At 72.1% G+C, this 112,895-nt stretch carries 96 protein-coding genes, 3 tRNA genes and 1 pseudogene (2 of these 100 only partly in view); 46 read left to right on the top strand and 54 right to left on the bottom strand.

The features are described from left to right. Positions 1 to 340, top strand: the 3' portion of a protein-coding gene (locus tag EOE48_RS15080) for a response regulator (RefSeq protein ID WP_127730497.1). It extends 122 nt beyond the left edge of the window; only the last 340 of its 462 coding nucleotides appear in the window; its start codon lies beyond the left edge, outside the window; its stop codon occupies positions 338 to 340. Next, entirely contained in the window at positions 322 to 2,052 is a 1,731-nt protein-coding gene (locus EOE48_RS15075) for a response regulator (protein WP_425463662.1), read from the top strand. The genes EOE48_RS15080 and EOE48_RS15075 overlap by 19 nt, the downstream gene beginning before the upstream one ends. 182 nt (positions 2,053 to 2,234) lie before the next feature. Here the strand turns inward: EOE48_RS15075 and EOE48_RS15070 are convergent, their stop codons facing one another. Beyond that, complete coding sequence (locus tag EOE48_RS15070) at positions 2,235 to 3,377, bottom strand: mechanosensitive ion channel family protein (RefSeq protein WP_127730495.1); 1,143 nt, start codon at positions 3,375 to 3,377, stop codon at positions 2,235 to 2,237. Between the two features lie 93 nt (positions 3,378 to 3,470). Then, complete coding sequence (locus EOE48_RS15065) at positions 3,471 to 3,743, bottom strand: DUF6894 family protein (RefSeq protein ID WP_127730548.1); 273 nt, start codon at positions 3,741 to 3,743, stop codon at positions 3,471 to 3,473. A gap of 244 nt (positions 3,744 to 3,987) precedes the next feature. On the opposite strand from EOE48_RS15065, the gene EOE48_RS15060 reads away from it, so the two are divergent. Beyond that, the gene (locus EOE48_RS15060) at positions 3,988 to 4,770 is read left to right on the top strand and encodes a Crp/Fnr family transcriptional regulator (RefSeq protein WP_127730493.1); all 783 of its coding nucleotides are present in this window, start codon (positions 3,988 to 3,990) and stop codon (positions 4,768 to 4,770) included. Further along, positions 4,760 to 6,193, top strand: a complete 1,434-nt coding sequence (locus EOE48_RS15055; protein ID WP_127730491.1) for a sensor histidine kinase — start codon at positions 4,760 to 4,762, stop codon at positions 6,191 to 6,193. Before EOE48_RS15060 ends, EOE48_RS15055 begins: the two co-directional genes overlap by 11 nt. Here EOE48_RS15055 and EOE48_RS15050 read toward each other — a convergent pair. Beyond that, positions 6,187 to 6,471 (bottom strand): hypothetical protein, encoded by a 285-nt coding sequence (locus EOE48_RS15050; RefSeq protein ID WP_127730489.1) that lies wholly within the window; start codon positions 6,469 to 6,471, stop codon positions 6,187 to 6,189. The two genes, EOE48_RS15055 and EOE48_RS15050, sit on opposite strands and share 7 nt — an antisense overlap. Positions 6,472 to 6,658: 187 nt before the next feature. Here EOE48_RS15050 and EOE48_RS15045 point away from each other — a divergent pair, with 187 nt between their 5' ends. After that, a complete protein-coding gene (locus EOE48_RS15045; RefSeq protein ID WP_187371426.1) occupies positions 6,659 to 7,012 on the top strand; it encodes a phage holin family protein in 354 nt (117 codons plus the stop codon). A gap of 7 nt (positions 7,013 to 7,019) precedes the next feature. Here the strand turns inward: EOE48_RS15045 and EOE48_RS15040 are convergent, their stop codons facing one another. Beyond that, a complete protein-coding gene (locus tag EOE48_RS15040) occupies positions 7,020 to 8,330 on the bottom strand; it encodes an NAD(P)/FAD-dependent oxidoreductase (protein ID WP_127730485.1) in 1,311 nt (436 codons plus the stop codon). Between the two features lie 230 nt (positions 8,331 to 8,560). On the opposite strand from EOE48_RS15040, the gene EOE48_RS15035 reads away from it, so the two are divergent. Beyond that, entirely contained in the window at positions 8,561 to 12,379 is a 3,819-nt protein-coding gene (locus EOE48_RS15035) for an ATP-binding protein (RefSeq protein ID WP_127730483.1), read from the top strand. Positions 12,380 to 12,475: 96 nt separating this feature from the next. Here EOE48_RS15035 and garD read toward each other — a convergent pair whose 3' ends face one another. The 3 genes from garD to EOE48_RS15020 form a co-directional block, all read right to left on the bottom strand. Then, positions 12,476 to 14,035 carry a galactarate dehydratase gene (garD, locus tag EOE48_RS15030; protein WP_127730481.1) on the bottom strand — a complete coding sequence of 520 codons (1,560 nt, stop codon included), beginning with the start codon at positions 14,033 to 14,035 and terminating at the stop codon, positions 12,476 to 12,478. Positions 14,036 to 14,377: 342 nt separating this feature from the next. Further along, positions 14,378 to 15,328, bottom strand: coding sequence for a 5-dehydro-4-deoxyglucarate dehydratase (gene kdgD / locus EOE48_RS15025; protein WP_127730479.1), 951 nt, complete (start codon positions 15,326 to 15,328; stop codon positions 14,378 to 14,380). Positions 15,329 to 15,434: 106 nt separating this feature from the next. After that, entirely contained in the window at positions 15,435 to 16,340 is a 906-nt protein-coding gene (locus EOE48_RS15020; protein ID WP_127730477.1) for a LysR family transcriptional regulator, read from the bottom strand. A gap of 237 nt (positions 16,341 to 16,577) precedes the next feature. Here EOE48_RS15020 and EOE48_RS15015 point away from each other — a divergent pair, with 237 nt between their 5' ends. From EOE48_RS15015 to EOE48_RS15005, 3 genes are all read left to right on the top strand, one after another. Then, on the top strand, positions 16,578 to 17,903 hold the full coding sequence (locus EOE48_RS15015; RefSeq protein WP_246154430.1) for an MFS transporter: 1,326 nt from the start codon (positions 16,578 to 16,580) through the stop codon (positions 17,901 to 17,903). Between the two features lie 58 nt (positions 17,904 to 17,961). Continuing rightward, entirely contained in the window at positions 17,962 to 19,320 is a 1,359-nt protein-coding gene (gene gudD, locus EOE48_RS15010) for a glucarate dehydratase (RefSeq protein WP_187371425.1), read from the top strand. Positions 19,321 to 19,650: 330 nt separating this feature from the next. Further along, positions 19,651 to 21,225 (top strand): aldehyde dehydrogenase (NADP(+)), encoded by a 1,575-nt coding sequence (locus EOE48_RS15005; protein ID WP_127730475.1) that lies wholly within the window; start codon positions 19,651 to 19,653, stop codon positions 21,223 to 21,225. 68 nt (positions 21,226 to 21,293) lie between these two features. On the opposite strand, the gene EOE48_RS15000 is transcribed toward EOE48_RS15005, so the two are convergent. Together EOE48_RS15000 and EOE48_RS14995 are read right to left on the bottom strand one after the other, a co-directional pair. Then, complete coding sequence (locus EOE48_RS15000; RefSeq protein ID WP_127730473.1) at positions 21,294 to 21,584, bottom strand: hypothetical protein; 291 nt, start codon at positions 21,582 to 21,584, stop codon at positions 21,294 to 21,296. A 95-nt stretch (positions 21,585 to 21,679) separates the two neighbouring features. After that, entirely contained in the window at positions 21,680 to 23,725 is a 2,046-nt protein-coding gene (locus EOE48_RS14995) for a M23 family metallopeptidase (RefSeq protein ID WP_127730471.1), read from the bottom strand. A 316-nt stretch (positions 23,726 to 24,041) separates the two neighbouring features. Between EOE48_RS14995 and EOE48_RS14990 the strand changes: the two genes are divergently transcribed. Further along, a complete protein-coding gene (locus EOE48_RS14990) occupies positions 24,042 to 24,626 on the top strand; it encodes a HupE/UreJ family protein (protein WP_127730469.1) in 585 nt (194 codons plus the stop codon). A 379-nt stretch (positions 24,627 to 25,005) separates the two neighbouring features. On the opposite strand, the gene EOE48_RS14985 is transcribed toward EOE48_RS14990, so the two are convergent. Beyond that, complete coding sequence (locus EOE48_RS14985; RefSeq protein WP_127730467.1) at positions 25,006 to 25,677, bottom strand: alpha/beta hydrolase; 672 nt, start codon at positions 25,675 to 25,677, stop codon at positions 25,006 to 25,008. A gap of 17 nt (positions 25,678 to 25,694) precedes the next feature. Continuing rightward, a complete protein-coding gene (locus EOE48_RS14980; protein ID WP_127730542.1) occupies positions 25,695 to 26,387 on the bottom strand; it encodes a DNA-3-methyladenine glycosylase family protein in 693 nt (230 codons plus the stop codon). A 13-nt stretch (positions 26,388 to 26,400) separates the two neighbouring features. Here EOE48_RS14980 and gluQRS point away from each other — a divergent pair, with 13 nt between their 5' ends. Further along, complete coding sequence (gluQRS, locus tag EOE48_RS14975) at positions 26,401 to 27,273, top strand: tRNA glutamyl-Q(34) synthetase GluQRS (protein ID WP_127730465.1); 873 nt, start codon at positions 26,401 to 26,403, stop codon at positions 27,271 to 27,273. Between the two features lie 213 nt (positions 27,274 to 27,486). Further along, complete coding sequence (locus EOE48_RS14970) at positions 27,487 to 27,957, top strand: Ros/MucR family transcriptional regulator (protein ID WP_127730463.1); 471 nt, start codon at positions 27,487 to 27,489, stop codon at positions 27,955 to 27,957. A gap of 208 nt (positions 27,958 to 28,165) precedes the next feature. On the opposite strand, the gene EOE48_RS14965 is transcribed toward EOE48_RS14970, so the two are convergent. After that, positions 28,166 to 29,083 carry a LysR family transcriptional regulator gene (locus EOE48_RS14965; protein WP_127730461.1) on the bottom strand — a complete coding sequence of 306 codons (918 nt, stop codon included), beginning with the start codon at positions 29,081 to 29,083 and terminating at the stop codon, positions 28,166 to 28,168. Between the two features lie 119 nt (positions 29,084 to 29,202). On the opposite strand from EOE48_RS14965, the gene EOE48_RS14960 reads away from it, so the two are divergent. From EOE48_RS14960 to EOE48_RS14940, 5 genes are read left to right on the top strand one after another with little or no spacing between them, the layout of a single operon-like run. Next, the gene (locus EOE48_RS14960) at positions 29,203 to 30,159 is read left to right on the top strand and encodes an ABC transporter substrate-binding protein (protein ID WP_127730459.1); all 957 of its coding nucleotides are present in this window, start codon (positions 29,203 to 29,205) and stop codon (positions 30,157 to 30,159) included. Between the two features lie 50 nt (positions 30,160 to 30,209). Further along, positions 30,210 to 31,025: an ABC transporter permease gene (locus EOE48_RS14955; RefSeq protein WP_127730540.1), complete on the top strand. Its 816-nt coding sequence runs from the start codon at positions 30,210 to 30,212 to the stop codon at positions 31,023 to 31,025. Continuing rightward, complete coding sequence (locus EOE48_RS14950; protein ID WP_127730457.1) at positions 31,018 to 31,797, top strand: ABC transporter ATP-binding protein; 780 nt, start codon at positions 31,018 to 31,020, stop codon at positions 31,795 to 31,797. The genes EOE48_RS14955 and EOE48_RS14950 overlap by 8 nt, the downstream gene beginning before the upstream one ends. 8 nt (positions 31,798 to 31,805) lie before the next feature. Beyond that, positions 31,806 to 32,711 carry a polysaccharide deacetylase family protein gene (locus EOE48_RS14945; RefSeq protein WP_127730455.1) on the top strand — a complete coding sequence of 302 codons (906 nt, stop codon included), beginning with the start codon at positions 31,806 to 31,808 and terminating at the stop codon, positions 32,709 to 32,711. Then, positions 32,704 to 33,531: an alpha/beta hydrolase gene (locus EOE48_RS14940; protein WP_127730453.1), complete on the top strand. Its 828-nt coding sequence runs from the start codon at positions 32,704 to 32,706 to the stop codon at positions 33,529 to 33,531. The genes EOE48_RS14945 and EOE48_RS14940 overlap by 8 nt, the downstream gene beginning before the upstream one ends. Positions 33,532 to 33,552: 21 nt before the next feature. Here the strand turns inward: EOE48_RS14940 and EOE48_RS14935 are convergent, their stop codons facing one another. Continuing rightward, entirely contained in the window at positions 33,553 to 33,921 is a 369-nt protein-coding gene (locus EOE48_RS14935) for a hypothetical protein (RefSeq protein ID WP_127730451.1), read from the bottom strand. A gap of 4 nt (positions 33,922 to 33,925) precedes the next feature. Continuing rightward, on the bottom strand, positions 33,926 to 34,663 hold the full coding sequence (aqpZ, locus tag EOE48_RS14930) for an aquaporin Z (protein ID WP_127730448.1): 738 nt from the start codon (positions 34,661 to 34,663) through the stop codon (positions 33,926 to 33,928). Positions 34,664 to 35,197: 534 nt separating this feature from the next. On the opposite strand from aqpZ, the gene EOE48_RS14925 reads away from it, so the two are divergent. Beyond that, positions 35,198 to 36,346: a coiled-coil domain-containing protein gene (locus EOE48_RS14925; RefSeq protein WP_127730446.1), complete on the top strand. Its 1,149-nt coding sequence runs from the start codon at positions 35,198 to 35,200 to the stop codon at positions 36,344 to 36,346. A 67-nt stretch (positions 36,347 to 36,413) separates the two neighbouring features. Here EOE48_RS14925 and EOE48_RS14920 read toward each other — a convergent pair whose 3' ends face one another. Then, positions 36,414 to 37,643, bottom strand: coding sequence for a peptidoglycan-binding protein (locus EOE48_RS14920; RefSeq protein ID WP_127730444.1), 1,230 nt, complete (start codon positions 37,641 to 37,643; stop codon positions 36,414 to 36,416). 154 nt (positions 37,644 to 37,797) lie between these two features. On the opposite strand from EOE48_RS14920, the gene EOE48_RS14915 reads away from it, so the two are divergent. Continuing rightward, positions 37,798 to 38,751: an acetamidase/formamidase family protein gene (locus tag EOE48_RS14915; RefSeq protein ID WP_127730442.1), complete on the top strand. Its 954-nt coding sequence runs from the start codon at positions 37,798 to 37,800 to the stop codon at positions 38,749 to 38,751. A 24-nt stretch (positions 38,752 to 38,775) separates the two neighbouring features. Here EOE48_RS14915 and EOE48_RS14910 read toward each other — a convergent pair. After that, a tRNA-Val gene (locus tag EOE48_RS14910) sits at positions 38,776 to 38,850 on the bottom strand. Between the two features lie 116 nt (positions 38,851 to 38,966). Here EOE48_RS14910 and gltX (EOE48_RS14905) point away from each other — a divergent pair. Beyond that, a complete protein-coding gene (gltX, locus tag EOE48_RS14905; protein ID WP_127730440.1) occupies positions 38,967 to 40,310 on the top strand; it encodes a glutamate--tRNA ligase in 1,344 nt (447 codons plus the stop codon). A gap of 639 nt (positions 40,311 to 40,949) precedes the next feature. Here the strand turns inward: gltX (EOE48_RS14905) and EOE48_RS14900 are convergent. The 3 genes from EOE48_RS14900 to EOE48_RS14890 all read right to left on the bottom strand — a co-directional run bounded on the left by EOE48_RS14900 (position 40,950) and on the right by EOE48_RS14890 (position 44,232). Continuing rightward, positions 40,950 to 42,047 (bottom strand): ABC transporter substrate-binding protein, encoded by a 1,098-nt coding sequence (locus EOE48_RS14900; RefSeq protein ID WP_127730438.1) that lies wholly within the window; start codon positions 42,045 to 42,047, stop codon positions 40,950 to 40,952. After that, positions 42,044 to 43,453 carry a sensor histidine kinase gene (locus tag EOE48_RS14895; RefSeq protein ID WP_127730436.1) on the bottom strand — a complete coding sequence of 470 codons (1,410 nt, stop codon included), beginning with the start codon at positions 43,451 to 43,453 and terminating at the stop codon, positions 42,044 to 42,046. The genes EOE48_RS14900 and EOE48_RS14895 overlap by 4 nt, the downstream gene beginning before the upstream one ends. Before the next feature lie 104 nt (positions 43,454 to 43,557). Continuing rightward, complete coding sequence (locus tag EOE48_RS14890; RefSeq protein ID WP_127730433.1) at positions 43,558 to 44,232, bottom strand: response regulator transcription factor; 675 nt, start codon at positions 44,230 to 44,232, stop codon at positions 43,558 to 43,560. Positions 44,233 to 44,386: 154 nt separating this feature from the next. Here EOE48_RS14890 and EOE48_RS14885 point away from each other — a divergent pair, with 154 nt between their 5' ends. Next, entirely contained in the window at positions 44,387 to 45,769 is a 1,383-nt protein-coding gene (locus EOE48_RS14885) for a 2-hydroxycarboxylate transporter family protein (protein WP_127730431.1), read from the top strand. A gap of 59 nt (positions 45,770 to 45,828) precedes the next feature. Here EOE48_RS14885 and rocF read toward each other — a convergent pair whose 3' ends face one another. Then, complete coding sequence (gene rocF, locus EOE48_RS14880) at positions 45,829 to 46,758, bottom strand: arginase (protein WP_127730429.1); 930 nt, start codon at positions 46,756 to 46,758, stop codon at positions 45,829 to 45,831. Positions 46,759 to 47,496: 738 nt separating this feature from the next. On the opposite strand from rocF, the gene EOE48_RS14875 reads away from it, so the two are divergent. The 3 genes and pseudogenes from EOE48_RS14875 to EOE48_RS30495 form a co-directional block, all read left to right on the top strand. Next, the gene (locus tag EOE48_RS14875; RefSeq protein ID WP_148239786.1) at positions 47,497 to 53,043 is read left to right on the top strand and encodes a beta strand repeat-containing protein; all 5,547 of its coding nucleotides are present in this window, start codon (positions 47,497 to 47,499) and stop codon (positions 53,041 to 53,043) included. Between the two features lie 96 nt (positions 53,044 to 53,139). Next, the gene (locus EOE48_RS14870) at positions 53,140 to 54,144 is read left to right on the top strand and encodes an extracellular solute-binding protein (RefSeq protein WP_246154428.1); all 1,005 of its coding nucleotides are present in this window, start codon (positions 53,140 to 53,142) and stop codon (positions 54,142 to 54,144) included. A 252-nt stretch (positions 54,145 to 54,396) separates the two neighbouring features. Further along, a pseudogene (locus EOE48_RS30495) lies at positions 54,397 to 56,661 on the top strand (type I secretion C-terminal target domain-containing protein); the annotation flags it as partial. Positions 56,662 to 56,820: 159 nt separating this feature from the next. Here the strand turns inward: EOE48_RS30495 and EOE48_RS30490 are convergent. Both EOE48_RS30490 and EOE48_RS14860 read right to left on the bottom strand, forming a co-directional pair. Beyond that, a complete protein-coding gene (locus EOE48_RS30490) occupies positions 56,821 to 58,122 on the bottom strand; it encodes a nitric oxide synthase oxygenase (protein WP_425463665.1) in 1,302 nt (433 codons plus the stop codon). Continuing rightward, the gene (locus EOE48_RS14860; protein WP_127730421.1) at positions 58,122 to 59,426 is read right to left on the bottom strand and encodes a B12-binding domain-containing radical SAM protein; all 1,305 of its coding nucleotides are present in this window, start codon (positions 59,424 to 59,426) and stop codon (positions 58,122 to 58,124) included. Before EOE48_RS14860 ends, EOE48_RS30490 begins: the two co-directional genes overlap by 1 nt. Here EOE48_RS14860 and EOE48_RS14855 point away from each other — a divergent pair. Further along, entirely contained in the window at positions 59,415 to 59,927 is a 513-nt protein-coding gene (locus EOE48_RS14855; RefSeq protein WP_127730419.1) for a hypothetical protein, read from the top strand. The genes EOE48_RS14860 and EOE48_RS14855 overlap by 12 nt on opposite strands. Before the next feature lie 524 nt (positions 59,928 to 60,451). On the opposite strand, the gene EOE48_RS14850 is transcribed toward EOE48_RS14855, so the two are convergent. Both EOE48_RS14850 and EOE48_RS14845 read right to left on the bottom strand, forming a co-directional pair. Continuing rightward, positions 60,452 to 60,524, bottom strand: a tRNA-Val gene (locus EOE48_RS14850). 115 nt (positions 60,525 to 60,639) lie between these two features. Next, positions 60,640 to 61,569: a histone deacetylase family protein gene (locus EOE48_RS14845; RefSeq protein ID WP_127730417.1), complete on the bottom strand. Its 930-nt coding sequence runs from the start codon at positions 61,567 to 61,569 to the stop codon at positions 60,640 to 60,642. Positions 61,570 to 61,783: 214 nt separating this feature from the next. Between EOE48_RS14845 and EOE48_RS14840 the strand changes: the two genes are divergently transcribed. The 4 genes from EOE48_RS14840 to EOE48_RS14825 all read left to right on the top strand — a co-directional run bounded on the left by EOE48_RS14840 (position 61,784) and on the right by EOE48_RS14825 (position 65,534). After that, positions 61,784 to 62,368, top strand: coding sequence for a L,D-transpeptidase (locus EOE48_RS14840; protein WP_127730415.1), 585 nt, complete (start codon positions 61,784 to 61,786; stop codon positions 62,366 to 62,368). Between the two features lie 161 nt (positions 62,369 to 62,529). After that, the gene (locus EOE48_RS14835) at positions 62,530 to 62,970 is read left to right on the top strand and encodes a hypothetical protein (RefSeq protein ID WP_127730413.1); all 441 of its coding nucleotides are present in this window, start codon (positions 62,530 to 62,532) and stop codon (positions 62,968 to 62,970) included. A gap of 133 nt (positions 62,971 to 63,103) precedes the next feature. After that, positions 63,104 to 65,107, top strand: a complete 2,004-nt coding sequence (locus tag EOE48_RS14830; RefSeq protein WP_127730411.1) for an acetyl-CoA carboxylase biotin carboxylase subunit — start codon at positions 63,104 to 63,106, stop codon at positions 65,105 to 65,107. 7 nt (positions 65,108 to 65,114) lie between these two features. Beyond that, on the top strand, positions 65,115 to 65,534 hold the full coding sequence (locus EOE48_RS14825) for a gamma-glutamylcyclotransferase family protein (RefSeq protein WP_127730409.1): 420 nt from the start codon (positions 65,115 to 65,117) through the stop codon (positions 65,532 to 65,534). 108 nt (positions 65,535 to 65,642) lie between these two features. Here EOE48_RS14825 and EOE48_RS14820 read toward each other — a convergent pair whose 3' ends face one another. Continuing rightward, positions 65,643 to 66,122 (bottom strand): DUF192 domain-containing protein, encoded by a 480-nt coding sequence (locus EOE48_RS14820; protein WP_127730407.1) that lies wholly within the window; start codon positions 66,120 to 66,122, stop codon positions 65,643 to 65,645. Positions 66,123 to 66,172: 50 nt separating this feature from the next. Beyond that, complete coding sequence (locus EOE48_RS14815; protein ID WP_127730405.1) at positions 66,173 to 66,796, bottom strand: cold-shock protein; 624 nt, start codon at positions 66,794 to 66,796, stop codon at positions 66,173 to 66,175. 225 nt (positions 66,797 to 67,021) lie between these two features. Between EOE48_RS14815 and EOE48_RS14810 the strand changes: the two genes are divergently transcribed. After that, positions 67,022 to 68,008 (top strand): heparan-alpha-glucosaminide N-acetyltransferase, encoded by a 987-nt coding sequence (locus tag EOE48_RS14810; protein WP_281292774.1) that lies wholly within the window; start codon positions 67,022 to 67,024, stop codon positions 68,006 to 68,008. Positions 68,009 to 68,332: 324 nt separating this feature from the next. On the opposite strand, the gene efp is transcribed toward EOE48_RS14810, so the two are convergent. Further along, positions 68,333 to 68,899 (bottom strand): elongation factor P, encoded by a 567-nt coding sequence (gene efp, locus EOE48_RS14805; protein ID WP_127730401.1) that lies wholly within the window; start codon positions 68,897 to 68,899, stop codon positions 68,333 to 68,335. Positions 68,900 to 69,037: 138 nt separating this feature from the next. Here efp and epmA point away from each other — a divergent pair, with 138 nt between their 5' ends. From epmA to EOE48_RS14785, 4 genes are all read left to right on the top strand, one after another. Then, the gene (epmA, locus tag EOE48_RS29925; protein ID WP_127730399.1) at positions 69,038 to 70,090 is read left to right on the top strand and encodes an EF-P lysine aminoacylase EpmA; all 1,053 of its coding nucleotides are present in this window, start codon (positions 69,038 to 69,040) and stop codon (positions 70,088 to 70,090) included. Beyond that, entirely contained in the window at positions 70,087 to 71,127 is a 1,041-nt protein-coding gene (locus EOE48_RS29920) for a lysine-2,3-aminomutase-like protein (RefSeq protein WP_246154423.1), read from the top strand. The genes epmA and EOE48_RS29920 overlap by 4 nt, the downstream gene beginning before the upstream one ends. 100 nt (positions 71,128 to 71,227) lie before the next feature. Beyond that, a complete protein-coding gene (locus tag EOE48_RS14790; protein WP_127730397.1) occupies positions 71,228 to 71,932 on the top strand; it encodes a ribonuclease activity regulator RraA in 705 nt (234 codons plus the stop codon). A gap of 6 nt (positions 71,933 to 71,938) precedes the next feature. After that, positions 71,939 to 72,733: a YdcF family protein gene (locus EOE48_RS14785; RefSeq protein ID WP_127730395.1), complete on the top strand. Its 795-nt coding sequence runs from the start codon at positions 71,939 to 71,941 to the stop codon at positions 72,731 to 72,733. A 39-nt stretch (positions 72,734 to 72,772) separates the two neighbouring features. On the opposite strand, the gene EOE48_RS14780 is transcribed toward EOE48_RS14785, so the two are convergent. The 9 genes from EOE48_RS14780 to pdxH all read right to left on the bottom strand — a co-directional run bounded on the left by EOE48_RS14780 (position 72,773) and on the right by pdxH (position 77,884). Next, entirely contained in the window at positions 72,773 to 73,039 is a 267-nt protein-coding gene (locus EOE48_RS14780) for a DUF3253 domain-containing protein (RefSeq protein ID WP_127730393.1), read from the bottom strand. Continuing rightward, the gene (locus EOE48_RS14775) at positions 73,020 to 73,736 is read right to left on the bottom strand and encodes a DUF599 domain-containing protein (RefSeq protein WP_127730391.1); all 717 of its coding nucleotides are present in this window, start codon (positions 73,734 to 73,736) and stop codon (positions 73,020 to 73,022) included. Before EOE48_RS14775 ends, EOE48_RS14780 begins: the two co-directional genes overlap by 20 nt. 7 nt (positions 73,737 to 73,743) lie before the next feature. Then, positions 73,744 to 74,025, bottom strand: coding sequence for an acylphosphatase (locus EOE48_RS14770; RefSeq protein ID WP_127730389.1), 282 nt, complete (start codon positions 74,023 to 74,025; stop codon positions 73,744 to 73,746). Between the two features lie 4 nt (positions 74,026 to 74,029). Continuing rightward, positions 74,030 to 74,278 carry a hypothetical protein gene (locus EOE48_RS14765; protein ID WP_127730387.1) on the bottom strand — a complete coding sequence of 83 codons (249 nt, stop codon included), beginning with the start codon at positions 74,276 to 74,278 and terminating at the stop codon, positions 74,030 to 74,032. A gap of 167 nt (positions 74,279 to 74,445) precedes the next feature. After that, positions 74,446 to 74,877, bottom strand: coding sequence for a TIGR02301 family protein (locus tag EOE48_RS14760; RefSeq protein WP_127730385.1), 432 nt, complete (start codon positions 74,875 to 74,877; stop codon positions 74,446 to 74,448). Further along, positions 74,874 to 75,335, bottom strand: a complete 462-nt coding sequence (locus EOE48_RS14755; RefSeq protein ID WP_127730383.1) for an NUDIX hydrolase — start codon at positions 75,333 to 75,335, stop codon at positions 74,874 to 74,876. Before EOE48_RS14755 ends, EOE48_RS14760 begins: the two co-directional genes overlap by 4 nt. Continuing rightward, entirely contained in the window at positions 75,332 to 76,348 is a 1,017-nt protein-coding gene (locus EOE48_RS14750; RefSeq protein WP_127730381.1) for a hypothetical protein, read from the bottom strand. Before EOE48_RS14750 ends, EOE48_RS14755 begins: the two co-directional genes overlap by 4 nt. Next, entirely contained in the window at positions 76,341 to 77,063 is a 723-nt protein-coding gene (locus EOE48_RS14745; RefSeq protein WP_127730536.1) for an SDR family NAD(P)-dependent oxidoreductase, read from the bottom strand. Before EOE48_RS14745 ends, EOE48_RS14750 begins: the two co-directional genes overlap by 8 nt. A gap of 212 nt (positions 77,064 to 77,275) precedes the next feature. Beyond that, positions 77,276 to 77,884: a pyridoxamine 5'-phosphate oxidase gene (gene pdxH / locus EOE48_RS14740; protein ID WP_246154420.1), complete on the bottom strand. Its 609-nt coding sequence runs from the start codon at positions 77,882 to 77,884 to the stop codon at positions 77,276 to 77,278. A 97-nt stretch (positions 77,885 to 77,981) separates the two neighbouring features. On the opposite strand from pdxH, the gene EOE48_RS14735 reads away from it, so the two are divergent. The 3 genes from EOE48_RS14735 to fabI all read left to right on the top strand — a co-directional run bounded on the left by EOE48_RS14735 (position 77,982) and on the right by fabI (position 80,736). After that, positions 77,982 to 78,488 (top strand): RT0821/Lpp0805 family surface protein, encoded by a 507-nt coding sequence (locus EOE48_RS14735; RefSeq protein WP_127730377.1) that lies wholly within the window; start codon positions 77,982 to 77,984, stop codon positions 78,486 to 78,488. Between the two features lie 160 nt (positions 78,489 to 78,648). Then, entirely contained in the window at positions 78,649 to 79,590 is a 942-nt protein-coding gene (locus tag EOE48_RS14730) for a DnaJ C-terminal domain-containing protein (protein ID WP_127730375.1), read from the top strand. Positions 79,591 to 79,869: 279 nt separating this feature from the next. Continuing rightward, entirely contained in the window at positions 79,870 to 80,736 is an 867-nt protein-coding gene (gene fabI / locus EOE48_RS14725; RefSeq protein WP_127730373.1) for an enoyl-ACP reductase FabI, read from the top strand. Between the two features lie 34 nt (positions 80,737 to 80,770). Here the strand turns inward: fabI and EOE48_RS14720 are convergent, their stop codons facing one another. Genes EOE48_RS14720 through rnr form a run of 3 tightly spaced genes read right to left on the bottom strand, consistent with a single transcriptional unit; the run spans position 80,771 to position 84,253 of the window. Further along, complete coding sequence (locus EOE48_RS14720; RefSeq protein ID WP_127730372.1) at positions 80,771 to 81,526, bottom strand: NUDIX hydrolase; 756 nt, start codon at positions 81,524 to 81,526, stop codon at positions 80,771 to 80,773. Next, on the bottom strand, positions 81,468 to 81,977 hold the full coding sequence (locus EOE48_RS14715) for a DUF983 domain-containing protein (protein ID WP_127730371.1): 510 nt from the start codon (positions 81,975 to 81,977) through the stop codon (positions 81,468 to 81,470). The genes EOE48_RS14720 and EOE48_RS14715 overlap by 59 nt, the downstream gene beginning before the upstream one ends. After that, positions 81,974 to 84,253, bottom strand: coding sequence for a ribonuclease R (rnr, locus tag EOE48_RS14710; protein ID WP_127730370.1), 2,280 nt, complete (start codon positions 84,251 to 84,253; stop codon positions 81,974 to 81,976). Before rnr ends, EOE48_RS14715 begins: the two co-directional genes overlap by 4 nt. 457 nt (positions 84,254 to 84,710) lie before the next feature. Here rnr and EOE48_RS14705 point away from each other — a divergent pair, with 457 nt between their 5' ends. Beyond that, positions 84,711 to 85,112: a Ros/MucR family transcriptional regulator gene (locus tag EOE48_RS14705; RefSeq protein ID WP_127730368.1), complete on the top strand. Its 402-nt coding sequence runs from the start codon at positions 84,711 to 84,713 to the stop codon at positions 85,110 to 85,112. Between the two features lie 233 nt (positions 85,113 to 85,345). Here EOE48_RS14705 and lon read toward each other — a convergent pair whose 3' ends face one another. From lon to EOE48_RS14680, 5 genes are all read right to left on the bottom strand, one after another. Next, on the bottom strand, positions 85,346 to 87,766 hold the full coding sequence (gene lon / locus EOE48_RS14700; protein ID WP_127730366.1) for an endopeptidase La: 2,421 nt from the start codon (positions 87,764 to 87,766) through the stop codon (positions 85,346 to 85,348). Between the two features lie 289 nt (positions 87,767 to 88,055). Next, on the bottom strand, positions 88,056 to 89,324 hold the full coding sequence (gene clpX / locus EOE48_RS14695) for an ATP-dependent Clp protease ATP-binding subunit ClpX (RefSeq protein WP_127730364.1): 1,269 nt from the start codon (positions 89,322 to 89,324) through the stop codon (positions 88,056 to 88,058). Positions 89,325 to 89,562: 238 nt separating this feature from the next. Further along, complete coding sequence (locus tag EOE48_RS14690) at positions 89,563 to 90,192, bottom strand: ATP-dependent Clp protease proteolytic subunit (RefSeq protein WP_127730362.1); 630 nt, start codon at positions 90,190 to 90,192, stop codon at positions 89,563 to 89,565. Positions 90,193 to 90,313: 121 nt separating this feature from the next. Beyond that, complete coding sequence (tig, locus tag EOE48_RS14685; protein ID WP_127730534.1) at positions 90,314 to 91,720, bottom strand: trigger factor; 1,407 nt, start codon at positions 91,718 to 91,720, stop codon at positions 90,314 to 90,316. Positions 91,721 to 91,859: 139 nt separating this feature from the next. Beyond that, positions 91,860 to 91,944 (bottom strand) — tRNA-Leu (locus EOE48_RS14680). 154 nt (positions 91,945 to 92,098) lie between these two features. On the opposite strand from EOE48_RS14680, the gene EOE48_RS14675 reads away from it, so the two are divergent. Then, positions 92,099 to 93,529: a multicopper oxidase family protein gene (locus tag EOE48_RS14675; RefSeq protein ID WP_127730360.1), complete on the top strand. Its 1,431-nt coding sequence runs from the start codon at positions 92,099 to 92,101 to the stop codon at positions 93,527 to 93,529. A gap of 343 nt (positions 93,530 to 93,872) precedes the next feature. On the opposite strand, the gene EOE48_RS14670 is transcribed toward EOE48_RS14675, so the two are convergent. Then, a complete protein-coding gene (locus EOE48_RS14670) occupies positions 93,873 to 95,381 on the bottom strand; it encodes an NAD(P)H-hydrate dehydratase (protein ID WP_127730358.1) in 1,509 nt (502 codons plus the stop codon). Positions 95,382 to 95,583: 202 nt separating this feature from the next. Between EOE48_RS14670 and EOE48_RS14665 the strand changes: the two genes are divergently transcribed. Continuing rightward, on the top strand, positions 95,584 to 95,922 hold the full coding sequence (locus EOE48_RS14665; RefSeq protein WP_127730356.1) for a P-II family nitrogen regulator: 339 nt from the start codon (positions 95,584 to 95,586) through the stop codon (positions 95,920 to 95,922). Positions 95,923 to 96,025: 103 nt separating this feature from the next. After that, positions 96,026 to 97,438, top strand: coding sequence for a type I glutamate--ammonia ligase (gene glnA / locus EOE48_RS14660; protein WP_127730354.1), 1,413 nt, complete (start codon positions 96,026 to 96,028; stop codon positions 97,436 to 97,438). Between the two features lie 188 nt (positions 97,439 to 97,626). On the opposite strand, the gene EOE48_RS14655 is transcribed toward glnA, so the two are convergent. Next, on the bottom strand, positions 97,627 to 97,794 hold the full coding sequence (locus EOE48_RS14655) for a YqaE/Pmp3 family membrane protein (RefSeq protein WP_127730352.1): 168 nt from the start codon (positions 97,792 to 97,794) through the stop codon (positions 97,627 to 97,629). Between the two features lie 68 nt (positions 97,795 to 97,862). Further along, the gene (locus tag EOE48_RS14650; RefSeq protein WP_127730350.1) at positions 97,863 to 99,335 is read right to left on the bottom strand and encodes an amino acid permease; all 1,473 of its coding nucleotides are present in this window, start codon (positions 99,333 to 99,335) and stop codon (positions 97,863 to 97,865) included. Between the two features lie 222 nt (positions 99,336 to 99,557). Between EOE48_RS14650 and EOE48_RS14645 the strand changes: the two genes are divergently transcribed. Continuing rightward, positions 99,558 to 99,857, top strand: a complete 300-nt coding sequence (locus tag EOE48_RS14645; protein ID WP_127730348.1) for a ribbon-helix-helix domain-containing protein — start codon at positions 99,558 to 99,560, stop codon at positions 99,855 to 99,857. Here the strand turns inward: EOE48_RS14645 and EOE48_RS14640 are convergent. The 5 genes from EOE48_RS14640 to EOE48_RS14620 form a co-directional block, all read right to left on the bottom strand. Continuing rightward, positions 99,829 to 100,356 (bottom strand): GNAT family N-acetyltransferase, encoded by a 528-nt coding sequence (locus EOE48_RS14640; protein WP_127730346.1) that lies wholly within the window; start codon positions 100,354 to 100,356, stop codon positions 99,829 to 99,831. The two genes, EOE48_RS14645 and EOE48_RS14640, sit on opposite strands and share 29 nt — an antisense overlap. Before the next feature lie 41 nt (positions 100,357 to 100,397). Further along, positions 100,398 to 100,766, bottom strand: a complete 369-nt coding sequence (locus tag EOE48_RS14635) for a hypothetical protein (protein ID WP_127730344.1) — start codon at positions 100,764 to 100,766, stop codon at positions 100,398 to 100,400. Between the two features lie 2 nt (positions 100,767 to 100,768). After that, complete coding sequence (locus EOE48_RS14630; RefSeq protein WP_127730342.1) at positions 100,769 to 102,337, bottom strand: GMC family oxidoreductase; 1,569 nt, start codon at positions 102,335 to 102,337, stop codon at positions 100,769 to 100,771. A gap of 83 nt (positions 102,338 to 102,420) precedes the next feature. Further along, positions 102,421 to 102,969, bottom strand: a complete 549-nt coding sequence (locus EOE48_RS14625; RefSeq protein WP_127730340.1) for a twin-arginine translocation signal domain-containing protein — start codon at positions 102,967 to 102,969, stop codon at positions 102,421 to 102,423. A gap of 73 nt (positions 102,970 to 103,042) precedes the next feature. Then, positions 103,043 to 103,438 (bottom strand): VOC family protein, encoded by a 396-nt coding sequence (locus tag EOE48_RS14620; protein WP_127730338.1) that lies wholly within the window; start codon positions 103,436 to 103,438, stop codon positions 103,043 to 103,045. A gap of 371 nt (positions 103,439 to 103,809) precedes the next feature. Between EOE48_RS14620 and EOE48_RS14615 the strand changes: the two genes are divergently transcribed. Both EOE48_RS14615 and lexA read left to right on the top strand, forming a co-directional pair. Further along, positions 103,810 to 104,907: a GSU2403 family nucleotidyltransferase fold protein gene (locus EOE48_RS14615; RefSeq protein WP_127730336.1), complete on the top strand. Its 1,098-nt coding sequence runs from the start codon at positions 103,810 to 103,812 to the stop codon at positions 104,905 to 104,907. A gap of 367 nt (positions 104,908 to 105,274) precedes the next feature. Further along, positions 105,275 to 106,000 (top strand): transcriptional repressor LexA, encoded by a 726-nt coding sequence (gene lexA, locus EOE48_RS14610; RefSeq protein WP_127730334.1) that lies wholly within the window; start codon positions 105,275 to 105,277, stop codon positions 105,998 to 106,000. A gap of 4 nt (positions 106,001 to 106,004) precedes the next feature. Here the strand turns inward: lexA and EOE48_RS14605 are convergent, their stop codons facing one another. Next, positions 106,005 to 108,251: a ComEC/Rec2 family competence protein gene (locus tag EOE48_RS14605; RefSeq protein ID WP_127730332.1), complete on the bottom strand. Its 2,247-nt coding sequence runs from the start codon at positions 108,249 to 108,251 to the stop codon at positions 106,005 to 106,007. A 239-nt stretch (positions 108,252 to 108,490) separates the two neighbouring features. On the opposite strand from EOE48_RS14605, the gene gltX (EOE48_RS14600) reads away from it, so the two are divergent. Beyond that, positions 108,491 to 109,912, top strand: coding sequence for a glutamate--tRNA ligase (gene gltX, locus EOE48_RS14600; RefSeq protein WP_127730330.1), 1,422 nt, complete (start codon positions 108,491 to 108,493; stop codon positions 109,910 to 109,912). A 278-nt stretch (positions 109,913 to 110,190) separates the two neighbouring features. After that, entirely contained in the window at positions 110,191 to 111,483 is a 1,293-nt protein-coding gene (gene gltA / locus EOE48_RS14595) for a citrate synthase (protein ID WP_127730328.1), read from the top strand. Positions 111,484 to 111,761: 278 nt separating this feature from the next. On the opposite strand, the gene lpxB is transcribed toward gltA, so the two are convergent. Beyond that, positions 111,762 to 112,895, bottom strand: the 3' portion of a protein-coding gene (gene lpxB / locus EOE48_RS14585) for a lipid-A-disaccharide synthase (protein ID WP_127730325.1). Its footprint extends 39 nt past the window's final position; 1,134 of the gene's 1,173 nt are visible here — the last part of the coding sequence; the start codon falls outside the window, past its right edge; its stop codon occupies positions 111,762 to 111,764.

Below are 112,895 nucleotides of genomic sequence, written 5' to 3'. Positions count from 1 at the left end.
GGCGCTCGACTACCTCTACCGCCGCGGCGACCACACCGGGCGCGACGCGCGCGAGCCGGCGGTGGTGCTGCTCGACCTCAAGCTGCCGAAGGTGGACGGGCTCGAGGTGCTGGCGGCGGTCAAGGGCGACCCCGGCATGCGCGCGATCCCGATCGTAATGCTGACCTCCTCGCGCGAGGAGAGCGACCTCGTGCGCTCCTACCAGCTCGGCGTGAACGCCTTCGTGGTCAAGCCGGTCGGGTTCAAGGAGTTCTTCGAGGCGATCCAGGACCTCGGGGTGTTCTGGGCGGTGCTGAACGAGCCGCCGCCGCACAGGGGAGGGTGGCCATCGAACGCCTGAGCGCCGGCCCTCTCCACATCCTCCTCCTGGAGGACAGCGACCTCGACGCCGAGCTGCTCGGCGCGGTCCTCGACGATGCCGGGCTCGTCCACCGCATCGACCGGGTCATGACCCGGGACGCCTTCGCGGCCGCGGCCCGGACCTGCGGCCACGACCTCGTCCTCGCCGACTACGTCCTGCCGACCTTCGACGGGCTCGCCGCCCTCGCGCTCGCCCGCGACCTGTGCCCCGCCACGCCGTTCGTGTTCGTCTCCGGGACGCTCGGCGAGGACGTGGCGGTGGAGGCGCTGAAGGGCGGCGCCACCGACTACGTCACCAAGCAGCGGCTCGACCGCCTGCCGCGGGTCATCGCCCGGGCCCTGGCGGAGGCCCGCGCCCATGCCGAGCGCCGCTCCGCCGAAGGCGCCCTGCGCGAGGTCAACGAGACCCTGGAGGCGCGGGTGGCCGAGCGCACCCGGGCGCTCGCCGAGGCCAATGCCGAGCTGAAGCGTCAGATCGAGGAGCGCGAGCGGGTCGAGGAGGCCCTGCGGCAGGCGCAGCGGCTGGAGGCGGTGGGCCAGCTCACCAGCGGCGTCGCCCACGACTTCAACAACCTCCTGACGGTGATCGCCGGCAACATCGAGTTCCTGGAGCGCGTCGTCCCGGACGACCGCTCGCGGCGGCGCCTCGACATGATGCGCGGCGCGGCCGAGCGCGGCGCCCGGCTGACCGCCCAGCTCCTCGCCTTCTCGCGCCGCCAGCGCCTCGAGCCGAAGCCGGTCCAGCTCAACCAGACCGTCGCGTCGATGCGCGACCTGCTCCAGAGTTCGATCGGCGGCGCGGTCCGCATCGAGATGACGCTCCAGCCCGACCTGTGGTCGGCCCTGGTCGACGCGACCCAGATCGAGCTCATCATCCTCAACCTCGCCATCAACGCCCGCGACGCGATGGCGGTCGGCGGCTGCCTCACCATCGAGACCGCGAACGTGCACCTGACCGCGCCGCCGGCGCGGCCGGAGGAGCCGGCGGCCGGCGACTACGTCATGGTGGCGGTGAGCGACACCGGCACCGGCATCCGGCCCGAGGTGCTGGCCCGCGTGTTCGAGCCGTTCTTCACCACCAAGGAGGTCGGCAAGGGCTCCGGCCTCGGCCTCGCCCAGGTCTTCGGCTTCGCCAAGCAGTCGGGCGGCGGGGTGCGCATCGACACCGTGGTGGGGGAGGGGACCTCGGTGAAGGTCTACCTGCCGCGGGTCGCCGCCGGGACCCGGGCCCCCGAGGTTCCCCGCGCCGGGACCGATGGGGCGGCCCCGCGCGCCCCCGGCGACCGGCCGGTGGTGCTCGTCGTCGACGACGACGGCGCGGTGCGGGAGATCACCGTCACGAAGCTGTCGGAAGCCGGCTACGAAATTCGCGAAGCCGGTTCAGGACTGGCGGCGCTGCAGGCGATCGCCCTCGACCCCCGCGTCGATCTCGTGGTGCTCGACTTCGCGATGCCGGGCATGAACGGCGCCGAGGTCGCGGTCGAGATCCGCCGGCGCTGGCCCGGGATGCCGTACCTGTTCGTCACCGGCTACGCCGACCACGCCGCCCTGGCGATCGACGGCGCGGTCGGCGAGGACCGCATCGTCCAGAAGCCGTTCCGCGACGGCGAACTCGAAGGCAAGGCCGCGGCGATCCTCAACGCCCGGACGGGGCCGTCGCTGAGGCTGGTGTCGAGCCGGCCGGCCGGGTGAGGTCGGAAGCGGATCGGAACGCCCCGGCATTCCCCCTCTGCGGGCAGGGCTGTCCGGAGAAATTTCCTTGCAAGATCAAGCGCGGGATCCCCTCTCCCGAGTGGGAGAGGGGTAGGGGTGAGGGTGGAGACGGTTCAGAAGAATGCACCAAGGGCTGAGCTGCGCAGCTCGATCGTCCAGGGTCACTGCGGAACCGTCTCCACCCTCACCCCCGGCCCCGCCCCCGCCGCCGGGCCGTGCCGGCCCTCGGCCCCGGGGGCGACCCACTCCGCGCGGTGGCGGGGCAGGGCGCCCGGATGCTCGGTCCGGAGGTAGGCGAGCATCTTCTCGCGCACCTCGCAGCGCAGGTCCCAGGTCTGCGGCGCGTTGCGGGCGCTCACCAGCATCCGGACCTCGATGACGGTCTCGCGGGCGTCGGAGACCTGGAGGTTGACGACGTTGCCGTCCCACAGCCGCGACCCGGCGGCGATCTCGGCGAGCTTGCGGCGCATCGCCTCGATCGGTGCGGTGTGGTCGAGGTAGAGCATCACGCTGCCGATCAGCGAGGCGCCGTCGCGGGTCCAGTTCTGGAACGGCTTCTGGATGAAGTAGGTCAGCGGTAGCACCAGCCGGCGCCAGTCCCACAGCCGGACCACGACGTAGGTCGCGGTGATCTCCTCGACCCAGCCCCACTCGTTCTCAACGATCACCGCGTCCTCGATCCGGATCGGCTGGGTGATGGCGATCTGGATCCCGGCGACGAGGTTCGACAGCACCGGCTGCATCGCGAGGCCGAGGATCAGGCCGGCGGCCCCGGCCGAGGCGAGCAGGCTGACGCCGTACTGGCGCACCGGCTCGAAGGTCATCAGGGCGACCGAGATGGTCACGAGGACCACGAGGGTGATGGCGGCCCGCCGCAGGATCCGCACCTGCGTGACGTGCTTGCGCGCCAGCAGGTTGTCCTCGGTGTCGAGCTTGTAGCCGCGCAGGTAGACCACCGACCAGATGTGGATGGCGATGGCGCAGCACCAGCCGCACAGGGTCACGAGGGCGACCAGCAGCACCTGGTTGACGACGAGCCTCACGTCCCAGGTCAGCGGGGCGGCCGCGGCGCTGATCGCCACGATCAGCAGCCCGAGCCGGCTCGGGCCGTGGGTGCGGGCCACCAGCGAGCGCCAGAACAGGCTTTTGCCGGCGGCGGCGCGCTGCATGGCGCGGAACGCCACGCCGTGCAGCGGCAGAACGACGGCGCAGCAGCCGACGATCAGGGCGAGGCTCTCGGCCCACCAGGGAAGCCAGGTGAACCAGCCGACCAACTCGGTCAGCAACGGGTCGATGGAGCGCATCGGGCATCACCTCCTGCAGCAGGGGCAATGACCGGTGGCGGAGGCGGTTCCGCACTGCACAAATTTGCGTCTGCTGCGGCGCACCCCGCGTCGTCAGCGCTCGCGCTTCTCCGGCAGAGCGGCGGCCGGGTCCGGACGGCAGCGCGCGTCGAGTTCGAGCCGGATCGTGCACAGCGTCTGGCCGTCCTCGCCGCGGACATGGGCCATGAACAGGCGGCGTCCGTCGCCCGGAGGCACTTCCCGGCCGACATCCGGCAGGGCGCCGATCGCGGCGTCGCGGGCGGCCTGCAGATCGGCGAAGTCCTGGCCGTCGTCATCGTTCAGGCGTGTGCCACCGTCCTCGAAATCGATGAAATAGCGCGGCATCGGCGTCAATGCGTCCCGGCGTCCTCAGGGTCTTCGGGATCAACAAGACCGGGCCGGTCGAATGGTTGCAGGGATCTCGACTGAACCTCGCAGGTCCGATGTGCCGCAACGGCAAGCCTGACCTCGACGCGGGGTCGCAAGCGGGGCGTTTTTTTCGGCGAACGTCTAATAGTAGACAGACATCGGCGTGGACCGTGCGCTAGGAGGGCGCCTCCGCCGCCAATCGCCGGTCGCCGCCGCCCTCATGCCTCCTGCTTCCCCTCCGTGCGGCAATCTCCTGCTCGACGCGCTCCGGGCCGAGGATCGCCTCCTCCTGCTCCCGCACCTGGAGCCGGTGGAATGCCGCCGCGGCGAGGTGCTGTTCGAGGTCGGCCAGGACGTCGAGATGATCTCGTTTCCCTGCGGCGCGACCGTCACGACGCTGGTGGTGACGATGCGCGACGGCCGCAGCGCCGAGACCGCGATCATCGGCCGGGAGGGAGCGATCGGGGGCGTGGTCAGCCAGGGCTACCTGCCGGCCTTCAGCCGGGCGGTGGTGCAGATCGGCGGCCCGGTGCTGCGGCTGGAGGCCGCCCGCCTCCAGGCGGTCAAGCGGACCTCGCCGCTGATGCGCAACCTGTTCACCCGCTACTCCGACTGCCTCCTCGCCCAGGTGCTGCAATCGGTGGCCTGCAACGCCCTGCACCCGATCGAGCAGCGCTGCGCCCGCTGGCTGCTGACCCTCCAGGACCGCCTCGACACCGACACCCTGCCGATCACCCAGGAGATGCTGGCCGAGCGCCTCGGCGTGCAGCGGACCTACCTGACCCGGGTGCTGAAGATGCTCCAGCAGCAGGGCCTGATCGCGGTCGGCCGCGGCCGGATCACCATCCGCGACCGCGCCGACATGGAGAAGGCCTCGTGCGAGTGCCACGCGGTGGTCAAGCGCCACTTCGAGGAGGTGCTCGGCGCGGTCTACAGCCCGAGCGGCGCCCTCGTGGCGGTCTCGCCCGCCAGCGAGGAACCGGCGGTGCGCCATGTCGGCTGAGAGCGGCCGCCGGTCGAGGGGCCCCCGCGTCCGGCCGAAGGCGGCCGCGCCGACGGACCGGCCCGGCGCCGGCCGGCCCCCCGAGGACGCCCTGCGCGCCGCGGTCGAGGCGGCCGGCCTCGGGCTGTTCGAGCAGGATCGGGGATCCGGCGGCCTCGTGCTCGACGCCCGCGCCCGCCTGCTGATGGCGCTGACGCCGGACGCATCCGCGGACGACGCCGCGCTCCTCGCCGGCATCCATCCCGAGGATCGAGCCCGGGTGGCGGACGCCCTCGCGCGCGCGCGCGATCCGGCGGGTCCCGGCCTGCTCGACGTCGAGTACCGCACCGACGGCGCCGAACGCTGGCTCGCGGCGCGGGGCCGCAGGCTGGAGGACGGGCGTCTCGCCGGCGCGATCGAGGACGTCACCGCCCGGCGCCGGGCCGAGGAGCGCTCCCGGCTGCTCTCCCGCGCCACCAGCGACGCGATCCGGGACTGGGACCTCGCCGGCGGCCACGTCGCCTGGAACGAGGCGCTCGGGACCGCCTACGGCTACCGCCCGGACGCGGTCGCCCCGACCGCCGCGTGGTGGATCGCGCAGATCCACCCGGGCGACCGGACCCGCGTCGAGGCCTCGCTGCGCGAGGCGATCGAGGGCGGCGGCGAGTTCTGGAGCGACGAGTATCGGTTCCGGCGGGCCGACGGCAGCTACGCCGATGTCCTCGATCGCGGCTCGGTGATCCGCGACGCCCGCGGCCGCGCCGCCCGGATGATCGGGGTGATGCTCGACATCAGCGCGCGCAAGCGGGCCGAGGAGCGCCAGCAGCTGCTCACCGGCGAGCTGCAGCACCGGGTCAAGAACACCCTCGCGCTCGTCCAGGCGATCGCCAGCCAGACGCTGCGCAACACCACCGACATCGACAGCACCCGGGAGGTCTTCGCGGCCCGCCTGATCTCCCTCGGGCGGGCGCACGACATCCTCACCCAGTCGAGCTGGACCGCGGCACCGGTGGCCGACGTGGTCGCGGGCGCCCTCGGCGTCCACCGCGACGCCGGCTCGCCGCGCATCCATGTCGGCGGTCCCGACGTGCTGCTCGGCGCCAAGTCGGCACTGTCCCTCGCCCTGGTCCTGCACGAACTCGCCACCAACGCCGCCAAGTACGGCGCCCTGTCCGGCGAGGCCGGCCATGTCGAGGTGCGCTGGAATGTGGTCGAGGGCGAGGGCCAGGGCGCGGGCCAAGGCCCGGCGCGCTTCCGCCTGACCTGGTCGGAGCATGACGGGCCGGCGGTGGTGCCGCCGGCCCGCAAGGGTTTCGGCTCGCGCCTGATCGAGCGCAGCTTCGCCGCCGAGACCGGCGGCAGCGTCAGCCTGACCTACGATCGGGCGGGGCTGCGCTGCCGGCTCGAAGCCCCGCTCGGTCCGGTGGAGGACCCGCCTCAGTAGGCGTAGTTGCGCCGGCCGACGCCGCCGGGGGCGCCGTAGCCGGCGTCGCGCGAGCGCACCCGCGCGCCGTACTCGAGTTCCCGCTGCTTGGCCCGGCGATTGGCGATGTAGCGCCCGCCGAGGCAGCCGGCGACGGCGCCGATGACGCCGCGATCGGCGAGGTAGTGCCCGGCGACGCCGCCGATGATGGCGCCCTTGATGCAGCCCTTGGCCTCGGCGGCGCCGACGCCGAGCAGCGTGACGGCGGTGACGACGGCGGCCTTCGCGACGATCCGCATACCCGACTCCCGTGTGTCTCTGGTCAATCGTGGCGGATCAACCACGGCGCCGGCGCGGTGTTCCGGCCCTTGGGGCAGGAACCGCCATCTCTCCGATGTCCGGCCGGCCGAACCGGAAGCGGTGCCGTAGCGTTGTCGCCCTGCGATGCGGACGGAACCGCTTCAGCCGTCCGGAGAGACCCGAGCCATGACCGACACCCCGCACGAGAGCACGCCGCGCCTGATCCTGCGGGCGATCCGCGACGCCTCGCACCTCGCCACGATGCACGTCGCGCTGGTCCGGATCGAGGCCGGCCGCATCGCCGGGATCGTGTCGCGGGTCGGCGGGCTCGCCGGCGCGGTGGTGATCCTCGCCTGCGTCAGCGGCTTCCTGATCCTCGTTGCGGCCGTGAAGGGACTTGCCGGGCTGATCGGGTCGGAGATCCTCGCCGGCGTGCTCGGCGCCGCCCCGTTCGCCCTCGCGGCCATCGGCCTGACGGTCTGGGGCTTCCGCACCATGACGCTCAAGCCCCGCGGCATCCCGCAGCCGGGTCCGCGCTGAGCCCGCGTCAGCGGCGGGGCGGCGGGACGGTGATGAGCCGGGCGCCGCGCCGGTAGGTCAGGTAGCGCCACAGCCATTGCAGGCTGACGCGGGCGCGCTGGGCGAAGTCGACCAGCAGCACGACGTGGACGGCGGCCCAGAGCAGCCAGGCGGAGAAGCCGCGCAGGCGGCGCCCGGGGCCGAAATCGAACACCGCCGCGTGGCGCCCGACGATGGCGGCGTTGCCGCGGTTGCGGAACCGGAACGGCGGGAGGGGGGTGCCCCGGGTGAGCGTGTCCCGCAGGGCGCGCCCGAGATGCGTGCCCTGCTGCTGGGCCACCTGCGCCAGCCCGGGCAGCGGGCGCCCCTCGGCGTCGCGGCAGAGTGCGGTGTCGCCGAGGGCGTAGACGTCCGGGAATCCCGTGACCGACAGGTCGGCCTCGACCGGGATGCGCCCGCTGCGGTCGGTGGCGAGGCCGAGCCACGCCGCCGCCGGCGAGGCCGTGACGCCCGCCCCCCACACCACCGTGGCGGCCGGGATCCGTCGTCCCGCCAGGGTGATGCCGCCTTCGTCGATCGATTCCACCGCCTGCCCGAGCCGGATGTCGACCCCGAGGCGCTCCAGCGAGCGCCCGGCATAGGCCGCGAGATCGTCCGGGAAGGCGGCGAGCAGCCGCGGCCCGGCCTCGACCAGGATCACCCGGGCCCGGGTCGGATCGATGTGGCGGAAGTCGCGGGCGAGGGCATGGCGGGCGAGTTCGGCGATCGAGCCGGCCATCTCGACCCCGGTCGGGCCGCCGCCGACGACCACGACCGTCATCAGCCGCTCGCGCTCCGCCGGGTCGCGCGCGCGCTCGGCCCGCTCGAACGCCGACAGCACCCGGGTGCGGATCTCCCGCGCCTCCTCGATGCTCTTCAGGGCCGGGGCGTGCGGCGCCCAGTCGTCGTGGCCGAAATACGTGCTGGTCGAGCCGGTCGCGAGGAGCAGCCGGTCGTAGCCGACGTTCTCGCCGTCGCGCAGCCGGACCCGACGGGCCGTGGTGTCGATCCCCTCCACCGTCCCGAGGATCACCTCGACGTTCGGGTGGCCGGCGAGGATGTGGCGGACCGGCTCGGCGATGTCGGCCGGCGACAGGGCCGCCGTCGCGACCTGATACAGCAGCGGCGCGAACAGGTGGTAGTTGTTGTGGTCGATCACCGTCACGCGGAGGGCGGACCCGGCCAGCGCCTTGGCGGCGGCGAGCCCGGCGAAGCCCGCCCCGACGATGACGACCCGCGGGGCGGAGTCCGGGCACGATCGGTCGGTCGCGGCAGGGGGCGCGGGGATGGAATCGGTCATGGGGGCAGAACGCCCGGTGCCCCCATCCGTTCGCCTCCGGCCGCCCGCTCCGGCCCGGTCCCGAAGCGGAACCCGGTCGCGGATTCGCATTTGTTATCGGCGGCGCAGCCTTTTGACACGATCATGGGGCCATGCCATCGCGTTTGAAGCGGTTTCGGGGCGGTCAGCGAGAACGATGCCGAGCAGCCAGGATCGCGCAATCCTGCCGGACATCCGGTTCACGAGTCGTCATGCCGGCTGATCCGCTCGCGGCCGCCCAGGCGACCTTTCCCGGCGGTGGCGAAATGGGTGCGCGCCTGCGTGCCTACGACTGGGCCGCCACGCCGCTCGGGCCCGTCGAGGCGTGGCCGCCGTCGCTGTGCACGGCGGTGCGGATCATGCTGTCGTCGCGCTTCGCCATGTGGATGGCCTGGGGCGGCGAGCTGAGGTTCTTCTGCAACGACGCTTACCGGCCGACCCTCGGCGTCAAGGAGGCCTGGGCGCTCGGCTCGCGGTCGGACGCGGTCTGGGCCGAGATCTGGCCCGATATCGGCCCGCGCATCGACCGGGTGCTCGCCACCGGCGAGGCGACCTGGGACCAGGGCCTGCTGCTGTTCCTGGAGCGGCGCGGCTTCACCGAGGAGACCTACCACACCTTCTCCTACAGCCCGCTCGCCGACGATGCCGGCCGGGTCGTCGGGATGCTCTGCGTCGTCTCGGAGGAGACCGAGCGGGTGATCGGCGAGCGGCGCCTGGAGGTGCTGCGCGACCTCGGCGCCGGCATGGCGGCGGCGCGCACCGTGCGCGAGGTCGGCGCGGTGGCGCAGGGCTGCCTCGCCGGGGGCAGTCGCGACCTGCCCTTCGCGCTGGCCTATCTCGCCGAGGGCGCCGACGCGGAGGCCGACCTGCTGCTCCAGGCCGGCGCCGCGGTCGACCGCCTGCGGGCGCCGGAGGACGCGGCGGCGCTGGCGCGGATCCTCGACGCCGCGGGCGGCGCAGCCGTCCCGGTGGACAGGCTGCGGGCGATCCTGCCCGACCTGCCCTGCGGGCCGTGGGACCGCCCGCCGACCCACGCCCTGGTGATGCCGATCGCCGGACAGGGGCAGGAGCGGGCCGCCGGCCTGTTCGTCGCCGGGCTCAACCCCTACCGCCCCCTCGACGCGGTCTATCGCGGCTTCCTCGACCTGTTCGTCGGCCAGATCGCGACCGGGCTCGCCAACGCCAACGCCTACGAGCAGGAGCGCCGCCGCGCCGAGGCCCTGGCCGAGATCGACCGGCAGAAGACGCTGTTCTTCTCCAACGTCAGCCACGAATTCCGCACGCCCCTGACCCTGATGCTCGGGCCGCTGGAAGAGATCCTCGCCCGCGCCCCGCCCGACGACGACCGCCGGCTGGTCGAGGTCGCCCACCGCAACGGCCTGCGGCTGCTCAAGCTCGTCAACGCCCTGCTCGACTTCTCGCGGATCGAGGCCGGCCGGACCCAGGCGGTCTACGAGCCGACCGACCTCGCCGCCCTCACGGCCGACCTCGCCTCCAGCTTCCGCTCGGCGACCGAGCGGGCCGGGCTCGACCTCGCCGTCGCGTGCCCGCCGCTGCCCGAGCCGGTCCATGTCGACCGCGACATGTGGGAGAAGATCGTCCTCAACCTGATCTCGAACGCGTTCAAGTTCACCCTCCGGGGCGGGATCGCCGTGCGCCTGACCCGCGAGGGCGGACACGTCCGGCTCAGCGTCGCGGATACCGGCACCGGCATCCCGGCCCACGAGCTGCCGCGGCTGTTCGAACGCTTCCACCGGGTCGAGGGCGCGCAGGGGCGCAGCTTCGAGGGGTCGGGCATCGGCCTCGCCCTGGTGCAGGAACTGGTGCGGCTGCACGGCGGCAGCGTCGCGGTCGAGAGCGTGCCGGGCGGCGGCAGCACCTTCACGGTGACGCTGCCGCTCGGCCGCGACCACCTGCCGGCCGACCGGGTCCGCGCCGAGCGCAACCCGGTCCCGGCCGCGACGCGCCCGCACGCCTTCGTCGAGGAGGCGACCCGCTGGCTCTCCGGCGAGGGCGAGGCCGGACCCGCCGCCGACTTGACGGTGGGGGAGGACCTGCCGGCGGGGGCGGACCTGCCGGCGGGGGAGGGAGCGCTGGGCACCGCGTCCGCCTCCGGCCGGGTGCTGCTCGCCGACGACAACGCCGACATGCGCGACTACGTCCGCCGCCTGCTTGCCGGCCGCGGCTACGCGGTCGCGGCGGTGGCGGACGGGCGCGCCGCCCTCGACGCCGCCCGGACGGAGCGGCCGGACCTCGTCCTGTCCGATGTGATGATGCCCGGGCTCGACGGCTTCGGCCTGCTCGCGGCCCTGCGGAGCGACCCGCGGCTGCGGGACGTGCCGGTGATCCTGCTTTCGGCCCGGGCCGGCGAGGAGGCACGGGTCGAGGGCGTCGGCGCGGGCGCCGACGACTACCTGACCAAGCCGTTCTCGGCCCGCGAGCTGCTCGCCCGCGTCGAGACCAACCTCGCCCTCGCGCGGGTCCGCCGGGAGAGCGCCGAGGGGCTGCGCCGGCTCAACGAGGAGCTGGAGGCCCAGGTCGCCGAGCGCACCCGCGAGCGCGACCGGATGTGGCGGCTGTCGAAGGACCTCATGGTCGTCACGGGGTTCGACGGCACCGTCGCGGCGGTCAACCCGGCCTGGACCGAGCTGCTCGGCTGGTCGGCCGCCGACCTCGTCGGCCGTCCGGTCCTCGATTTCATCCATCCCGACGACCGGGCGTCGTCCGAGGCCGAGATCCACCGCATCGCCCACGGGCTCACCACCCTGCGGTTCGAAAACCGCTACCGCCACCGCGACGGGAGCCTCCGGGTCCTGTCCTGGACCGCGGCCCCGGGAGACGGGCACGTCCACGCGATCGGGCGCGACGTCACCGAGCAGCGCGAGCTGGAGGATGCCTTCCGCCAGGCGCAGAAGATGGAGGCGGTGGGCCAGCTCACCGGCGGCATCGCCCACGACTTCAACAACCTGCTCACCGGCATCGTCGGCTCCCTCGACCTGCTCGGAACCCGCCTGCGCCAGGGCCGCCCGGAGGTGGCCGAGCGCTACATCGCCGCCGCCCTGTCCTCGGCCCACCGCGCCGCGGCGCTGACGCACCGCCTGCTCGCCTTCGCCCGGCGCCAGCCCCTCGATCCGCGCCCGGTTCAGGTCAACGCGCTCGTCGTCTCGCTCGAGGATCTCGTCCGGCGCACCATCGGCGAGGCGATCCGCCTCGACATCGCGCTCGCCGACGACCTGTGGCCGACCCTGTGCGACCCCAACCAGCTCGAGAGCGCGCTCCTCAACCTCGTCATCAACGCCCGCGACGCGATGCCCGACGGCGGCCGGCTGACGATCGAGACCCGCAACACCGCGATCACCGCCGCCGAGGCGCGGGAGGTCGCGCCCGGGGACTACGTCTGCCTGTGCGTGTCCGATACCGGCACCGGCATGAGCCCGGCGGTGGCGGCCCGGGCCTTCGATCCGTTCTTCACCACCAAGCCGCTCGGCCAGGGCACCGGGCTCGGCCTGTCGATGATCTACGGCTTCGCCCGGCAATCCGAGGGCCTGGCCGAGATCGCGTCGACGCCCGGTGCGGGCACCACGGTGAGGCTGCTGCTGCCGCGCGGCCGGGTCGAGGCGGCAGCCGAGCCCGTTCCCGCGACGGGGGCGCCGCTCCCGTCCGGCCAGGGCGAGACCGTGCTGGTGGTGGAGGACGAGCCGGTGGTTCGCAGCCTCATCGTCGACGTGCTGGGCGAGCTCGGCTACCGCATCCTGGAGGCGGCGGACGGACCGGCGGGGCTGCGCCTGCTGTCCTCCCCGGCCCGGATCGACCTCCTGGTCACCGATGTCGGCCTGCCGGGCATCAACGGGCGCCAGCTCGCCGATCAAGCCCGCGAGAGGCGTCCCGGCCTCAAGGTGCTGTTCATCACCGGCTACGCCGAGGCCGCCGCCATCGCCACCGGCTTCCTGGAGCCGGGGATGCACATGATCACCAAGCCGTTCCCGGTCGAGGCGCTGGCGCGCAAGCTCCGGATGGTCGCCGAGGAGTAGGAGGTGCGACACCGGTACGCCGTCCTCCGCCCTCGCATCCGGCGGTTGCCGGCCGGCAACGGGCCGGTCGGGCACACCCTGGTTCAGGGCCGGGCGTCAGGTGATCGGCGCCGGATTGAACAGGGTCAGGTCGTTGTACAGGCCCCAGCGGTCGGACCACGGCTTCGTGCGCCCGCTCGCCACGTCGAGGATGAGGCGAAAGAGCTCCCAGCCCATGTCCTCGATCGTCGCCTCGCCGGTGGCGACGCGGCCGGCATCGAGGTCGATCAGGTCCGACCAGCGCTCGGCGAGTTCGGTGCGGGTCGCGACCTTGATGACCGGCGCCTCGGCGAGGCCGTAGGGGGTGCCGCGGCCGGTGGAGAAGACCTGCACGGTGATGCCCGACGCCAGTTGCAGCGTGCCGCAGACGAAGTCGCTCGCCGGAGTGGCGGCGAAGATCAGGCCCTTCTCGCGCACCCGCTCGCCGGGCGCGAGCACGCCGCGTATCGCGCTGGTGCCGGACTTCGCCACCGAGCCGAGCGCCTTCTCGACGATGTTGTTGAGCCCGCCCTTCTTGTTGCCGGGCGAGGGGTTGGCGCTGCGGTCGGCGCCGCCCTGCGCGAGGTAGTCGTCGTACCACGCCATCTCGCGGATCAGGTCGCGGGCCACCGCCTCGCTCTCGGCCCGCGGGGTGAGCAGGTGGATCGCGTCGCGGACCTCGGTGACCTCCGAGAACAGCACGGTGGCGCCCGCCCGCACCAGCAGGTCGGCGGCGTAGCCCAGCGATGGGTTGGCGGTGACGCCCGAGAAGGCGTCGCTGCCGCCGCATTGTAGCCCGACCACGAGGTCGGCGGCCGGGCAGGTCTCGCGCCGGCGCCGGTTCAGCACCTCGAGGCGCGCCTCGGCCATGCGCATGATGCTGTCGAGCATCATCCCGAAGCCCTGGTGGCTCTCGTCCTGGAGCCGGACCACACCCTCGGTCTGCCCGTCCGGCAGCAGCCGCTCGGAGACCAGCTTCTCGCAGCCGAGGCCGACCACCATCACCTCGCCGCCGAAATTCGGGTTCTTGGCGAGGCTCTGGAGGGTGCGGATCGGGATCACCGCCTGAGGCGCGTTGATGGCGACGCCGCAGCCATAGGCGTGGGTCAGCCCGACCACGTCGTCGACGTGGGGGTAGCGCGGCAGCAGCTCGCGCCGGATGCGCTGGATCGCGACGTCGAGGGTGCCGGCGACGCATTGCACGCTGGTCGAGATCGCCAGGATGTTCTTGGTGCCGACCGAGCCGTCCGGGTTGCGGTAGCCCTCGAAGGTATGGCCGTCGAGGGGCGGCAGGGGGGCCGGCACTCGGGTGGCGAGGTCGAGCGAATCGAGCCGCGGCGCGGTCGGGGTGCGCACGCGCGACTCCTCGACCCAGCCGCCGCGGGGAATGGCGTCGAGGGCGTAGCCGATCACCTCGCCGTAGCGGCGGATCTCGGCGCCCTCAGGGATGTCGGCGAGCGCCACCTTGTGACCCTGGGGCACGAAATCCCGCAGGACCAGACCGTCCGGGAACACCGTGCCGGCGGGCAGCCCGAAGGCGTTGACCACGATGGCGACGTTGTCGGTGTCGTGCAGGCGGATGGTGCGGGGCTCGTCCCCTGTCCGCACGGCGGGTGCGGTCTGCGCGTCGGCCAGCATCGGTTTCGCTCCCTGGTTGCGGCGGGCCTCGTGGGGGCCGCGGGTCGGCGTGGGGGTGCCTTGCGCCTCTGCCGGGCGCTTGGTCGTCGATGGGGGCGTCACCGGCGCGACGTCGGCCGGTGACGACAAACCCCGCCTGAACCCTCCCCCCTCTGCGGGGGAGGGTGCCCGGCGGATGCCGGGCGGGAGAGGGGAACCACGCTTCCGGAGAGGTTGCGACTGACCTGACGAGCGCAAGCTGGATCAGCGCCGCGCTCCCCTCTCCCGGCTCGCATCCGCTCGCCACCCTCCCCCGCAGAGGGGGGAGGGTCGGGCGGCGGTGTTTCTCTTAGTCCCCGCGCCTCACTCCGCCGCGGCGAGACGCTGCCCGGCGCCGGCGCCGATGCGGGCGACGAGCGCCGACACTTCCGCCTGCTCGGCGGCGGTCAGGTCGGTGAGCGGGCTGCGCACCGGGCCGGAATCGCGCCCGACCGCCTTCATGCCCGCCTTGATGATCGACACCGCGTAGCCCCGGCGGCGGTTGCGGATCTCGATCAGCGGCAGGATGAACTCCTTCAGGCCCTTGGCGACGGCGTCGCGGTCGCGCCGGCGCACCGCGGCGTAGAACGACAGGGCGAAGTCCGGCACGAAGTTGAACACCGCCGACGAGTAGGTGGTGACGCCCATCTCGAGATAGGGCAGCGCGAAGGTCTCGGCGGTCGGCAGGCCGCCGATATAGGTCAGGCGGTCGCCGATCCGCGAGTAGATCCGGGTCATCAGCTCGATGTCGCCGATGCCGTCCTTGTAGCCGACGAGGTTCGGGCAGCGCTCGCACAGGCGGGCCAGCGCGTCGGGGCCGATCACCGCGTTGTCGCGGTTGTAGACGATGACGCCGAGCGAAGTGGCGCGGCAGACCGCCTCGATATGGGCCGACAGGCCGTCCTGCTCGGAGCCGACGAGGTAGGGCGGCAGCAGCAGCAGGCCGTCGGCGCCGGCCTTCTCGGCGGCCACCGCCATCTCGCAGGCGATCGCGGTGCCGTAGCCGACCCCGGCCAGCACCGGCACCCGGCCGTTGGTCTCGGCCACCGCGATGCCGACCACGCGGGCGACCTCGGCCGGAGTCAGCGAGAAGAACTCGCCGGTGCCGCCGGCGGCGAACAGGCCGGCGACGTCGTAGCCGCACAGCCAGTCCATGTTGCTGCGGTACTGCGCCTCGTCGATGGCGAAGTCGGCGGTGAACGGCGTGACCGGGAACGACAGCAGGCCGGAACCGAGACGGCGGGCCATGTCCTGGGGCGACAGCGACAGCGACATCGGGCGAATCCTCTTCGAGCGGGTCGGGGCGGTGGGGTGCGCTCCGTTCCCCCTGGTTTAGGACCGGCTTCGATGCGGCTCCAACTCAGAGACGGCATCGTTCAATTCAATTTTGGGATTGTTCTGCCGGGAGCAGCCCGCCGGCGAGATCGACCACCACCGGCAGGACCGGGTTGTCGTTGCTCCGGCGCCAGACGAGGAACAGCTCGACCGGCCGCGGCGGCGGGCTGGCCAGCGGGCGCAGGACGAGGCCGCGGACGCGCAGGGTCGCGGCCGAGTCCGGCACCAGGGCGAGGCCGAGGCCGGAGCGCACCAGCGACAGGATGGTGTGGATCTGGGCGAGGTGCTGCACGAAGCGCGGCGCGAGGCTCGCCTGGGCGAAGGTCTCGGCGACGAGGTCGTGGAAGTAGCGCGCCTCGTCGGGCGCGTAGGTGATCATCGGCGCGGCGGCGAGCGCCGCCACCGGCACCGCTTCGTCGGCCGCGAGGGGGTGGTCCTCGGGCAGGGCGACCATCAGGGTCTCGCGGGCGACGCGCAGCGCGCCGTCGGCGGCCTCCGGCAGGGGAGGGCGCAGCAGCCCGACATCGATCCGCCCGGAGGCGAGGGCCTCGGTCTGGGCGGCGCTCACCATCTCCTTGAGCAGCAGGTCGGCCTCCGGCAGGCGCCGGCGGATCGCCTGAACGAGGTCGGGCAGGGTGCGGTAGGCCGAGGCCGCGGTGAACCCGACCGCGAGGCTGCCGGCCTGCCCAGCCGCGATGCGCCGGGCCGTCGCCGCGGCCTCCTCCGACAGGCGCAGGATGCGCCGGGCCTCGATCAGGAAGCGCCGGCCCGCCGGGGTGAGCCGCACCGAGCGGCTGGTGCGGCTGAGCAGCTCGACGTCGAGGACGCGCTCCAGGATCTGGATCTGCCGGCTCAGGGGCGGCTGGGTCAGGTGCAGCCGTTCGGCGGCACGGCCGAAATGCAGCTCCTCGGCCACCGCCACGAAGCAGCGCAACTGGTTCAGCTCGAACATCGCCCCTGCTTCCTCTCCGGCGGTCCCGGGTTTTATACCGATTCCAACGATGCCGCAGCGCAACCGATGCGCGCCCGGCATCGATCAATTCACCCTTTGAGTTGGACCCCGCCCCTGGCCGCCGCCACTCTGACGGCCATTCGCGAGCATGGATCAATCCGGCGGATCGATCCATCCAGGCGACCCAAGTTCGCCGGGCCGAACAAATTCGGCGACGTCACATCAGGGAGAACGTCCGTGGGTGCCACCCTCAGTCTCGCGACCGCGGGACGAAGCCGTGTCCGGCTTCTCATCGTCGGCATGCTGTTCATCGCGACGACGATCAACTACGCCGACCGGGCCACGATCTCGATCGCCGGCCCCGCCATCTCGAAGGAGCTGGGGCTCGACGCGGTCGCGATGGGCTACATCTTCTCGGCCTTCGCGTGGTCCTACGTGCTGGCGCAGATCCCGGGCGGCTGGCTGCTCGACCGCTACGGCGTGAAGTGGGTCTACGCCGCCGCGATCTTCCTGTGGTCGGCCTTCACCCTGGTGCAGGGCGCGGTCGGGTTCTTCACCGGCTTCACCGCGGTGGCGCTGCTGTTCACCCTGCGGCTCGCCGTCGGCCTCACCGAGGCGCCGGTCTTCCCGGCCAACGCCCGCATCACCGCGGCGTGGTTCCCGACCCACGAGCGCGGCACCGCCTCGGCGTTCTTCAACTCGGCCCAGTACTTCGCCACCGTGCTGTTCACGCCGCTGATGGCGTGGATCGTCCACCATTTCGGCTGGCACCACGTCTTTACCACCATGGGCGCGCTCGGCATCGCCTTCGCGCTGCTGTGGGGTCAGGTGATGCACGGGCCGAAGGATCACCCGTCGATCAACAAGGCCGAGCGCGACTACATCGAGGCCGGCGGCGCGCTGCTCGACATGGACGGCCGCGGCGCCGCCGCCCCGGCCAATGCCGGCCGCGTCCTGCGCCAGCTCCTCGGCAACCGGATGCTGCTCGGCATCTATATCGGCCAGTACTGCATCACCACGCTGACCTACTTCTTCCTGACCTGGTTCCCGGTCTACCTCGTGAAGGAGCGCGGGCTGTCGATCCTCCAGGCCGGCTTCGCGGCGGTACTGCCGGCGCTCTGCGGCTTCATCGGCGGCGTGCTCGGCGGCGTGATCTCGGACTGGCTGCTCAAGCGCGGCTACTCGCTGACCGCGGCGCGCAAGATCCCGATCGTCGGCGGCATGCTGCTGTCGATGAGCATCATCGGCTGCAACTACGTCCAGGCGGACGCCCTGGTGGTCGGCCTGATGGCGCTCGCCTTCTTCGGCAAGGGCATCGGCGCGCTCGGCTGGGCGGTGGTGTCCGACACCTCGCCGCGGGAGAGCGGCGGCCTGTCGGGCGGCCTGTTCAACACCTTCGGCAACACCGCCGGCATCACCACCCCGATCGTGATCGGCTACATCGTCCAGCAGACCGGCTCGTTCAACGGCGCCCTGGTCTTCGTCGGGCTCAACGCCCTGGTGGCGGTGCTCTGCTACCTCGTGGTCGTCGGCCAGATCCGCCGCGTCGAGCTGAAGCCCTGATCCGGCCGGGCGGGCCGTCGCGCGGCCCCCCCCCGCCCGCTCCCCCGAGGATCTTTCCATGCCGATCGAGACCCCGTCCACCGCCCCCGGCCCGTCGCGCGCCCCCGTCGTCACCGACATGAAGGTCGTGCCGGTCGCCGGCCAGGACAGCATGCTGCTGAATCTCAGCGGCGCCCACGCCCCGTTCTTCACCCGCAACCTCGTGATCCTCACCGACTCGACCGGCGCCACCGGCCTCGGCGAGGTCCCGGGCGGCGAGCGCATCCGCCAGACGCTCGAGGACGCCCGCCCGCTGATCGTCGGCCAGACGCTCGGCGCCTGGAACGCGGTGCTGAACGCGATGCGCACCCGCTTCGCCGACCGCGATTCCGGCGGGCGCGGGCTCCAGACCTTCGACCTGCGCATCACCATCCACGCGGTCACGGCGGTCGAGTCCGCCTTTCTCGACCTGCTCGGCCAGTTCCTGGACGTGCCGGTCGCCGCCCTCCTGGGCGAGGGCCAGCAGCGCGACGCGGTGGCGATGCTCGGCTACCTGTTCTACGTCGGCGACCGCCGCCGCACCGACATGCCCTACCGCGAGCCGGAGGCCCGCGACGGCTGGTTCCGCCTGCGCGACGAGGAGGCGCTGACGCCCGACGCCGTGGTGCGCCTCGCCGAGGCGGCGCACGAGACCTACGGCTTCGAGGACTTCAAGCTGAAGGGCGGCGTCCTCGCCGGCGAGGACGAGATCGCGGCGGTGACCGCCATCGCGAAACGCTTCCCGCGAGCGCGGGTGACGCTCGATCCCAACGGCGCGTGGTCGCTCGCCGAGGCGATCCGCCTGTGCAAGGGCCGCGGCGACGTGCTCGCCTATGCCGAGGACCCGTGCGGCGCCGAGGGCGGTTTCTCCGGCCGCGAGGTGATGGCCGAGTTCCGCCGCGCCACCGGCTTGCCGACCGCCACCAACATGATCGCCACCGACTGGCGCCAGATGCGCCACGCGATCCAGCTCGGCTCGGTCGACATCCCGCTCGCCGACCCGCATTTCTGGACGCTGGCGGGCGCGGTGCGGGTGGCGCAGCTCTGCCGCGACCACGACCTCACCTGGGGCTCGCACTCGAACAACCACTTCGACGTGTCGCTGGCGATGTTCACCCACGCCGCCGCGGCGGCGCCGGGCCGCGTCACCGCGATCGACACCCACTGGATCTGGCAGGACGGCCAGCGCCTCACGAAGGAACCGCCGCAGATCCGCGGCGGCCTCGTGCGGGTGCCGGAGCGGCCGGGCCTCGGGGTCGAGATCGACTGGGCCGAGGTCGAGGCGGCGCACGCGCTCTACCGCCAGCACGGCCTCGGCGCCCGCGACGACGCGGCGGCGATGCAGTGCCTCATCCCCGGCTGGACCTTCGACAACAAGCGGCCGGCGCTGGTGCGGTGAGTAGGGCCAGAGCCCGACCCTCTCCCCACTGGGCACGGCTGTCGGTGGAAATTCGCTTGTAAATCAAGCGCGGGATCCCCTCTCCCGAGTGGGAGAGGGGTAGGGGTGAGGGTGGCTCAGTTGCAGGATAGTGCGGCAAGCGTCGAGCTGCGCAGCTCGACGGTTCAGGGTCTTTGCGGCAACCGAGCCACCCTCACCCCCAACCCCTCTCCCATTCGGGAGAGGGGAGACGCGCCATCTCTTTTCTCCGGTCAGCCCTGCCCTCTGCGAGGGAGGGTTGCCGCCGGCTTCACCGTCATCGAACCGAATTCCACCACACGAGGACACCCCATGGACATCCGCGGCGAGAACCTCATCGGCGCCACCCCGGTCCGCGGCAGCGCGGCTCCACTCCACGCCGTCGCGGCGGCGACCGGCGAGCGGCTGGAGCCCGGCTTTCCGGGCGCCACCCTCGCGGATCTCGACCGCGCCTGCGCGCTGGCGGCCGCGGCCCTCCCGGCCTATCGCGACACCGCACCGGAGGCCCGCGCCGCCTTCCTGGAGGCGATCGCCGCCGGCATCCTCGACATCGGCGACGACCTGATCGTGCGCTGCATGGCCGAGACCGGCCTGCCCCGGGCCCGGCTGGAGGGCGAGCGCGCCCGCACGGTCGGGCAACTGCGCCTGTTCGCCGGCGTCGTGCGCGACGGCGGTCACCTGGAAGCGCGCATCGACCCGGCCCAGCCCGAGCGCACGCCGCTGCCGCGGCCGGACCTGCGCCTGCGCATGGTCGCGCTCGGCCCGGTGGCGGTGTTCGGCGCCTCGAACTTCCCGCTCGCCTTCTCGGTCGCCGGCGGCGACACCGCCGCGGCGCTCGCCGCCGGCTGCCCGGTGATCGTCAAGGCGCACTCGGCCCATCCGGGCACCTCGGAACTCGTCGGGCGCGCGGTGCAGCGGGCGGTGCGGGAATGCGGCCTGCCCGAGGGCACGTTCTCGCTGCTGTTCGATTCCGGCCGCGACGTCGGCCAGGGGCTGGTCGCCGATCCGCGCATCGCCGCGGTCGGCTTCACCGGCTCGCGCGGCGGCGGCACCGCGCTGATGCGGATCGCGGCCTCCCGCAGCGTCCCGATCCCGGTCTATGCCGAGATGAGCAGCATCAACCCGGTGATCCTGTTCCCGGCCGCACTCGACGCCCGCGGCGAGGCGATCGGCCGGGCCTTCGTGGCGGCGCTGACCCTCGGCGCAGGCCAGTTCTGCACCAATCCCGGCCTGATCCTCGCCGTCGAGGGGCCGGGCCTCGACCGGTTCGTCGCCGGCGCCCGCGCCGCCCTGGCCGAGGCGCCGGCCGCGACCATGCTGACGCCCGGCATCCACCGGGCCTACGGCGCCGGCGTCGCGGCTCTGGCCGGCCATCCGGCGGTCGAGACCCTGGCCGAGGGCAAGGCGGGCGACGGCCTGCAGGGGCGCGCGGCCCTGTTCGCGACGAGCGCCGCGTCGTTCCTGGCCGACCCGCATCTCGGCGAGGAGGTGTTCGGCGCCGCCTCGCTGGTGGTGCGCTGCCGCGACGCCGGCGAGATCGCCGCGGTGGTGGCGCGCCTGGAGGGCCAGCTCACCGCCGCCCTGCACATCGCGGAGGCGGACCACGAGGCGGCGCGGGAACTGCTGCCGGCGCTGGAGGCCAAGGTCGGCCGGATCCTCGTCAACGGCTTCGGCACCGGGGTCGAGGTCGGGCACGCGATGGTGCATGGCGGGCCGTTCCCGGCGACCTCGGACGGGCGCTCGACCTCGGTTGGCTCCCTCGCCATCGCCCGGTTCCTGCGCCCGGTGAGCTACCAGGACCTGCCCGACGCCCTGCTGCCCGACGCCCTCAAGCAGGCCAACCCGCTCGGCCTCGTCCGCCGGATCGACGGCGTCCTGCGGGCCTGACAGCCCGGCGCGGGCCTGAAGCCCGGCGCGGGCCCGAGGCCCGACGCGGGCCTGAAGCCCGGCGCGGCTCAGCCCTCGTCTCTCTCCTGCTGCGCCGCCTCGTTGGCGTAGCGGGAGCGGGCGGCGCCGTTGGGCACCTGATCGTGGTCGCGGCACCAGGCGAGGAACGCCTCGGGCTCGATCGTCACCCGCACGACCGCGACGCCGCTGCGGGAGACCTCGCGCTCGACCTGCTCGGCCGAGGCGCGCCACGCCTCGAAGCTCGCGGGAAGGCGGGCGGCATCCTCCACCACCTCGCGCAGCCGGGCGTAGTCCTCGGCCCGGTACCACGCCATCCCGACGCTGCGCGGACGCTCCACAGGACCCTCCTGCCCGGCCCCGAACCGCGTCGCCGCGGCGGAGCACCACTCACGGAAATGTCCCGGTCGGCAGGAGGTTCCGCGACCGGCCGCCCTCAGCGCATCGCCTCGCGCTGGGTCGCCGGCCCGGCGGCGCTGGCCTTCTGGACGAGGCCGTCGGTCTGGTCGCGCTGGCGGCGGAACTCGGCCAGCAGGCGGCCGTCGAGCTCGCGGCCGCGCGGCACCCGGATCTTCATCGGATCGACGAAGTGGCCGTTGATGACCACCTCGTAGTGCAGGTGGGCGCCCGTCGAGAGGCCGGTGGAGCCGACATAGCCGACGACCTGCCCCTGGCGCACCCGTGCGCCGGCCGAGACGCCGCGGCCGAACCGCGACATGTGGTTGTAGGTGGTGACGTAGCCGTTGGCGTGCTGGATCTCGACCCGGCGGCCGTAGCCGGAATCCCACTCCGCCTTCATCACCGTGCCGTTGCCGGCGGCGACGATCGGGGTGCCGATGCCGACCGACCAGTCGACGCCGGTATGCAGCTTGGCGTAGCCGAGCACCGGGTGACGCCGGTAGCCGAAGCCGGAGCTCATCGTGCCGTCGGCGACCGGCTTGCGGATCAGGAACTTCTTCAGCGAGCGGCCGGCCTCGTCGAAATACTCGATCGTGCCGTCGTCCGGGGACTGGAAGCGGTAGACCTTGCGCTGCTCGCCGCCGACCGTGAGGGCGGCCGAGAGCAGGTCGGGATGCTCGGGCCCGCCATTGACCTCCTCGTCGTAGGTGTAGACGAGCTCGATGCTGTCGCCCGACGAGACCCGGCGCTGGAAGTCGACGTCGTAGCCGAAGATCCGCACCAGATCCTCGACGGTGCTGCGCGGCAGGTTGTGGCGCGCCGCGGTCTCGTAGAGGCTGGCATAGAGCCGCGGGCCGGTGCCCTCGTCGTCGCCGTCGTCGTCGTCGGCCTTCGCGACGGCCTTGCGCGAGGCGCCCTCCTCCACCGGCGGGGCGACCGACACGAAGGCGCCGCGGTCGTTCATCGCGGCGATGGCCTCGACGCCGGACTCGCCGTACAGGATCGCCCGGGTGAGCTGGCGCGGATCGCCCGGCTTCGGCCCGGGGCCGATCTGGAGGCGCATCTGCTGGCCCTCGCCGATCCCGCCGGCGCGGGCGCGGGTGCCGAGCGCGGTGACGATGGGGCGGATCTGCTCGTCGAGGGCGCCGTTCGCCCGCAGCACCGCCTCCAGGGTCTCGCCGCGCCGGATCGCGACGTCGCGGTCCTCGACCAGCGGCGGCTCGCTCGGCCGGGTCTCGTATTTCGGCAGGTCGGTGACGTTCTCGCGCATCACCCGGACCTCGATCGACTTGAACGGCCCGGAATCGCGGCCGAACTCGCTGCCTTCGAGGCCCGGCAGGGCCGGGATGCTGCGCAGCGCCCGCGACAGCAGCATCTGCGGGGCGATCGGCAGGGCGGCGCGGCGTCCGGCCTCGGCGGCCAGCCGGCGCTCCTCCTCGATCTGCGCCGCGACGTCGTCGTCCCCGAGCGCCGGGGCGTCGGCCGGGACGACGATCTCGGCGAGGTCGCGCTTGACCACCGAGAACTCGCCCTCGCTGGCGTCGGGACCGGACGGCTCGGGCGCCCGCTCGGTGCCGGGCTCGGCGAAGAAGCGCATCGGGTCGAAGGGCGGGATGTCGGTCGCGAGCAGGCCGGCATTGGTCGAGAGCGCGGTGGCGATGCGCACGAAGGGCCGGATCTTGATGATCTCGCGCTCGCCGACCCGCAGGGCGACCGGCGCGCGGAAATGCTGCTTGGCCACGGCGACCATCGGGTTGCGCACCAGCCGGTCGCCCTTGCGGGCGAGGTTGGCGCCGCCGTCGCTCGGCTGCGGCCGGGCCGCCACCGCCACGGCCTGCGGCAGGTCGGCGAAGGTCACCTCGCCCTGGAGCGAGATCCAGATCGCGGAGCCGAGCAGCCCGGCCCCGGTCATGCCGGCGAGCACGCAGGCGGCGAGCCAGCGCAGGTTGACGTCGCGGCGGTCGGTCTCGGGCGAGGCGCCGCCGAGGAGCGCCAGGGGCGGCGCGTGGCCGGGATCGGTCCGGCCCGGCCGCGCCGCGACGCCGGGGGGGACGGCCGGTTCGGGGCGGGTGCGCTTCACCATGGCTGTCGCGAGCACTCCTGCCGACCGCGCCGCACGGGCGCGGGGCCCCACATCCGGCTGCCGCCGCGACAATGCTCGGCCGCCGCACCGGGATCAACCGCCGGCCGCGGATGCCGGGCGCCTGTCCCCGGCTCTCGGATGCCAGCATGTCAGCATTAGGGCGGGGCGGCGGCGGGCCCGGCGCCCGCTTTTTCGAGCCCGGGCGGGCGACACCGCGCCGCGCGATGGATTAAGCTCTCCGGGCACGACCCCGCGGGCCGGTCACGATCCGCCGGATCCCGGTCTCTCGGAGCCCAGGTTTTTTTCGGAGCCCATGATGAAGCGTCTCCTCGCCGGCCTCGCGACCCTGCTCCCGCTGCTGCCCCAGGCGGCCCTCGCCCATGCCGGGCACGGCGACCCGTCGGGCTTCGCGCACGGCTTCGCGCATCCGCTCGGGGGTCCCGACCACCTGCTCGCCATGGTGGCGGTCGGGCTGCTGGCGGCCCTGCGCGGCGGCCGGGCGTTGTGGGCGGTGCCGCTCGCCTTCCTGGGGATGATGGCGCTCGGCGGGGCGGCCGGCGCGGCCGGCGTGCCGCTGCCCTTCGTCGAGACCGGGATCGCGCTCTCGGTCGTCGCCTTCGGCCTCGCAGTCGGGTTCGGCGCCGGCCTGCCGGTGGCGGCGCTCGCGGCCCTCGTCGGCGCCTTCGCGGTGTTCCACGGCCACGCCCACGGCACAGAGATGCCGGCCGACGCCTCCGGGCTGACCTACGGCCTCGGCTTCCTCGCCGCCACGGCGCTGCTGCACGGCGCCGGCCTCGGTCTCGGCTGGCTCGCCGGCTGCGGCCTGCCGGCCCGGATGGCGCCGGTCGCCGGCGCCGCCGTCGCGCTGGCCGGGGTGGCGATCATGGCCGGGGCGGTGTGATACGGTTTTCGGACGATCAGTTCCGAAAACCGTATCAATAGCCCGCGCGGCGCCTGAGCGAGGCCGATTTTCGCATCGCGAAGCGACCAATCGAAAATCGTATGAGAGCCTGTTTGAGCGATGGTCGATCGTATTGACCGCGCGAAGCTCCCCTTTCCCGGACGACTGAAGCGATAGCGGAAGGAGATCCGGGATCCAGACGTCAGATATGCCGCGAAGCGGCTCCGTGTGCCGGCACTGTCGCTGCATATGGACGCTTCGCGATTTCTTGTGCTGGATCCCGGATCTCCTTCCACTGCGTTCCAGTCGTCCGGGAAAAGGGGAGCTTTTTCTTTGGATCGAGAGTCAAACAGGCTCTGAGGCACCCTCCGGCGGCGCGTCACGCGCCGCCGAACCGCCGGGCGAGGAACAGCCCGGCATGGTGCAGCGCGCCCTCGTCGATGCCGTGGCCGGTGCCGGCCGACAGGTGCCACTCCACCGGCACGCCGGCCGCCGCGAGCAGGTCCGCCGACAGGAACAGCGCCTCGACCGGGATCACCTCGTCCCGGTCGCCATGGACGAGCAGGACCGGCGGCACCGAGCGGATCCCGGCCTGGAGCGCCTCGGGTCCCTTGCCTTCCTCGGCGACGACGAGCCCCGACAGCCCGACCACGGCCGCGACGGGGCGCTGCCGGCGCAGGCCGACATGCAGCGCCATCATGCAGCCCTGGCTGAACCCGACGAGCGCGAGGCGGCTCTCGTCGAGGCCGTTCGCGGCGAGTTCCGAATCCAGGAAGGCGTCGAGGCCGGGGCCGGCCCGGTTGACCCCGCGCCAGCGCTCGTGCGGGTCGCGGAAGGTGAGCGGGAACCACTGCCGGCCGAAGCCCTGGATGCACGGCTCGGGCGCGTGCGGCGAGACGAAGGCCGCGTCGGGCAGCAGACCGCCCCAGGCCTCGGCGAGGTCGATCAGGTCGTTGCCGTCGGCGCCGAAGCCGTGCAGCAGCACCACGAGCTGGCGCGGGGCGCGGCCGGAGCGGGGCGGCACGCGCGGGCCGGAGAGCGGGCTGGGCATCAAGGGACTCCGAAGCGTCAGGGCGCGACCGGGGTGGCGTCCCGGGCCTTCGCCTGCCCGTAATAGGCCCACAGCACCTTGGCGGCGACACCCCGCCACGGGCGCCAGATCTCGGCCCGCCGGGTCAGCTCCGCCGGCCCCGGCCGGGCGTCGAGCCCGTCGGCGAGGCGCACCGCCTTCTGGACCGCGAGGTCGCCGGCCGGAAAGGCGTCCGGGTGGCCGAGGCAGAACAGCAGGTAGACGTCGGCGGTCCACGGGCCGATGCCGCGCACCGCCACCATCAGCCGGTGGGCCTCGTCGGCCGGCAGCGCGTGCAGCGCATCGAGCGGCAGGTCGCCCGCCGCGACCGCACCGGCCACCGCCCGCAGGGTGCGGATCTTCGGCGCCGACAGGCCGGCGGCGCGCAGCACCGCGTCGTCGGCCCCGGCGAGGCGGTCCGCGGTCACGGTGCCGAGGGCGGCCCGGAGCCGGCCCCAGATCGCGCCGGCGCTGGCGGTCGAGAGCTGCTGGGCGACCACGATGCCGGCGAGCCCCTCGAAGCCCGGCGGGCGCTTGCGCAGGGGCGGCACCGCGCCGCCGGCGACCAGCCGGTCGATCACCGGGTCGAGGCGGCGCAGGGCGTCGATCCCCTCGCGCAGCACCGCCTCGGAGGCGAGGATCGTCTTGCCGCCTTCCCCTGCCGCCTTCCCGTGCCGGCCGGACGGTGCCATCTCGTTCCCGGTCATGCCGTCCCCGGTCCTCCGCTTCGCTCCCAGCCCCAACGGGCGCCTGCATCTCGGCCACGCCTACTCGGCCCTCCTCAACGCGGCATTCGCCGCGGAGATGCGCGGCCGCCTGCTGCTGCGCCTCGAGGACATCGACCCCCTGCGCTGCCGGCCGGATCTCGCCGCGGCGGTGATCGACGACCTGTCCTGGCTCGGGCTGAGCTTCGAGGCCCCGGTGCGGCGCCAGTCGGAGCACATGGCCGATTACCGCGCGGTGCTCGACGGCCTGCGCGAGCGCGGGCTCGCCTATCCGTGCTTCTGCTCGCGCAGGGCCGTCGCGGCGGCGGCGAGCGGGAGCGACCCCGACGGGGCGCCGCTCTATCCCGGCACCTGCCGCGGGCGACCCGATGCCGGGGCCCTGATCGCCGCCGGCCATCCCCATGCCTGGCGCCTCGACGGAGAGGCCGCCCGGGCGCAGGCGCGGGACGGGCTCGCCGTGACGGTCTTCGCCGCGCCGGGCGCCACGTCGGTCCGGCCGGCCGCGCCGGCGCGGTGGGGCGACGCGGTGATCGCCCGCAAGGACGTGCCGACGAGCTACCATCTTGCGGTCGTGTGGGACGACGCCGTGCAGGGCGTGAGCCACGTGGTGCGCGGGCGCGACCTCGACGCCGCGACCGACCTGCACGTCCTGCTCCAGGCGCTGCTCGGCCTGCCCGGCCCGGCCTATCATCACCACGCCCTCATCCGCGACCCGGCCGGGGAGAAGCTGTCGAAGAGCCTCGGCTCGGTGGCCCTGGCGGCGCTGCGGCGGGAGGGCGTGACGGCGCCGGAGGTGTGGCGCCGCCTCGGCTTCCGGCCCGGCCCCGGGGGCGCGCCGATCCTGATTCGGTGACCGGGTCGGTTGTCTCACCGGCCCGGCAAGATTTGCCCGGTCGGGACCGCCCGCTGCCGAAGAGCAGACGATCGTGTTGCGGACGTGGCCGCAGGGATATGAATCACAGCAAACTGGCAAAAAATAACGCCGGAAAGTTGATCTATGCTGATGATCGCCGCGCTCCGATCTGGGAGACTGAACGCTTCCCTAGCCAGCCCGGGAGGAGCAGTCATGGCGCAATCAGGGGTCGGGGCCGTGGAGCCCGTGGTCGATCAGTGCGTGACGATCGTCACGGCCTACGTTTCCAACAACGCGGTTCCGATCGGCGATCTTCCCGGCCTGATCGACACGATCCATGGGGTCCTGGCGCAGTTGCGCACCGGGCCGGTGCGCCAGGAGGTGCCGCGGCCGGCGCCGCCGGTGCCGATCCGCCGGACGGTGACGCCCGACGCGATCATCTCGCTGGAGGACGGCAAGCCGTACAAGACGCTCAAGCGCCATCTCGCCGGGCGCGGCCTCTCGCCGGACGAGTACCGGCAGAAATGGGGTCTGCCCTCGGACTACCCGATGGTCGCCTCGAACTACGCCGCCCAGCGCTCCGAACTGGCGAAGACCGCCGGCCTCGGCCGCCGGCGCGCGGCATTCCGCGGCGGCGACCTCACGGGCCGGCCGCAGCCGGGCCGCTCGACCCAGGCCGCCTGAGCCCCCGCGCCACACCGCGGGCGCAGGCCCTCGGGCGCGGCGCGGACCCCGCCGAGGCCTCATACGATTCTCGATTGATCGCTCGGCGATTGCTGCGCAATCGCTTCGCGATGCGAAAATCGGCTTCGCTCAGGTGCGCGCAGAGCTTTGCTCTGCGCCGCGCGGGCTGGTGATACGGTTTCCGGAACGAATCGTCCGGAAAACCGTATCACCCCCCGCCGACCGCCTCGGCGCCGTAGCGCCGGTGGAGGCCGGCCGCGAGGCCGTCGGCGAATTTCGCGGTCGCCACCGGCAGCATCCGGCCGCGGAGCTGGCCGAGGATCATCGTCATCGTGTCGAGATCGCGCCCGTCGATCGGGCGGGCGGCGAGGCGCGGGTCGTCCGGGATGCCGCTCGGGACCTGGAAGCTCACCACGTCCTCGCGCAGCACGAGGTTGCGCAGGAATTCGAGCGAGCCCGACTCGACCGTCGGCGGCATCGTCGCGCCCTTGCGCGCCACCGCGCGGTCGATGTGGTGGCGCAGCGCCAGCGAGCGGTCGGGCAGCGCCAGGGCGTGGGCGAGGCAGTCGCGCATCCGCACCGGCCCGGCCTCGCGGGCGAGCGGGTGCGAGGCCCGCATCAGGGCGCAGACCGGCTGGCGGCAGGCGAACAGGACGTGCAGGTCGGCCGAGGGCGGCGGTTGCAGCACCAGGGCGAGGTCGGCCTCGAAGGCGACGAGCGCGGCCACCGCCTGGACGTGGTCGCGAACCTGCACGGTGAACGAGACCTGCGGGAAGCGGGCGCGGTAGGCCTCCACCTCCTCGGGCACGACGTGGTTGACGAAGGCCTGGCTGCACGCGAGCGCGACGTGGCCGCGCCGCACCCCCGACAGGTCGGCGATCTGCGAGCGCACCCGGTCGAGGTCGGCGATCTGGTCGCGGATGTGGCGCACCAGCAACTCGCCGGCCGCGTTCAGGCGCATCCCCTTGGCGACCCGCTCGAAGATCGGCGTGCCGAGGTCGTACTCGATGTCCTGGACCTGCCGGGTCAGGGCCGAGGGCGTGATGTTGAGCGTCTCGGCGGCGCGCCGGATCGAGCCGCTGCGGGCGACCTCGGCGATGTAGCTCAGCGTGCGCAGGTGCTTCATCGGGACTCCCGGCCTCGCCGCAGGGTGTTGCGTTTCCGCGAACGGATCAATCGAAAACCAGCACTCGATTGCAACACCCGCTGTCACTAGCCTCCGGATTGTCCGCTGCCGGAGAACCCATGATGCGCCGCCGTGACCTTCTGACCGGCCTCGCCGCCGGTCTCGCCCTCGCCCCGCTGCCCGCGATCCGGCCCGCACGGGCGCAGGCCCCGACGGTGATCCGCATGGGGTCGCTGAAGCTGATCCACTCGATCGCGCCGCACTTCTACGAGCGGTTCACCCCGGCCGGCGTGACGGTCGAGGTGGTGCCGTTCGAGAGCCCGACCGAGTGCAAGAACGCGGTCGTCACGAAGTCGGTCGATTTCGGCACCTTCGGCATCGCGGCGGCCACCCTCGGCGCCGCCGCGGGCGAGCCGCTGCTGGTCATCGCCTCGACCTGCAACCGCGGCATGGCGGTGATCGCCAGGAAGGACGGCGGCATCGCCAGCCTGAAGGACCTCAGGGGCAAGCGGGTGGCGATCTGGCCCGGCTCGACCCAGGAGGTGTTCGTGCTCGAGCGCCTGCGCCAGGAAGGGATGAGCGTGAAGGACATCACGCCGGTCCGGGTCTCGTTCAGCGAGATGCACATCGCGCTCGCCCGCGGCGACGTCGATGCCTATGTCGGCGCCGAGCCGGGCCCCGGGGTGAGCCTCGCCAGCGGCGTCGGCCAGCTCGTCGAATACCCCTACGGCACCGAGATGGGCGCCCTCAACATGGTGTTCGGCACCCACCGCGACACCGCGGCGGAGAAGCCGGCCCTGGTGCGCCAGATGCTCGACATCCACCGCAAGGCGACCGAGTTCGCGGCGAAGAACCGCGACGCGATGGTGGCGATGGCGGTGGCCAAGCTCGGCCAGAAGCGCGAGGCGATCGAACTCTCGGCCCCGAACGTCGAGCTGACCTGGCAGCTCGGCGAGACCGAGGTGAAGCAGGCCCGGGCCTATGCCGAGCACATGCTGGCGCTCAAGCAGATCAAGCGCCTGCCCGAGGCCGGCTTCATCGACACCCGCTTCGTCGACGCGATGAGGGCGGCGTGAGCGCCGGGAGCGGCGCTGCCGTGGCGCCACCGCCGGCCGCGACGGGCGCGATGCCCGCCCCGGCCGCCTTCGGCCTCCGGCGCCTGTGGGAGCCGGTCCGCACCGGCCTGCTGGCGCTGGCCGTGCCGGCCTTGCTCCTCCTCGTCTGGCACATCGCCACGGTCGGGCGGCCCTACAGCCTGATCCCGCCGCCGGCCGAGGTCTGGACCGCGATGCGCGACCTCGCGGTCGGCGGCGTCAACGACGACGCCTTCAGCGCGACGCTCGCCACCCACGCGCTGGCCTCGCTGGCCCGGGTGTTCGGCGGCTTCGGCCTCGCGGTGCTGTTCGGCCTGCCGATCGGGCTCCTCATCGGCCGGGTGCCGGTGGTGCGCCAGCTCCTCGACCCGACCTTCCAGGTGCTGCGGCCGGTGCCGGTCACCGCGTGGCTGCCGCTCGCCATGATCCTGTTCGGCCTCGGGCCGCGCTCGGCCTACTTCCTGGTCTTCCTCGGGGCGTTCTACCCGATCCTCGTCAACACGGTGTTCGGGGTGCGCTCGGTCGAGCCGCGGCTGTTCGAGGCCGCGGCGATGCTCGGCTGCCGCGGCTCGGCGCAGTTCGTCCGCGTGGTGCTGCCCGCCGCCCTGCCGTCGATCTTCACCGGCCTGCGGCTCGGCCTCGGTTTCGCCTGGGTGGTGATCGTCGTCGGCGAGATGACCGGGGTTCCGACCGGCCTCGGCGCGATGATCATGGAGGCGCGCCAGCTCTCCCGCACCGAGATCGTGATCTGCGGCATGGTGGTGATCGGGGCGCTCGGCTTCGTCTCCGACCGGATCGTCAGCCTCGTCGGCCGCCGCCTGCTGTCCTGGAGCCCGTCCCATGCCTGAGCCGACGATCCCGATCCTCGACATCCGCAACGTCTCGAAGTCGTTCACCGTCCAGGGCAAGCGCATCGACGCGCTCAAGGGCGCCACCCTCACGGTGAAGCGGGGCGAGTTCGTGTGCCTGCTTGGCGCCTCCGGCTGCGGCAAGTCCACCCTCCTGCGCCTCGTCGCCGGGTTCGAGACCGCGACCGAGGGCGAGGCGCTGATGTGGGACAAGCCGGTTTCCGGGCCGGACCCGAGTCGCGGCATGGTGTTCCAGGATTACGGCCTGTTTCCCTGGCTCACCGTGCGCGACAACATCGGCTTCGGGCCGAAGTCCCGCGGCCGGCCGGCGGCCGAGGTGCGCGAGACCGCCGAGCGCTACATCGAACTCGTTGGCCTCCAGCGCTTCGCCGACGCCCATCCGCACCAGCTCTCGGGCGGCATGAAGCAGCGGGTCGCCATCGCCCGGGTGCTCGCCAACGACGCCGAGGTGGTGCTGATGGACGAGCCGTTCGGGGCACTCGACGCGATGACCCGCGAGCGGCTGCAGGACGAGCTCCTCGACCTGTGGAGCCGCACCGGCCTGACCGTGCTGTTCGTCACCCACGCGATCGAGGAGGCGATCTTCCTCGCCGACCGCGTGGTGATGATGTCGCCCGGCCCCGGCCGGATCGAGACCGTCCACGAGATCGACCTGCCGCGCCGTCGCGACGTGGCGAGCCCGGCCTTCAACGACCTGCGCCGGATGCTCGCCGGCCAGCTCCACAGCCACCATTCCCGCAAGGCCGCATGAACCCGGCGATGAGCGACGATCCCCGCCGTCCCGAGCACCGCCTGACCTACCGTGCCGCGGTCGACCGTCCGCGCCTGACGCTGCCGGGGGGCCGGCACCTCGCGGTCTGGCCGGTGGTCAACGTCGAGCACTGGCTCATCGACAACCCGATGCCGCGCCAGGCCCTGGTGGCGCCGACGGCCGCGCCGCTGCTGCCCGACGTGCCGAACTGGGCCTGGCACGAATACGGGATGCGGGTCGGGTTCTGGCGCTTCCTCGACGCCTTCGCGCGCCGGGGCATCCGCCCGACCCTGTCGATCAACGGCTCGGTCTGCCGCACCTATCCGCGGGTCGCGGAGGCGGCGCGGGATGCCGGCTGGGAGTTCATGGGCCACGGCTTCGTGCAGGTGCCGACCCACCGCGTCGCCGACGAGGCCGGGATGATCGCCCGCACGGTCGAGGCGATCGCCGCCTGCACCGGGGCGCCGCCCGCCGGCTGGCTCGGCCCGGGGCTGACCGAGACCCTCGACACCCCCGACCTGCTCAAGGCGGCGGGCATCGCCTATCTCGGCGACTGGCCGATGGACGACCGGCCGTGCCGGATCGCCACCCGCCACGGGCCGCTGGTGACGCTGCCCTACTCGGTCGAGATCAACGACGTGCCGCTGATCGCCGTGCAGCAGCAGCCGGCCGAGGAGTTTCTGGCCCGGGCGCTGGCCCAGGTCGAGCGGCTGGCGGCGGAGGCGGCGGGCGACGGACCGCTCGGCGGCGCCAAGGTGATGAGCTTCGCGATCCACCCCTACCTCACCGGCGTGCCGCACCGGATCGCGGTGGTCGAGCGATTGCTCGACGCGCTGCTGGCGCGATCGGACGTGGTGTTCTGGCAGGGCCGCGATATCCTCGACTGGTATCTCGGAACCGGTGACGATGCCTGATCCCGACTGGCGGACCCTCGACCGCGCCGCGCTCAGCGCGGCCTACGACAATTCCGGCGCCGTGCCGGGCAGCGCCGACACCATGGCGGCGCTGCGCGCCCGCAGCGCCGCCTTCCGGGCCGGCCACCCGCATTGCCGCGAGCTCGCCTACGGCGAGCGCGAGCGCGAGCGCATCGACCTGTTCGGCTGCGGGAGCGCCGACGCGCCGCTCCTCGTGTTCATCCACGGCGGCTACTGGCAGCGCAACGCCAAGGAGGGGTTCTCGAGCCTCGCCGAGGGCCCGCTCGCCCGCGGGCTCGACGTCGCGCTGGTCGGCTATACCCTGTGCCCGGAGACGACCCTGACCGGGATCGCCGACGAGGTGCGGGCGGCGCTCGCGCGGCTGCGCGCCCACGACGCCGAAGCGGGCCGGATGCGGCGGCTCGTCGTCTCCGGCTGGTCGGCGGGCGGCCACCTCGCCGCCCTGGCGACGGCGTGGCCGGAGGTCGATGCCGGCCTCGCGGTGAGCGGGATCTTCGACCTCGAACCGATCCGCGGCACCGCCCTCGACGACGCCCTGCGCCTGTCCGAAGGCGAGGTCGAGGCCCTGTCGCCGATCCGCCACCTCCCGACGATCGCCGGCCCGCTCACCGTGGCGTTCGGGACGCGGGAACTGCCGGAACTGCGCCGGCAATCGACGGAGTACCACGCCGCCTGGACCGGCCACGGCCTGAGCGGCGACCTGCTGCCCCTCGACGACGACCATTTCTCGATCCTCGACCGGATGATCCGGCCGGACGGGGCGCTGACCGACGCGGCGGTGCGGCTGGCGCGGGGCTGAGAGGCTGCCGGCTCGGGAGCCTCAGCCGGTCCGGCGCGCCGTCCAGCGGCCGGAGCAGCCGCCGAGCCCCGAGAGGGTCCAGCGCCCGCTGCCGGCCGCGCCGCGCAGGCGGCCGGAGACCGACACGCTGGCGAGCCCCTGGCGGATGCGGCCGGTGATCCGGCCGTCCGCCGCGGCCTGTCCGCTGGCGTCGACGTCGTTCCCGCCGGCATCGTCGACGATCCCGCCGCGGATGACGATGGGGTAGCGGTAGGGACCGGTGCAGCGTCCGCTCTCGGTCGTCGCCACGACCGACCACGCCCCGTCGAAGCGGGTGGTCGCCCGGGCCGGAGCGGCGAGGACGAGGAGGAGGGCGGACGCGGCGAGGGCGCGGCTGAGAGGAGTCGCCATCGCCTCACGCGGCCCGCTTCTCGACAACGACCGTGTCGAGGATCCGGCTCTCCCGGTAGAGCCACCGCGCCAGCAGGCCGGCCGCCATCGCGCCGGCGATCGGGGCGAGCCAGAACAGCCACAGCTGCGCGACGTACTCGCTCCCGGCGAACAGGGCGACGCCGGTCGAGCGGGCCGGGTTGACCGAGGTGTTGGTGACCGGAATCGAGATGAGGTGGATCAGCACCAGGGCGAAGCCGATCGGGATTCCGGCGAAGCCGGCCGCCGCGCCCCTCGAGGTCGCGCCGATGATGATGGTGAGGAAGAAGAAGGTGGTGAGGACCTCGGTCGTCAGGCAGGCGACGAGGCCGTACCGGCCGGGGCTGAGGGCGCCGTAGCCGTTCGAGGCGAAGCCCGCGAGGACCCAGCCCGCCTTGCCGGAGGCGACGAGGTAGAGCGCGCCGGCCGCCGCGACCGACCCGACCACCTGGGCGACGAGGTAGGGCAGGACGTGCCGGTCGGCGCAGCGGCCCGCCGTCCACAACCCGAGGGTGACGGCCGGGTTGAAGTGGCCGCCCGAGATGTGGCCGACCGCGTAGGCCATGCCGAGCACGGTGAGGCCGAAGGCGAGGGAGACGCCGAGGAATCCGATGCCGAGGTCCGGGAAGGCCGCCGAGAGCACGGCCGCGCCGCAGCCGCCGAAGGTGAGCCAGAACGTGCCGAAGAATTCAGCCGCGACGCGGCGCCGGATGTCGTGATCCATCGTCTCGATCCTCCTGTCGACGAGTACCGGTTCGGATCGTGGAGAGTCCGGGCTGGCCGAGAGCCGCCAGGAGCCGCCATCCGAACCGGGCATGGCTCATCTTTGGTCGGAACGGCTCGCTTCAATGATACGACCATACCAGGTAAGTCATAAATCGTGACGAAGCGGTCGCTCAGCAGGTCCGTGTTGGGCCTGGACTGTCGCCGGATTTCGGATGTGGAGTGTGGAGGCACACCGGAGCGACTGGAAACGCCGAGCCGCAAAGCTCTGGGGCCGCAACCGAATCGGGGCGACTGTCGGGATGGGCGATAAAGTTCGCTGTACTGGTACGAAAGACCTATTGAAGGCGACGCTCCGGAGCACACCTGCCCCGGGCCGGACCTAGCCCGGTCGCGGCGAGGCCTCCTCATGACCGACGACGTTCCTCGCCGCCCCGTCCGAGAGTCCGACGGCGGGGATCGTCGTTACGCGCGGCGAGCGGCCCCCGGATCGACGCCGACGGCCGGCACCGTTTCCCCCTAACGCGAGACCACCATGGCCATCGATTACCGTTCCGAACTCCGCCGACCGGTGCCGTTCAGCCTCGCGGTCATCGCCGCGGTGCTGCTGATCTGGCTCGTGGTCGCGTCCATCGCCGCCGGCCGCCAGCGCACGGCCCGCGACCTGCGCATCCTCGAGCTGCAGGGCCGGACCGCGTCCCTCCAGACCGACCTCGACCGCCAGATCTCGGCCGCCGGCAGCCTCGACGCGCTCCAGAAGAAGATCGCCGCGGCCGCGCAGCAGAACCGCGACGCCGCCCAGGGCGCCGAGCAGGCGCAGGCGCGGCTGTCCGGCCTGACCCGGGAACAGGCGGCGGCGGAGGCCAGGACGGCGGAGGCGAAGAAGACCGCCGAGACCGAGACGCAGCGCCTCACCGAGATCCAGGCCCAGGTGAACCAGGCCGAGCAGAAGCTCAGCCCCTTGCGCGACGCGATCACGGCGGCCGAGAAGACCTCGGTGGCGAGGACCCAGGAACTCGCCGAGGTCGGGCGCCGGCTCGAAGAGGCGCGCCGGCAGGAGGCGAAGCTGCGGGCCGACCTCGCCGCCATGACCCAGGAGGCCACCACCAAGGCGGCCGACCTCGTCACCGCGGAGCAGAGCCAGCAGAAGGCCCGCGAGGGCGCCGCGGCGGCCCAGAAGGACCTCGCGGAGGCTCGGTCGGCGACCGAGGCCGCCGGCAAGCAGCGCGGCGAGATCGAGCAGGCCGTCGCCGGTCTCAACACGGACCGCGACAAGCTGCGCGCCGACATCGATCAGGGCGGCCGCGACCTCACCCAGGCCCGGGATGCCCTCGCCGGGGTTCGCAAGGACCTCGCCGAGGCCCAGGCGCAACGCGACCGGGTGATCGCCGAGCGGACACAATCCGAGCAGACGCTCCAGCAGCTCACCGCCGACCGCGACGCCGCCACCGCGGCCCTCGACGGCCTGCGCAAGCGTCAGGCCGACGCCCAGGCCGAGCTGGCGACGCTGACCGAGACCCTGGCGACGCGCAACAAGGAGACCGCCGCCCTCGACGACCGGCTCGCCGCGGCGCGCCAGGATCTCGCCGCGACCCAGGCGAAGCTCGCCGAGACCCGCCAGCAGCTCGCCAAGCCGCCCGCGGACGGAGCCGCCGGCACGACCGGCGACGGCAAGCCGCAATAGGCGCCGGGTGAACGGCGGCGGCGCTTCGGCGCCGCCGCCGATCTCCGCGCCCCGCCGGGCGCCGGTTTCACGACCCGCACCGCACCGCCACCACCCGCCCGGCGACGCTCGCCGCGATGGCGCCGGCGCTGCGCGGCGCGGCCTCGCCGGCGGCGGGGGGCAGGGTCCCGTCGCGGCCGAGAAAGGTTCGCAGCGCGTCGAGGCCGACGACCGGGTGGCTCGTCGGCGGCATCACCCCGGCGATCAGCCGGGGCCGGGCCGGCAGGCGGGCGACGAGGCCGACCAGCCGGCCGGACCGGTCGAGGACCGGCGCCCCGGCCGCACCCGGCTGGAGCGGCGCCGCCACCGTTCCGCCCGGACCGGCCACCCCCGGCGCCACCGCCGGACCGCCCTCGCGCCCCGCCGCCACGCCCACCAGGGCCGCGTCGGGATCGGGCAGCCCCGGGGCCGTCGCCGGCGCGCCGGGCGCCGCCGCGGCGGGTGCGGGTGCGGGCGCGGCCGGGCGGACGGGCGGCGACGCCGCGACGGGGGCGACGGGCGGCGCCTCGGCGGGGAACGGCACGAAGCTGTTGGCGATCGCGATCATCAGCCGGTCGAGGTCGCGCGCCAGCGCCTTGTCGTAGGCCAGGGTGAAGCCGCGCACGCCCGCCGCGCCGGCGGCGTAGCGGATGTAGAACTTGCCGGTGGCGGTCTCTCCCGTCACGACGAGGAAGTCGGGCCGGCGCAGCTTGTAGGTCACCTTGCGGTCGGGCGTGGCGAGGGTCGCGCGCTCGAACAGCCCGTCGAGGTCGGCCGCGCCCGGGGCGAACGCCTTGCTGTCGAGGGTCACGCGGCCGTCGGCGCTCTGCCAGCGGGTGCCGTCGGGCTGGCGGCTGCGCTTCGGCAGCCACCGCTCGGGGACGCCGAGGACGAGGCCGGTCGCCGGGTCCTCCCGCACGACGAACCCCGCGGCCCTGCGGGCCGCCTCCCCGGCGGCCAGGAGGGCGGCGCGCTCGCGGTCGTCGAGGAGGCCGGTGCCGGGCGCGCCGGCCCAGGCCTGCCACGCCTGAAGGGCCTCGAAGGTGCGCCGGCCGAAGGCGCCGGTGGTGACGCTGTTGTAGTCCCCGGCCCAGACCAGGGCGTCCTGCACCCGCCGCCGCTCGTCCTCGGGCCGCGCCTCGAAGGCGGTCCGCGCCGCCTCGAAGGCCGGATCGGGGGTGGCGGGCTTCGGCACGGGCGGGCGCGGCGCCTGCGCGACCGCGGGGGCGGGGGCCGCGAGCGCGGCGAGCAGCAGCAGGGCGGCCGGGCGGCGGGGCATCGGTCTGGCCTCCTGGATCGACGGCACGGAGCGTGCCCGGACTTGTGGGCGAGCCGCCCGGACCTGTCGAGCCTCGTTCCACCCCGGCGCCCCGGAACGGGCCTTGCAGAGGCGGCCCCGCCCCGCATGATCGGGGCCTCGCCACGGAGGCCGCATGCCGACCCATCACGAGATCCCGGCCGTGCCGGACACCACGATCCTCGGCTACTTCGACGCCACCCTGCCGCCGGTGCTGACGGTCGAATCCGGCGACACGGTCACGCTGCATGCGCATCCGGCCGGCGGCAGCCGCTCGCTCCATCCCGACCCGGCCCGGGTGCCGGCCGGCTACCGGGCGGCGCTCGCCGCCCACGAGCCGGGCATCGGCCCGCACTTCGTCACCGGCCCGGTCCATGTCCGCGGGGCGATGCCGGGCGACGTCCTGCAGGTCGACATCCTCGACCTGACGCTGACCCAGGACTGGGGCTTCGTCTCGATCCTGCCGCTGCTCGGCACCCTGCCGGACGAGTTCACGGAGTACGAGACGATCCACCCGGACATCGACCTCCACCGCAACGTCGCGGTGCTGCCCTGGGGCACCGAGCTGCCGCTCGAACCGTTCTTCGGCGTGCTGGCGGTGGCGCCGCCGGCGGAATGGGGGCGGGTGACGACGCCGGTGCCGCGGCGGTTCGGCGGCAACATGGACAACAAGGAGTTGCGCGCCGGCACCACGCTCTACCTGCCGGTCTTCAACGAGGGCGCGGGCTTCTATGCCGGCGACGGCCACGCGGTGCAGGGCGACGGCGAGGTCTGCATCACCGCCCTGGAGACGGCGCTGCAGGGCCGGTTCCGGCTCACGGTGCGCAAGGACCTGGGCTACGTGTGGCCGTTCGCCGAGACGCCGACCGACCTGATGTCGATCGGGCTGCACGAGAGTCTCGACGAGGCGATGCGGCAGGCGGTGCGCGAGATGGTGGCGCGGCTGTGCGAGCGCACGAGCCTCACCCGCAACCAGGCCTACATGCTGTGCTCGCTGGCCGGGAACCTGCGCATCACCCAGACCGTCGACGGCAACAAGGGCGTCCACATGCTCATGCCGAAGAGCGCGCTCCCGGAAGAACGCTCATGATCGGAATGTCGGCTGACCGGAGGATGGTGGGCGCGACAGGGATTGAACCTGTGACCCTTCGCGTGTGAAGCGAATGCTCTCCCGCTGAGCTACGCGCCCGGTGACGGGGCTTCTAGGCGGGGTACGCCGGGGCGTCAAGCGGTTCCGCTCCGGCGGCGCCGATTTCCCCGGCCCGCCCGTGTGACAGCCGCGGCGGGGATGCGTAGAAGCCCGCCATGGCTCCCGTCGTCCGCTTCGCCCCCTCGCCCACCGGCTTCCTGCATATCGGCAACGCCCGGCCGGCCCTGCTCAACGCGCTCTACGCCCGGCGCGAGCGGGGCCGGTTCGTGCTGCGCCTCGACGACACCGACACCGCCCGCTCGACGGCGGAGTTCGCGGCGGCGATCGACGAGGATCTCGGCTGGCTCGGCATCGTGCCCGACCGGCGCGTGCGCCAGTCCGACCGCATCGCCCTCTACGACGAAGCCGCCGAGCGGCTGCGGCGGGCCGGGCGGCTCTATCCGGCCTACGAGACCCCCGACGAGCTGGAGCGCCGCCGCCGCCGCCAGCTCGGCCGCGGCCAGCCGCCGATCTACGACCGGGCGGCCCTGCGGCTGAGCGAGGCCGAGCGCGCCGCCCTGGAGGCCGAGGGGCGCCGGCCGCACTGGCGCTTCCGCCTCGATCCCGGCCCGGTGACCTGGACCGACCTCGTGCGCGGGGAGTGCCACGTCGATGCCGGCTCGCTGTCCGACCCGGTGCTGGTGCGCGAGGACGGGAGCTATCTCTACACCCTGCCCTCGGTGGTGGACGACGCCGAGATGGGCATCACCCACGTCATCCGCGGCGAGGACCACGTCACCAACACCGCGGTCCAGATCCAGATCTTCTCCGCCCTCGGCGCCCCGATCCCGGTCTTCGCCCACCACAACCTGCTCACCACAGCGAGCGGAGAGGGGTTGTCGAAGCGCCTCGGCCATCTCTCCCTGCGCGGCCTGCGGGCGGCCGGGTTCGAGCCCGGCGCGGTGGCCTCGCTCGCGGTGCTGACCGGCTCGGCGGAGGCGGTGCGGCCGGTGGCCGACCTCGACGAGCTCGCCGGCCTCGTCGATCTCGCCCACGTCTCGCGGGCGCCGGCGAAGTTCGACGAGCACGAGCTGGAGCCGCTCAACGCTCGCCTCGTCCACGCGATGGATGCCGCCGAGGTCGCGCCGCGGCTCGCGGCGCTCGGGATCGACCCGGCCGTCGCCGCGCCGTTCTGGGCGGCGGTGCGGGCCAATCTGGTCCGGGTCTCGGACGCGGCGGAGTGGTGGCGGGTGGTGCGCGGCCCGGTGACGCCGGCGATCGCCGATCCGGCCTTCGCCGCGCAGGCCGCCGCCCTGCTGCCGCCGGAGCCGTGGGACGGCGCCACCTGGAAGGGCTGGACCGAGGCGGTGAAGGCGGGAAGCGGCCTCAAGGGCAAGGCGCTGTTCCTGCCCCTGCGCCTCGCGCTGACCGGCCTCGACCACGGGCCCGACCTCGCCGGCCTGCTGCCGCTGATCGGCCGGGCGCGCGCCGAGGCGCGGCTGAGGGGCGAGGCGGCCTAAATAGAAACTGGCTCCAAGTATCTGATTTCAAATTGGATATTTGGAGCGCGGGATCCCCTCTCCCACTCGGGAGAGGGGAGGCGTGCCAAAGCGAAAGCCGCCTTCGACCGGGGCAACGGATACAGACGACCACCGCCCGGTTTCATCCGCAAGGGACGGCCATGCCGGTGTGCAACTAAATAGAAACTCGCTGCAAACGACTGGTTTTGCAGTCGAAATTTTAAGCGCGGGATCCCCTCTCCCGGGTGGGAGAGGGGTAGGGGTGAGGGTGGAGACGGTGCCGGATCAGGCCACAACGGTTGAGCTGCGCAGCTCGACGCTGGGCGTTCATCTCGGAACCCGGGCCACCCTCACCCCCGGCCCCTCTCCCACTCGGGAGAGGGGAGCCGCGCCACGATGAAGCCGCCTTCCACGGTTGCAACGGCTGCAGGCGGACCACCGCCCGGTTTCATCCGCAAGGGACGGCAAAGCCGGTGAGCAACTGATACCAACGGCCCAGGATGCTGACGCATCAACGTCGATCTCGGGCTTGCCCGAGATCGGCAGGGCCCTTGATCCATCTCGAATTTCCGATGCCAAGCCCAGACGTTCGGGACCTCGGGCCTGGCGAAACTTCGAGACCGGAACCAGAGGTCGTCGTCAACGACCGTCGGTATCACGCGCGGCCGCACCGCTCTCCGGCCCCCTCACCGCCCCGCGCCATTCCCCGATCAGCCGGGCCCGCTTCGCCCGGTCCTGGATCGCCAGCAGTTCCGGCCCGTTCTCGATCGGCCGCACCGCCGCGGAGGACGGCGACAGGACCGGGCCGTCCGCTTCCGGCACCGCGGCGCCGTCGAGGCCGAAGGGGAAGCTGGTGGCGCGGGCGACGCGCTGGCCGCGCTCCGACAGGAGGTAGCGCACGAAGGCCCGAGCCGCCGCGGGCTGCGGCGCCGAGGCCGGCACGAAGATCGCCCGGCTCAGCACCACCGTGTAGTCGCGCGGCACCACGACGTGCAGGGGCGCGCCGCGCCGGATCGCCGCCACCGCGTAGGAGCCGAGCAGGTTGTAGCCGATCGCCAGCCGGCCGTCGGCGAGGCGGGCGAGGAGGTCGGTGGTGCAGCAGCTCAGCACCGCGTCGGCCCGGGCCAGCGCCTCCAGCATCCGCCCGAACACCGCGCCGGCGCGCAGGTCGTAGGCCGAGAACAGGTAGCCGATGCCCGAGGTGGTGACGTCGTAGGTGCCGATCCGGCCGGCATAGCGCCCGGGATGGGTGCGCAGCAGGTCGATCAGCTCGGCCCGGCTGCGGCGGCGGTCCTCGGGCGGCACGGTGTCGGCGTTGTAGACGATCACCCCCGGCTCGAAGGTGAAGCCGAACAGCTCGTCGCGCCAGCGGGTCCAGCGCGGCAGCGGGTCGGCCTCCGCGAGGCCGAGCCGGGCGGCGCAGCCGTCGTTGACGAGCTTCACCAGTTGGTCGACGGAGGAGGACAGCACGAGGTCGACCCCGCCGGCGCCGCGGCAGGCCGCCTGCATGCGCTCGAACAGCTCGCCGGTCACGGTTTCGGTGTAGGCCACCGCGACGTGGGGCTCGGTGTCCTGGAAGTCGCGGATCAGCGGGCGCATCGCCTCGAGGTCGGTCGCCGCGTGCAGCACCAGCACCAGCGATTCCGAATCGACCGCCGGGAACCGCGTCGTCTCGGCCGCGCGGCCCGGGGAGGCGGCGAGGAGCAGCGCCGCGAGGGCGGCGCGGAGGCGTTTCATGCGGGGTCCTGCGCGGCAAGAGGAATCGCGATCGTCACCGCGAAGCGCCCGTCGGGCAGGGTCGCGAAGGCGAGACGCCCGCCATGGGCGCGCACCACGTCGCTGGCGATCGACAGGCCGAGCCCGGCGCCCCTGGTGCCGCCGGCGCCCTCGAACGGCCGCGTCACCCGCGACCACGCCTGCGGCGGGATGCCGGGGCCGTCGTCGGCGACGGTGAGCCGGCCCTCGCCGCCCTCCGCCGCCACCGTCACGTCGAGCCGGGTGCGGGCGCCGTGCGCGAGGGCGTTGCCGACGAGGTTGGCCACCGCCTCGCGCAGGCTCAGCGCGTCGCCCGCGACCGGCACCGGCTCCTCGGGCCCGTCGAAGCCGAGATCGACCTCGCGCGCCAGGGTGCCGGCGCGGTCGCGCAGGATCGCGCGGGCGAGCGCCGCGAGGTCGACGGGCGTGAAGCGCAGGGTCTCGACCCGGTGGCTCACCATGGCGTGGTCGAGGAGCTGGTTGGTCAGCCGCGCGAGTTCCTGCGCCCTCGCCTGGACCCGCAGCAGGCGCTCGCGCCGCGCCCCGGCATCGGGATCGTCGGCGGACCAGGCCAGCATCTCGACCTGGGCGTTCAGCGCCGCCAGGGGCGTGCGGATCTGGTGGCTCGCCTCGGCGATGAAGCGCTGGAGCACCGCGAGGTGGCGCGCCAGCCGCTCGGTGAAGCCGTCGATCGCCGCGACCAGGGCGGCGACCTCCCGCGGGGCCTCGACGGCGATCGGCGTCAGGTCCTTCGGGTCGCGGGCGCGCATCGCCCGTTCGAGGCGGGCCAGCGGCGCCAGCGCCAGCCGCACCGCCAGCAGGGCGGCGAGGAAGCCGAGCAGCATCATGGCGCCGAGCAGCGCCAGCGCCCGGGCGATGAGGTCGCGGGCGAGGCGCCCCCGCGCCCCGGTGGTCTGGGCCAGCGCCACCTCGGCGAAGCCCGGCGCGGCGATGTCGGGGATCGCGCGCCGCACCCGGACGTGGCGGACCCGGGCGCCGGAGAAGACCCCGTCGCCGAAGGCCGGGCCGGTGCCGGCGGGACGGGGCGGCAGCGCCGGCGGCAGGTCGTCGTAGCCGGTCAGGATCGTGCCGTCCGGCGCGGTGACGGCGTAGAACACCCGGTCGTCGGCGGCGAGCGCCAGGGTCTCGAAGGCGGCGAAGGGCGGGTCGACGAGGAGGCGCCCGTCCTCGACGGAGAGGCTCTCCGAGATCTGGAGCGCGGCGGCGAGCAGCAGGCGGTCGTAGGCGTCGTCGGCCGCCGAGCGGGCGTAGGAGCCCGCCAGCCCCGCCAGCGCGAGCCCGGTCGCGGCGAGCACCGCGGCGACGAGGCCGGTGACGCGCCAGTACAGCGACGGGCGCGCCGCGCCCCGGTCCGGTCGATGTGCCACGGCCTAAGCAGATTTCGCAAAAGTGGTAGCCGGTTTTGCGATAAAAATCTGCGAAAAACAAGAATCTAAGCGGACGAAGCGTTGGCCTTCCAACGCAAGTCTGCTTAGCCGCCGGGTTTCGGCGTGAGCTGGTAGCCGAGCCCGCGCAGGGTTCGGATCTGCGCCTCCGACGGCGCCAGCTTGCGGCGCAGGCGGGCGACGTACTGCTCGACGGCGTTGAAGCTCGGCGCCTCGTCGAGGGAGAACAGGCGGTCGAGCAGCTCGTCCTTGCCGAACACCCGGCCGGGCCGGGCCGCCAGGATCTCCAGCAGCATCAGTTCGCGCCGGGTCAGCTCGACCGGCACGCCGGCGACGCGGACCGAGCGGGCGGCGCGGTCGATGGCGATGTCGCCGCAGACCAGCGCGTTGGTGGCCTCGCCGGCGGCGCGGCGCAGCAGCGCCCTCGCCCGCGCCTCGACCTCGCGGAAGTCGAACGGCTTGACGAGGTAGTCGTCGGCGCCGAGGTCGAGCACCCGCACCCGCTCCTCGATTCCCGCCCGGGCGGTGAGGACCAGGACCGGGGTGGCGTCGCCGCGCCCGCGCAGGGCCTTCAGAAGGGCCGCGCCGTCGCAGCCCGGCAGCGTCAGGTCGAGGACGACGAGGTCGTAGCCCTGCGTGGCCAGCAGGTCGCGGGCCTCGGCGCCGTCGCTCTCCCAGTCGACGCTGTGCCCGATGCGCCGGAAACCCGCGATGATGATCTCGGCGATGTCGGCCGTATCCTCGACGACGAGTATCCGCATCGCTGGGTCAGGTCCCGGGGATCGTCATGGCCCGATCCCGCGTCAGGTTGGTGTCAGGGTCGTGCGCTATCGCCTCCCGACAATAGCAACCCGCGGACCGAAGCCAAGCGCCGTGCCGGCGCCCGCCTCCGGCCGCGTCCAACGGGAGGACACGATGCAGGCCAACGCCCTCGGTGCATCCACGCTGCCGCCGACCCAGACCGCCGGGACCCGCCCGGCGGACCCGCGGAAATTCTGGCCGCTCGGCTGGTGGCGGCTGATGGACTGGAAGATCGGCATCATCCCGCTTCCGGTCTACTTCATCCTCGCGGTGCTGCTGGTGATCCTGACCCAGGAGGGCGAGATCAAGGCCGACGCGCCGACGATGATCGCCGTGCTGGTGCTCGGCGGCTTCACCTGCGCCGAGATCGGCAAGCGGCTGCCGGTGCTGCGCAGCATCGGCGCGGGCGCGATCTTCGCCACCTTCATTCCCTCGGCGCTGGCCTATTACGGGCTGATCCCGCCGCAGATCCAGAAGTCGATCACCGACTTCACCAAGTTCACCAACTTCCTCTACATCTACATCGCGGCGATCATCGTCGGCAGCATCCTCGGCATGGACCGGCAGGTGCTGATCCGCGGCTTCCTGAAGATCTTCGTGCCGCTGGCCGCCGGATCGGTCGCGGCGGCCTGCGTCGGCACGCTGGTCGGGGTGATGCTCGGGCTCGGCGCCTACCACACCTTCTTCTTCATCGTCGTGCCGATCATGGCCGGCGGCGTCGGCGAGGGCGCGATCCCGCTCTCGATCGGCTACGCGGCGATCCTCGGCCAGCCGCAGGGCGACCTGTTCGCCCAGGTGCTGCCGCCGGTGATGCTCGGCAGCCTGACCGCGATCGTGTTCTCGGGCATCCTCAACTACGTCGGCAAGCGCCTGCCCCACCTCACCGGCGAGGGCCGCCTGCAGCCGGGCGGGGACGACGCCCTCGACATGAAGGGCGAGACGGCCAAGAGCGAGACCGGCGGCGCCATGGACGTCGCCACCATCGCGGGCGCCGGGCTTACCGCGGTGACGCTCTACCTCCTCGGCGTGATGATGCACCACGTCGTCGGCCTGCCGGCCCCGGTGGCGATGCTGTTCCTCGCCGTCCTCGCCAAGCTGACCCAGGCGGTGTCGCCCCACCTCCAGGCCGGCGGGTTCGTGGTCTACAAGTTCGTGCAGGTCGGCATGACCTACCCGCTGCTGTTCGCCATCGGCGTCGCGATGACGCCGTGGGACAAGCTGATGGCGGCCTTCACCCTGGTGAACCTCGCGGTGATCGTCTCGACGGTGTTCACCCTGATGGCGACCGGGTTCATGGTCGGGCGCTGGCTCGCCATGTACCCGATCGAGACCGCGATCGTGAACGCCTGCCACTCCGGCCAGGGCGGCACCGGCGACGTCGCGATCCTCACGGCCGCCGACCGGATGCAGTTGATGCCGTTCGCCCAGATCGCCACCCGCATCGGCGGCGCCCTGACGGTGACCGGCGTGCTGATCGTCCTGCGCTGGATCGTCTGACCGGCGTCGCCGGAGACCAAAGCCGGCCGGCCCGTCCCCGCGGGCCGGCCGCGCGCGTTTCAATAGGTCCGGGTCGGCCGGTCGAGGACGCGCCGGCCCATCAGGCTCGCGGCGAGGTCGACCATCAGGAGGGCGGTGCGCCCGCGCTCGTCGAGGAACGGGTTCAGCTCGACGAGGTCGAGGCTGCCGACGAGCCCGGAATCGTGCAGCATCTCCATGACGAGATGCGCCTCCCGGAAGGTGGCGCCGCCCGGCACCGTCGTGCCGACGCCGGGCGCGATCTCGGGATCGAGGAAGTCGACGTCGAGGCTGACATGCAGCCGCCCGCCCGCCGCCGCGACCCGTTCGAGGAAGGCCCGCAGCGGGCCGACGATGCCGTCCTCGTCGATCGAGCGCATGTCGTAGACGGTCATGCCCGAGGCGGTGACGGGGCCGCGCTCCGCGGGGTCGAGGCTGCGGGTGCCCATCAGGCAGACATGGGCCGGGTCGAGGGGCGCGGCGAGGGGCGGCAGCAGCCCGGCGAAGCCCGGCCGGCCGGTGGCGTAGGCCAGCGGCACCCCGTGCAGGTTGCCGCTCGTCGTGGTGTCGAGGGTGTGGAAGTCGGCATGGGCGTCGAGCCACAGCACGAAGAGCGGCCGCTCCTCCGCGGCGGCGCGCCGGCCGAGGCCGGCCAGCGTCCCGGCCGACAGGCTGTGGTCGCCGCCGAGAAAGACCGGCACCGCGTCGGCGCTGGCCGCGTAGGCGGCGCCCGCCAGCGCCTCGGTCCAGGCCGCGAAGGCGCCGAGCTGGCGCAGGGCCGGGTTGGGGTGGGCGAGATCCGCCGCCGGCCCCGGCACCACGTCGCCGCCGTCGACCACGTCGAGCCCGAGCCCGGCGAGCGCCTCGGCGAGGCCCGCCGCCCGGTAGGCGCTCGGCCCCATGTCGCAGCCGAGCCGGCCCGCCCCCTCCTGCACCCGGGCCCCGAGAAGAAGGCAGCGCGTCGTCGTCATGCGGGATCCTGAACCAGGGTCGCGGGGCGGGCGCACGGCGTCTTGCAGTGCAGCATGACCGGTATGCCGGGAGTGGGGCCGGGGGTCAAAGGGTGGGCGGTGCGCGAGGTGCTGGCGACGGCTGGAAGCAGTTCCGGCGGGGGACCCGGCGTTCATGGAGGCTCGCCACGCCTGGGCGAAGCCGGGCATCCGCCTCGCGCAAGCGATCGTCCACGGTCGCCGGAAGCGATCCCACAGGGCTCGCCGGACGATCACCCCGATCTCGCATGACACGGTGGGGTCATCTGCCTTCCACCGATGCTCTCGACGACGCCATCAGTCGAAACATGCCCCTGTGTCGCAGGCCTTTCTGCCATGGCCTACGGGCGAACAATTTGTCTGCAACATCAACTCGGATATTTCGAAATCATCCCCTCCGAGGGCGGCCAGAAATTCTGCAACTCTTGGTACGTTTTTAAAAAATATGCAACTCAAAGCACGGAGCTGGGGTGGTTTCGTGGCCGCGATGCTCTGATACCAACAGTCATTGACAACAACCTTTGGTTCCGCTTTCGAACTTGTGCCAAGCCTCTGACTTGGTGTCGGAAATTCGAGATGAGTCAACGGCCTCGTCGATCTCGGGCCTGCCCGAGATCGAGTCGATGCGTCAGCATCTTGGGCCGTTGGTATGATTTCATTTGCTCGTGCTCCCACGATCCGCCTATGACGAAGCCGCCGCAAAGTCGGGATCAGAGCGTCATGGCCAATGTCAGCACCATCGTCGACCTCACCACGGATGTCGATGATGTGCCGTCCCAAGACGTCGATCAGGCGCAGGGCATGGCCTCGACTCTGGCGAGCGGTGACCGGCTCGATGGCGGTGCCAGCTTCGACGGCGGACTCGGGACCGACTCACTGTCGCTGTCCTATGAGGCGGCGACGTCCCCTGGCGTCTTCCCCGACACCGTCTACGATCTGACCAGTATCGATCTGGACCGTGTGAGGAATTTGTCGATTTCAGGGAACACCGGTCCTGGCGGTACGACGATCGCCAAGGTCAGCAGCCGGGCCCTCGCTAATGTGACGAAGATCTCCCTCTCGAACCGCGCTCAGCTCACCACGGTCGATGCCACGCTCGATTTGACTGGAAAGCTCATCAGCAGCTCGGCAGGCGGCACGATCACGAGCAGCAACGCTTCGGGAACGACATTCACGGTCGACGATCCGCAGGCGGCATTGCTCGTCAAGGGCGGTGCAGGCCGGGACAAGGTGGTGCTCAATCGACGGCTCCTGACGGCAGCCCAGCGCGATCAGATCTTCGCAGCCTCCGTCGAGTCGATCACGGATATCACGGGTACTTACGTCAAGCTTCTTCCCGCGGACGGTGCCGTTCTGACAGAGGGCGGCGAGATCCTCCCGCAGGACGCCGACCAAGTGGTGCAGAGCAAGGCAGCGGCGCTGACGAGTGGGACCCGCCTCAACGGCGGCGCCGGTCACGACGTGCTTGCTCTCTTCGAGTCCGGTATCTTCGATCTCTCTGCTCTCACTCAGTTCACCGGTTTCGAGGAGGTGCGTCTCACCAACACCACCCGTGGCGGCGCTCAACTGACCCTTCGTGATGGCGTCGATCTCACCGTGACGGTCGGTGACGGCATGTCCGCGCCGGGCGAGCCTGATCTGTATCCCTACATGGGCCAAGGCTCCACCAGAATTTACTTGGCCAACAGCCGTGTCACGCTGCGTGGCGGCAACGGCATCGAAGATGTTATTGTTCGCAGATCCGAACAGCTTCGAGCCGGCAGTAGCTTCGATGGCGGTCTCGGGAGCGACTCGTTGTCTTTGGCTTACAACTACATGCGCTCCGGCGAGTACACCGACACCGTCTACGATTTGACAAGTATCACCTTGAGTAATGTTGAGAGACTGGATGTCTCTGGCAATTCCCTTTCCAACAAGACCACCATCGTGAAGGTCAGCGATCGGGCGCTGGCTGACGTCGATATGATATCCCTCTCCGGCAACGCCCGGATGACCACGGCGGACGCCACGCTCGATCTGACCGGGAAGTCGATCCGCGATACCGAGGGCAGCGTCATCACGAGCAGCAACGCCTCGGGGACAACCTTCACGGTCGATGATGCGCGATCGGCGATCCTGATCCAAGGGGGCGCCGGCCGGGACCGGGTGGTGGTCAGGAACGGGACCCTGACAGCGGACCAGCGCGAGTTGATCTTCACCGGTTCGGTCGAGTCAATCACCGACGCCGCGGGAACCTACAGGAAGCCCGGAACGCCGGCCGGCACAGTGGTCCTGACGGTCGGCTGGGACGAGATCCGCCCGTGGAAGGCCGACCTGACGGTCGCGGGTCTCGCCGCGACACTGAACGCCGGCACGCCCCAATATGCCGGTGACAGAATAGCCTATTATTCAGGCGGAGACAGCCTCGATGGCGGTGGCGGCTACGACGTTCTCGCCCTGTCCGGCTCGGGCAGCTTCAACCTCGCGGGCCTCGCACGCTTCACCGGCTTCGAGGAGGTGCGCCTCACCAACACCACTGCCACCGTCGCCAGCCTGACCCTGCGCGATGGTGCCGACCTCATCGTGACCCTGGGAGACGGCACGACCGGGTCCGCCAATGCAACCACCGGCGGCATCGCGGTCCAGCTCGCCGAGAGCCGCGTCACTCTGCGCGGAGGTCGCGAGAACGACGACGTGTCGGCTGTCGAGGCTCGTCAGTTGCACGCTGGCAGCATCATCGATGGTGGCGGCGGTTCCGACACCCTGCGTCTCAGCTACTATCTCGTGCCGGAATCTTACGCCTACGATCCGAAAACCGGAGGCAACAAGTATCTGGGTCGCATCTATGTCGATACGATCTACGATCTGACCAACGTGAGCCTGACAAACGTCGAAAGGCTTGTCGTGATCGGTGCCTTTTATGGGTACGCCGACACCACGACCATCGTCAAAGTCGATGAGACTGTTCTGGCCGGCGTGACGACGATCGCCTTGTCCAACACCGCCAGACTGGTGACGGAGAGTGCGGTCCTGGATCTGACCGGCAAGGCGGTCACTGGTACCTCCGGCACCTTCATCGAGAGCCGCAATGCCACCGGCACGACCTTCACGGTCGACAATGCCGCAGTAGCGGCCTTGATCAAGGGGGGAAGCGGCAGGGACAAGGTCGTCGTCACCGGCCAGACCCTGACCTCGATCGAGCGTGACAAGATCTTCGCTGCCGGCATCGAGACCATCGTCGATGCCGCTGGTACCTTCGAGGACTTCACGGTCCCGGCCGACGGCTCGACCCTCACGACCGGCCGTGATGCGATCCCGCCCTCGGATGCCGACCAGACGGTCACGGCAACCACAGCGACGCTGAACGCCGGCTGGCCCACCTACGGCCCGAGCGGATCGGTCTCCTACACCGGCGGCGACCGTCTGGAGGGCGGCGCTGGCTACGACGTACTCTCGATTTCGGGAGCCGGCACCGTCAACCTTGCCGGACTGGACCGCTTCACCGGCTTCGAGGAGGTGCGCTTCACGATCCCGGCGAGCTCCTCCGGAACCAGCAGCCTCGCGTTGCGCGACGGCGCCGATCTCACGGTCTCGCTGAGTGGCCCAGCCGGTGGCTCCGGCGATGCCGGATCCGTTCAGGTCATCCTTGCCAACAGCCGCGTCACCATCAACGGCGGCGACGAAGCCGACACAATCTCGGCCTCGGCTCCGAGCCGGTTGCAGGCCGGCACGGTGATCAACGGCGGCGGAGGTCGCGATCAACTCTCACTCCAGTACGATCGCTCGGCCAAGACCAACTCAGGCGCCTCCCTCGATTCGATCTACGATCTGAACGCCATCGTCCTGCGCAACGTCGAGCAACTGTCCGTTCAGGGCGGAACCAGCGTGACCCAACGCGGCATGACCGTCGTCAAGGCGGGCGCGTCAGCTTTGGCCGGCGTCGAGGCGATCGACCTCTCCTACGGCGCCACGCTCGTCACGGCAGACGCGGCTCTCGATCTGTCCGGCAGGACGATCAGCGGTCTCTACGGCGGAGGCATCGAGAGCACGAACGTGCTCGGCACGACCTTCACGACCGACCGTGCCGTGGCGGCGGGTCTGTTCCGCGGCGGTGCCGGTCGCGACACCGTGGTGGTCGTCGGACAGACCCTCACCACCGCCCAGCGCGAGTTGGTCTTCAGCGGATCCGTCGAAACCATCATCGACGCGGCAGGAACCTACACGAAGCCGGAGAAGCCTTCCGGTGCCGTGACCCTCTCCAAAGGCATCGACACGATCTCGCTCGGGGCCGGGGACCAAGTCCTCACGGCGACGGCTGCGACGCTGACCAATGGGACATATACATATAGTTCAGGCGCGACCAAGTACTATAATGGCGGCGATGTGCTCGATGGGGGTGCAGGCTGGGACGCGCTGGAACTCCTGGGTCCAGGCCTTTTCGACCTCGCGAGCCTTCGTTACTTCTCCCGCTTCGAAGAGGTCCGCGTCGTCAATCCCACGAGTGCGACGGCCAGCGTGATCCTGCGCAACGGCGGCAATCTGCTCGTGACCCTGGGCGATGGCGGTGCCGCGCCCGGTGAGACCGGCGGCATCACGGTTCATCTCGCCGAGAGCAGGGTGACCTTGCGCGGCGGCAGCGAGGCGGACACGATCCTGGCGGCGCAGGGAAATCGACTGAAGGCCGGAAGCGTCATCGACGGCGGACAAGGCATCGATGAACTCCAACTCAACGTCTTCGACACCGTCGAGATCGACAACGCCTCCTCGGTTTCCGATTCCTATGACCTGACGGCAATCACGCTCCGCAACGTCGAAAATCTCGTCGTTCACGGCCGGTTCGGCGGCACCGCCGAGCCCGCGCCGGTCGTGAAGGTCGATGCCGCGTCCCTTGCCGACGTGAGAACCATCACGCTCGATGACGGTGTCCGATTCACGACAAGTGAGGCGAGCCTCGACCTGACCGGAAAAGCGATCAGAGGGGCGTCCGCGGGGTCGATCGAGGGTACTCGTGCGGGTGGCACGCTCTTCAAGGTCGACAGCCTCGCCGCCGCGGCTCTGATTCAGGGTGGCGCCGGCTCCGACACCTTGGTGGTCGAGGGCCTGACCTTGACGATCAGCCAGCGCAACCAGTTCTTCTCGCACGCGATCGACACCCTCGTCGACGCCGCCGGGACCTACGGCCCGAACGGCTTCGTCAACTACAACCCCACCCTGGTGGCCGACGCTGGGTCGACCGGCGCCGACGGGGCCGTGACGAAGGGCGTGGCGCAGGGCGTGCTCGCCAACGACACCGACCGGGACGGCGATACGCTCCGGGTCACCGCCGTCGGCGGCGAGACCGCCAAGGTCGGGCAGGCGGTGGCGGGCAGCTTCGGCACGCTCACCCTGGCGGCCGACGGCTCCTACCGCTACGCCGCGACCGCCCCGGTCGCGAGCACGAACCACGACCGCTTCACCTACACCGTCGCCGACAGTCGCGGCGGCACCGCCGAGGCGGTCCTCGACATCACGATCGATCCCTTCGGGCCCACCGACGACGTGTACCTCGTCAACGGCCCCAACGACATCGTGACCGAACTGCCAGGCGGCGGCAACGACACGGTGCGGACCTCGCTGACCCGCTACACCCTCGACGCCAACGTCGAGACCCTCGTCTACATCGGCAAGCCGACCTTCCACGGCTTCGGCAACGACCTCGACAACCTCATCCTCGGCGGCCGCAACAGCGACCGCCTCGAAGGCATGGGCGGCGCCGACACGATGATCGGCGGAACCGGTAACGACACCTACACGGTCGACGATGCCCGCGACGTCATCGTCGAGCAGGCCGGGGAGGGCACCGACCGGGTGCTGTCCCAGGTCAGCTACACGCTGTCCGACAACGTCGAGATCCTCGCCCTCACCACGAGCGCGAACCTGGACGGGACCGGCAACGCCGTCGACAACACGATCCGGGGCAACCGGGGCCGCAACGTGCTCGACGGGCGCGGCGGGGCCGACACCCTCATCGGCGGCGAGGGCGAGGACGTGTTCGTGCTGCGGGCCTGGGAGACGGAGGGCGACGTGATCCAGGACTTCGCCGGGGCCGGCGCGGCCGGCGGCGACCGGCTGGAGTTCCGCGGCTTCGGGGCGGGCGCGTTCCTGACCCACGAGGCCGGCGGCGACCTCTACACGATCCATGCCGGGCCGGCCCTCGGCGGGATGAGCGAGACCTTCCGGGTCGCCGGGGTGACCGGGCTCGACCTGCTGTCCGGCACGGCGTCGGGCGACGTGACCTTCGCCGCCTGAGGACCGTCCGCACCGGGCGCGGCCTACCCATCGCGGACCGCGCGCGCTATGCCCCCGCCGACGGCGGGGGGACACGGGTTGCGGATCCGGAACGCGGTGGCCGGGATTCTGGTGCTGGGCGTGGTCGGGCTCGCGGCGGCGGAGGCCGCCGCCGAGCGGGTGCGGCTGCGGATCGCCACCGCGTTCGAGCCCGAGCAGATCGCCGCCGCCAAGCAGGCGATCGAGGCGGCCGTGCCCGAGGTCGAGGTGGCGTGGGAGCGCGCCTCGACCGGGATCCTGACCGAGCGGATCCTGAGCGGCGAGGGCGGGCGGCCCGACATGGCATTCGGCCTCGCGGTGACGAGCCTGCTGCAGTTCGAGCAGGCCGGCCTGCTCGACGCCTACACGCCGAAGGGCGCCGAGCGGCTGCGCGCGTCGTTCCGCGATCCGACCCCGCCCTACAGCTGGAGCGGGATGGACGCCTTCCTGGGCGTGATCTGCTTCAACGCGGAGGTGGCGGCGCGCGACCGGCTGTCGCGGCCGAACTTCTGGCGCGACCTGCTCGATCCCCGGCTGCGGGGCCGGGTGACGATGCCCGACCCGACCCGCTCGGGCACCGGCTACATGCTCGTCGCCGGCTGGCTGCAGAGCATGGGCGAGGAGCCGGCCTGGGCGTTCATGGACGCGCTGCACGCGCAGGTCGACGCCTACCCGGCGAGCGGCACCGCCCCCTGCGCCGAGGCCGGGGCCGGGCGCAAGGCGGCCGGCCTGTCCTTCGACATGCGGGCGGCGGCGGAGAAGGGCGGCGGCGCGCCGATCGACATCGTGGTTCCGGTCGACGGCACCGGCTGGGACCAGGAGGGGCTGGCGATCTTCGCCGGCACCGCGCATCCGGACCTCGCCCGCCGGGTCGCCGACTGGGGCGTGAGCCGCGAAGCCAACCAGCTCTACGCCCAGACCTACGCGGTCGTGGCCTATCCGGGAGTCTCGAACCCGGCCCCGATCTACCCGCCCCACGCCGAGGCGCGGATGATCCGCATCGACCTCGCCTGGATGGCCCGCCACCGGCCGCGCATCGTCGCCGAATGGCGCCGGCGCTACGGCGACAAGGCGGCGCCCTGAGCGACCCCGGCCCGGCCGACTGATTCGCGCGCAATCCCGTGCCGATACGGACGGCGGTTGCCGGCACCCGTGCTGCGGTCAGGCCAGAATTTGCAGCAATACCAAGCCGTTCGCGCCGACCAACCCTGCGCCCGAAGCTTGGCCTTTATCAGCCCATAATTCTTTGCTAACTAACCCATGTTGTGACGCCTTAACCCAGGCTAATCCGATCAAGGCTCGGATGTTGATAGCCGGCGTCATCCTTAGGAGTAAATGCTTTTGGCGAGTGTTATTTATCTCAGCAACGGCGCCACCGAGGCGTCGATCCGTTCGGCCGTGGCCAGCCTGTCCGAGGGCGGCACGGTGGTACTGCCGAAGGATCAGACCATCCTCATCCGCCAGGGTCTGACGATCGATACGACCAGCCGCGACATCACTCTGGATCTCAACGGCTCGACCCTGAAACAGGCCGGCAACACCTCGGTCATCGCGGGCGGCGGGCACATGGGCAAGGCCTCGTCCGTGGCCCTCGGTCAGTCGGGCGGCAACACGACCCTCACCTATGCGGCAGCCCCGACCGGCCTGAAGGCGGGCGACTGGGTCAAGCTGACCTCCGACGACGTGCTGCCCTACGACCATCTGGACGGCGGCCAGCCGACGCGGCTCGGGCAGGCGATGAAGGTGCTGGGCGTGAACGGCCGGACCGTCACGCTGGAGGGACGGCCCCTCGATGCCGGCCTCTACCGGACCAACGTCCGTGCCGGCGAGATCGAATCGGGCACGCTGACCCTCGTCAACGGCACCGTCCAGGGCAACCAGTCGCAGACCGGCTGGAAGGATGCCCTGGTGGCGATCCGCAACAGCATCGACGCCCATGTCGAGAACCTGACCGTCCGTGACGGCAACTCGATGGGCATCAACTTCGGCAACAGCGTCAACGCCCGGGTCCTCGACAGCGCCGTCATCAACCTGCGCGACGACACCCCGAACGGCTATTTCGGGTACGGCGTCCATTCGGGGATGTCGGTTGGCACGACGGTGATCGGGCTCTACACCGAACGGGTGCGCCACGCGACCGACGACAACTCGGTCTGGACGCCCCGGAACTTCCCCGACCTGTCCAAGTACGGCGCCGACATCGGCATGGTCGTCAAGGACACGGTGGCCTACGAGAGTTCGTCCGGCTCGTATTCCTGGCACTCCGAGGGCCGGGGGAACCTGCTCGACAACGTGATGTCGTTCGACTCGTGGGGCTTCGCCGGCCTGCGCGGCGTCGGCAACAAGATCCTGAACTCCGCCAGCGTCGGCGACGACCGCGGCGTGGTCTTCTTCGAGTACGGCAAGGGCGACGGCCGCGACATGGTCGTCGACAACCTCTACATGAAGGAGGTCGCGTTCTACGGCTACATGGTGACGGGGACGACAACCAACAACGTCATCTCCAACAGCTACATCGATTACGAGAGAAACGCGGGGCTGCTCGGCCCGACCCGGCTGGTGAACACCGTCGTGCAGAAGTCCGACGGCAACGACGACGACCGGATGACCGGAACCTCCGGCAACGACCGCCTGCTCGGCGGCGCTGGGACCGACACGCTGCTCGGCGCCGGGGGCAACGACTACCTCTGGGGCGGAGCCGGCCGCGACGCGCTCACCGGCGGTGCCGGGCGCGACCGGTTCGCGTTCCATCAGGTCTCCGAGGCCGGCGACACCATCACCGACTTCAAGGCCGGCGCGAAGGGGGACGTCCTCGACCTGTCGGTGATGGCCAAGCGCTACGGCTGGAAGGGCGACGCCCTCGCGGGCGGGTACCTCGCATTCACGCAGTCCGGTGCCGACACGCTGGTGCGGATCGACAGCAACGGCGGCGCCAACAGCTTCGTGATCCTGGCGACGCTCGAAGGGGTGACCGCCACGAGCCTGACCGCGGACAACATCCAGACCAGCATGCTGACCGGCGGCAGCGCCTACGTCTCGCCGGCGCCGGACGCGCCCGCGACCGGAGGATCGGGCTCCGGATCCGAGGGCGCCGCCCCGCCGGCGACGACGCCGAGCCCGGCTCCGCAGGCCCTGACCGGCACCGCGGCAGCCGACATCCTCACCGGCACCGGGGCGGCGGACCTGATCCTCGGCCTCGGCGGAGCCGACCGCCTCTCCGGCCTGGCCGGGAACGACACGCTGCTGGGCGGCGCGGGCGGAGACCTCCTCAACGGTGGCGCCGGCCGCGACACGGCGAGCTACGAGGCCGCGACGGCCGGAGTCGCCGCCGACCTCGGCCGGGGTTTCGGCTCCGTGGGCGAAGCCAGGTCCGACGTGTTCTACAGCATCGACAACCTTCTCGGCTCGGACCACGCCGACGCCCTGAGGGGCAGCAACGGCACGAACCTCATCGACGGAGGGGACGGGAACGACGTGATCGCGGGGCTCGGCGGCGCCGACACCCTGATCGGCGGCGCCGGTGCCGACAGGCTCGACGGCGGGGCGCGCAACGATCTGCTGATCGGCGGGCTCGGCGCCGACACGCTGATCGGCGGGGCCGGACGCGACACCTTCGTGTTCGATACGCCGGAGGAAGGCGGCGACACGATCGTCGATTTCCGCCACGGCTTCGACACGATCGAGCTCGGGGCCGGGTTCGGCTTCCCGAATCAGGCGGCCATCGACCTGATCACCCCCCCCGGCCCCGCGCCGCCGCGCTCACCAGGCCATCCGCTTCCAGATCTTCCAGCGCCGCACCACCCGGTCGACCATCCGGGCGCGACGCGAGCGCTGCCGGTCGCCGTAATACGGCATCAGCTGCAGGCCGTCGTCGGCGCGGTTGTAGTAGTAGTTCGGGACCGGATGGAAGTTCCGCATCCTGAGGTGGAACACCTCGCACTGGCTGGACGCCTGCGGGGGCACGATCCAGCGCCAGTCGGCGGCCACGCGGCGCCCCTGGGCCTGCTCGCGCTGGTGGAACTCCATGAACTGGTCGCTCGCGGCGTGGTGGTCGACCATCGTCACCCGGGCGTCGCGGAAGGAGTGCAGCACCGCCCGGTTGAGCTCGGTCAGGGCGGTGTCGCGCCACAACGGCGCGCCCGCCGCCGCCGTGTCGAGGCCGAAGGCGCGGGCGATGTCCGGCAGCAGGTCGTAGCGCTTGACGTCGACGAAGTTCCGCGAGGCGATCTCCGTGCCCATGTAGAAGCCGTTGAACGGGGCGCAGGGGTAGTCGATCCCGCCGATGGTCAGGATCATGCCGCTGACGCACGGCACCGCGTACCAGCGCAGGTCCAGCTCCGCGAGGGCGGCATGCTCCGGATGGCGGATCGGCACCTCGCGGACCGCCCCCTCCGGCAGGGAGAACAGCATCCGGCGGTCGGCGGCGTCGCGGATCAGGAACGGCAGCAGGTCGAAGCGGCCGGGCTCGCCCGGGGCACGCCAGCCCAGCGAGCGGGCGATGCGCGTCGCCTCGACGTTCTGGCGGTCGCCCAGGATGGTCCCGTCCGGCATCGCGTGTCCGGCATATTGCGTGATCTGCTGGCTCTCGAGATAGGCCGGCAGGCGGCCGGCCCGGACCGGGGCGAAGACCGAGATGATCGAGCGCACGCGGCCGTCGCCGAGCGCCTCGCCCATGTGGTCGGCGATGCGGCCGGCCATGGCCTCGGGCTCGGTGATCGCCCGGCAATCGGCGACTTCGAGGCTCTCCCAGAACAGCCGCCCGATGCAGCGGCCGTGGTTGCGCCACGCCACCCGGGCCCCGAAGGCGATCTCCTCGGGGGTGTGGTCGTAGTGGCCGGACCGGGACAGGTCGCGGCGCGCCTCGGCCCACCGGCGCTCGAAGGCGGCGCGGCCCGCGCCGGTCGCCTCGTTGTGGGCGTGCAGGAAGGCGCGGGCCTCCTCGCGCCGCTCCAGGGCCGAGATCCGGCGCAGGCGCCGCGCGAGCGGGTTGGCGCCGGTGACGTAGTCGCTCCGCAGGAGCCCGAACCGCGCCAGGCTCCGGCGCGCCAGCGATCCTGCCATCACATCAGCCCGTCGAACTGCCGGGCCGCGTCCCGCAGCGGACGGCGGTTGATGCCGTACACGGCGGCGAGCGCCCGCGCCTTGGCGTGCCGGTAGCCCCGGCCCGCCATCGCGGGGTTGCGGTACTCCGCCCGCGCGCGCCGGTCGTGCAGCGTGCGCACCGTCAGGGTGTCCATCGCGCCGCCACGCTCCATCACCGCCTTGAAGATCGGGGTGTCGTGCAGGAGCGAGAAGTCGTTGAACCGCACGCGGTCGAGATAGGGGCTGTGCGTCTCGAGGAAGTCCGCCGTCGCCTCCATGTCCTCGGCGGTCTCGCCGGGGAAGCCCTTGAACATCGTGCAGCGGATCGACAGCCCGGCCTCGTGGGCGTTGCGGATGAACTCGGAATTGCCCTCGACCGACGAGCCCTTGTTCATCAGGTCGAGGAGGCGCTGGCTGCCGCTCTCCAGCCCGAAGCTGACGCGCCGCATGCCGCCCGCCACCGCCGCCTGGAGGTCCCGGCGCGAGAGGCCGTTGTCACGGCGCTGGTCGACGTGGACGGTCCCGATCCACTCCGCTCCCTGGACGTAGCGCCCGACCCCCTCGGCGATGCCCCGGATCATGTCGGGATAGGAGTTCAGCTTCAGGTCGAGGAACAGGAAGCTCGCCGTCGTGTGCCGGCGCGCCTGTTCCTGCATCTCCAGCAGCACCGAGTCGACCGAGCGGGTGCGGAAGGTGCGGCCGCTGACCGAGACCACGTCCGAGCAGAACACGCACTTGTCCCACTGGCAGCCGCGCCCGGTCATCAGCGGCATGATCCGGACCGGGTAGCGGTCCCAGGGGAAGTCGGTGAAGTCCGGCAGCGGGGTCGCGTCGAGGTTGCGCAGCGGCCGCGCGGCCTCCGACCGGGTCCCCCCCGGCAGGGTGACGCCGGGAAACCGGGTGAGGTCGCCGCGGTCGCAGACCGCCTCGACGATGTCCGGCACGGAGAGGTCCGCCTCGGCCCCGACGACGCCGGCGATCCCCGGGAGGTCGCACCAGGCGTCGGCGACGCCGGCGACGTTGAACATCGGGCCGCCGAGCAGGACCGGGGTGCCGCGGGCGGCGGCGAGCCGGCCGATCTCGCGCACCGAGTTGTAGTGCTGGAGATAGGCCGACAGCAGGACGATGTCGGGCCGCCCGTCGAGGGCGCGGCCGACCTCCCGCAGCACGACCGGGTGGGGCTTCTCGTTCGACCAGTGCCGGAGCCGGCGCAGGCCGTCGCGCAGCCCGAGGAAGGGCTGCCAGTCGGAGAGGTGCACCCGGCGCTTGACGTGATCGACCATCGTCTCCCGCCGCTCGCGCTGGGCGGCCGGGACGTCGTGGGCGAGCGGGCAGATGACCTGTACCTCGTGGCCGCGGTTGCGAAGGGCGGCAACGATCAGGCCGATGGCCAGCGTCGGGAAGCTGGCGAAGTTGTTGAGGTCGACGAGCAGGATCCGGCGTCCCGCAACCGGCCGGATGGCGATCGCCGATGCCGATGCGGCGACGGCCTGGCGTGCATTCCGCGTGGCTCGAGTCGGTCGTCTGTTCTCGGTCATTCCGCGGCCTCCCAGTCCAAAATCATGGTGTCTCAGGCGGTACGCATTGCCGGGCCCATGTCTGCGGCAGACCACAACAAATCGATCGATGCAAGCGAAAAGGTCGCGGAAGATATCAAGACATCCCGATACGAAGATTCCTGCCGATTGGTCAGCCGGCGATCGTATCCAGGCATCACGCTGATCGTTAGACCGAATGCGCATCATCGCATGACGATCGTTACGGCAATTGGAGGCGATTCTTGATGCAAGCCCCCTTGCGGGGCGATGACCCGCACCGTGCATGCCAGTCGGTCGATCGGTCCCGCGGCCGCTGCGTCACGTCCCGAGTCGCGCGGCTCCGGGATTGTCCGGCATCGGGCCGTCGCCCGGCGGGATCGGTCCTTGCGGAAGACGGCCGCGGTCCCGGCGGCGGACCTCATCCAGACCCAGGCGCGGCTCCGATCCACGGCGGCGGGGCGATGCGGTTTGCGGACGATCGGTTCCGACACTCGTAACGCATGCCCACGCGGTGGGACCGGAGGCTTCCCACACCTGAGCGACGCCGATAAACAGGCATGCCGTCCCGACTCAGGACACGAGCATCCTCGATGGCAGTCGTCATCAGGCACAGCCTTCCAGGGGAAGGATCAGGCAGGCACGTTGAGAGACAAACTGCACTGCCAAAGTGCAACCCGCATTCCGACGCCGAGTAAGATCCGGAGATTCCGCGCAGCGCGAGGACCAGAATCGGTGGCTCGTCTGACCACGCGAGGCACAAGGATCGCCGGTGGGCGGTGACGGGCTCGAACCGCCGACCCTCTCGGTGTAAACGAGATGCTCTACCAACTGAGCTAACCGCCCGGCCCGCCCGGGTTAAGGCGGAAGTCGGGGTTCCGCAAGAGGGCGCGCGAGCGCGATCCGCGCCTCGGCTGCCGTCGCAGGCCGGCGGTCCGACGGGGCCTCGGCCGCGGTGCCGTCAGCGGCCCAGCAGGGCCTCGACGTGCGCCGCGACGGAGCGCGACAGCCCTTCGAGGTCGTAGCCGCCCTCCAGCACCGAGACGACCCGGCCGCCGGCATGGCGGTCAGCGACCTCCATCACCCGGCGGGTCGCCCAGGCGAAGTCGGCCTCGGTCAGGCGCAGGTTGGCGAGGGGGTCGCGCCAATGGGCGTCGAAGCCGGCCGAGATCACGATGAGATCGGGCGCGAAGGCGTCGAGCCGGGCCAGCACGCCGTGCTCGAACGCCTCGCGGAAGACGGTGCCGTCGTCGCCCGGATGCAGCGGCACGTTGACGATGGTGCCGTGCTCGCCGCGCTCGGACGCGGCGCCGGTGCCGGGATAGAGCGGCATCTGGTGGGTCGAGGCGTACAGGACCGCCGGATCGTCCCAAAAAATGTCCTGCGAGCCGTTGCCGTGGTGGACGTCCCAGTCGACCAGCGCGACGCGGTCGGCGCCGTGCTTCGTCCGGGCGTGGCGGGCGGCGATCGCCGCGTGGTTGAACAGGCAGAACCCCATCGCGCGGGTGCGCTCGGCGTGGTGGCCGGGCGGGCGCATCGCCGCGAAGGCGTTGGCGACGCGGCCCGACATCACCTCGTCGACGCCCCGCATCGCGGCGCCGACGGCGCGCAGGGCCGCCTCCAGGCTCCCGGGCGACAGCACCGTGTCGCCGTCGATCGCGGCCAGTCCCTCCCGCGGCGCCAGGGCCGCCACCGCCTCGACGTGGCGCATCGGGTGGGCGAGCGCGGCGTCGGCGAGTTCGGCCCGGGGCGCCTGCTCGCGCACCAGCGCGGCGAAGCGCTCGTCCTCCAGCGCCCGCTCGACGACCCGGATCCGGTCCGCCCGCTCGGGATGGCCGGGGGGCGTGGCGTGGTCGAGGGACGCCGGATGGCCGAGATAGAGCGTGCTCATTGACCGTGTCCCCGAAGGATCCCGCGCGTGGCGTCGCGCCGGTCCGCGTTGTCGGGCGGCACCGTGGCAGGGCCGATACCGGGACGCAACACCCGGCCGCGAACACGCCGGCGGCGCGCCGCGACGGGTGCGCGCGGACGCCGCCCGCAGCTACGGTCACGCTTGGTTAACCATGACCTCCGCACGATTCGCGGATCCCGACGGATCCTCTCCCATGCCGCGCCTCCTCCCCCTCGCCGCGATCACCCTGGCCCTGGCGGGATGCTCGTTCCGCTCGACGCCGGACCCCGACCTCTCGGCGCAGGACGCGGCCTGGATGGCGATGGTGCCGCAGGCGGAGTTCGACCCCCACTTCGCCCGCTACCTCGTCGACGACCCGACCGGGGCTGCGCCCGGCACGGTGGTGGTCGAGACCCGCGAGCGCCAGCTCTACTTCGTGCTGCCCGACCGCAAGGCGGTCCGCTACGGCGTCACGGTCGGCGACGAGGCGTTCGGCTGGACCGGCTCGGCCCGGGTGTTCCGCAAGGCGTCCTGGCCGGACTGGAACCCGCCCGCCGAGATGGTGCGGCGCTGGCCGCACGTGCACCCGATGAAGGGCGGGCCGGCCAATCCGCTCGGTGCCCGCGCGCTCTACCTCGCCGATGGCGGCGGGCGCGATACGCTCTACCGCATCCACGGCACCAACGAGCCGGAGCGCATCGGGCAGGCGGCCTCGTCGGGCTGCATCCGCATGCGCAACATCGACGTCGTCGACCTCTTCAACCGCGTCCCGGTCGACGCGCCGGTGATCGTGCGCTGAGCCCGGCCGGAAAGGCTTTGGCAACGCCGCTTGCTTGCCGGAGCTTAACCTGAACAGGGATTCAGATCTCGCCGTTAACCGGCCAAAGCCTCCTCGCCTGCATAGTCGAGCACAGACAGGGACGAACACCGGCACCAGCAAAGGCCGGGGAGGCGACACAGATGATCCAGGCTTCGCTCCAGCACTTCTGCAACCGTATCGTCGCCAAGGGCGCGATCAACCGCGACGACGTCAACGAACTGTCGCGCGAGCTGCTGCCCGACGGGCTGATCTGCCGCGAGGAGGCCGACATGCTGCTCGGCCTCGACCGCGCCGTGGCGGCCGCCGATCCGGCCTTCGCCGACTTCCTCACCGCCGCGGTGGTCGATTTCGCGGTGTGGGGCGAGCGCCCGACCGGCCGGATCCTCGCCGAGACCGCCCGCTGGCTCGCCGCCAGCCTCGCCTGCGGCCGCGGCCCGACGGCGCTCGGCGCCCGCATCGCCCAGGAGGTGGTGCGCGAGGCCCAGTCCACCGACCCGGTGCTGGTCGCCTTCGCCCTCGCCATCAACGCCTGCCGCCACGAGGCGGCCGAGGACCGCGCCAGCCTCGCGCTCGCCGCGTGAGATCGGCCGCCGCGCTCCGCCGATGGTCGGGCGCGACGCAAGCTTCCGCATTCGGCGCAACTGCTTTACGTGGACATGAGCTTGGGCGTGATCGCCCGGTCGTCCCTTCCAGCAGGTTCGAGTGCGCGCTCCGATGTTCGAGAAGATCCTGATCGCCAACCGGGGCGAGATCGCCTGCCGCATCATCAAGACCGCGCGCCGCATGGGGATCAGGACGGTGGCGGTCTATTCCGACGCCGACCGCGACGCCGTCCACGTCGCCATGGCCGACGAGGCGGTGCATATCGGCCCCGCTCCCGCCGCCCAGTCCTACCTCGTGATCGAGAAGATCATCGACGCCTGCAAGCGGACCGGCGCTCAGGCGGTCCACCCGGGCTACGGCTTCCTGTCCGAGCGCGAGGCGTTCCCCAAGGCGCTGGCCGAGGCCGGCATCGTGTTCATCGGCCCGAACCCGGGCGCGATCGCCGCGATGGGCGACAAGATCGAGTCGAAGAAGGCGGCCTCCGCCGCCGAGGTCTCGACCGTGCCGGGCTTCCTCGGCGTGATCGAGAGCCCGGAGCACGCGGTGACGATCGCCGATGAGATCGGCTATCCCGTGATGATCAAGGCCTCGGCCGGCGGCGGCGGCAAGGGCATGCGCATCGCCCACTCCGCCGGCGAGGTCGCGGAAGGCTTCGCCCGCGCCCGTTCCGAGGCGGCCTCGTCGTTCGGCGACGACCGGGTGTTCGTGGAGAAGTTCATCACCGATCCGCGCCACATCGAGATCCAGGTCATCGGCGACAAGCACGGCAACGTGATCTATCTCGGCGAGCGCGAGTGCTCGATCCAGCGCCGCAACCAGAAGGTGATCGAGGAGGCACCCTCGCCGCTCCTCGACGAGGCGACCCGCCGCCGGATGGGCGAGCAGGCCGTCGCGCTCGCGAAGGCGGTGAACTACGATTCCGCCGGCACCGTCGAGTTCGTCGCCGGCCAGGACAAGTCGTTCTACTTCCTCGAGATGAACACCCGGCTCCAGGTCGAGCACCCGGTGACCGAGATGATCACCGGGCTCGACCTCGTCGAGCTGATGATCCGGGTCGCGGCCGGCGAGAGGCTCCCGCTGACCCAGGACGAGGTGACGCTCGACGGCTGGGCGGTGGAGAGCCGCGTCTACGCCGAGGACCCGACCCGCAACTTCCTGCCCTCGATCGGCCGGCTCACCACCTACCGGCCTCCGGCGGAGGGCGAGCGCGGCGGCGCGATCGTGCGCAACGACACCGGCGTCGAGGAGGGCAGCGAGATCGCGATCCACTACGACCCGATGATCGCCAAGCTCGTCACCTGGGCGCCGACCCGGTCCGAGGCGATCGCCGCCCAGGCGCAGGCGCTGGACGCCTTCGCGATCGACGGCATCCGCCACAACATCCCGTTCCTGACCGCCCTGATGCAGCATCCGCGCTGGCAGGACGGCCGGCTCTCGACCGGCTTCATCGCCGAGGAGTTCCCGGGCGGGTTCGAGGCGCCGATGCCGGCGGGCGAGGTCGCCCTGCGGATGGCGGCGGTGGCCGCCGCGATCGACCACGGGCTCAACGAGCGCAAGCGCGGCATCTCGGGCCAGATGCGCGACCCGAGATACCTGCGCTTCGAGCGCGACCGGGTGGTGTGGCTCGGCGACCAGCGCTTCGAGGCGAGCGTCGAGACGGTGGAGGACGGCATCGCGGTGGCGTTCGCCGACGGCCCGACCTGGACGGTCGCGAGCCCGTGGCGCCCGGGCGAGCCGGTCTGGACCGGCACGGTCGGGGGCGTCCCGGCCGCGGTGCAGGTCCGCGGCCTGCTCAACGGCGTGTTCCTGCAGCATGCCGGCGCCGCCGCCGAGGCGCGGGTCTACACGCGGCGCGAGGCCGAGCTGGCCGCGCTGATGCCGGTCAAGGAGGTCGGCGGCTCGGGCAAGCAGCTGCTCTGCCCGATGCCGGGGCTGGTCAAGAGCATCATGGTCGCCGCGGGCCAGGAGGTGAAGGCGGGCGAGCCGCTGGCCGTGGTCGAGGCGATGAAGATGGAGAACGTGCTGCGCGCCGAGCGCGACGGCACCATCGCGACGATCCAGGCCAAGGAGGGCGACAGCCTCGCGGTCGACGCGGTGATCCTCGAATTCGCCTGAGCGACGGGTGCCGCTCTACTTCGCCTACGGGTCGAACATGGACCGGGCCGCGATGGCCCGGCGCTGCCCCGGCGCCGAGCCGGTCGAGGTCGCGCGCCTGCACCGCCACCGCTTCGTCATCATGCGCGAGGGCTACGCCTCGGTGGTGCGCGACCCGGGCCACACGGTCTGGGGCCTGCTGTGGAGCCTGACGCTCGCCGACATCCCGCCGCTCGACCGCTACGAGGGCGTCGCCGGCGGACTCTACGTCAAGGCGCAGCAGCCGGTGACGGTGGCCGGCGGCGGGGTGCGGCGGGCGCTGATCTATCTCGGCCGCAGCCAGGGCGGCGCGCCTCGGCCCGGCTACCTCGAAGGCGTCGTGGCGGCCGCCCGGGAGGCCGGCCTGCCGGGGCCGTACCTGCGCGGCCTGGAGGCGATGCTGCGCTGAGGGTTCATACGGCTTCCGATTGCTTGCTTCGCAATGCGGAAACCGGCCTCGCTCAAACGCCGCGCGGGCTGGTGATACGGTTTCGGAGCTGAACGTCCCAAAACCGTATCACCGCCCGCGGAACAGCGGGTGCTCGACCCGGTCGCCGGCGCGCAGGCCGAGCTTCGCGGCGGTGCCGGCGTTGAGTTCGAGCACGCCGAGGACCGGCTCGCCGGACGGGATCGTGCGGGTCGAGAGCGGCTCGGTGTCGGCGGCGATGCGCGCGACGGTGCCGTCGGCGCGCAGGAACAGCATGTCGAGCGGCAGGTAGGTGTTCTTCATCCACATCGCGACCGGCTCGACCCGCTCGAAGTCGAACAGCATGCCATGATCGGCCGCCATGCTGCGCCGGAACATCAGCCCGCGGGCCCGGTCGGCCTCGTTGCGCATCACCTCGACCGTGAAGGCGTGGCGCCCGCCGCGGGAGACGATCGTGAGCGGCTCGGCCGGGCTCGGGTCGGCGGCACGGCCCGGGCCGACGAGCAGGAGAAGCGCCAGGAGAACCGCGTGCGCCGCCGCGACGGCGGAGCGGGGGGAGAAGGCGAACATGGAGGACCCGGGGACGAGGAGAGGAGGGGGCCGGAGGGGCCGCGCCGTCCTCAATGCGACGCCGGAAGCGCCCCGTCCACCAGCCTGACCTCGGCGGCCATCAGGCCCTTGGAGCCGTCGCCGTAGCGCACCAGCACGGTCTCGCCCGGCTTCAGCTCGGCGATGCCGTAGCGGCGCAGGGTCTCCATGTGGACGAAGATGTCGGCGGTGCCGTCGCCGCGGCTGAGAAAGCCGAAGCCGCGCAGGCGGTTGAACCACTTCACCACCGCGGTCTCGAGCCCGCTCGTCGGCACCACGGTGACGTGGGTGCGCGGCATCGGCAGCTCGGCCGGATGGGTGGCGGTGGACTGGTCGAGGGAGATCACCCGGAACGCCTGCCAGCCGCGGCTGCGCTGCACCGCCTCGACGACGATGCGGGCGCCCTCGCTCGCGCTCTGGTGGCCCTCGCGGCGCAGGCAGGTGACGTGGAGCAGCACGTCGGGGGAGCCGTCGTCGGGGACGATGAAGCCGAACCCCTTGGCGACGTCGAACCACTTGATCCGCCCGCTGATCTCGACGAGATCGAGCGGCCGTTCGGTCTCGCCGGCGACCTCGGCGGCAGGCCGGTGCGAGGCGGCCTCGTAGGAGGATGCCGGCCGAGCGCCGAGCGGGCCAAAACCGAGATCGTCCGACATCGTAAGCAACCCACACCGAATCGCGCCATGCGGTTCGCGAGAGAGATTAACAAAGTCATGACTTCGGGGAACCCCAAATCGGGCCCGAATGTGGCGGGACCGGCAAGTCGTCGCGCCCCTGTTGCGTCCGTGCCGAGCACTCTGCCCGGAGCGCAGGCAGAGCCGGGGCGATCCCCCGGCCGGTTCGAGGCGGCGGCGACTCGGATTCCCGGAGCGGCGCGGTTTCTGCGTAGTTTCGCCGCAGGCGGGGCTGGCCGCTTCGCCGCCGTCGACGCCCTGCGCGGCACGGCACTCGCCGCGATGGCGCTCTATCACCTGACCTGGGATCTCGGCCATCTGCGCCTGACCCCGGAGAACTGGGCGCTGACCCCGCTCGGGAAGGCGGCGGCCGAGGGGATCGCCGGCAGCTTCCTGGTGCTGGTCGGGTTCGGCCTCGTGCTGGCGCAGGGCCCCGGCTTCCGGCCTCGGCCGTTCGGCCTGCGGCTCGCCCGCATCGGCGGCGCGGCGGCGCTGATCTCCGCCGCGACGTGGTTCGTCTTCCCGCAGAGCTGGATCTTCTTCGGCGTGCTGCACTGCATCGCGCTGTCGAGCGTGCTCGCCCTGCCGGCCCTGCAGGCGCCGCTCGCCCTGGTCGCCGCCGCGGCGGTGGCGGTCGTCGCCCTGCCGGGACTGCTCGCGGCGGCGGGCGGCGGGCCGGACTGGCTCGATGCGCCGGCGCTGCTGGTCCTCGGGCTCGGCCGCACCGTGCCGAACACCAACGACTACGTGCCGCTGTTCCCGTGGTTCGGCTGGGTGCTGGCCGGGGTGCTGGCCGGGCGGGTATGGGTGCCGCGTCTCGCCGGGTCGCGCCTCGGGCGCTGGCGGCCGGGAAGCCGCGCGGCGCGGGGGCTGACCTGGGCCGGGCGCCACAGCCTCGCGGTCTATCTCGTCCACCAGCCGCTGCTGCTCTTGATCCTGTCGGGCGTGGCGGCGGTGACCGGGCCGCATCCCCGGGCCGGAGAAGCCGGGTTCCGGGGCGCCTACGCGGCCTCGTGCCGGGAGGCGGGCGGCGGCGAGGCGATCTGCCGGGACACCGCGCGCTGCCTGCTCGGGCGGCTGCGGGAGGAGGGGCTGTGGCGGGGCGATCTCACCCCGGAGGAGCGCGGCCGGGCCGTGGCCCTGGCCCAGGCGTGTTTCGCGGGGGCGGCTGGGGCGGAGGGCGCGGCGCGGTAGGGCGCGACGTGGAACCCTTCCCCCTTTGCGGCGGAGCGTCCGAGGGTAGTAAGGGCGCGGGTCGTCTCCTCTCCCCGCGGGCGGGGAGAGGGCTTCACCCCCTTGTCGGGGTGAAGCAAGCGCAGGCGCAGCCGGAGCGAGGGTGAGGAGGTCTCGACGAACGAGGCTCCTCCGGAACCGCCCCCTCACCCTCGCCCTGCGGGCTTGCCGTGTCCCCGGCAGGGGGGACACGGCCCTCTCCCCGCCCGCGGGGAGAGGAGGAACCAGCGCCTTTTTCTTGATCTCCGGACAGCCCCGCGCGGGGGGAGGGTTCGCACCCGTGCGTCAGTCCTTGGCGCGCTCGACGTAGGAGCCGTCGGCGGTCATGATGACGACGCGGGTGCCGGTGCTGATGTGGGGCGGCACCAGGGTGCGCACGCCGTTCGACAGGGTCGCCGGCTTGTAGGACGACGAGGCGGTCTGGCCCTTGGTCACCGGCTCGGTGTCGGTCACCTCCAGCGTCACGCGCTGGGGCAGCTCGATCGTCAGCGGCACGCCGTTGTGCGACGACAGCATCACCGCCATGCCCTCCTGGAGGTAGGCGGCCTGATCGCCGACCACGTCCTGCGGCACCGCGACCTGCTCGTAGGTCTCGGGGTTCATGAAGTGGAACCCCTCGCCGTCGTTGTACAGGAAGGTGTGCTCGCGGTCCTCGACGAAGGCGCGCTCGACCTGCTCGGTGGTGCGGTAGCGCTCCGACACCTTCACGCCGTCGGTGATGCGGCGCATGTCGAGCTGCGTCACCGGCGTGCCCTTGCCGGGGTGGATGTTCTCGGCGGAGAGGATCACGTAGAGCCTGCCGTCCTTGTCGACGACGTTGCCTTTGCGGAGCGAACTGGCGATCACCTTCACGGGCGTGGATCCTGAGAGCGTTGACAGAAACGGGTCGATTCCCGCAAGCGGCAGGGCCGCGGCGGGAGCCTTCGGGCCCGCCCTATCGCATCTGGGGCGTTGCCGCCAGTCGCCCGCCGCCTTGGAACTCTTGCGCCGATGACCACCGCCTCGCCCTGGTGGGCCCCCCACGTCCACGCCGACCGCCGGCCGCGGCTGATGCTGCGCAACCGCATCCGCGCCAACCTGCGCGCCTGGTTCGCCGAGCGGGACTTCGTCGAGGTCGAGGCCGCCGCGCTCCAGGTCTCGCCCGGCAACGAGGCCCACCTGTCGGCCTTCGCCACCGCGGCGATCGCGCCGGACGGCGCGGTGCAGCCGCTCTACCTGCACACCTCACCGGAATTCGCCTGCAAGAAGCTGCTGGCGGCGGGCGAGACCCGGCTTCTCAGCTTCGGCCCGGTCTGGCGCAACCGCGAGCGCGGTCCGCTGCACCACCCGGAATTCTGCCTGCTCGAATGGTACCGCGCCGGCGAGCGCTACGGCGCGCTGATGCGCGACTGCGCCGCCGTGCTGGCGCTCGCCGCCGAGACGGCGCGAACGACGCGCCTGCGCTACCGCGGCCACGAGGCCGACCCGTTCGCCGAGCCCGAGCGGCTGACCCTCGCCGAGGCGTTCGACCGCGATGCCGGGATCGATCTGCTGGCCACCGTGGCGGCGGACGGCGCCACCGACCGCGACGGGCTGAAGGCCCGGGTCGAGGCCGCCGGCATCCGCACGGCGGAGGACGATTCCTGGGCCGACCTGTTCAGCCGGGTCCTCGTCGAGCGGATCGAGCCGCGGCTCGGCATGGGTCGCCCGACGATCCTGTGCGAGTACCCGATCCCCGAGGCCGCCCTCGCCCGCCCGAGCCCGTCCGACCCGCGGGTGGCGGAGCGGTTCGAGCTCTATGCCTGCGGGGTCGAACTCGCCAACGCCTTCGGCGAACTCACCGACGCCGACGAGCAGCGCCGGCGCTTCACCGCCGAGATGGACGAGAAGGCCCGCATCTACGGCGAGCGCTACCCCCTCGACGAGGATTTCCTCGCCGCCCTCGCGGCGATGCCGGAGGCGAGCGGCGTCGCGCTCGGCTTCGACCGCCTCGTGATGCTGGCGACCGGCGCCCGGCGGATCGAGGAGGTGATCTGGACCCCGGTGGCGGAGGCCCCGCGGTGAGGACGCTGCGCTCCCCCGCCGCCCTGGCGCAGGCCGGGCTGATCCCGCAGGCCGAGGTCGCGGCGCTGGAGCGGGTCGCGGCCCGCTACGCCGTCGCGGTCACGCCGGACGTCGCCGGGCTGATCGAGACCGCCGAGGACGGCATCGGCCGCCAGTTCGTGCCCCGCGTCGAGGAACTCGACGCCCGGCCCGAGGAGCGCGCCGACCCGATCGGCGACGACGCCCACGCCCCGCTGCCGGGCATCGTCCACCGCTACCCCGACCGGGTGCTGCTGAAGCCGCTCCACGTCTGCCCGGTCTATTGCCGGTTCTGCTTCCGCCGCGAGGTGGTCGGACCGGACGGGCTCGGCACCCTCGCCGACACCGAACTCGACGCGGCGCTCGCCTACATCGCCGACCGGCCGGAGATCTGGGAGGTGGTGGTCACCGGCGGCGACCCGCTGATGCTGTCGCCCCGCCGCCTCGGCCGCATCGCCGAGGCCCTCGGGGCGACGGCGCACGTCAAGGTGATGCGCCTGCACAGCCGGGTGCCGGTGGTCGATCCCGGCCGGATCGACGACGCGCTCGTCGGCGCGCTCAAGGCGTTCGGGCGCGCGGTGTTCGTGGCGCTCCACGCCAACCACCCTCGGGAGTTCTCCGCCCCGGCCCGGGCGGCGATCGCCCGGCTGGTCGATGCCGGGATCCCGCTGGTGAGCCAGTCGGTGCTGCTGCGCGGCGTCAACGACGACCCCGCGACCCTGGAGGGGCTGATGCGCGCCTTCGTGGAGAACCGGGTCAAGCCGTACTACCTGCACCAGGGCGACCTCGCCCCCGGCACCGCGCACCTGCGCACCTCGATTCCCGAGGGGCGGGCGCTGATGCGAGCCCTGCGCGGGCGGGTCTCGGGGCTGGCGCAGCCGACCTACATCCTCGACATCCCCGGCGGCCACGGCAAGGTGCCGGTCGGGCCGGGCTACCTGGAGCCGGACGGCGAGGGCTGGCGGGTCGAGGACCCGTGGGGCGGGCGGCACGCCTACCCGCCGCGGGAGACCGACTGAGCGGGCGGGGATGCAGGGCGTCATGCGCCGCCGAGCATGGCCGCGGGCGCCGGAATGGATTACGGCACGGTCACGTCCTCCGGACCGTGCAGGTGTCCCCATGTCCCTCGACCCGACCCTCGTCGACGCGCTGAAGGCCGTCACCACCGCGACGCTGACGACCGTCCTGCTGAAGAAGGGCATCCGCCGCTGCTGGATGCGCGGACCGATGCCGCGCTTCGCCGCCGGCGAGCGGGTGGTCGGCCCGGCCTTCACCCTGCGCTTCGTGCCGGCCCGCGAGGATCTCGCCACGCCGGAATCGTGGTCGAGCCCGACCTCGACCCGGGCGGCGATCGAGGCGATGCCGGAGGGCTGCGTCACGGTGGTCGACGCGATGGGCGTGACCGATGCCGGCATCTTCGGCGACATCCTGTCGGCGCGGATGAAGAAGCGCGGCGTGCTCGCCCTCGTCACCGACGGCGTGATGCGCGATGCCGACGGCGTCGCCGGCACCGGCCTGCCGGTGTGGTGCTCGGGCGTCGCCGCCCCGGCCTCGGTCGCCGGCCTCACCTTCGTCGGCTGGCAGGAGCCGATCGGCTGCGGCGGCGTCGCGGTGTTCCCGAACGACATCATCGTGGCCGACAACGACGGCGCGGTGGTGATCCCGGCGGCGATGGCCGAGGCGGTGGCGCTCGCCGCCGTCGAGCAGGAGCGGCTGGAACTGTGGATCATGCGCGAGGTCGAGAAGGGTGTGCCGCTGCCGGGCCTCTACCCGCCGAACGCCGAGACCAGGGCGCGCTACGAGGCCGAGACCGCGCAGGACTGAGCCGCGATGTTCTTCACCGCCTCGAAGATCGTCTGGTTCCTCGCCGCGCCCTCGCACCTGCTGATCCTGGCCGCCGCCGCCGGCTGCCTCGTCGGCGGGTTCACGCCGTGGCGGGGCGCCGGCTTCGGGGTGGCGCTGCTGTGCCTCGCGGGGCTCGCCCTCGCCGGACTGTCGCCGCTCGCCGCCTGGGTGACCCGGCCGCTGGAGGACCGCCTGCCGCCGTTCGAGGATGACGGCCGCCCGGTCACCGGCATCCTGGTGCTCGGCGGCTCGGTCGAGGCGCGCAGCAGCGCCTCGCGCGGGCAGATCGTCACCAACGATGCCGGCGAGCGGATGATCGCGCTGGGCGACCTCGCCCGGCGCTACCCGGAGGCGAAGCTCGTCTTCGTCGGCGGCTCGGGCAGCCTCAAGGGCGGCGAGTCGGAAGCCGGGGCGGTGCGCCGCTACATCGGGACCCTCGGCGTTGCGCCCGGGCGGATGCTCTACGAGGAGCAGTCGCGCAACACCCGCGAGAACGCGACGCTCAGCGCCGCGATGCTGTCGCCGAAGCCCGGCGAGCGCTGGCTCCTCGTCACCTCGGCCTGGCACATGCCGCGGTCGATCGGCTGCTTCCGGCAGGCGGGCTTCCCGGTGACCGCCTACCCGGTCGATTACCGCACCGGCCGCGGCTATTACGCCCAGTACGCGACGATCAGCGAGGGGCTGTTCGAACTCGACATCGCCGCCCGCGAATGGGTCGGCCTCCTCGCCTACCGGCTCGCCGGCTACACCGACGCGCTGGTGCCGGGGCCGGAACCGTAGGGGGTAACCTTGCCCTCCCCCGCAGCGGGGGCGGGCACCTCACCGCGGCAGCGACAACCGGTACACCCCGCGAAAATCGTCCGGGTCCTCCACCGGGCGGCCCTTGCGCAGGATCGCGATCCGGCCCTCCTTCGTCAGCCGCACCGCCTGCCGGCGCACCGGCTGCATCAGCGGGCCCCAGCCGTCCGGGTGCGGGCCGCCGAGGGCGCGGGCGACCTCGGACGGGCACACGGTCTTGTCGGCGCCGCGCTCGGCGACGAGGCGCAGCAGGGTCTCGGCGATCGTCTCATCGGTCGGGCGCGTCATCGTCGGCCTCCTGCAGGGCGCGGCGGGCGGTGGAGGCGAACTGGCGCCGCCCCATCACGATCAGCACCGCCGCGGTCGCGACCAGCAGCGCCGCCGCGCTGACGAACCAGCCGAGATAGGCCAGCGCGAAGAAGAACGCCCGCTGCCCGTTGTTGAAGTGCTCGCCCGCCGCGACGTTCATCGCCGCCGCCCGGCGGGCGGCGCGGCGGATCTCGACCGGGTCGCCGCCCCGGGGCGGCACGGCGCCGATCAGGATCGCGCCGTAGTTGAACAGCCGGTAGGCCCAGGCGAACTTGAAGAAGGCGTAGACGAAGATCAGCGCCAGCCCGGCGACCTTGATCTCCCACATCGCCCGGGTGGTCGGAGTGCCGAACGGCAGGGTCGAGAACAGCGTCAGCACGTCGTCGGCGGACCGGCTGAGGGTGAGCACGCTGCCGAGCGCGATCAGCGAGGTCGAGGCGAAGAACGCCGTGCCGTTCTGGAGCGAGGCGTTGATGGTGGTGTCGACGACCCGGTTGTCGCGCTGCTCCATCTGCTCGGCCCAGCCGTAGCGGTGCCGGTGCATCATCCGGTTGAGGCTCGGACGCCGGACGTCGCGGTGCTCGACCGCGAGGCCGTAGGCGAACCAGGCCGCGATGAAGAAGCCGACCGCGCACAGGTCGAGGAACGAGAAGCTGCCGAACCACTGCTCGATCATGACGGCGTCAGGCGTACCGGATCTCGAAGCCCGCGGCCGGAACCTCGGTGGATGGCGCCTCGGTCACGTCCTCGACGCGCGCGCCCGGCGGGCCGCGCCGGCAGGCCGCGAGCAGCCGCCCGACCGCCTCGGGCTCGCCCGAGACCAGCGCCGCGACGCCGCCGTCGGGCCGGTTGCGGACGTGGCCGTGGAGGCCGAGCGCCCGCGCCTCGTCGCGCATCCAGGCGCGGTAGCCGACGCCCTGGACGCGGCCGCGGATCGTCACCGCGACGGTGCGGGCCGCGCTCACGGGGTCAATGGTGGGGGTGGTGGGTGACGGTGTAGGCGCCCGAGCGGATCCGATCGGGAAACCCCTCGGCGTAGCGGGCGGTCGCCTCCTCGCCGTAGGTCTGCACCAGTTCCTGGAACGCCGCGAACAGGGCGGCCTGAGCCATGCAGTCGCCGTCGAGCCCGTCGAGACAGCCCTCGGCGAAGGCTTCCGAGACGTAGCCGAGGGCGGCGCGCTTGGCCTCCTGGTCGGAATCGATCGGGGCGGAGGTCATCGGGGAGTCGGACATCGACGGCCTTGCGGGCTGAGGAACTGGACGCCCCCGAGTCATAGGGTGCCGATGCGGGCCGGGCCAGCGAGGAATTGCGAAGAGGTTAACGGCGCCCGGCCAATGCAACCGATCCGTGCGGCGGCGTCACACCTGTGGCGGTCCCGCCACGCTCAGCCACCGAACCGGCCCGACAGGGTGACCGACAGGCGTTCTCCCTCGGCGAGGAAGCGGGTCGCCGCCTCCCGGGCCGAGGCGGTGCAGGTGCGGTAGTTGACGGCGTAGCCGCGATAGCCGCGGTTGTAGGCGCCGGCGAGCCGGTCGCGCCGGGCCTGCGAGCCGCCCTCGGCCTCGATCAGCGCCTGCATCCGGGCCGGCCATTCGGCGGCGTCGGGCTGGCCGCACAGGTCGCGCAGGAAGCCGAGCGCGCCGAGGATCTCGGACAGGCGCAGCAGGTCGCGGTCGTAGGGTGCCGGCAGGTCCGCCGGCGGGGGCGGCGGCGCCTCCTTCTCCGGCGGCTTCGCCGGCGCGCGCGCGCGGGTCTGCGCGGCGGCCCCCGCCCCGAGGGCGAGGACGAGGGCGGCGGCGAGAATCAGGCGGCTCATGCGGCGGCTCCCGCCACGGCGGCGAGCGCCCCGGCGATCACCGCCGGCAGGCCGGCGGTGGTGACGAGCGCCAGCACCTCGGCCGCGTCGACCCAGCGCAGGGACAGCGCCTCCGGCCCGGTCGCGGGCTCGCCGCCGGTCCAGCGGGCGGCGTGGGGCAGGACGACGTAGTGATGCAGCACGCCGCCGCCGTCGCGCTCGATGATCTCGAGGGGCGCCAGCACGGCGACGATCTCGGCGGCGAGCCCGACCTCCTCGCGCAATTCGCGCAGGGCCGCCCCGGCGAGGGTCTCGCCCGGCTCGACGAGGCCGCCCGGCAGCGAGAACACCCCCTGCATCGGCGGCCGGCCGCGGGCGGCGACGAGGACGCGCCCGTCGCGCACCACCGCGACCGAGGCGGCGAGGAACGGCCGGGCCGGATAGCGGCGCTGCCAGGGATCGACGGGACTCGGGGTCACGGCCGCACCTCGGCGAGCCGGCCGTCGGCGAGGGCGACGAGGATGCGGGCGCCCCGGCCGCCGCCGAGGATCGCGACGGCGCGGGCCGGCGCCGGCAGCGCCGCCCGGGCGCGGCGGGCCGGGCCCGGCACGACGAGGGCGGCGGCGCCGTCGCCGTCGAGGTCGGCCGCCGCCACGAGGTCGTCGGGGCCGGCGAACGGGCCGGGCGCGGTGGCGGCGAGGACGGGCCTGCCGCCGGTCAGCGTCCAGTGCTCGATCCGGCCGCCCTCGGGCGAGCCGCGCAGCAGAGCGAGGCTGGCCCGGCCGCCGCCGTCGAAATCCGCCGCCGCGGCGTCGAGCCCGCCGGGGGCGGGCGGGATCTCGGCCCGCACCCGCCAGCCGCCGCCGTCGCGGCCGACCAGCGCGAGGCCGCTGCCGGCGCCCTGGCGCTTGACCGCGAGGAGATGCAGCCCGCCGTCGATCTCGGCCGCCCGGACGGGTGAGGCGGTGAACACCGCGTCGGGACCGGGGGTGACCGTCTCGGTATGGGTCGGCACCGGCTTGGGGTCGGCGCTCATCGCCACCGGCTGACGCTCGCGCACGGTGAGGCCGGCGGCGCCGGGCAGCCCGTCGGGCCCGCCCCGGGTGGCGCCGGAGAGATAGGCCGAGACCGGGCCGCTCAGCGCCCGGCGCGAGCCGGCGACGGCGCCCCGGGGCGTCTCGCCGGCGGCCAGCGCCTCGATCGCCTCGGCGGCGAGCGGCCGGACCGCGATCCGGTCGCCGTCGAGGGACAGGATCGCCCCGCCCTCGTCGCCCCACGCGACCGCGACGCCGCCCGGCGGCGGCCGGCCGAGCCCGGACGTCGCCGCGGCGAGCGCGACCTCGCTGTCCGGGCCGCGCAACTGGGCGACCCGGAACGGCAGCGGGACGATCGCGACGGCGGGCTCGGCGACCGCGGGGCCGGCGGCGAGCCAGAGGAGGGTTGCGGCGGCGAGCCTGCGGAGGCCGGAGCGCCCGGCCCCCGGGTCAGACATGCTGTCCGCCGTTGATGTGCAGTTCGGCGCCGTTCACGTAGGACGACGCCTCGGTGCACAGGAAGTAGATCGCCTTGGCGACCTCATCGGGGGTGCCGAGGCGGCGCTGCGGGATCTGCGCCACGAGCTTGTCGGTGCCCGGCGACAGGATCGAGGTGTCGATCTCGCCGGGCGAGATCGCGTTGACCCGCACGCCGAGGGGGCCGAAATCCGCCGCCATCTCGCGGGTCAGGCCGGCGAGCGCCGACTTCGAGGTCGCGTAGGCCGCTCCGGCGAAGGGATGGACCCGCGAGCCGGCGATCGACGTCACGTTGACGATCGAGCCGCGGGCGCGGGTCAGCTCGTCGCACAGGCCGCGGGCGAGCAGGATCGGGGCGAAGAAGTTGACCTGGAACACCCGCTGCCAGTCGCCGAAGCTCGTCCCGAGGGTGCCGAGGCGCTCGCCGCCCGGGCCCTTGGGCGAGATGCCGGCATTGTTGACGAGCGCGTGCAGCAGGCCGCCCTCGGCATCAAGCCGCCGGGCGACCTCCTCGACGCCGCGCACCGTGTCGGCGGGGTCGGCGAGGTCGACCTGGAGATGGTCCTCGGGCCCCATCTCCCACGGGCAGTTCTCCGGGAAGGCGTGGCGGGAGCAGGTGATGACCCGCCAGCCCGCGGCGGAGAACCGCTTCACCGTGGCGTGGCCGATGCCGCGGCTGGCACCGGTCAGAAGCATCACGCGCCGGCGTTCGTTGGTCGCCATGGCTGGGGCCGTTCCTCGAATCCGGGCGGGGTGGGACCGGCCGTCGCGCCCGGTCCCGGGTCGGCGCAACCTAGGCGCCGCATGCAGGGAAATCCAGCCTCCGCCGCGCCGCAGCAAGGCTTGCCGGGGTCCAAGGAACTTGCCGCGGTCCAAGGAACTTGCCCGGGTCCAAGGAACCGGCGCGCTCACGGAAACAGCCGCGTCCCGGTCCAGGCGCCGTCGGCGCGGGTGAAGCGGACCCGGTCGTGCAGCCGGTAGGCGCCGTCCTGCCAGAACTCGATGCTGACCGGGTCGATCCGGTAGCCGCTCCAGTGCGGGGGCCGCGGCACCTCGCCCTCCGGGTGGCGGGCCGCGACCTCGGCGACCGCGGCCTCCAGGGCGGCGCGGCTCTCCAGCGGCTGCGACTGCCGGCTCGCCCAGGCGCCGATGCGGCTGTCGCGGTGGCGGGAGGCGAAGTAGGCGTCGGCCTCCTCCGGGCTCACCGGGCCGACCGGGCCCCGGGCGCGGACCTGCCGGCGCAGGCTCTTCCAGTGCAGCACCAGGGCGGCCTGCGGGTTGGCGGCGAGCTCCCGGCCCTTGGTCGACAGGGTGTTGGTGTAGAAGACGAAGCCGCGCGCGTCGACGCCCTTGAGCAGCACGATGCGCACGTCGGGCAGGCCGTCCGCGTCGGCGGTGGCGAGCGCCATCGCGTTCGGATCCTCGGGCTCCGCCGCCTCCGCCTCGGCAAGCCATTGCCGGAACAGCGCCCACGGATCGGGACTGGCGGTGAAATCACCCTTCGTTAACTCAGCCACGGCATCGTTCCCACTCGTGAAGGCCGGTTCGGGGGCGGACCGGCGTCGCAGGACCACCCGCGCGCACCGCATCCGCCCCGTCGTGAGAACAGGTGTAATGCGTCGCGACGTGTGTAAAGCCCGCCGGTCCCGGCCCGCCTGGACCCGTTTCGCCACCGGACTCGCCGGCGCCGGACTGCTCGGTGCGGCCGCCCTCGGTCTCGGCGGCTGCTCCCAGGTCCTGATCTCGTTCCCCACCAAGGCGCCGGCGGAGCCTCCGGTGGAGGAACCGGTGTCGACCGGCAGCCTGGAGCCCGCCGCGCCGAGGAGCTTCGGCCCCGACCTGTCGGCGGAGGACTGGCGCCGGGCCCACGCGGCGCTCGGCGTCGCCCTCGACCCGCAGGGCAACGGCCAGCCGGTGAAGTGGGACAATCCCGACTCGCGGATGCGGGGGATGGTGAATCCGACCGGCTCCCCCTATGTGAGGAACGACGAGATCTGCCGCAACTTCCTCGCCTCGGTCGTCGGGCCGGAGGGCCAGCGGTTCGTGCGCGGCACCGGCTGCCGTCCCTCGGGCGGCGCCTGGGAGCTGAAGAGCCTGAAGGTTTCCCGGAAGATCACTTGAGGACGGGGCGGGTCGCGGCCGGCGGGAGGGGCGGGGCACCGCCCGGCCCGCCGTTTCGCGCGCGGGACTGTTGCAATGCGGCAACAGACTCCCCAGATCCCACCCGAACCCATCCGGGGAGCGTCACCGCTCCCGAGAAGCCCCGCGTCCCGGAAGCCCCATGCGCAATCCCTACGAGATCCTCGGCGTCAGCCGCTCCGCCGACGAGGCGGACATCAAGAAGGCGTTCCGCCGCCTCGCCAAGACCTACCACCCCGACCGCAACAAGGACGACGCCAAGGCCAAGGACCGCTTCGCCGAGGTCAACCAGGCCTACGAGATCCTCGGCGACGCCAAGAAGCGGGCGCAGTTCGATCGCGGTGCGATCGACGGCGAGGGCAAGCCGCGCCATACCGGCTTCGAGGGCTTCGCCGGAGCCGGGGGTGGCGGGCGCGGCGGCGGCTTCGGCGGCTTCGATTTCGAGAGCATGGCCCGTGCCGGCCGGGGCACCGGGGGCGGCGGGGGCGGTGCCGAGGACATCTTCTCGCACCTCTTCGGCGAGGCGTTCCGCAGCGCCGGGGCCGGGCGCGGTGGCGGCGCCGCCGCCCAGAAGGGCGACGACGTCTCGGCCGAGCTGACCGTCACCCTGGAGCAGATCGCCGGCGAGTCGAAGCTGCGCCTCGCCTTGCCGACCGGCCGCGAGGTCGACGTGGTGGTGCCCAAGGGCGTCGCCGACGGCCAGACCATCCGCCTGCGCGGCCTCGGCTATCCCGGCGTCCTCGGCGGCGAGGCCGGCGACGCGCTGCTGACCATCCGCATCGCCCCCGATTCGCGCTTCCGGGTCGAGGGAACGGACCTGCGCATCCACGTCGAGGTGCCGCTGGAGGACGCGATCCTCGGCGGAGCGATCCGGGTGCCGACCCTCACCGGCGCGGTCGAGATGAAGATCCCGGCGATGACCAGTTCCGGCCGCACGTTCCGGTTGCGCGGCAAGGGGCTGCCGACCAAGGACGGCGGCCGCGGCGACCTGCTCGCCGTCGTCGCGGTGACGCTGCCGGCCGCCGCCGACGAGTCACTGCTCGACTTCGCCCGCCGGCGCCGGGCGGCGCAGGCGTCCTCCTAATACGGTTTTTGGACGAACCGTTCAAAAGCCGTATCGAAGCCGGCGCGGCGTAAGAGCGAAGCCGGTTTCTGCATCGCGAAGCGATCGATCAGCAACCGTATGACGCCGCGCGGGCAGCGCCCGCGTCGGCCCGGACTTCCGTCGCCCGCCTCCCTCGGCTAAGGATGCCCGGCGGAGCCATGTCAGGGGCGGCCTCGATCCCGGCCGGGTGCGGCGTCCCGCGGCGGCACCGCGGCTGCGCGGCACAGGGTTTGGGTGACAACAGGGTTTGGGTGACACATGGCGGATTCCAACCGGGCAGGGATTCAGGGGATCGCGGATGCCGCGGCGCCGAAGGCCGGGCTGCTCGCCGGCAAGCGCGGCCTAGTGCTCGGCGTCGCCAACAACCGTTCGATCGCCTGGGGCATCGCCCGCAGCGCCCGCCAGCACGGCGCCGACCTCGCCTTCACCTACCAGGGCGACGCCCTGCGCAAGCGGGTCGAGCCGCTGGCCCGCGAACTCGACGCGGCCGTCGTCGGGCATTGCGACGTCACCGATCCGGCCTCGATCGACGCCGTCTTCGCCGAGACCGAGAAGGTGTTTCCGGGTGGCCTCGACTTCGTGGTCCACTGCATCGCCTTCTCGGACAAGGACGAGCTGACCGGCCGCTACCTCGAGACCAGCGAGGCGAACTTCACCAAGTCGCTGCTGATCTCGTGCTACTCGTTCACGGCGATCGCCCAGCGGGCCGAGAAGCTGATGCGCGACGGCGGCTCGCTGCTGACGCTGACCTATTACGGCGCCGAGAAGTGGATGCCGCACTACAACGTGATGGGCGTCGCCAAGGCGGCCCTCGAAGCCTCGGTGCGCTACCTCGCGGCCGATCTCGGCCCGCAGCGCATCCGGGTCAACGCGATCTCGGCCGGCCCGATCAAGACGCTCGCGGCCTCCGGCATCGGCGATTTCCGCTACATCCTGAAGTGGAACGAGTACAACGCCCCCTTGCGCCGCACGGTGACGATCGAGGAGGTCGGCGAGACCGCCTCCTACCTCGTCTCCGACATGTCCCGCGGCATGACCGGCGAGATCCTGCACGTCGATGCCGGCTACCACGTCGTCGGCATGAAGAACCCCGAGGCGCCGGACCTCAGCCTCGACAAGGACTGATAGGATCTTCGGAACGGATCGTCCGAAAATCCTATCACAGCTCCTCGCGCACGTGCCGGCCGCGGACCTCGCGGAAATACGGCACCGGCAGCATCGGGCTGAACCCGGCGGCGAGGCGAGCCTCCAACTCGTCGAGCACGATCGCGGTGATGCGCGGCAGGTCGAGGGCGCGGGCCTGCTTCAGGTCGACCCAGGCCAGTTCCACCAGTTCCGAATCCGGGCCGACGATGCCGCCGCGCTCGGCCGCGACCGCATTCCGGTCGACCGCGAAGAAGCGGGTATCGAATCGCTTGGGCCGCTGCGGCGGCGTGATCGCCCGGGCGATGAACTGGAGCGCCTCGAGGTCGGGCAGCACGCCCTCGTCCCGGAACGCCGCCCAGGGTCCGTCCGGCGCCGCGTCCGGCGGGCCGTAATCCCGGGTGCCGATCATCAGGCCGGTCTCCTCGAAGGTCTCGCGGATCGCCGCGAGCGCCAGCGCCCGGCCGAGATGGTGCGGCGGCCGGGTCACCCGCGCCGCGAGCGCCGCCTCGGCGCGGTCGTTGAGCGTGCCGGCCACCGGCATATGGCGGTCCTCCAGCTCGATCCGCCCGCCCGGGAACACGAACTTGCCGGGCATGAACGTGTGGCCGTCGTGGCGGCGGCCCATCAGCAGCTTCGGCCCGCCGCGTCCGGAGCGGTCGAGGATGATGAGCGTCGCGGCGTTGCGCGGGCGCGGGGCCGCCGCCCGCCGCTCAGGCGCGGCGGAGGCCGCCTCGGTCGGCCGCGCCGTCTGGGCCGCTGCTCTGCTCATCGCTTGCCTCCCGGTTCGGAGCCGTGCCGGCCCCCACGCCGCGTATCCCGGCGAAGCCGTGCATGCCAAGGCCGTATTGCAGGCCGACCACGGCGCCCTTCGTCGGCTGGAGCAGGGCGAGGCTGAGAACCAGCGCCACCAGGGGCCAGACCGTCATCTGCAGCCACAGCGGCACGTCGTCGACCCGCATCTCGATCTCGAGGATCGCGAGGCCGACGAGATGGCCGACGACGAAGATAACGAGGTAGGGCGGCAGGTCGTCGGCGCGGTGGTGGTGCAGCTCGGTCCCGCACGCCTCGCAGGCGTGCCGGACCTTGAGGAAGCGGCCGAACACCCGGCCCTCGCCGCAATGCGGGCAGCGGTTGCGGAACCCGCGCCACACGGCGAGGGGCCAGCCCTCGCGCGTCGCCGGATGCTCCCCGGCCCCGGGCCGGCCGTCGATCTCGATCATGCCTGTCGTCCCCGTCGCTTCGTGGCGGTGTCGCGCCGACCCGTCCCCGGCCGCGGCGGGCCGCGGCGGCGGTTCGGCGCGTCGCGGCGGCCCTCCGAGACGATCGCGAAGCGCAGGGCCCCGGCGACCGGCGCGGCCTCCACCAGCTCGACCTCGACCTTGTCGCCGAGGCGGAAGCTCTCGCCGCCGCGCTCGCCGACGAGGGCGTGGCGGTTCTCCTCGTAGCGGTAGTAGTCGGCCCCGAGGGTCGAGACCGGCACGAAGCCGTCGGCGCCGGTCTCGTCGAGCTTCACGAACAGCCCGGCCCGGGTCACGCCGGAGATCTGCCCCGCGAAGGTCGCGCCGACCCGGTCGGCGAGGTGGTGGGCGATCAGCCGGTCGATCGTCTCGCGCTCCGCCGCCATCGCGCGCCGCTCGGCCTGCGAGATCTGCTGGCCGATCTCGGCGAGCGAGCCGGCCTCCATCCGGTCGGGCAGCCCGTCCGGGCCGAGGCGCAGCGCCCGGATCAGGGCGCGGTGGACGATCAGGTCGGCGTAGCGGCGGATCGGCGAGGTGAAGTGGGCGTAGCGGCGCAGGTTGAGCCCGAAATGGCCGCTATTCTCCGGCCCGTAGGCCGCCTGGGCCTGCGAGCGCAGCACCACCTCGTTGATGAAGAGCTGGTGCTCGCTGCCCTCGACCATGGCGAGGATGCGGTTGAACAGGGCCGGGCGCAAAGCCGCCTCCTTGGGCAGCTTGATGCCGATCGAGGCCAGCATCTCGCCGAGCGCGCGCATCTTCTCCAGCGAGGGCTCGTCGTGGACCCGGTAGATCAGCGGCTGGCTCGCCGCCTCCAGGGCCTCCGCCGCCGCGACGTTGGCCTGGATCATGAACTCCTCGATCAGCCGGTGGGCATCGAGGCGCTCGGGCACCACCACCCGGTCGACGCCGCCGTCCGGGGTCAGGATCACCTTGCGCTCGGGCAGGTCGAGGGCGAGGGGGCCGCGGGCGTCCCGCGCCGCCGCCAGCACCGCGTAGGCGGCCCAGAGCGGGCGCAGGACCGGCGCCAGCAGCGGTCCGGTCACGTCGTCGGGCCGGCCGTCGATCGCCGCCTGGGCCTGCGCGTAGGCGAGCTTGGCGGCCGATCGCATCGTCACCCGGTGGAAGCCGTGCCGGCGCTTGCGGCCGTCGGAGCCGAACACCATCCGCACCGCCAGGGCCGGGCGGTCCTGGTTCGGGCGCAGCGAGCACAGGTCGTTGGAGATCCGCTCCGGCAGCATCGGTACGACCCGGTCGGGGAAGTAGACCGAGTTGCCCCGCACCAGCGCCTCGCGGTCGAGGGCGCTGCCCGGGCGCACGTAGGCGGCGACGTCGGCGATCGCGACCGTGACCACGAAGCCGCCGGGATTGGCCGGGTCGTTGTCCGGCACCGCCAGCACCGCGTCGTCGTGGTCCTTGGCGTCGGGCGGGTCGATGGTGACGAGCGGCAAGTCGCGCCAGTCCTCGCGCCCGTCGAGGCCGACCGGCGCCGCCTCCTCGGCCTCGGCCAGGACCTCGCGGGAGAAGACGTGCGGGATGCCGTGGGCGTGAAGCGCGATCAGGCTGACCGCCTTCTCGGAGCCGAGCGAGCCGAGGCACGCCTTGACCCGCCCGCGCGGCAGCCCGAACCGGGTCTCGGCGGCCACCGCGACGCTGACGAGGTCGCCGTCGCGGGCCTCGCCCTCGTCGCCGGGCGCGATCGCGATCTCGCGCCCCTGCGCCCGCTTGTCGACCGGGATGATGCGGCCGCCGCCCTGCTCCAGGGCGCGGTAGACGCCGATGGTCTCGGCGCGGTTGCGGCCGATCACCTTGATGACCCGCGCCAGCGGCCGGTCGGGCGCCTCGCGCCGCGGCTCCAGCTTGACCAGCACCCGGTCGCCGACGCCCGGTGCCGGCCCGGTCTGCCGGCGGCTGCGGGAGGCCACGACCACGATCCGCGGCGCCGGCCCGGCCTCCGGATCCCACTCCGCCGGGCGCGCCGCGAGGTCGCCGTCGCGGTCGCGGCCGGTGATCTCGGCGACGAGGACCGGGGGCAGGCGGCCGGCCTTGCGCAGGCCGCTGCGGTCCTTCTCGATCGCGCCCTCGTGCTTGAGGTCCTTGAGCAGGTGCTTCAGTTCGGCCTTCTGCGACCCCTTGATGCCGAAGGCCTGGGCGATCTCGCGCTTGCCGACCACGCTGCCCGCCTCGGCGATGAAGGCGAGGATCTGCTCGCGGGACGGGAGGGCGCTCGGCTCGCCCTTGGGATCGATGCGTCTGGCCAACGAAGAACTCGGTTGAGGAGGGGCGGGGTTCGGCCGGTGCGGGCGTCGTGCCAGCGGGTTCCCGGCCATCCTGGGACGCCCGCCCGGCCGCGGGAACAGTCTCCACCGGGATATGGGGTCGGCGGGCCGGTGCAGCAACGCGGCACCGTGGGGCGCCCCCGGCCGCGGCCGGTCCGGGACAATGTGGCAGGTCGCGGCCCGAGGCCACCTCCCGTCGCTGTCCCATTCTGGGAAGTCGCCATCCCTGTTTGGGAAACAGTCCAGAAAAGTCAGAACTTGGGCGCATCAGTTGCATAACGCCATCGCATAGGTGGCGGTGGCGCCGTTCGCTGCCGCCGGGTCACTGTCCCGTTACGGGGCAAATTCTCGTGCAAGACTGTCGCATTGTACAAATACATCATTGACGGGCAGGCGAAATCCCCGCATGGGGCATTCAGTCTGCTAACCGGAGAGACCGATGCTCGACCAACAACAAGAAACCGACCTGATTGAACGCGCCGCCGACATCGTGTCGGCCTACGTGTCCAACAACTCCGTCCCGATGGCGGAACTGCCTGCTCTCATCAGCGCGGTGCATTCTTCCCTGGCCCGTCTCGGCACGCCGATGCCGGAGCAGGAGAAGCCGGTTCCGCTGATGCCGATCAAGAAGACCGTGACCCCGGACTACATCGTGAGCCTGGAGGACGGCCGTCAGTACAAGTCGCTCAAGCGTCACCTCAGCACCCGCGGCCTGACGCCCGAGCAGTACCGCACGAAGTGGGGCCTGCCGCCGGACTACCCGATGGTCGCGGCGAACTACGCCGCCCAGCGTTCCGAACTGGCGAAGAACAGCGGCCTCGGCCGTCGCCGCAGCGCCTGATGCGATTTTCGGACGATCAGTTCCGAACATCGCATCGAAGCCCGCGCGGCACCTGAGCGAAGCCGGTTTCTGCATCGCGAAGCGATCGATCAGAAACCGAATGACCAACACGCCGGCCGCAGGGGCGGACGGCCGGCATTCCAGACCCGAGCAGACGACGAAAGGCCCCCGGAGCCGGCTCCGGGGGCCTTTCGTCGTTCGGGGGAAAGGGGCGGTCGCCCGCCCCCTCCGGTTCAGTGCGCGACGAGGCCCGAGGCGTCGTCCTCGGCCCGCGGCGCCTTCGGCGGCAGCGGCTCGTCCCACTCGATCGCCTCGGGCTGACGGATCAGGGCCTTGAGGAGCACCTGGTCCATCCGCGAGACCGGGACGATCTCAAGGCCGTTCTTCACGCTCGCCGGGATGTCGACGAGGTCCTTGGCGTTCTCCTCGGGGATCAGCACCATCTTGATGCCGCCGCGCAGGGCGGCGAGGAGCTTCTCCTTGAGGCCGCCGATCGGCAGCACCCGCCCGCGCAGCGTCACCTCGCCCGTCATGGCGATGTCGCGGCGCACCGGGATGCCGGTGACGACGGAGACGATCGCCGTCGCCATGGCGATGCCGGCGGACGGCCCGTCCTTCGGGGTCGCCCCCTCCGGCACGTGGACGTGGATGTCCCGACGCTCGAACAGCGGCGGCTCGACGCCGAAATCGACGGACCGCGAGCGGACGTAGGATGCCGCCGCCGAGATCGATTCCTTCATCACGTCGCGCAGGTTGCCGGTGACCGTCATCTTGCCCTTGCCGGGCATCATGACGCCCTCGATCGTGAGCAGCTCGCCCCCGACCTCGGTCCAGGCCAGACCCGTGACCACCCCGACCTGATCGTCGGTCTCGACCTCGCCGTAGCGGAACTTCGCCGGGCCGAGGAAGGTGTCGAGGTTGCCGTCGGTGACCTCGACGCTCTTCACCTTCGAGATCAGGATCTCCTTCACCGCCTTGCGGATCAGGTTGGACACCTCGCGCTCCAGGTTGCGCACGCCCGCCTCGCGGGTGTAGCGCCGGATCAGCAGCAGCAGGCCGTCGTCGGAGATCGACCACTCCTTGACGTCCAGACCGTGCTTCTTGAGCGCGTTCGGGATCAGGTGGCGGCGGGAGATCTCGACCTTCTCCTCCTCGGTGTAGCCGGCGAGCCGGATCACCTCCATCCGGTCGAGCAGCGCCGGCGGGATATTGAGGGTGTTGGCCGTCGTCACGAACATCACGTTCGACAGGTCGTAGTCGACCTCGAGGTAATGGTCGTTGAAGGTCGCGTTCTGCTCCGGATCCAGCACTTCGAGCAACGCCGCGGACGGGTCGCCGCGGAAGTCCATGCCCATCTTGTCGATCTCGTCGAGCAGGATGAGCGGGTTCGAGGTCTTGGCCTTTCGCATCGACTGGACGATCTTGCCGGGCATCGAACCGATATAGGTCCGGCGGTGACCGCGGATCTCGGCCTCGTCGCGGACGCCGCCGAGCGACATGCGCACGAACTCGCGGCCCGTCGCCTTGGCGATCGACTTGCCGAGCGAGGTCTTGCCGACGCCGGGAGGCCCGACGAGGCACAGGATCGGCCCGGTCAGCTTGTTCGCCCGCTGCTGCACCGCGAGGTACTCGACGATGCGCTCCTTGACCTTCTCGAGGCCGAAGTGATCGTGGTCGAGCATGCTCTGGGCGCCGAGGAGATCCTTCTTGATCTTCGAGCGCTTGTTCCACGGGATGCCGAGCATCCAGTCGAGGTAGTTGCGCACCACCGTGGCCTCGGCCGACATCGGCGACATCTGGCGCAGCTTCTTCAGCTCGGCCATCGCCTTGTCGCGCGCTTCCTTGGTGAAGCGGGTCTTCTCGATCTTGTCCTCGAGCTCGGCCAGCTCGTCGCGGCCGTCCTCGTCGCCGAGTTCCTTCTGAATGGCCTTCATCTGTTCATTCAGGTAGTACTCGCGCTGGGTCTTCTCCATCTGCCGCTTGACGCGGGTGCGGATGCGCTTCTCGACCTGCAGCACCGAGATCTCGCTCTCCATGAGCGAGAGGGCGCGCTCCAGGCGCTCGGCGACGGTCGGGATCTCGAGGATCGCCTGCTTGTCGGAGATCTTGACCGCGAGGTGCGAGGCGACCGTGTCGGCGAGCTTCGAGGGCTCGTCGATCTGGACCACCGCCGAGACCACCTCGGGCGAGATCTTCTTGTTGAGCTTGACGTAGTTCTCGAACTCCGAGACCACCGAGCGGGCGAGCGCCTCGGCCTCGATCTTGTCGCCGAGATCGTTGGGCAGCACCTCGGCCTCGGCGGCGTAGAACTCGTCCGAGCGGGTGAAGTGCTGGATCTTGGCGCGGCCGGCCCCCTCGACCAGCACCTTGACGGTGCCGTCGGGCAGCTTCAGGAGCTGCAGCACGCTCGCCAGCGTGCCGATGGTGTAGATCGCGTCGGTGGCCGGGTCGTCGTCGGTGGCGTTGATCTGGGTCGCGAGCAGGATGTGGCGCTCGGCGCGCACCGCCTCCTCCAGGGCCCGGATCGACTTCTCGCGCCCGACGAACAGCGGCACGATCATGTGCGGGAAGACCACGATGTCGCGCAGCGGGAGCACCGCGTAGGTCCCGGACGAGCCGGGGACGACGGGCTGACGCGATTTCGGCTGGGTCATTGACTGACTTCCTTGATGGTGACGCCCAGACCCGGTCCCTCACGGGGAAGAAGCGGACGGAAGTCTGGGGGCCGACCGGGCCGCGAGGGTCGGAAGAGGTGAGGCGGCCGGGTCGCGGCACCGCACCCCTGAGTTGAGCATGCGGCCACCGCGTCGAGACTTCAGGTGGTCGTTGGGAAGCGGTCTTTCAAGCGCCGTGCCATGGTGAGGAACCCGGCGGGGCGCGACACGTGCGGCGGGCCGCTAGAGACGCAGGAGGCCGCCTTGCGGGCGGCCTCCGGTGCTCGGTTCAGGCGCTGACGGCCGGAACGTCCTTGTTGCGGTCCCCGTGGATGTAGAGGGGCCGTGCCTTGCCGTCGACGACCTCGGGGCCGATGACCACCTGCTCGACCGATTCGAGGCCCGGCAGGTCGTACATCGTCTCGAGCAGGATGCTCTCGAGGATCGAGCGCAGGCCGCGGGCGCCGGTCTTGCGCTCGATCGCCTTGCGGGCGACGAGCGTCAGCGCCTCCTCCTGGAACGTCAGGTCGACGTTCTCCATCTCGAACAGCCGCTGGTACTGCTTGACCAGGGCGTTCTTCGGCTCCTGGAGGATCCGCTTGAGCGCGGTCTCGTCGAGGTCCTCGAGGGTCGCCAGCACCGGCAGGCGGCCGACGAATTCTGGGATCAGGCCGAACTTGAGCAGGTCCTCGGGCTCGACGTGGCGGAAGATCTCGCCGGTGCGGCGGTCGTCCGGGGCCTGGACGGTGGCGCCGAAGCCGATCGAGGTGCCCTTGCCGCGGGCCGAGATGATCCGCTCCAGCCCCGCGAAGGCGCCGCCGCAGATGAACAGGATGTTGGTGGTGTCGACCTGGAGGAATTCCTGCTGCGGGTGCTTGCGACCGCCCTGCGGCGGCACGCTGGCCACCGTGCCCTCCATGATCTTCAGGAGCGCCTGCTGCACGCCCTCGCCCGACACGTCGCGGGTGATCGACGGGTTGTCGGACTTGCGCGAGATCTTGTCGATCTCGTCGATGTAGACGATGCCGCGCTGCGCCCGCTCGACGTTGTAGTCGGAGGCCTGGAGCAGCTTGAGGATGATGTTCTCGACGTCCTCGCCGACGTAGCCGGCCTCGGTCAGCGTGGTCGCGTCCGCCATCGTGAACGGCACGTCGAGGATGCGGGCGAGGGTCTGGGCCAGCAGGGTCTTGCCCGACCCGGTCGGGCCGATCAGCAGGATGTTGGACTTCGCCAGCTCGACGTCGTTGTGCTTGGTCGCGTGCGCCAACCGCTTGTAGTGGTTATGCACAGCTACCGAGAGCACCTTCTTTGCAAAGTCCTGCCCGATGACGTAATCATCCAGGACCCGCCGGATCTCCTTGGGGGTCGGTACGCCGTCCCGCGACTTCACCAGCGAGGACTTCGACTCCTCGCGGATGATGTCCATGCACAGCTCGACGCACTCATCGCAGATGAAGACGGTCGGGCCCGCGATCAGCTTGCGGACCTCGTGCTGGCTCTTGCCGCAGAACGAGCAGTACAGCGTGCTCTTCGAGTCGTTGCCGCCAGCCTTGCTCATATGGGTCTCCAAGTCCCCGACCGGCCATGCCCCGGGGGGATGGCCGCGTCGCTCTAGATAGTGACGCCCGGCTAAAGAAACAGTCACCGCCGCGCGCGGGCCGGGCGCCCGATACAGAATCGCGATGCAAACACGCAGCCACCGCCGGATCAATCCCCGGCGGCGCCTCGCGGCTCTCGCCAAATGGCCGCATCGGCCGGGCGCGAACCGGGGGCGCCGCCGGCCGGCGGCCGTCGGATCAGGTGGTCGGGGCCTCGCCGGAGCGCTTCTGGAGCACCTCGTCGATCAGGCCCCACTCCTTGGCCGCATCGGCGGTCATGAAGTTGTCGCGCTCCAGGCCCTGCTCGATCGCCTCGTAGTCGCGCCCGGTATGCCGGACGTAGATCTCGTTGAGGCGCCGCTTGAGGGCCTCGATCTCGCGGGCGTGGATGAGGATGTCGGTCGCCTGGCCCTGGAAGCCGCCGGAGGGCTGGTGGACCATGATGCGGGCGTTCGGCAGCGCGAAGCGGTGGCCGGGCTCGCCGGCGGCGAGCAGGAGCGAGCCCATCGAGGCGGCCTGACCGACGCAGAGGGTCGAGACCGGGCAGCGGATGAACTGCATCGTGTCGTAGATCGACAGGCCCGAGGTCACCACGCCGCCGGGCGAGTTGATGTAGAAGGAAATTTCCTTCTTCGGGTTCTCGGCTTCGAGGAACAGCAGCTGCGCCACGATCAGCGAGGCGGAGTAGTCCTCGACCGGGCCGGTCAGGAAGATGATGCGCTCGCGCAGCAGGCGCGAATAGATGTCGAAGGCGCGCTCGCCGCGGCTCGACTGCTCGACCACCATGGGCACGAGCGCGCTGTTGTAGAATTCGACGGGGTCTCTCATCACGGGTGGCCCTTGGCTTCAACGGGACCCGGCCACCATGCGGCGGCCGGGCTGGCGGCGAAAGACGGGAGGCCTCACGGCCGCCCCGGTCCGCCGCCCCGTCGGGGAAGCCGGGCCGGGATCAGGCCGCGGTGGTCTCGCCGGCGGGAGCGTCGGACGCGGCGGGCTTGTCCGCCCCCTCGTCCTCGTCCTCGTCGGCGAACAGCGCCTCCTTGGAGACCGGCTCCTCGACCAGTTTGACCTGCCCGAGGACGTGGTCAACCACCTTCTCCTCGAACAGCGGGGCGCGGAGCTCGGCCATGGCCTGGGGGTTCTTGCGGTAGAAATCCCAGACCTGCTGCTCCTGACCGGGGAACTGCCGCAGACGGGCGATCAGGGCCTGATTCACCTCGTCGTCGGAGACCTTGATATCGGCGCTCTCGCCCGCCTGCGCAAGCACCAGCCCGAGGCGGACACGGCGCTCGGCGATGCGGCGGTACTCGGCCTGCGCCTTCTCCTCGGTGGTGCCCTCGTCCTCGAAGGTCTTGCCGCGGGCCTTGAGGTCGCTCTCGACCTGGGCCCACACCGCCGCGAATTCCTGGTGGACGAGGCTCGGGGGCAGGTCGAACGAGTAGCGCTCGTCGAGGGCGTCCAGCAGCGCCTTCTTGACCCGCCGGCGCGACTGCGCCTCGTATTGCTGGCCGAGGTTGGAGCGCACCGCGTCCTTCAGCGCGTCGAGGCTGTCGAAGCCGAAGCCCTTGGCGAACTCGTCGTCGAGCACGACCTCGCCCGGGTACTTGATCGCCTTCACGGTGACGTCGAACTCGGCCTGCTTGCCGGCGAGATTCTCGGCCGGGTAGGCCTCCGGGAACGTCACCGTGACGGTGCGCCGGTCGCCGACATGGACGCCGAGGAGCTGGTCCTCGAATCCCGGGATGAAGGCGCCCGAGCCGAGCACGAGCTCGAAATCCTCGGCCGAGCCGCCCTCGAACGCCTCGCCGTCGACGCGGCCGGCGAAGTCGATCGTCACCTGGTCGCCGGATTCGGCGTACTGGCCCTCGATCCGGTCGGTGTAGGGGCGGCCCTGCTGGCTCATCCGGTCGAGGGTCTGGGCGACCTCCTCGTCGGGGGTGGCGAAGACCGGCTTGGTCAGGCTGACGTCCGAGATGTCGACGAGGTCGAAGCTCGGCATCACCTCGAGCGCGACCGTGAAGGCGAGGTCGCCCTTGGCGTCCAGGGCCTTCTCGACCGCGTCCTTGTCCTCGGGGAACTGGACCTGCGGCTCGAAGGCGAGCTTGAGCTTGTTGTCCTCGACGATCTTCTGGTTGGCCTCGTTGACGGCGTTCTGGACGACGTCGGCCATGATCGAGCGGCCGTACACCTTGCGCAGATGGGCGACCGGCACCTTGCCGGGGCGGAAGCCCTTGATCTGCACCTTGCCCTTCATGCCGTCGAGCTCGCTGGTGAGCCGGGTCTCGAGCTCGGTCGCGGGCAGGACCACCTGGAACTCGCGCTTCAGCCCCTCGGCCTTGGTCTCGGTCACCTGCATCGTCGTCATCCGCCTTCGTGTGAATCCGGTCCGCCCGCGGCTCCCGGACGACGCCCTGCGTCACGACGGGATCCACGGGGTCTTCGGCCGGCCCTCTGTTCGTGAAAAGCCAATCCGCTGCGTCGCCACCGGGCGGAGCTGGTGCGGGCGGAGGGGCTCGAACCCCCACGACTTTCGTCACTGGAACCTAAATCCAGCGCGTCTACCAGTTCCGCCACGCCCGCAACGCGTTCGCCCGGGAACGCCGTGACGCCCGGGCGCGGCTCTATAGCATGCCCGGTTCGGGGCGCAGCAAGAATTTTGGCCCGCCCGCGGCCCTCGCCGAGGCCCCCCGCCTTGGTTAGAAGGCCCTCGACCGATCCCCGCGCCGGAGGTGCCATGTCGACCCGTCCGCCGTCCCGCCGCGCCGTCCTGGCCGCGGGCGCCGCCGCGCTCCTGCCCGCGCGGGCCCTCGCGGCGGAGACCCCCCTGGCGGCGCCGGGAGCGCCCGCGGCTGTGCCGGGAGCGCCGGCCCCGGCGGCGCTGACGGCCGGCCCGCTGAGCGCGCGCCTGCGGCCCGAGCCGGCGCCCCCGGTGCCGGTCTGGGCCTTCGACGGCAGGGCCGAGCCGCCGGTGATCCGGATCCGGCACGGCGACCCGGTGCGGCTGCGGCTGGAGAACCGCACCGAGCGCCCGCTCTCCCTGCACTGGCAGGGGGTGCGCAACGCCAACGCCATGGACGGGGTCGGCGGGCTCACCCAGGCGCCGGTCGCCCCCGGGGCGGGCTTCCTGTACGAGTTCACCCCGCCCGACGCCGGCACGTCGCTAATCCGCCCGCTCGTCGTCGGCGGGGCGAGCGAGCCCGGCGGGCGCGGGCTGTCGGGCCTGCTGGTGGTCGAGGAGCGCAAGGCGCCGCCCGTCGACCGCGACGTCGCCCTGCTGCTCCAGGACTGGCGCATCGAGCCCGACAACACCCTGGCGCCGTTCGGCGTGACCGCCTTCGCGGCGAGTTCCGGCCGGCTCGGCAACGCGCTCACCGTCAACGGCCGTCCGGCGCCCGAGACGATCGAGGCGGCGCCCGGCACGCGCCTGCGCCTGCGGCTCGCCAACGGCTGCAACGCCCGCACCACCCGGATCCGCTTCGACGGCCTCAAAGCCTGGGTCGCGGCGGTGGACGGCCAGCCGACCGACACCTTCGAGCCCCTGCGCGCGACGCTGCCGTTCCCGCCCGGCACCCGCTACGACGTGCTGCTCGACGTGCCGGCCGGTGCCGACGCGAAGGGCAGCGTCACGGCGCTGATCGGCCAGGGCATGCCGCTCGCCCACATCGTGCCCAAGGGCGACCCCGTTCCGGCCCGCCCGCCGGTCGGGCCGATCGGCGAGAACCCGCGCCTGCCGGCGGAGATCAAGCTCCAGAACGCCTTCCGGCGCGACATCGCGATCGCGGGCGGGGCCGCGTTCGACAAGGCCAAGCCCGAGGCGCCCCCGACCTTCACCGGTGATCCGGCCCGGATCTGGACCCTCAACGGCGCCCCCGGCGGCGCCGGCAACCCGCCGCTGTTCACGGTCAAGCGCGGCACCGTGGTGGTGCTGGCGCTCACCAACGCTACCGCCTTCCCGCAATCGCTGCACCTGCACGGCCACGTCTTCCGGCTGCTCCACCCCCTCGACGACGGCTGGGAGCCGTACTGGCTCGACACCTTCCTGCTGCTGGAGGGCCGCACCACCCGCCTCGCCTTCCAGGCCGACAATCCCGGCAAGTGGGTCATCGGCGCGACCGTGCTCGAGCGGTTCGACACCGGGCTGTGGGGCTGGTTCGAGGTGACGTGAGGGGGTCGGGGGTTGGGGGGCGGTCGGCCATCGGGATGGTCTGTCGTCGTATCCGGACCTGAATCAGAGGCGCCACCTCCAACCCTCCCCCCTCAGCGGGGGAGGGTGCCCGGCGGAGGCCGGGCGGGAGAGGGGACGCCGCCTCCGGAGAGGTCGCGACCGTCTTGAACGCGCGCCCCTCTGGACCAGCGTCGCGTTCCCCTCTCGGCGGGACTTCGTCCCGCTGCGCTCGCTCCGCTCTCCACCCTCCCCCGCAGAGGGGGGAGGGTTGGAGCCCTGGACGACCGTTAGTGCACGGCCGGACGCCCCCGCCCATCCCCCACCGTCGCGCCTCGCCCCACCGTCAGCCCGCCGGCGCCCGATCCGGCCCCGCCCACCCCAGCAGCCGCGCCAGCACTCCCGGCATCAGCTCCGGCAGGTCCTCGGCGATCAGGCCCGGGCCGTGGCGGCGGCCGGCCTCGGCGTGGAGCCAGACCGCGGCGGCTGCGGCCTCGAAGGGCGGCATGCCCTGGGCGAGGAGGCCGCCGATGAACCCGCCGAGCACGTCGCCGCTGCCGGCGGTGCCGAGCCAGGGGGCGCCGTTGTGGTTGATCGCGGCCCGGCCGTCGGGGGCGGCGATCACCGTGTCGGCGCCCTTGAACACCACCACCGCGTCCACGGCCGCGGCGGCCCGCCGCGCCCGGTCGAGCTTCGAGCCCTCGGCGCAGTCGGGAAACAGCCGGGCGAACTCGCCGGCATGCGGAGTCAGCACCGCCGTCCCGCCGCCCTCGGCCAGCATCGCCGCGAGCTCGTCGCGCTTGGCCGAGAAGCTCGTCAGCGCGTCGGCGTCGAGCACGAGGGCGCGGCCGGCCTCGGCGGCGACCCGCACGAGGTCGCGGGTCGGGCCGCCGACCCCGAGGCCGGGACCGGCCACGATGGCGTTCAGCCGTTCGTCGGCGAGGAGGTCGTCGAGGTCGTCGGCGCCGTCGCAGGCGCGCAGCATGATCGCCGTGAGGTGGGCGGCGTTCTCGGGGAGCGCCGCGTGCGGCGCCGCCACCGTGACGAGCCCGGCGCCGACCCGCAGGGCGCCGCGGGCGGCGAGGCGCGCCGCGCCGGTGCGGGTCGCCGGCCCCGACAGGATCAGGGCGTGGCCGCGGGTGTACTTGTGGCTGTCGGCGGCAAGCTGCGGGAAGCGGGCGCGCCACAGCGCCGGGCCGTTGGCGAAGGCGGTGGTGCCCGTGCCGGCGAGGATCTCGTCGGAGAGGCCGATCTCCGCCACCGTGATCCGGCCGCACAGGGCTCGCCCGGGCTGGAGCAGGTGGCCGGGCTTGGGCGCCGCGAAGGTGACGGTCTCGCCCGCCCGCACCGCCTCGCCCCGCGGCGCGCCGGTATCGCCATCGAGGCCCGAGGGCACGTCGACCGCGAGCACCGGCCGGCCCGCGCGGTTGAGCCGCGCGACGAGCGCCGCCGCCGCGCCGTCGAGCGGCCGGGTGAGCCCGGCGCCGAACAGGGCGTCGACCACGAGGTCGAACGCCTCCGGCACGGCGGCGGCCGCGTCCGCGACCGGACCGGACCAGTCCTGAGCCGCCAGCGCGGCATCGCCCTTCAGCGCGTCGCGGGCGCCGAGCAGGGCGAGCGTCACCGCCCGGCCGGCCCCGGCGAGGAGCCCCGCCGCCACGAAGCCGTCGCCGCCGTTGTTGCCGGGGCCGCACAGGACCAGCACCCGCGCTCCCGGCCCGGCCATCGCGGCGGCCCGCTCCGCCACCGCCGCGCCGGCGCGGCGCATCAGGTCGATCCCGGCGGTGCCGGCCGCGATCGCGGCGGCGTAGGCCTCGCGCATCTGGGCCGTGGTCAAAACCCGGCATCCATCCATGGACGTCTCCTCGACAGGCGCCGGTTCGGGCAAGCGTAGCCGCGGCAACCGGGGCATCGTTCGGCATGCGCCTGATAAATGAGCAGGACTTGCCTAATTCGTCGTCAATCACGGTGATTTCGCCTGGGAAAAGCCCGTGGCGGTCCCGGCGTCGCAGTGCTAGGACTAGGTCTGGAACCGTTGCAGACCAGGCCCATCCGGCATGAAGAAGATCGAAGCGATCATCAAGCCCTTCAAGCTCGACGAGGTGAAGGAGGCGCTGCAGGAGGTCGGCCTCCAGGGCATCACCGTGATCGAGGCCAAGGGGTTCGGCCGGCAGAAGGGGCATACCGAGCTCTATCGCGGCGCCGAGTACGTGGTCGACTTCCTGCCGAAGGTGAAGCTGGAGATCGTGCTGCCCGACACCCTCGTGGACGGCGCCGTCGAGGCGATCCGCAAGTCGGCCCAGACCGGCCGCATCGGCGACGGCAAGATCTTCGTGTCCTCGATCGAGGAGGCGATCCGCATCCGCACGGGCGAGACCGGCGCGGACGCGATCTGAGCCTCCGCACACCTGCAGCGCTGCACGACCGATACCGCGGCCGGACCACCGGACCGCGGATTTAACGACGGCTATATGCCGTCCCCACGGAGAGGCCCCACCCATGGCTAAGACCGCGACGGACGTCCTGAAAGAAATCAAGGACAACGACGTCAAGTACGTCGACTTCCGCTTCACCGACCCGCGGGGCAAGTGGCAGCACGTCACCTTCGACGTCTCCCTCGTCGACGAGGACATCTTCGCCGAGGGCACGATGTTCGACGGCTCGTCGATCGCCGGCTGGAAGGCGATCAACGAGTCCGACATGCTGCTGATGCCCGACCCGGCGACGGCGTGCATGGATCCGTTCTTCTCGGCCTCGACGATGTCGATCGTCTGCGACGTGCTTGAGCCCGGCACCGGCGAGCCCTACGGCCGCGACCCGCGCGGCATCGCCAAGAAGGCCGAGGCCTTCGTCAAGGCGAGCGGCATCGGCGACACCATCTTCGTCGGCCCCGAGGCCGAGTTCTTCGTCTTCGACGACGTGCGCTTCTCGGCCGACCCGTACAACACCGGCTTCAAGCTCGATTCGGTCGAGCTGCCGATCAACGGCCAGACCGAGTACGAGGGCGGCAACCTCGGCCACCGCGTCCAGATCAAGGGCGGCTACTTCCCGGTCCCGCCGCAGGATTCGGCCCAGGACATGCGCGGCGAGATGCTGGCCGCGATGCAGTCGATGGGCGTCAAGGTCGAGAAGCACCATCACGAGGTCGCCTCGGCCCAGCACGAGCTGGGCATGAAGTTCGACACGCTGACGCTGATGGCCGACCACATGCAGATCTACAAGTACTGCATCCACAACGTCGCCCAGAGCTACGGTAAGACCGCGACCTTCATGCCGAAGCCGGTCTACGGCGACAACGGCTCGGGCATGCACGTCCACCAGTCGATCTGGAAGGACGGCAAGCCGGTCTTCGCCGGCAACAAGTACGCCGACCTGTCCCAGGAATGCCTGTGGTACATCGGCGGCATCATCAAGCACGCCAAGGCGCTGAACGCCTTCACCAACCCGTCGACCAACTCCTACAAGCGGCTGGTCCCGGGCTACGAGGCGCCGGTGCTGCTCGCCTACTCGGCCCGCAACCGCTCGGCCTCGTGCCGGATTCCGTGGACGACCTCGCCGAAGGCCAAGCGCGTCGAGGTCCGCTTCCCCGACCCGATGGCGAACCCCTACCTCGCCTTCGCGGCGATGCTGATGGCCGGCGTCGACGGCATCGTGAACAAGATCGATCCCGGCCCGGCGATGGACAAGGATCTCTACGACCTGCCCCCGGCGGAGCTGAAGGAGATCCCGACCGTGTGCGGCTCGCTCCGTGAGGCCCTCAACAGCCTCGACGCCGACCGCGAGTTCCTCAAGGCCGGCGGCGTGTTCAACGACGACTTCATCAACTCGTTCATCGAGCTGAAGATGACCGAGGTGATGCGGTTCGAGATGACCCCGCACCCGATCGAGTTCGTGCAGTACTACTCGCTCTGATCGTCGGAGCACGACCGGGAGACGAGGGGGCCGGAGCGATCCGGCCCCTTTTCTCCGATCCGGTTCTTGGACGATTCGTCCAAGAACCGGATCGAAGCCCGCGCGGCGCATGAGCGAAGCCGGTTTCTGCATCGCGAAGCGATCCCGCAGGGATCAGCGAGCGATCAATCAGAAACCGTAAGGGATGGTCAGTAATCCCGCCGCGTCACCACCCAGACCGCGTGGACGAGGCCGGGCAGGTAGCCGAACAGCGTCAGCACGAGGTTGATCCAGAACTGCAGGCCGAGGCCGACGGTGAACAGCACCCCGACCGGCGGGATGATGACCAGCAGGATGATGCGCAGAAGGTTGCCCACGGGAACTCCGGTCCGAACGAGGCGCGGCGGCCACCGCTGCTGAACGGCTCCGCCGGACTTCCGTTCCGTTACCGGACCGCTTGGCCCGCCTGCTCGCGCCCGACCCGGCTGTGGCGGCGGCCGTAGCCGAAATAGATCGCGAGCCCGATCGCGAGCCAGATCACCAGCCGCAGCCAGGTCTCGCCGTCGAGCGACACCATCATGGCGAGGCAGACCAGGATGCCGGCGGCCGGCACCAGCGGGACGCGGTAGCCGCGCGCCTCGTTCGGGTGGGTGCGCCGCATGATGACGACGCCGGCGCACACGATGATGAAGGCCAGCAGGGTGCCGATGCTGGTCATGTGGCCGAGCTGGCTGATCGGCAGAAAGCCGCCGAGGAGCGCGGTCAGCCCCATGAAGAACAGGTGCGAGCGCACCGGGGTGCGCCAGGTCGGGTGGATCGCGGCGAAGAAGCGCGGCAGCAGCCGGTCCTGCGCCATGGCGTAGAACACCCGCGACTGGCCGTAGAGCAGCACCAGCATCACGGTGGTGAAGCCGGCGATCACCCCGAGCGTCACGAGGGTCTGGAGCCACGGGAACGGCGTCTGCATGATCGCGGTCGCGACCGGGGCGGCGTCGCCCTTCATCGTGTCGTAGCGCACGAGCCCGGTCAGCACCGCCGCGAAGGCGATGTAGAGCGCGGTGCAGATCGCCAGCGAGCCGAGGATGCCGATCATCATGTTGCGCTGGGGGTTCTTGACCTCCTGCGCCGCGGTCGAGACCGCGTCGAAGCCGATATAGGCGAAGAACACCACGCCGGCCCCGCGCATGATCCCGCTCCAGCCGTACTCGCCGAAGGTGCCGGTGTTGTCGGGGATGAACGGGACGTAGTTCTGCGCCTTGACGTAGAACACGCCGGCGGCGATCACCGCGAGCACCACCGCGACCTTCACCACCACGATCACGGCGTTGACCCGGGCGGATTCGCGCACGCCGCGCATCAGCAGCAGCGAGATCAGGCACAGGATCAGCACCGCCGGCAGGTTGACGAGGCCGTGGGTGGTGGTGCCGTCGGCGAGCTGCACCGTCTCGAACGGCGAATGGACGAGGCGGGCCGGCAGGGTGAGGCCGAAGCCCTGGAGCAGGGTGACGACGTATTTCGACCAGCTCACCGAGACGGTGGCGGCCCCGACCGCGTATTCGAGCACGAGGTCCCAGCCGATGATCCAGGCGACGAACTCGCCCATCGTGGCGTAGGCGTAGGTGTAGGCGCTGCCCGAGACCGGGATCATGCTGGCGAGTTCGCTGTAGCACATGCCGGCGAGCGCGCAGCCGAAGGCCGCGATGGCGAACGAGATCACCACCGCCGGCCCGGCATGCTCCGCCGCCGCGATGCCGGTGAGCGAGAACAGGCCGGCGCCGATGATGCCGCCGATGCCGAGCGCGATGAGGCTCATCGCCCCCAGCGTGCGCTCCAGCCCGTGCGCGCCGCCGCCCGCGTCGCCGGTGAGCTGCTCGATCGGTTTCGTGCGCAACAGGTCGCCCGCGACGCCGGATGCCATCGTTCCGCTCCTTTCCACGCTGAAGAGCCGGTCGACGCCGCGCGTGCCGCGGCCCGCCAGGACGGAAACGCCGCAGAACGCTCAAGGTCACGGGCGCCGTCGCGGAATTGTCGTAAAGTTTCGCCGTCCCGGGCCAAGTGCTTGCTTGCCGTGCGCCGGATGGATCATCATGTCGGCAAACCGAGCCCGCCCGCGAGGCGCGGCCGACGAGGGAGAGCGCCCATGTGCCGGATCTTCGCCGAGCAGCCGCCGGAGAGCTACGCCTACGAGACCCGGTCGCTGCGGATCGGCGGCCACTGCACCTCGCTGCGGCTCGAGACGGCGTTCTGGTCGATCCTCGAGGACATCGCCCGCCAGCAGGGCCTGAGCGTCGCCAAGTTCGCCACCAAGCTCCACGACGAGGTGCTGGAGCGCCACGGCGAGGTGCGCAACTTCGCCTCGCTGCTGCGCTGCTCGTGCCTGATCTACCTGTCGCAGGGCGCGTCCGGCCGCTTCACGCCCGCCCTGATGGCGGCGGAGTAGCGGGTCGGGTGAGCGGGCGCACCATCAGCCGCGCCCCCGTGCCGTAGCCGGCCGGCGCAGGGTCCTCGATCGCCCGAAACCCCCGCCGCTGCCAGAACGGCCCGGCCGCCCCGACCGCGACCAGAATCGCCTCCGGCACGCCGCGCCCGCGCGCCAGGGCGAGCACGGCCTCGACGGCCCCGGCCGCCGCGCCGGTACCGCGCGCCTCGGGCAGCAGCGCGAGGTCGTGGAGGCACCACCCCCCCGGCCGCGCCGGCAGCGCGCCGACGAGGGTGTCGAGGTCCGGCACCGTGCGCGCGTGCCAGGGATGGCTGACGAGGTAGCCCGCCGGACCGTCCGCTCCGTCGAGCACCCGGCAGCCCTCCGGGCACAGACGCAGGCGCTCGGCGAACACCGCCGGGTCCTCGGGATAGGCCGGATGGATCAGCCCGGCGAGGCGCTGCACGCCGGGGAGGTCGGCGGCGCGCATCGGCCGCCAGGGCGCGGGAAGGGGTAACATCGCGCCGTCCTGCCCCGATCCCCGCTCCGGTCAAGCGACAATCAGCGCCGCGGCGCCTCGCCGTCCGGGCGATTCGCCGGCAGGCCGCCCGGTGCGTTCGGGTAGGCGGTGCTCGGCACCGCCCCGGCGGGTCCCGTGGGCCGGGCCGGGGTCGGGATCGTGCCGGTATCGGCCGCGGGCGACGGCGCGGGCGAGGCCGGGCAGGGCGCCCCGCCCGGCGGGCAGGCGGCGGCGTCGGTCGCCACCGATCGGCCGCCGCTCTCGGCCGCGGGCGTCCCGCCGGGGCTGCCGGGATAGGCGGCGGCGCCCCCCGGCTGGCGCGGGGCCTCGGCCGGAGTGGGGGAGGGCGTCTGGGCGTGCAGCGGCGCGGGCGTCGCGAGCACCGCGAGGGCGAGGAGGGCGGCGCGCATCCTCAGATCTCGCGCCGCTGCATCGCGCCGGCGATGTGGTCGGCCTGCCGCAGGGCCAGCGCCACGATCGTCAGGGTCGGGTTGCAGGCCGCGCCGCTGGTGAACTGGCTGCCGTCGGAGACGAACAGGTTCTTCACGTCGTGGGTCTGGCCGAACCTGTTCACCACCCCGTCGCGCGGCTTCGCGCTCATCCGGTTGGTGCCCATGTTGTGGGTGCTCGGATAGGGCGTGGTCGGGTAGGTCACGGTGGCGCCGACGGCCTCGTAGATCGCCGCGCCCTGCTGGTAGGCGTGGTTGCGCATCGCGACGTCGTTGGGATGGTCGTCGTAGTGCACGCTCGCCACCGGCATCCCGAACTTGTCCTTCACCGCCGGATCGAGGGTGATGCGGTTGGTCTCCTGCGGCATGTCCTCGCCGACCAGCCACATCCCGGCCATGCGCGGATACTGCTCCATCGCACTGGTGAAGGTGCGGCCCCAGGCGCCGGGATTGAGGAAGGCGGCCATGAACGGGATGCCGAGGGAGACCGTCTCCATCTCGTAGCCGGCGACGAAGCCGCGCTTCGGGTCGTGGTGGGCCTCGTCGCGGATGATGCCCGCCATGGTGGTGCCGCGGTACATGTGCACCGAGCGCTCGAACACCCCGTAGACGCTGCCGGTCATGTGGCGCATGTAGTTGCGCCCGACCTGACCCGACGAGTTGGCGAGCCCGTCCGGGAACAGCGACGACGCGCTGTTGAGCAGCAGGCGCGGGCTCTCGATCGAGTTGCCGGCCACCGCGACGATGCGGGCCTTCTGGCGCTGGAGCGTGCCCTTCTCGTCGGCGTAGACGACGCCCGTGACCTTGCCGGCGGCGTCGTGCTCGATGCGGATCGCCATGCAGTTCGGGCGCACTTCGAGGTTGCCGGTCTCCTCGCCCTTCGGGATCTCGGCGATGAGGGTCGACCACTTCGCGCCCGACTTGCAGCCCTGGAAGCAGAAGCCGATCTGCTGGCACGAGCCGCGGTCGTCGCGCTCCCGGCTGTTGATCGCCATGCGGCCGGTATGGACTTGGCTGTAGCCGACCCGCTTGGCGCCGGCCTCCATCACCTTGAAGTTGTTGTTGCCCGGCAGGCCCGGGATGCCGTTGGTGCGGGTCACGCCCATCCGGTCCTCGGCCTTGGCGTACCACGGCTCCAGTTCGGCGAGCGTGATCGGCCAGTCGAGGAGGTTGGCGCCCGGCAGCGCGCCGTAGGCGTCGCGGATGCGGAACTCGTGCTCCTCGAAGCGCAGGGACGCGCCGGCCCAGTGGACGGTGGAGCCGCCGACCGCCTTGACGATCCAGGCCGGCAGGTTGGGGAAGTCGCGCGCCACCCGCCACGAGCCGGAGGTGGTGCGCATGTCGCTCCAGGCGAGCTGGGCGAAGCTCGCCCACTCGTCGTTGACGAAATCCTCCATGTTGTGGCGGGCGCCCGCCTCGAGGATCACCGTCCTGATGCCCTTGAGGGCGAGCTGCGTGCCGAGCGTGCCGCCGCCGGCGCCCGAGCCGACGATGACCACGAGCCCGTCGTCGTTGAGATCGAATGTCGCCATGGGGTTTCCTCCTCCCGCCGTTCGGGACCTTCTGCGGGTCCTCGGGCGGGATCGTGTGCGGATGATCGGTAGGGCCGAAGTCGTCAGACCTTCGGCAGCCAGTCGATGTCGTTGAAGCCGCGGTCGATGTAGCCGCCCTTGTCGGCCGACGAACCCTCGTAGCCGAACTTCGGCCAGATCTCGGGCTGGTTGTAGAGCGAGACGACGAGGTCGGAGCGGATCTTCTTGAAGAAGTCGGTGTGCTCGATGCCGGCGAGCAGCCTGACCCGGTCGGCCTCCCAGCCGACCTGGGCGTAGGGCACCTTGTGGCGGCTGCGGGCGTCGGCATCGAGCCGGCCCACGCCCTCGCTCAGCATCGCCTTCACGGCCGGGTCGGCGGCGGCCTTGCCGTCCCACGGCTTGACCGCGGTGATGTAGTAGACGTCGGCGAGGAAGTCGTGCGGGTAGATGTCCCGCGCGACCTTGACCAGGGTCTTCAGCTCGGCCGGCGACAGGGCGGCGGCGGTGTCGGCCCAGGCCTCGTCGACCGACAATCCCGCGCCGGTGGCCAGGGCGGCGGCGGGGGCCGCGACCGCGGCGCTCTGCAGGAAGTTGCGGCGGCTGACCTGCCGGCGCGGATCGACTTCTCTCATCGTGTGGCTCCTCGGGCGTTTCCTCGGGATTCTTCTTGTCGTGTCGTGTCGTGACGGGCCGTGCCGGAAACGGTCAGGCGAAGCGGCCGCCGCGCTGGATCACCTCGATCTTGTAGCCGTCCGGGTCGGTGGCGAAGAAGAACCGCGCCAGCGTCTTGCCCTGGTGCTGGAAGTCCTTCGGCGCGGTGGCCGGCAGGCCCTCGCGGGTGAAGCGGGCATGCTCGGCATCGACGTCGTCCACCACCACCGCGAGGTGCCCGTAGCCGTTGCCGAGGTCGTAGGGCTCGCTGCGGTCGGCATTGACCGTCAGTTCCAGCTCGAACGGCGACGAGGGATGACGCAGGTAGACGAGGGCGAACCCGTCGAAGGCGAACCGCTCGGCGAGTTCGAGGCCGAACGCCTTGGCATAGTAGGCGCGGGACGCATTCTCGTCGCGCACGCGGATCATCGAGTGGACGGGCTTGGCCATGGGGTCGCGGTCTCTGCTCCTGGACTCGGGATCGCGGCCTCGCGGTCCGGATCCCGCGCCGCCGATCCAGGTTAGACTAGCTCCAAGGCGGGGGCGGAGGTGGTATCGGGCTGTGACGCGGCGAGGGCGTCGCCGTGACGCCGTCATGCGGGATCCGGGCGATGCTTCCGGCGACCGTTCGCGGTCGCTGTCGCGATGCGGATTTCGGCCCCGCTCGGCCGCGCGGGCCTGTCCACCGCAGGCGGCACGGTGAGCGGGAGCAGCAGGAGGGCGTCTTGTTACCAACCGACGGATTTTGGTAACAAGACGCTTGCCTGGCCGAGGCCGCCTTGTTACCAAATCCGACAATTTGGTAACAAGGCCGGCGGTTCTTGCGTGCGCTCTCCCACCTCGATCAGATCGCCTTCGCGGACTTGTGCTCCAAGGCTTTCGATTCACAGTTCGACCTGATTTTTCCGGCGAACGGCAATTTCATCAGTCAGAAGCGGGGCAAAAAGGACTATTTCTACTACAAGGGATACGAGCGGGCGACGGATGGTGCGCCCGGCAAGCATAAGCTCATCTATGTCGGCCCCACGGACGACCCCGAGGTACGACGGCGTGTCGAGAACTTCGGGCGCAACAAGGACCTCTATCGGACCCGCCGCGAACTGGCCGCCACGCTCCGCCGCAGCGGCCTTCCGGCGCCGTCACCGATCGAGGGCCGGATCCTGGAGGCCTTCGCCAGCGTCGATGCCTGGAGCAGGATCGTGCTCGTCGGCACGCTGGCCTATCAGAGTTACAGCGGTCCCCTGGCCGTCTTGCTGGACGAGGCCGAGTACCGGACGCAGGACGCGGATTTCGCCGAGCTCGTCCTTCCCGTCGCCCGGGCCACGATCGACCTTCCCGCACTGCTGCAGACCGTCGATCCGACCTTCGCGCCCGAGTTTCATCCGGCCGAGGCCTCGGTGCCGGTCGGGTTCCGCAACCGGATGGGCTACAAGGTCGAGCTGCTGGTTCCGTCCAAAGGCGGCCCGAGCCCGGTCCACCGGTCCCGCGTCATGGCGAACATGGGAGCCCAGGCCCTCAAGTACCTGGAGTTCCTGGTCAAGGATCCGGTCCGATCGGTCGCTCTCTACGATGCCGGGATTCCCGTCATGGTCCCCGCACCGGAGCGCTTCGCCGTCCACAAGCTCATCGTGACGTGCCTGCGGGCGGGCCACGACCAGGCCAAGGTCGCCAAGGACATCGCACAATGCGGCGCGATCATCGCGGCCAAGCGGCTCGCCGGCACGACGATCGACCTCGGGCTGGCTTGGACGGAGGCGCATCGACGTGGGCCGAAATGGCGCAGGTTCCTCGCCCTCGGCGCCGCGCGCCTCTCGGCCGACCACAGGGCGAGTCTGGAGGACGGAATTCGCAGGCTGGCGCAGGTCGAAGGCGAGGATCCGGCCCCCCTTATTCCCTGGTCCGGGCGTCCGGGCGGGTAGCGCCGCCGTCCGCGCGACCTGTCCGGCGCAAAGCGCGGTCACGGGCGGCAGGTCAGGAAGGCAGGGCCATTCGAGAACCCCCTCGTCGGGCGGCACGGACGGCGCGCAGCCCGCATCCAGCGAGGGTGTCGCGGAGCGCGCGGCACGGTCCGTGGCCGTCGTGCACGATGTGCGGCGTGGCCTTGCAAAAGCCCACGACGACCGGGAAGTGGCGACGCCTGAGCGGATGAGACCGTGTTCCTCACCCGGGACGCCGTGCCGACGCACAACGGGGCGCCATGCGGGACCCTTGCGGAACACTTCCAGAACTTTTAGCATGTTCGCGATTTGTTTCGCGAATGCCCCGAGCGGGCGATGAGAGTGCCCCATGCTGACCCACAAGCAGTTGGACCTGCTGCGCTTCATCCAGCAGCGCATGCGCGAGACGGGGGTGCCGCCGTCCTTCGACGAGATGAAGGACGCCCTCGACCTCAAGTCCAAGTCCGGCATCCACCGGCTCATCACCGCGCTCGAGGAGCGCGGCTTCCTGCGCCGCCTGCCCAACCGCGCCCGCGCCATCGAGGTGCTGCGCCTGCCCGAGATCGACGCCCCCGCGGCCGCCGCCGAGGTGGTACGCTTCAGCCCGAGCGTGGTCGAGGGCGGCCGGTCGAAGGAGCCGGCGGCGCCGCGCGCGCCGGTGCAGCCGGTCTCGGCCTTCGACGAGCACGGCCGCGCGGTGCGCGTCCCGGTGATGGGCCGGATCGCCGCCGGTACGCCGATCTCGGCGATCCAGAGCCAGAGCCGCACCGTGGCGATGTCGCCGGACTTCCTCGCCGGCGGCGAGCACTACGCCCTGGAGGTGCGCGGCGACTCGATGGTCGATGCCGGCATCCTCGACGGCGACCTCGTGGTGATCCGCCGGCAGGAGACCGCCAATACCGGCGACATCATCGTGGCGCTGATCGACGACGAGGAGGCGACCCTCAAGCGCCTGCGCCGCCGCGGCTCCTCGATCGCGCTGGAAGCCGCCAACCCGGCCTACGAGACCCGCGTCCTCGGCCCCGACCGTGTCCGGATCCAGGGCCGCCTCGTCAGCCTGATCCGCAAGTACTGACGCGTTACGGGTCGGCATCCGGGCCGTCGTCGGGCTCCGGTGCCGGCTCCGGCTCGGCGGCCGGGCGGGCCGGTTCGGGCACCGGCTTCGGCACGGCGGCCGGCGGCGGGCGCCAGGGCGGCGTTTCGCCGGGCGTCCGGGCGGTGACCACATCCGGCCCGTCCGGCCCGAAGCGCAGGGCCGTGGCGCCGTGGGCGGCCAGGAAGGCGCGGTCGAGCACCAGCCGGGCGGCGCAGCCCGGCGGCGCGGCGGCCCTCGCCACGATCACTGCGGCGCGGGCGCAATCCTGCGCGAAGGCGCGCTTGTCGCGCACCACCGCCACGTCCCAGGTGCCGGAGGTGGCGACGCGGCCGAGGCGGTCGCAGCGCGGGCCCGCCTTCAGCCCGGGGTCGTCGCGGCTGCGCCCGTCGCCGTCGGCGCGCAGCCACTGCTCCAGCACGAACGGGGGCGGGCGCCCGAGCACTTGCAACCGACCGTCGGCGCCGCGCAGGGCCGCTCCGCCGCCCTCGCGGTCGACATAGAGGTCGAACCGGGCCGGCTGGGCCGCCAGTGCGACGCCGGCGAGCGCCGGCACGAGGCCGATCCAGCGCAGCCGCGAGGCCGGCAGCACCAGCAGCAGCAGGCCGGCGCTCATCAGGGCGAGCGCCCCGGTCCCGAAGGCCGGCAGGGTCAGGGTGGCGTGGTCGAAGCCGCGGATCCAGCCGGCGATGTCGAGCATGCCGCGCACCGCCAGTCCCATCGCCCACCAGACCGGCCGGTCGAGGGCGAACGGATGCGCGAGGATGCCGAGCACCGCCGCCGGCATCACCACCAGCGAGACCAGCGGCAGGGTGAGGGCGTTGCCGACGAGGCCGAAGGGCTGCACCGCCTGGAAGTGGTAGGTGGCGAACGGCGCGGTCGCGATCTGGGCGACCAGCGTCGTGGCGAGCGTGCCGGTCACCGCGGTCAGGATCGCGGCGGCGAGCCGCCCGAGCGGCCCGGCCCCCTCGGCCCGCCACACCCGCCCGTCGATCAGCCGCGCGCAGGCGATCAGCCCGGCCACCGCCCCGAACGACATCTGGAAGCTCGGGCCCAGCAGCCCCTCGGGCTCGCGGGCGAGCGCGATCAGGGCCGCCAGCGCGAGGTTGCGCAGGCTCAGCGCCGGCCGGTCGACCAGGATCGCCCCGAGCATCACCAGGGTCATGACGAGGGAGCGCTCGGCGGCGAGGTCCCAGCCCGAGAAGGCGCAGTAGGCGGTGACGCCCGCCATCGCGCCGAGGGCCGCGATCTTCTTGATCGGCCAGAAGAGGGCGAGGGCCGGCACCAGGGCGAGCCCGGCGCGGATCAGCCAGAAGATCACGCCGGCCGCCAGCACCATGTGCAGGCCGGAGATCGACACGACGTGGTAGATGCCGGCGGCCCGCAGCACCTCGCTGGTCTCGGGGGCGATCAGCCCGCGCTTGCCGGTGACGAGGGCCGCCGCCACCGCGCCGGCCTGCCCGCCCTGCGCCGCGGCGATGCGACGGGTCAGGGCGTTGCGGGCCTCGTCCACCGCCGCGGCGAGGCGCAGGTCCCAGGGCGGCGGCTCCGGCGGCGGCCCGACCGTGACCGTCCCGAGCACCGAGCCGACCGCGCCGATGCCGCGGAAATAGGCATCGCGGGCGAAGTCGTAGCCGCCGGGACGCGCCGGCTCCGGCGGCGGCAGCAGGCGGACCCGGGCGGTGACGAAGTCGCCCGGGCGCGGCACCTCCGGGCGGCGGAACGACACCCGCACGCGGGCCGGACGCTCGGCCGGGCCGAGCGTGCCGAGGCCGTGGACCCGCACGATCAGCCGCGCGCCCTCGTCGCGCTCGTCGATGCCCTCGACGAAGCCGGCGAGCGGCGCGATCGTGGTGCGGGCGAGAACCGGCGCCGCCACGGTCGCGACGCGGATCACCGCCGCGGCGAAGCCGAGGAACAGGAACGCGAGGGCGAGAGCGAGCGCGAGGCCGACCGGGCGGGCGCGCAGGCCGAACGCGGCCCCGCCGAACGCCGCGGCCGCCGCCAGGGCCGGCACCGGCGAGGGCAGCCGGTCGGCGGCGCCGAAGAACAGCAGGATGCCGGCGCCGAAGGCCACGGCGAGCCAGGGAAAAAGCCGCCGCTGGCCGGCCTCCTCGGCGAGGCCGGCGGCGAGGGCGCGCCCGGCCCGGGGCAGGATCTCGCCCGGCGCCAGGACGTGCGCCAGGGCCGCCCGCCGCGGCACGACCTGCGTCCCGGTCCCGTCCTGCGCCATCGATCCGCCTCGGTGGGCGACATTACGCTGAGGAAGGCCGCCGGGCCACCGGCCGGTGCGGACAGGCCCTTGGTCCACCGCCGTTTTTCAGGGGACGGCGCGGGCCGGCCCCGCGGCGCCGGGATCCTTAACGGCCGGTCGCGCGCGTGCTACACGACGCCTCGCCGGCGGGTCGAACGACCCCGTCCCCGCCCGCCCCTCGTGTCCCCGCTCCGTTTCCGAACTGGTCCGCGCCCCCGATGTCCTCCGTCGTCACCCGTTTCGCTCCCTCGCCCACGGGCTTCCTCCACATCGGCGGCGGCCGCACGGCCCTGTTCAACTGGCTCTACGCCCGCAAGCACGGCGGCCGCATGCTGCTGCGCATCGAGGACACCGACCGGGAACGCTCGACGCAAGGGGCCATCGACGCGATCCTCGACGGGTTGTCCTGGCTCGGCCTCGATTGGGACGGCGACGTCGTCTACCAGTTCGCCCGCGCCGCCCGGCACCGCGAGGTCGCCGAGGGCCTGCTGGCGCAGGGCCGCGCCTATCACTGCTACGCCTCGCCGGAGGAGCTCGCCGAGATGCGCGAGGCGGCCAAGCGCGAGGGCCGGCCGCTCCGCTACGACGGCCGCTGGCGCGACCGCGACCCGTCCGAGGCCCCCGCCGGGGTCAGGCCGGTGATCCGCCTGCGCGCGCCGACGGAGGGCGAGACCGTGGTGATGGACGAGGTCCAGGGCCGGGTCGTGTGGCAGAACAAGGATCTCGACGACCTCGTGCTGCTGCGCTCGGACGGCACGCCGACCTACATGCTCGCCGTGGTGGTGGACGACCACGACATGGGCGTCACCCACGTCATCCGCGGCGACGACCACCTCACCAACGCCGCGCGCCAGTCGCAGATCTACGGGGCGCTCGGCTGGACCGTGCCGAGCCTGTCGCACATCCCGCTCATCCACGGACCGGACGGCGCCAAGCTGTCGAAGCGCCACGGCGCGCTCGGGGTCGACGCCTACCGCGACCTCGGCTACCTGCCGGCGGCGCTGCGCAACTACCTCGTGCGCCTCGGCTGGAGCCACGGCGACCAGGAGATCTTCTCCACGCAGGAGATGATCGACGCCTTCGACCTCGCCCAGATCGGCCGCTCGCCGGCGCGGTTCGACTTCGCCAAGCTGGAGAACCTCAACGGGCACTACATCCGCCACGCCTCGGACGAGGAACTCGTCGCGGCGATCGAGGCGGTGCTGCCGACGCAGGGCGCCGCGCGCGGCCTCACGGCCCCCCTCGACCCGGCTCTCCGCGAAAAACTGCTGGCGGCGATGCCGGGGCTGAAGGAGCGCGCCAAGACCCTCATCGAGCTCCTCGACAGCGCCTACTACCTCTACGCCCCGCGGCCGCTCGCCCTCGACGACAAGGCGTCGGGCCTGCTCGGCAATGGCGGGCGCGAGCGGCTGGCCGGCGTGCTGCCGCAGCTCGAGGCGCTGCCGGACTGGACCGCCGCCTCGACCGAGGAAGCGGTGCGGTCGTTCGCCGGGACCGCCGGCGTCAAGCTCGGGCAGGTGGCCCAGCCGCTGCGCGCCGCGCTGACCGGCCGGGCGACCTCGCCGCCGCTGTTCGACGTGATGGCGGTGCTCGGCCGCGACGAGAGCCTGCGGCGCCTGCACGACCAGGCGGCGGCCTGAATCCTGCTTGCCTTCCCTAGAGGGACCAGCGGGCGACAGGCGCACGGCCGGGACCGGGATGCTCCGTCAGTGGAAGCGTGCCGGTCGGCGGACAAAGTGCGATGTTTGTCATCCGGTTCCGGCCATGCAGTTGAAGCCGGTGCGTCGATCCGCTAACCCGTGCGGCGAGTGAGCACCTGCAACATCGGTGTCCGCCGTCCGGCGCCGCGCCCGCGGCGCACCGGGTGGCGGCTGCACGCCCGACGCTCATTCCCGTTGATGAAAGGGTCTCACCCCCCATGAGCCTACCCAACAGCACCCTCACGGTGAACGACCGCCAGATCGAATTCCCGGTCAAGGAAGGGACGATCGGCCCGAGCGTCGTCGACATCAGCAAGCTCTACGCCCAGACCGGCCAGTTCACCTACGATCCCGGCTTCACGTCGACGGCGGCCTGCGAGTCGAAGATCACCTACATCGACGGCGACAAGGGCGTGCTGCTGTATCGCGGCTACCCGATCGAGCAACTCGCCGAGCACGGGGACTTCCTCGAGACCTGCTACCTGCTGCTGTTCGGCGAGCTGCCGACCGCAGCGCAGAAAGCCGATTTCGACTACCGCGTCACGCGCCACACCATGGTGCATGACCAGATGAACCGGTTCTTCCAGGGCTTCCGCCGCGACGCCCACCCGATGGCGATCATGGTCGCGTGCGTCGGCGCCCTGTCGGCGTTCTACCACGACTCGACCGACATCAACGACGAAAAGCAGCGCATGATCGCCTCCATGCGCATGATCGCCAAGATGCCGACCCTGGCGGCGATGGCCTACAAGTACTCGATCGGCCAGCCGTTCGTCTATCCGAAGAACGACCTCGACTACACCTCGAACTTCCTGCGGATGTGCTTCGCGGTGCCGTGCGAGGAGTACGAGGCCAACCCGGTCCTGGCGCGCGCCCTCGACCGGATCTTCATCCTCCACGCCGACCACGAGCAGAACGCCTCGACCTCGACCGTGCGTCTCGCCGGCTCGTCGGGCGCCAACCCGTTCGCCTGCATCGCCGCCGGCATCGCCTGCCTGTGGGGCCCCGCCCATGGCGGCGCCAACGAGGCGGCGCTGAAGATGCTGGAGGAGATTGGCCGGCCCGAGCGCGTCGGCGAGTACGTCGCCAAGGCCAAGGACAAGAACGATCCCTTCCGCCTGATGGGCTTCGGTCACCGGGTCTACAAGAACTACGACCCGCGCGCCCGCATCATGCAGAAGACCACCCACGAGGTGCTGGCCGAACTCGGCATCAAGGACGATCCGCTGCTCGACGTGGCGATGGAGCTGGAGCAGATCGCCCTCAAGGACGAGTACTTCATCGAGAAGAAGCTGTATCCGAACATCGACTTCTACTCGGGCATCACCCTGAAGGCGATGGGCTTCCCGACCTCGATGTTCACGGTGCTGTTCGCGCTCGCCCGTACGGTCGGCTGGATCAGCCAGTGGGCCGAGATGATCGAGGACCCGTCGCAGAAGATCGGCCGTCCGCGCCAGCTCTACACCGGCGCGCCGCAGCGCGAATACGTCGCGGTCTCGCAGCGCGGCTGACGAAAGAGGCCGCAAGGCCCAACCCTCCCCCCTCCGCGGGGGAGGGTGCCCGGCGAAGGCCGGGCGGGAGAGGGGAGCGCGACGGGGCCGGACGTGGCGCCTGTCAGAAAGGCTCAGACCTTTCCGGAAACGGCGCTCCCCTCTCCCGGCTCGCCCCGCTCGCCACCCTCCCCCGCAGAGGGGGGAGGGTTCGCGGTGGCGGTTCGTAGTTCCCAAAAATTGCACGGATCCCGCATCCCGCGGAACAGGTCCGAAGCCGGGCCTCGTCCCCACCGCCCTCAGCCACCCCGCCCGGCCGCCGCCAGCACGATGCGGGCGGCGCTGCGGCTCGGGTCGTCGCCGTCGGGCAGGCGCATCGCGGCGTCGAGGCGGGTGAGGGCGGCAGCCTGCGCCGCCCGGGCCGGGCCGTCGGGCAGGAGCGGCGCCAGGGCGGCGGCGAGCCGCTCCGGGTTGCATTCGGCCTGGATCAGCTCGGGAATCGCGTTCTCGCCGAGGATCAGGTTCGGCAGCACGATCGTCGGCACCTGGATCAGGCGGCGCACGATCACCTCCTCGATCTTCGCCACCCGGTAGGCGACCACCATCGGCACCCCGGCGAGCGCCAGTTCGAGGGTCACGGTGCCCGACGCCGCCAGCGCCGCGCGGGCGCGCCGGAACGTGGCGTGCTTCTCCGCCTCGCCGTCGACGAGGCGCGGGCGCACCGGCCAGGACGCGGCCAGCCGCTCGATCAGCGCCCGGTGGCGTGCCACCGCCGGCAACTCGACCGCGAAGGCGTGGCCGCGCGCGCGCACCTGCGCCAGGGCGGCGCCGAAGACCGGCATCAGCCGCTCGATCTCGGACCGGCGCGAGCCCGGCAGCACGGCGAGGACCGGGGTCCCGCCCTCCCGCGCCCGCAGATCGTCCGGCCCGGGGCGCAGTTCGGCGAGGCGCTCGATCAGCGGGTGCCCGACATAGGTGCAGGCCGGGCCGCCGAGGCGGCCATGCGCCTCGGGCTCGAACGGCAGCAGCGCGAGCACGTGGTCGATGTAGCCGCGCATGGTCTTCGCCCGCCAGGGCCGCCACGCCCACACGCTCGGGCTGACGTAGTCGACCACCGGCAGATCCGGCAGGCGCTTGCGCACCCGGCTCGCCACCGCGTGGGTGAAGCCGGGACTGTCGATGATGACGAGCACGTCGGGCCGGGCCGCGACGCAGGCCGCGACGGTCTGGCGGATGCGCCGCATCAGCAGCCGGATCCGGGCCGCGACCGCGAGGTAGCCGATCACCGCCACGTCCTCGAGCGGGAACAGCGAGGTCAGGCCCTCGGCCGCCATCGCGTCGCCTCCGACCCCCGCGACGGCGAGCGGCCCGGGCGAGGCGGCGCGCAGCGACCGGATCAGCTTGGCGCCGAGCTGGTCGCCGGATTCCTCGCC

It is taken from the genome of Methylobacterium oryzihabitans, from assembly GCF_004004555.2.
In the GTDB taxonomy this organism is placed as follows: domain Bacteria; phylum Pseudomonadota; class Alphaproteobacteria; order Rhizobiales; family Beijerinckiaceae; genus Methylobacterium; species Methylobacterium oryzihabitans.
The sequence above is the reverse complement of the archived record's forward strand: the minus strand, read 5'-3'. Positions and strand labels throughout refer to the sequence as shown.

What these genes read in the sequence shown, in the direction of transcription:
- EOE48_RS15070 (WP_127730495.1), bottom strand. Translation starts at nt 3,377, where the DNA reads ATGCGCTCCATCGACCCGTTGCTGACCGAGTTGGTCGGCTGGTTCACC.
- EOE48_RS15065 (WP_127730548.1), bottom strand. Translation starts at nt 3,743, where the DNA reads ATGCCGCGCTATTTCATCGATTTCGAGGACGGTGGCACACGCCTGAAC.
- EOE48_RS15060 (WP_127730493.1), top strand. Translation starts at nt 3,988, where the DNA reads ATGCCTCCTGCTTCCCCTCCGTGCGGCAATCTCCTGCTCGACGCGCTC.
- EOE48_RS15055 (WP_127730491.1), top strand. Translation starts at nt 4,760, where the DNA reads ATGTCGGCTGAGAGCGGCCGCCGGTCGAGGGGCCCCCGCGTCCGGCCG.
- EOE48_RS15050 (WP_127730489.1), bottom strand. Translation starts at nt 6,471, where the DNA reads ATGCGGATCGTCGCGAAGGCCGCCGTCGTCACCGCCGTCACGCTGCTC.
- EOE48_RS15045 (WP_187371426.1), top strand. Translation starts at nt 6,659, where the DNA reads ATGACCGACACCCCGCACGAGAGCACGCCGCGCCTGATCCTGCGGGCG.
- EOE48_RS15040 (WP_127730485.1), bottom strand. Translation starts at nt 8,330, where the DNA reads ATGACCGATTCCATCCCCGCGCCCCCTGCCGCGACCGACCGATCGTGC.
- EOE48_RS15035 (WP_127730483.1), top strand. Translation starts at nt 8,561, where the DNA reads ATGCCGGCTGATCCGCTCGCGGCCGCCCAGGCGACCTTTCCCGGCGGT.
- garD (WP_127730481.1), bottom strand. Translation starts at nt 14,035, where the DNA reads ATGCTGGCCGACGCGCAGACCGCACCCGCCGTGCGGACAGGGGACGAG.
- kdgD (WP_127730479.1), bottom strand. Translation starts at nt 15,328, where the DNA reads ATGTCGCTGTCGCTGTCGCCCCAGGACATGGCCCGCCGTCTCGGTTCC.
- EOE48_RS15020 (WP_127730477.1), bottom strand. Translation starts at nt 16,340, where the DNA reads ATGTTCGAGCTGAACCAGTTGCGCTGCTTCGTGGCGGTGGCCGAGGAG.
- gudD (WP_187371425.1), top strand. Translation starts at nt 17,962, where the DNA reads ATGCCGATCGAGACCCCGTCCACCGCCCCCGGCCCGTCGCGCGCCCCC.
- EOE48_RS15005 (WP_127730475.1), top strand. Translation starts at nt 19,651, where the DNA reads ATGGACATCCGCGGCGAGAACCTCATCGGCGCCACCCCGGTCCGCGGC.
- EOE48_RS14995 (WP_127730471.1), bottom strand. Translation starts at nt 23,725, where the DNA reads ATGGTGAAGCGCACCCGCCCCGAACCGGCCGTCCCCCCCGGCGTCGCG.
- EOE48_RS14990 (WP_127730469.1), top strand. Translation starts at nt 24,042, where the DNA reads ATGAAGCGTCTCCTCGCCGGCCTCGCGACCCTGCTCCCGCTGCTGCCC.
- EOE48_RS14985 (WP_127730467.1), bottom strand. Translation starts at nt 25,677, where the DNA reads ATGCCCAGCCCGCTCTCCGGCCCGCGCGTGCCGCCCCGCTCCGGCCGC.
- EOE48_RS14980 (WP_127730542.1), bottom strand. Translation starts at nt 26,387, where the DNA reads ATGGCACCGTCCGGCCGGCACGGGAAGGCGGCAGGGGAAGGCGGCAAG.
- gluQRS (WP_127730465.1), top strand. Translation starts at nt 26,401, where the DNA reads ATGCCGTCCCCGGTCCTCCGCTTCGCTCCCAGCCCCAACGGGCGCCTG.
- EOE48_RS14970 (WP_127730463.1), top strand. Translation starts at nt 27,487, where the DNA reads ATGGCGCAATCAGGGGTCGGGGCCGTGGAGCCCGTGGTCGATCAGTGC.
- EOE48_RS14965 (WP_127730461.1), bottom strand. Translation starts at nt 29,083, where the DNA reads ATGAAGCACCTGCGCACGCTGAGCTACATCGCCGAGGTCGCCCGCAGC.
- EOE48_RS14960 (WP_127730459.1), top strand. Translation starts at nt 29,203, where the DNA reads ATGATGCGCCGCCGTGACCTTCTGACCGGCCTCGCCGCCGGTCTCGCC.
- EOE48_RS14955 (WP_127730540.1), top strand. Translation starts at nt 30,210, where the DNA reads ATGCCCGCCCCGGCCGCCTTCGGCCTCCGGCGCCTGTGGGAGCCGGTC.
- EOE48_RS14950 (WP_127730457.1), top strand. Translation starts at nt 31,018, where the DNA reads ATGCCTGAGCCGACGATCCCGATCCTCGACATCCGCAACGTCTCGAAG.
- EOE48_RS14945 (WP_127730455.1), top strand. Translation starts at nt 31,806, where the DNA reads ATGAGCGACGATCCCCGCCGTCCCGAGCACCGCCTGACCTACCGTGCC.
- EOE48_RS14940 (WP_127730453.1), top strand. Translation starts at nt 32,704, where the DNA reads ATGCCTGATCCCGACTGGCGGACCCTCGACCGCGCCGCGCTCAGCGCG.
- EOE48_RS14935 (WP_127730451.1), bottom strand. Translation starts at nt 33,921, where the DNA reads ATGGCGACTCCTCTCAGCCGCGCCCTCGCCGCGTCCGCCCTCCTCCTC.
- aqpZ (WP_127730448.1), bottom strand. Translation starts at nt 34,663, where the DNA reads ATGGATCACGACATCCGGCGCCGCGTCGCGGCTGAATTCTTCGGCACG.
- EOE48_RS14925 (WP_127730446.1), top strand. Translation starts at nt 35,198, where the DNA reads ATGGCCATCGATTACCGTTCCGAACTCCGCCGACCGGTGCCGTTCAGC.
- EOE48_RS14920 (WP_127730444.1), bottom strand. Translation starts at nt 37,643, where the DNA reads ATGCCCCGCCGCCCGGCCGCCCTGCTGCTGCTCGCCGCGCTCGCGGCC.
- EOE48_RS14915 (WP_127730442.1), top strand. Translation starts at nt 37,798, where the DNA reads ATGCCGACCCATCACGAGATCCCGGCCGTGCCGGACACCACGATCCTC.
- gltX (WP_127730440.1), top strand. Translation starts at nt 38,967, where the DNA reads ATGGCTCCCGTCGTCCGCTTCGCCCCCTCGCCCACCGGCTTCCTGCAT.
- EOE48_RS14900 (WP_127730438.1), bottom strand. Translation starts at nt 42,047, where the DNA reads ATGAAACGCCTCCGCGCCGCCCTCGCGGCGCTGCTCCTCGCCGCCTCC.
- EOE48_RS14890 (WP_127730433.1), bottom strand. Translation starts at nt 44,232, where the DNA reads ATGCGGATACTCGTCGTCGAGGATACGGCCGACATCGCCGAGATCATC.
- EOE48_RS14885 (WP_127730431.1), top strand. Translation starts at nt 44,387, where the DNA reads ATGCAGGCCAACGCCCTCGGTGCATCCACGCTGCCGCCGACCCAGACC.
- rocF (WP_127730429.1), bottom strand. Translation starts at nt 46,758, where the DNA reads ATGACGACGACGCGCTGCCTTCTTCTCGGGGCCCGGGTGCAGGAGGGG.
- EOE48_RS14875 (WP_148239786.1), top strand. Translation starts at nt 47,497, where the DNA reads ATGGCCAATGTCAGCACCATCGTCGACCTCACCACGGATGTCGATGAT.
- EOE48_RS30490 (WP_425463665.1), bottom strand. Translation starts at nt 58,122, where the DNA reads ATGGCAGGATCGCTGGCGCGCCGGAGCCTGGCGCGGTTCGGGCTCCTG.
- EOE48_RS14860 (WP_127730421.1), bottom strand. Translation starts at nt 59,426, where the DNA reads ATGGTCGATCACGTCAAGCGCCGGGTGCACCTCTCCGACTGGCAGCCC.
- EOE48_RS14845 (WP_127730417.1), bottom strand. Translation starts at nt 61,569, where the DNA reads ATGAGCACGCTCTATCTCGGCCATCCGGCGTCCCTCGACCACGCCACG.
- EOE48_RS14840 (WP_127730415.1), top strand. Translation starts at nt 61,784, where the DNA reads ATGCCGCGCCTCCTCCCCCTCGCCGCGATCACCCTGGCCCTGGCGGGA.
- EOE48_RS14835 (WP_127730413.1), top strand. Translation starts at nt 62,530, where the DNA reads ATGATCCAGGCTTCGCTCCAGCACTTCTGCAACCGTATCGTCGCCAAG.
- EOE48_RS14830 (WP_127730411.1), top strand. Translation starts at nt 63,104, where the DNA reads ATGTTCGAGAAGATCCTGATCGCCAACCGGGGCGAGATCGCCTGCCGC.
- EOE48_RS14820 (WP_127730407.1), bottom strand. Translation starts at nt 66,122, where the DNA reads ATGTTCGCCTTCTCCCCCCGCTCCGCCGTCGCGGCGGCGCACGCGGTT.
- EOE48_RS14815 (WP_127730405.1), bottom strand. Translation starts at nt 66,796, where the DNA reads ATGTCGGACGATCTCGGTTTTGGCCCGCTCGGCGCTCGGCCGGCATCC.
- epmA (WP_127730399.1), top strand. Translation starts at nt 69,038, where the DNA reads ATGACCACCGCCTCGCCCTGGTGGGCCCCCCACGTCCACGCCGACCGC.
- EOE48_RS14790 (WP_127730397.1), top strand. Translation starts at nt 71,228, where the DNA reads ATGTCCCTCGACCCGACCCTCGTCGACGCGCTGAAGGCCGTCACCACC.
- EOE48_RS14785 (WP_127730395.1), top strand. Translation starts at nt 71,939, where the DNA reads ATGTTCTTCACCGCCTCGAAGATCGTCTGGTTCCTCGCCGCGCCCTCG.
- EOE48_RS14780 (WP_127730393.1), bottom strand. Translation starts at nt 73,039, where the DNA reads ATGACGCGCCCGACCGATGAGACGATCGCCGAGACCCTGCTGCGCCTC.
- EOE48_RS14775 (WP_127730391.1), bottom strand. Translation starts at nt 73,736, where the DNA reads ATGATCGAGCAGTGGTTCGGCAGCTTCTCGTTCCTCGACCTGTGCGCG.
- EOE48_RS14765 (WP_127730387.1), bottom strand. Translation starts at nt 74,278, where the DNA reads ATGACCTCCGCCCCGATCGATTCCGACCAGGAGGCCAAGCGCGCCGCC.
- EOE48_RS14760 (WP_127730385.1), bottom strand. Translation starts at nt 74,877, where the DNA reads ATGAGCCGCCTGATTCTCGCCGCCGCCCTCGTCCTCGCCCTCGGGGCG.
- EOE48_RS14750 (WP_127730381.1), bottom strand. Translation starts at nt 76,348, where the DNA reads ATGTCTGACCCGGGGGCCGGGCGCTCCGGCCTCCGCAGGCTCGCCGCC.
- EOE48_RS14745 (WP_127730536.1), bottom strand. Translation starts at nt 77,063, where the DNA reads ATGCTTCTGACCGGTGCCAGCCGCGGCATCGGCCACGCCACGGTGAAG.
- EOE48_RS14735 (WP_127730377.1), top strand. Translation starts at nt 77,982, where the DNA reads ATGCGTCGCGACGTGTGTAAAGCCCGCCGGTCCCGGCCCGCCTGGACC.
- EOE48_RS14730 (WP_127730375.1), top strand. Translation starts at nt 78,649, where the DNA reads ATGCGCAATCCCTACGAGATCCTCGGCGTCAGCCGCTCCGCCGACGAG.
- fabI (WP_127730373.1), top strand. Translation starts at nt 79,870, where the DNA reads ATGGCGGATTCCAACCGGGCAGGGATTCAGGGGATCGCGGATGCCGCG.
- EOE48_RS14720 (WP_127730372.1), bottom strand. Translation starts at nt 81,526, where the DNA reads ATGAGCAGAGCAGCGGCCCAGACGGCGCGGCCGACCGAGGCGGCCTCC.
- EOE48_RS14715 (WP_127730371.1), bottom strand. Translation starts at nt 81,977, where the DNA reads ATGATCGAGATCGACGGCCGGCCCGGGGCCGGGGAGCATCCGGCGACG.
- EOE48_RS14705 (WP_127730368.1), top strand. Translation starts at nt 84,711, where the DNA reads ATGCTCGACCAACAACAAGAAACCGACCTGATTGAACGCGCCGCCGAC.
- lon (WP_127730366.1), bottom strand. Translation starts at nt 87,766, where the DNA reads ATGACCCAGCCGAAATCGCGTCAGCCCGTCGTCCCCGGCTCGTCCGGG.
- clpX (WP_127730364.1), bottom strand. Translation starts at nt 89,324, where the DNA reads ATGAGCAAGGCTGGCGGCAACGACTCGAAGAGCACGCTGTACTGCTCG.
- EOE48_RS14690 (WP_127730362.1), bottom strand. Translation starts at nt 90,192, where the DNA reads ATGAGAGACCCCGTCGAATTCTACAACAGCGCGCTCGTGCCCATGGTG.
- tig (WP_127730534.1), bottom strand. Translation starts at nt 91,720, where the DNA reads ATGCAGGTGACCGAGACCAAGGCCGAGGGGCTGAAGCGCGAGTTCCAG.
- EOE48_RS14675 (WP_127730360.1), top strand. Translation starts at nt 92,099, where the DNA reads ATGTCGACCCGTCCGCCGTCCCGCCGCGCCGTCCTGGCCGCGGGCGCC.
- EOE48_RS14670 (WP_127730358.1), bottom strand. Translation starts at nt 95,381, where the DNA reads ATGGATGGATGCCGGGTTTTGACCACGGCCCAGATGCGCGAGGCCTAC.
- EOE48_RS14665 (WP_127730356.1), top strand. Translation starts at nt 95,584, where the DNA reads ATGAAGAAGATCGAAGCGATCATCAAGCCCTTCAAGCTCGACGAGGTG.
- glnA (WP_127730354.1), top strand. Translation starts at nt 96,026, where the DNA reads ATGGCTAAGACCGCGACGGACGTCCTGAAAGAAATCAAGGACAACGAC.
- EOE48_RS14650 (WP_127730350.1), bottom strand. Translation starts at nt 99,335, where the DNA reads ATGGCATCCGGCGTCGCGGGCGACCTGTTGCGCACGAAACCGATCGAG.
- EOE48_RS14645 (WP_127730348.1), top strand. Translation starts at nt 99,558, where the DNA reads ATGTGCCGGATCTTCGCCGAGCAGCCGCCGGAGAGCTACGCCTACGAG.
- EOE48_RS14640 (WP_127730346.1), bottom strand. Translation starts at nt 100,356, where the DNA reads ATGTTACCCCTTCCCGCGCCCTGGCGGCCGATGCGCGCCGCCGACCTC.
- EOE48_RS14635 (WP_127730344.1), bottom strand. Translation starts at nt 100,766, where the DNA reads ATGCGCGCCGCCCTCCTCGCCCTCGCGGTGCTCGCGACGCCCGCGCCG.
- EOE48_RS14630 (WP_127730342.1), bottom strand. Translation starts at nt 102,337, where the DNA reads ATGGCGACATTCGATCTCAACGACGACGGGCTCGTGGTCATCGTCGGC.
- EOE48_RS14625 (WP_127730340.1), bottom strand. Translation starts at nt 102,969, where the DNA reads ATGAGAGAAGTCGATCCGCGCCGGCAGGTCAGCCGCCGCAACTTCCTG.
- EOE48_RS14620 (WP_127730338.1), bottom strand. Translation starts at nt 103,438, where the DNA reads ATGGCCAAGCCCGTCCACTCGATGATCCGCGTGCGCGACGAGAATGCG.
- lexA (WP_127730334.1), top strand. Translation starts at nt 105,275, where the DNA reads ATGCTGACCCACAAGCAGTTGGACCTGCTGCGCTTCATCCAGCAGCGC.
- EOE48_RS14605 (WP_127730332.1), bottom strand. Translation starts at nt 108,251, where the DNA reads ATGGCGCAGGACGGGACCGGGACGCAGGTCGTGCCGCGGCGGGCGGCC.
- gltX (WP_127730330.1), top strand. Translation starts at nt 108,491, where the DNA reads ATGTCCTCCGTCGTCACCCGTTTCGCTCCCTCGCCCACGGGCTTCCTC.
- gltA (WP_127730328.1), top strand. Translation starts at nt 110,191, where the DNA reads ATGAGCCTACCCAACAGCACCCTCACGGTGAACGACCGCCAGATCGAA.